At 60.3% G+C, this 112,800-nt stretch carries 114 protein-coding genes, 4 tRNA genes, 1 pseudogene and 1 riboswitch (2 of these 120 running past the window's edge); of the genes and pseudogenes, 31 read left to right on the forward strand and 88 right to left on the reverse strand.

All coding sequences use genetic code 11. From position 1 onward, the window contains the following. A protein-coding gene (locus MHY22_RS03420) for an ABC transporter ATP-binding protein (RefSeq protein ID WP_239278080.1) crosses the window boundary here: on the reverse strand, positions 1-523 show its 5' portion. The gene continues 83 nt to the left of window position 1, outside the view; only the first 523 of its 606 coding nucleotides appear in the window; the start codon lies at positions 521-523; the stop codon falls past the left edge of the window. Positions 524-635: 112 nt separating this feature from the next. Here MHY22_RS03420 and MHY22_RS03425 point away from each other — a divergent pair, with 112 nt between their 5' ends. Next, positions 636-1,778 (forward strand): sensor histidine kinase, encoded by a 1,143-nt coding sequence (locus MHY22_RS03425; protein ID WP_239278081.1) that lies wholly within the window; start codon positions 636-638, stop codon positions 1,776-1,778. Next, entirely contained in the window at positions 1,775-2,410 is a 636-nt protein-coding gene (locus tag MHY22_RS03430; protein ID WP_239278082.1) for a response regulator transcription factor, read from the forward strand. Before MHY22_RS03425 ends, MHY22_RS03430 begins: the two co-directional genes overlap by 4 nt. An 18-nt stretch (positions 2,411-2,428) precedes the next feature. On the opposite strand, the gene MHY22_RS03435 is transcribed toward MHY22_RS03430, so the two are convergent. The 13 genes and pseudogenes from MHY22_RS03435 to MHY22_RS03490 all read right to left on the reverse strand — a co-directional run bounded on the left by MHY22_RS03435 (position 2,429) and on the right by MHY22_RS03490 (position 17,296). Beyond that, complete coding sequence (locus MHY22_RS03435; RefSeq protein WP_239278083.1) at positions 2,429-3,892, reverse strand: metallophosphoesterase family protein; 1,464 nt, start codon at positions 3,890-3,892, stop codon at positions 2,429-2,431. 122 nt (positions 3,893-4,014) lie between these two features. Next, positions 4,015-4,443, reverse strand: a complete 429-nt coding sequence (locus MHY22_RS03440; RefSeq protein WP_005326848.1) for a hypothetical protein — start codon at positions 4,441-4,443, stop codon at positions 4,015-4,017. Between the two features lie 91 nt (positions 4,444-4,534). Beyond that, positions 4,535-5,578, reverse strand: coding sequence for a tRNA (adenosine(37)-N6)-threonylcarbamoyltransferase complex transferase subunit TsaD (gene tsaD, locus MHY22_RS03445; RefSeq protein WP_239278084.1), 1,044 nt, complete (start codon positions 5,576-5,578; stop codon positions 4,535-4,537). 9 nt (positions 5,579-5,587) lie between these two features. Next, positions 5,588-6,076 carry a ribosomal protein S18-alanine N-acetyltransferase gene (gene rimI, locus MHY22_RS03450; protein WP_239235107.1) on the reverse strand — a complete coding sequence of 163 codons (489 nt, stop codon included), beginning with the start codon at positions 6,074-6,076 and terminating at the stop codon, positions 5,588-5,590. Next, on the reverse strand, positions 6,073-6,780 hold the full coding sequence (tsaB, locus tag MHY22_RS03455; protein WP_239278085.1) for a tRNA (adenosine(37)-N6)-threonylcarbamoyltransferase complex dimerization subunit type 1 TsaB: 708 nt from the start codon (positions 6,778-6,780) through the stop codon (positions 6,073-6,075). Before tsaB ends, rimI begins: the two co-directional genes overlap by 4 nt. Next, positions 6,780-7,289 (reverse strand): hypothetical protein, encoded by a 510-nt coding sequence (locus MHY22_RS03460; RefSeq protein WP_239278086.1) that lies wholly within the window; start codon positions 7,287-7,289, stop codon positions 6,780-6,782. Before MHY22_RS03460 ends, tsaB begins: the two co-directional genes overlap by 1 nt. A gap of 163 nt (positions 7,290-7,452) precedes the next feature. After that, a complete protein-coding gene (locus MHY22_RS03465) occupies positions 7,453-9,042 on the reverse strand; it encodes an aspartate:alanine exchanger family transporter (protein WP_239278087.1) in 1,590 nt (529 codons plus the stop codon). 89 nt (positions 9,043-9,131) lie between these two features. Next, a complete protein-coding gene (gene tsaE, locus MHY22_RS03470; RefSeq protein ID WP_239278088.1) occupies positions 9,132-9,632 on the reverse strand; it encodes a tRNA (adenosine(37)-N6)-threonylcarbamoyltransferase complex ATPase subunit type 1 TsaE in 501 nt (166 codons plus the stop codon). Then, on the reverse strand, positions 9,622-10,725 hold the full coding sequence (alr, locus tag MHY22_RS03475) for an alanine racemase (protein WP_239278173.1): 1,104 nt from the start codon (positions 10,723-10,725) through the stop codon (positions 9,622-9,624). The genes tsaE and alr overlap by 11 nt, the downstream gene beginning before the upstream one ends. 82 nt (positions 10,726-10,807) lie before the next feature. Then, positions 10,808-11,794: an ATP-binding cassette domain-containing protein gene (locus MHY22_RS11605; protein WP_370658830.1), complete on the reverse strand. Its 987-nt coding sequence runs from the start codon at positions 11,792-11,794 to the stop codon at positions 10,808-10,810. A 17-nt stretch (positions 11,795-11,811) separates the two neighbouring features. After that, positions 11,812-12,331: pseudogene (locus MHY22_RS11610) on the reverse strand (ATP-binding cassette domain-containing protein); the annotation flags it as partial. 192 nt (positions 12,332-12,523) lie between these two features. Further along, entirely contained in the window at positions 12,524-14,395 is a 1,872-nt protein-coding gene (gene glmS, locus MHY22_RS03485; RefSeq protein ID WP_239278090.1) for a glutamine--fructose-6-phosphate transaminase (isomerizing), read from the reverse strand. Positions 14,396-14,491: 96 nt separating this feature from the next. After that, positions 14,492-17,296: an FAD-binding and (Fe-S)-binding domain-containing protein gene (locus MHY22_RS03490; RefSeq protein WP_239278091.1), complete on the reverse strand. Its 2,805-nt coding sequence runs from the start codon at positions 17,294-17,296 to the stop codon at positions 14,492-14,494. A 206-nt stretch (positions 17,297-17,502) separates the two neighbouring features. Here MHY22_RS03490 and MHY22_RS03495 point away from each other — a divergent pair, with 206 nt between their 5' ends. Further along, the gene (locus MHY22_RS03495; RefSeq protein WP_239278092.1) at positions 17,503-18,336 is read left to right on the forward strand and encodes a dienelactone hydrolase family protein; all 834 of its coding nucleotides are present in this window, start codon (positions 17,503-17,505) and stop codon (positions 18,334-18,336) included. A 264-nt stretch (positions 18,337-18,600) separates the two neighbouring features. Here MHY22_RS03495 and MHY22_RS03500 read toward each other — a convergent pair whose 3' ends face one another. The 9 genes from MHY22_RS03500 to eccCa form a co-directional block, all read right to left on the reverse strand. Beyond that, complete coding sequence (locus tag MHY22_RS03500; RefSeq protein ID WP_239278179.1) at positions 18,601-20,376, reverse strand: hypothetical protein; 1,776 nt, start codon at positions 20,374-20,376, stop codon at positions 18,601-18,603. After that, positions 20,373-20,687: a hypothetical protein gene (locus tag MHY22_RS03505; RefSeq protein WP_225745951.1), complete on the reverse strand. Its 315-nt coding sequence runs from the start codon at positions 20,685-20,687 to the stop codon at positions 20,373-20,375. Before MHY22_RS03505 ends, MHY22_RS03500 begins: the two co-directional genes overlap by 4 nt. A gap of 112 nt (positions 20,688-20,799) precedes the next feature. Then, positions 20,800-22,143, reverse strand: a complete 1,344-nt coding sequence (gene glmM, locus MHY22_RS03510; protein ID WP_225745952.1) for a phosphoglucosamine mutase — start codon at positions 22,141-22,143, stop codon at positions 20,800-20,802. Positions 22,144-22,331: 188 nt separating this feature from the next. Then, complete coding sequence (rpsI, locus tag MHY22_RS03515) at positions 22,332-22,865, reverse strand: 30S ribosomal protein S9 (protein WP_204610198.1); 534 nt, start codon at positions 22,863-22,865, stop codon at positions 22,332-22,334. Further along, on the reverse strand, positions 22,865-23,308 hold the full coding sequence (gene rplM / locus MHY22_RS03520; protein ID WP_049378943.1) for a 50S ribosomal protein L13: 444 nt from the start codon (positions 23,306-23,308) through the stop codon (positions 22,865-22,867). The genes rpsI and rplM overlap by 1 nt, the downstream gene beginning before the upstream one ends. Positions 23,309-23,713: 405 nt before the next feature. Beyond that, entirely contained in the window at positions 23,714-24,001 is a 288-nt protein-coding gene (locus tag MHY22_RS03525; protein ID WP_005322746.1) for a WXG100 family type VII secretion target, read from the reverse strand. A 69-nt stretch (positions 24,002-24,070) separates the two neighbouring features. Next, entirely contained in the window at positions 24,071-24,385 is a 315-nt protein-coding gene (locus MHY22_RS03530; protein WP_225745954.1) for a WXG100 family type VII secretion target, read from the reverse strand. Positions 24,386-24,526: 141 nt separating this feature from the next. After that, positions 24,527-25,651, reverse strand: a complete 1,125-nt coding sequence (locus MHY22_RS03535; RefSeq protein WP_239278093.1) for a type VII secretion-associated protein — start codon at positions 25,649-25,651, stop codon at positions 24,527-24,529. Then, positions 25,652-29,371 carry a type VII secretion protein EccCa gene (gene eccCa, locus MHY22_RS03540; protein WP_239278094.1) on the reverse strand — a complete coding sequence of 1,240 codons (3,720 nt, stop codon included), beginning with the start codon at positions 29,369-29,371 and terminating at the stop codon, positions 25,652-25,654. Positions 29,372-29,525: 154 nt separating this feature from the next. Between eccCa and eccD the strand changes: the two genes are divergently transcribed. Continuing rightward, the gene (gene eccD / locus MHY22_RS03545; protein WP_239278095.1) at positions 29,526-30,953 is read left to right on the forward strand and encodes a type VII secretion integral membrane protein EccD; all 1,428 of its coding nucleotides are present in this window, start codon (positions 29,526-29,528) and stop codon (positions 30,951-30,953) included. Then, positions 30,953-32,101 (forward strand): S8 family serine peptidase, encoded by a 1,149-nt coding sequence (locus MHY22_RS03550; RefSeq protein WP_239278097.1) that lies wholly within the window; start codon positions 30,953-30,955, stop codon positions 32,099-32,101. Before eccD ends, MHY22_RS03550 begins: the two co-directional genes overlap by 1 nt. Here the strand turns inward: MHY22_RS03550 and eccB are convergent. From eccB to secY, 12 genes are all read right to left on the reverse strand, one after another. Next, the gene (gene eccB, locus MHY22_RS03555) at positions 32,091-33,377 is read right to left on the reverse strand and encodes a type VII secretion protein EccB (protein ID WP_239278098.1); all 1,287 of its coding nucleotides are present in this window, start codon (positions 33,375-33,377) and stop codon (positions 32,091-32,093) included. The two genes, MHY22_RS03550 and eccB, sit on opposite strands and share 11 nt — an antisense overlap. A 74-nt stretch (positions 33,378-33,451) precedes the next feature. After that, positions 33,452-34,333, reverse strand: a complete 882-nt coding sequence (gene truA, locus MHY22_RS03560) for a tRNA pseudouridine(38-40) synthase TruA (protein ID WP_239278099.1) — start codon at positions 34,331-34,333, stop codon at positions 33,452-33,454. Positions 34,334-34,486: 153 nt separating this feature from the next. After that, positions 34,487-34,978, reverse strand: a complete 492-nt coding sequence (rplQ, locus tag MHY22_RS03565; RefSeq protein ID WP_239278100.1) for a 50S ribosomal protein L17 — start codon at positions 34,976-34,978, stop codon at positions 34,487-34,489. A 72-nt stretch (positions 34,979-35,050) separates the two neighbouring features. Then, complete coding sequence (locus MHY22_RS03570; protein WP_005322760.1) at positions 35,051-36,061, reverse strand: DNA-directed RNA polymerase subunit alpha; 1,011 nt, start codon at positions 36,059-36,061, stop codon at positions 35,051-35,053. Positions 36,062-36,175: 114 nt separating this feature from the next. Then, a complete protein-coding gene (gene rpsD, locus MHY22_RS03575; RefSeq protein WP_005322762.1) occupies positions 36,176-36,781 on the reverse strand; it encodes a 30S ribosomal protein S4 in 606 nt (201 codons plus the stop codon). Positions 36,782-36,802: 21 nt separating this feature from the next. After that, on the reverse strand, positions 36,803-37,207 hold the full coding sequence (rpsK, locus tag MHY22_RS03580) for a 30S ribosomal protein S11 (RefSeq protein WP_005322764.1): 405 nt from the start codon (positions 37,205-37,207) through the stop codon (positions 36,803-36,805). Positions 37,208-37,210: 3 nt separating this feature from the next. After that, positions 37,211-37,579, reverse strand: coding sequence for a 30S ribosomal protein S13 (rpsM, locus tag MHY22_RS03585; protein ID WP_005322765.1), 369 nt, complete (start codon positions 37,577-37,579; stop codon positions 37,211-37,213). Between the two features lie 183 nt (positions 37,580-37,762). Then, a complete protein-coding gene (gene infA, locus MHY22_RS03590) occupies positions 37,763-37,981 on the reverse strand; it encodes a translation initiation factor IF-1 (RefSeq protein ID WP_004566852.1) in 219 nt (72 codons plus the stop codon). Between the two features lie 266 nt (positions 37,982-38,247). Beyond that, complete coding sequence (locus MHY22_RS03595; RefSeq protein WP_239278102.1) at positions 38,248-39,099, reverse strand: L,D-transpeptidase; 852 nt, start codon at positions 39,097-39,099, stop codon at positions 38,248-38,250. Positions 39,100-39,163: 64 nt separating this feature from the next. Continuing rightward, a complete protein-coding gene (gene map, locus MHY22_RS03600; RefSeq protein WP_239278103.1) occupies positions 39,164-39,958 on the reverse strand; it encodes a type I methionyl aminopeptidase in 795 nt (264 codons plus the stop codon). Between the two features lie 2 nt (positions 39,959-39,960). Then, on the reverse strand, positions 39,961-40,506 hold the full coding sequence (locus tag MHY22_RS03605) for an adenylate kinase (protein ID WP_239278104.1): 546 nt from the start codon (positions 40,504-40,506) through the stop codon (positions 39,961-39,963). Next, entirely contained in the window at positions 40,506-41,831 is a 1,326-nt protein-coding gene (gene secY / locus MHY22_RS03610; RefSeq protein ID WP_239278105.1) for a preprotein translocase subunit SecY, read from the reverse strand. Before secY ends, MHY22_RS03605 begins: the two co-directional genes overlap by 1 nt. A 372-nt stretch (positions 41,832-42,203) precedes the next feature. Between secY and MHY22_RS03615 the strand changes: the two genes are divergently transcribed. Together MHY22_RS03615 and MHY22_RS03620 are read left to right on the forward strand one after the other, a co-directional pair. Next, the gene (locus MHY22_RS03615; RefSeq protein WP_239278107.1) at positions 42,204-43,511 is read left to right on the forward strand and encodes a class I SAM-dependent methyltransferase; all 1,308 of its coding nucleotides are present in this window, start codon (positions 42,204-42,206) and stop codon (positions 43,509-43,511) included. 11 nt (positions 43,512-43,522) lie between these two features. Next, a complete protein-coding gene (locus tag MHY22_RS03620) occupies positions 43,523-45,025 on the forward strand; it encodes an FAD-binding oxidoreductase (protein ID WP_239278108.1) in 1,503 nt (500 codons plus the stop codon). Between the two features lie 109 nt (positions 45,026-45,134). Here the strand turns inward: MHY22_RS03620 and MHY22_RS03625 are convergent, their stop codons facing one another. From MHY22_RS03625 to rpsH, 7 genes are all read right to left on the reverse strand, one after another. After that, positions 45,135-45,623 carry a hypothetical protein gene (locus tag MHY22_RS03625; RefSeq protein WP_239278109.1) on the reverse strand — a complete coding sequence of 163 codons (489 nt, stop codon included), beginning with the start codon at positions 45,621-45,623 and terminating at the stop codon, positions 45,135-45,137. 243 nt (positions 45,624-45,866) lie between these two features. Further along, positions 45,867-46,313 (reverse strand): 50S ribosomal protein L15, encoded by a 447-nt coding sequence (gene rplO, locus MHY22_RS03630; protein WP_005322777.1) that lies wholly within the window; start codon positions 46,311-46,313, stop codon positions 45,867-45,869. Positions 46,314-46,316: 3 nt separating this feature from the next. Continuing rightward, entirely contained in the window at positions 46,317-46,502 is a 186-nt protein-coding gene (gene rpmD / locus MHY22_RS03635; protein WP_239278110.1) for a 50S ribosomal protein L30, read from the reverse strand. Between the two features lie 3 nt (positions 46,503-46,505). Continuing rightward, positions 46,506-47,129, reverse strand: a complete 624-nt coding sequence (gene rpsE, locus MHY22_RS03640) for a 30S ribosomal protein S5 (RefSeq protein WP_005322780.1) — start codon at positions 47,127-47,129, stop codon at positions 46,506-46,508. A 40-nt stretch (positions 47,130-47,169) separates the two neighbouring features. After that, entirely contained in the window at positions 47,170-47,571 is a 402-nt protein-coding gene (gene rplR / locus MHY22_RS03645) for a 50S ribosomal protein L18 (protein ID WP_005322788.1), read from the reverse strand. Positions 47,572-47,574: 3 nt separating this feature from the next. Next, positions 47,575-48,111, reverse strand: coding sequence for a 50S ribosomal protein L6 (gene rplF, locus MHY22_RS03650; protein ID WP_005322792.1), 537 nt, complete (start codon positions 48,109-48,111; stop codon positions 47,575-47,577). A gap of 15 nt (positions 48,112-48,126) precedes the next feature. After that, positions 48,127-48,510 carry a 30S ribosomal protein S8 gene (rpsH, locus tag MHY22_RS03655; protein ID WP_005322799.1) on the reverse strand — a complete coding sequence of 128 codons (384 nt, stop codon included), beginning with the start codon at positions 48,508-48,510 and terminating at the stop codon, positions 48,127-48,129. Positions 48,511-48,865: 355 nt separating this feature from the next. On the opposite strand from rpsH, the gene MHY22_RS03660 reads away from it, so the two are divergent. Together MHY22_RS03660 and fdhD are read left to right on the forward strand one after the other, a co-directional pair. After that, a complete protein-coding gene (locus MHY22_RS03660) occupies positions 48,866-49,114 on the forward strand; it encodes a DUF6457 domain-containing protein (RefSeq protein WP_239278111.1) in 249 nt (82 codons plus the stop codon). Next, positions 49,114-49,932, forward strand: a complete 819-nt coding sequence (gene fdhD / locus MHY22_RS03665) for a formate dehydrogenase accessory sulfurtransferase FdhD (protein WP_239278112.1) — start codon at positions 49,114-49,116, stop codon at positions 49,930-49,932. The genes MHY22_RS03660 and fdhD overlap by 1 nt, the downstream gene beginning before the upstream one ends. Here fdhD and MHY22_RS03670 read toward each other — a convergent pair. Beyond that, positions 49,929-50,714, reverse strand: a complete 786-nt coding sequence (locus tag MHY22_RS03670) for a formate/nitrite transporter family protein (RefSeq protein WP_239278113.1) — start codon at positions 50,712-50,714, stop codon at positions 49,929-49,931. The two genes, fdhD and MHY22_RS03670, sit on opposite strands and share 4 nt — an antisense overlap. Positions 50,715-50,855: 141 nt before the next feature. On the opposite strand from MHY22_RS03670, the gene MHY22_RS03675 reads away from it, so the two are divergent. Beyond that, a complete protein-coding gene (locus tag MHY22_RS03675) occupies positions 50,856-51,737 on the forward strand; it encodes a hypothetical protein (RefSeq protein ID WP_239278114.1) in 882 nt (293 codons plus the stop codon). A 108-nt stretch (positions 51,738-51,845) separates the two neighbouring features. Here MHY22_RS03675 and rplE read toward each other — a convergent pair whose 3' ends face one another. The 3 genes from rplE to rplN are packed head-to-tail and all read right to left on the reverse strand — an operon-like array spanning position 51,846 to position 53,087. Continuing rightward, positions 51,846-52,397, reverse strand: coding sequence for a 50S ribosomal protein L5 (rplE, locus tag MHY22_RS03680; RefSeq protein ID WP_049358620.1), 552 nt, complete (start codon positions 52,395-52,397; stop codon positions 51,846-51,848). 2 nt (positions 52,398-52,399) lie between these two features. Next, positions 52,400-52,714: a 50S ribosomal protein L24 gene (gene rplX, locus MHY22_RS03685; protein ID WP_023027809.1), complete on the reverse strand. Its 315-nt coding sequence runs from the start codon at positions 52,712-52,714 to the stop codon at positions 52,400-52,402. 4 nt (positions 52,715-52,718) lie between these two features. After that, positions 52,719-53,087 carry a 50S ribosomal protein L14 gene (gene rplN / locus MHY22_RS03690; protein WP_049378875.1) on the reverse strand — a complete coding sequence of 123 codons (369 nt, stop codon included), beginning with the start codon at positions 53,085-53,087 and terminating at the stop codon, positions 52,719-52,721. A gap of 556 nt (positions 53,088-53,643) precedes the next feature. Here rplN and MHY22_RS03695 point away from each other — a divergent pair. Continuing rightward, complete coding sequence (locus tag MHY22_RS03695; RefSeq protein WP_239278115.1) at positions 53,644-54,573, forward strand: hypothetical protein; 930 nt, start codon at positions 53,644-53,646, stop codon at positions 54,571-54,573. A 280-nt stretch (positions 54,574-54,853) separates the two neighbouring features. Here the strand turns inward: MHY22_RS03695 and MHY22_RS03700 are convergent, their stop codons facing one another. Both MHY22_RS03700 and MHY22_RS03705 read right to left on the reverse strand, forming a co-directional pair. Further along, positions 54,854-56,875, reverse strand: coding sequence for a sucrose-specific PTS transporter subunit IIBC (locus MHY22_RS03700; protein ID WP_239278116.1), 2,022 nt, complete (start codon positions 56,873-56,875; stop codon positions 54,854-54,856). A 133-nt stretch (positions 56,876-57,008) separates the two neighbouring features. Next, complete coding sequence (locus MHY22_RS03705) at positions 57,009-58,217, reverse strand: glycoside hydrolase family 32 protein (RefSeq protein ID WP_239278117.1); 1,209 nt, start codon at positions 58,215-58,217, stop codon at positions 57,009-57,011. Between the two features lie 20 nt (positions 58,218-58,237). Between MHY22_RS03705 and MHY22_RS03710 the strand changes: the two genes are divergently transcribed. Then, complete coding sequence (locus tag MHY22_RS03710; protein WP_239278118.1) at positions 58,238-59,122, forward strand: carbohydrate kinase; 885 nt, start codon at positions 58,238-58,240, stop codon at positions 59,120-59,122. Further along, positions 59,119-59,511: a multidrug transporter gene (locus tag MHY22_RS03715; protein WP_239278119.1), complete on the forward strand. Its 393-nt coding sequence runs from the start codon at positions 59,119-59,121 to the stop codon at positions 59,509-59,511. Before MHY22_RS03710 ends, MHY22_RS03715 begins: the two co-directional genes overlap by 4 nt. Positions 59,512-59,547: 36 nt before the next feature. Here MHY22_RS03715 and MHY22_RS03720 read toward each other — a convergent pair whose 3' ends face one another. The 4 genes from MHY22_RS03720 to MHY22_RS03735 all read right to left on the reverse strand — a co-directional run bounded on the left by MHY22_RS03720 (position 59,548) and on the right by MHY22_RS03735 (position 63,546). Beyond that, positions 59,548-60,390 carry an ABC transporter ATP-binding protein gene (locus tag MHY22_RS03720; RefSeq protein ID WP_239278174.1) on the reverse strand — a complete coding sequence of 281 codons (843 nt, stop codon included), beginning with the start codon at positions 60,388-60,390 and terminating at the stop codon, positions 59,548-59,550. An 84-nt stretch (positions 60,391-60,474) separates the two neighbouring features. Then, complete coding sequence (locus tag MHY22_RS03725) at positions 60,475-61,509, reverse strand: iron chelate uptake ABC transporter family permease subunit (protein WP_239278120.1); 1,035 nt, start codon at positions 61,507-61,509, stop codon at positions 60,475-60,477. A 3-nt stretch (positions 61,510-61,512) separates the two neighbouring features. Next, entirely contained in the window at positions 61,513-62,598 is a 1,086-nt protein-coding gene (locus MHY22_RS03730) for an iron ABC transporter permease (RefSeq protein ID WP_239278121.1), read from the reverse strand. Next, entirely contained in the window at positions 62,599-63,546 is a 948-nt protein-coding gene (locus tag MHY22_RS03735) for an ABC transporter substrate-binding protein (protein ID WP_239278122.1), read from the reverse strand. A 129-nt stretch (positions 63,547-63,675) separates the two neighbouring features. On the opposite strand from MHY22_RS03735, the gene MHY22_RS03740 reads away from it, so the two are divergent. Continuing rightward, on the forward strand, positions 63,676-64,470 hold the full coding sequence (locus tag MHY22_RS03740) for a siderophore-interacting protein (RefSeq protein ID WP_239278123.1): 795 nt from the start codon (positions 63,676-63,678) through the stop codon (positions 64,468-64,470). A gap of 72 nt (positions 64,471-64,542) precedes the next feature. On the opposite strand, the gene rpsQ is transcribed toward MHY22_RS03740, so the two are convergent. From rpsQ to rpsJ, 11 genes are read right to left on the reverse strand one after another with little or no spacing between them, the layout of a single operon-like run. Then, positions 64,543-64,851 (reverse strand): 30S ribosomal protein S17, encoded by a 309-nt coding sequence (gene rpsQ, locus MHY22_RS03745; RefSeq protein WP_049378865.1) that lies wholly within the window; start codon positions 64,849-64,851, stop codon positions 64,543-64,545. Between the two features lie 2 nt (positions 64,852-64,853). Then, positions 64,854-65,084: a 50S ribosomal protein L29 gene (gene rpmC / locus MHY22_RS03750; RefSeq protein WP_005322842.1), complete on the reverse strand. Its 231-nt coding sequence runs from the start codon at positions 65,082-65,084 to the stop codon at positions 64,854-64,856. Continuing rightward, positions 65,084-65,500 carry a 50S ribosomal protein L16 gene (gene rplP / locus MHY22_RS03755; protein WP_005322843.1) on the reverse strand — a complete coding sequence of 139 codons (417 nt, stop codon included), beginning with the start codon at positions 65,498-65,500 and terminating at the stop codon, positions 65,084-65,086. Before rplP ends, rpmC begins: the two co-directional genes overlap by 1 nt. A 3-nt stretch (positions 65,501-65,503) precedes the next feature. Further along, positions 65,504-66,247: a 30S ribosomal protein S3 gene (gene rpsC / locus MHY22_RS03760; protein ID WP_023027807.1), complete on the reverse strand. Its 744-nt coding sequence runs from the start codon at positions 66,245-66,247 to the stop codon at positions 65,504-65,506. Continuing rightward, positions 66,247-66,609 (reverse strand): 50S ribosomal protein L22, encoded by a 363-nt coding sequence (gene rplV, locus MHY22_RS03765; protein ID WP_005276938.1) that lies wholly within the window; start codon positions 66,607-66,609, stop codon positions 66,247-66,249. The genes rpsC and rplV overlap by 1 nt, the downstream gene beginning before the upstream one ends. 3 nt (positions 66,610-66,612) lie before the next feature. Then, the gene (gene rpsS, locus MHY22_RS03770) at positions 66,613-66,891 is read right to left on the reverse strand and encodes a 30S ribosomal protein S19 (RefSeq protein ID WP_005276936.1); all 279 of its coding nucleotides are present in this window, start codon (positions 66,889-66,891) and stop codon (positions 66,613-66,615) included. 13 nt (positions 66,892-66,904) lie between these two features. Continuing rightward, the gene (rplB, locus tag MHY22_RS03775) at positions 66,905-67,741 is read right to left on the reverse strand and encodes a 50S ribosomal protein L2 (RefSeq protein ID WP_204610252.1); all 837 of its coding nucleotides are present in this window, start codon (positions 67,739-67,741) and stop codon (positions 66,905-66,907) included. 25 nt (positions 67,742-67,766) lie between these two features. Next, on the reverse strand, positions 67,767-68,069 hold the full coding sequence (gene rplW / locus MHY22_RS03780) for a 50S ribosomal protein L23 (RefSeq protein ID WP_239278124.1): 303 nt from the start codon (positions 68,067-68,069) through the stop codon (positions 67,767-67,769). Continuing rightward, entirely contained in the window at positions 68,069-68,722 is a 654-nt protein-coding gene (gene rplD / locus MHY22_RS03785) for a 50S ribosomal protein L4 (RefSeq protein ID WP_239278126.1), read from the reverse strand. Before rplD ends, rplW begins: the two co-directional genes overlap by 1 nt. Then, positions 68,719-69,375, reverse strand: a complete 657-nt coding sequence (rplC, locus tag MHY22_RS03790) for a 50S ribosomal protein L3 (RefSeq protein ID WP_238800390.1) — start codon at positions 69,373-69,375, stop codon at positions 68,719-68,721. Before rplC ends, rplD begins: the two co-directional genes overlap by 4 nt. A 23-nt stretch (positions 69,376-69,398) precedes the next feature. Next, positions 69,399-69,704 carry a 30S ribosomal protein S10 gene (gene rpsJ, locus MHY22_RS03795; RefSeq protein WP_003848085.1) on the reverse strand — a complete coding sequence of 102 codons (306 nt, stop codon included), beginning with the start codon at positions 69,702-69,704 and terminating at the stop codon, positions 69,399-69,401. Positions 69,705-70,423: 719 nt separating this feature from the next. Between rpsJ and MHY22_RS03800 the strand changes: the two genes are divergently transcribed. The 6 genes from MHY22_RS03800 to amaP are packed head-to-tail and all read left to right on the forward strand — an operon-like array spanning position 70,424 to position 73,545. Next, positions 70,424-70,903 (forward strand): Asp23/Gls24 family envelope stress response protein, encoded by a 480-nt coding sequence (locus MHY22_RS03800; RefSeq protein WP_239278128.1) that lies wholly within the window; start codon positions 70,424-70,426, stop codon positions 70,901-70,903. A gap of 5 nt (positions 70,904-70,908) precedes the next feature. Further along, the gene (locus MHY22_RS03805; RefSeq protein ID WP_049378862.1) at positions 70,909-71,256 is read left to right on the forward strand and encodes a hypothetical protein; all 348 of its coding nucleotides are present in this window, start codon (positions 70,909-70,911) and stop codon (positions 71,254-71,256) included. A gap of 2 nt (positions 71,257-71,258) precedes the next feature. Continuing rightward, positions 71,259-71,453: a hypothetical protein gene (locus tag MHY22_RS03810; protein WP_005322852.1), complete on the forward strand. Its 195-nt coding sequence runs from the start codon at positions 71,259-71,261 to the stop codon at positions 71,451-71,453. Next, on the forward strand, positions 71,453-72,418 hold the full coding sequence (locus tag MHY22_RS03815) for a lysophospholipase (protein ID WP_225745981.1): 966 nt from the start codon (positions 71,453-71,455) through the stop codon (positions 72,416-72,418). The genes MHY22_RS03810 and MHY22_RS03815 overlap by 1 nt, the downstream gene beginning before the upstream one ends. Continuing rightward, positions 72,411-72,977 (forward strand): DUF6286 domain-containing protein, encoded by a 567-nt coding sequence (locus tag MHY22_RS03820; RefSeq protein WP_005327992.1) that lies wholly within the window; start codon positions 72,411-72,413, stop codon positions 72,975-72,977. The genes MHY22_RS03815 and MHY22_RS03820 overlap by 8 nt, the downstream gene beginning before the upstream one ends. After that, the gene (amaP, locus tag MHY22_RS03825; RefSeq protein WP_239278129.1) at positions 72,970-73,545 is read left to right on the forward strand and encodes an alkaline shock response membrane anchor protein AmaP; all 576 of its coding nucleotides are present in this window, start codon (positions 72,970-72,972) and stop codon (positions 73,543-73,545) included. Before MHY22_RS03820 ends, amaP begins: the two co-directional genes overlap by 8 nt. Here the strand turns inward: amaP and MHY22_RS03830 are convergent. Then, the gene (locus MHY22_RS03830; protein WP_239278130.1) at positions 73,534-74,232 is read right to left on the reverse strand and encodes a hypothetical protein; all 699 of its coding nucleotides are present in this window, start codon (positions 74,230-74,232) and stop codon (positions 73,534-73,536) included. The genes amaP and MHY22_RS03830 overlap by 12 nt on opposite strands. A 332-nt stretch (positions 74,233-74,564) precedes the next feature. Between MHY22_RS03830 and MHY22_RS03835 the strand changes: the two genes are divergently transcribed. From MHY22_RS03835 to MHY22_RS03850, 4 genes are all read left to right on the forward strand, one after another. Beyond that, complete coding sequence (locus tag MHY22_RS03835) at positions 74,565-75,548, forward strand: ABC transporter permease (protein ID WP_239278131.1); 984 nt, start codon at positions 74,565-74,567, stop codon at positions 75,546-75,548. Continuing rightward, positions 75,549-76,541 (forward strand): ABC transporter permease, encoded by a 993-nt coding sequence (locus MHY22_RS03840; protein ID WP_005322860.1) that lies wholly within the window; start codon positions 75,549-75,551, stop codon positions 76,539-76,541. After that, positions 76,538-78,442, forward strand: coding sequence for an ABC transporter ATP-binding protein (locus tag MHY22_RS03845; RefSeq protein WP_239278132.1), 1,905 nt, complete (start codon positions 76,538-76,540; stop codon positions 78,440-78,442). Before MHY22_RS03840 ends, MHY22_RS03845 begins: the two co-directional genes overlap by 4 nt. Before the next feature lie 111 nt (positions 78,443-78,553). Then, a complete protein-coding gene (locus MHY22_RS03850; protein ID WP_239278133.1) occupies positions 78,554-80,248 on the forward strand; it encodes an ABC transporter family substrate-binding protein in 1,695 nt (564 codons plus the stop codon). A gap of 223 nt (positions 80,249-80,471) precedes the next feature. Here MHY22_RS03850 and tuf read toward each other — a convergent pair whose 3' ends face one another. The 13 genes from tuf to rplJ form a co-directional block, all read right to left on the reverse strand. Next, the gene (gene tuf / locus MHY22_RS03855; RefSeq protein ID WP_239273828.1) at positions 80,472-81,662 is read right to left on the reverse strand and encodes an elongation factor Tu; all 1,191 of its coding nucleotides are present in this window, start codon (positions 81,660-81,662) and stop codon (positions 80,472-80,474) included. A gap of 393 nt (positions 81,663-82,055) precedes the next feature. Further along, the gene (gene fusA, locus MHY22_RS03860) at positions 82,056-84,185 is read right to left on the reverse strand and encodes an elongation factor G (RefSeq protein ID WP_239278134.1); all 2,130 of its coding nucleotides are present in this window, start codon (positions 84,183-84,185) and stop codon (positions 82,056-82,058) included. 323 nt (positions 84,186-84,508) lie between these two features. Further along, on the reverse strand, positions 84,509-84,976 hold the full coding sequence (gene rpsG, locus MHY22_RS03865; RefSeq protein ID WP_005322865.1) for a 30S ribosomal protein S7: 468 nt from the start codon (positions 84,974-84,976) through the stop codon (positions 84,509-84,511). A gap of 6 nt (positions 84,977-84,982) precedes the next feature. After that, entirely contained in the window at positions 84,983-85,354 is a 372-nt protein-coding gene (gene rpsL, locus MHY22_RS03870; protein WP_238800416.1) for a 30S ribosomal protein S12, read from the reverse strand. A 232-nt stretch (positions 85,355-85,586) separates the two neighbouring features. Then, the gene (locus tag MHY22_RS03875; RefSeq protein ID WP_239278135.1) at positions 85,587-86,138 is read right to left on the reverse strand and encodes a hypothetical protein; all 552 of its coding nucleotides are present in this window, start codon (positions 86,136-86,138) and stop codon (positions 85,587-85,589) included. Between the two features lie 26 nt (positions 86,139-86,164). Beyond that, on the reverse strand, positions 86,165-86,935 hold the full coding sequence (locus MHY22_RS03880; RefSeq protein WP_239278136.1) for an energy-coupling factor transporter transmembrane component T: 771 nt from the start codon (positions 86,933-86,935) through the stop codon (positions 86,165-86,167). Continuing rightward, the gene (locus tag MHY22_RS03885; RefSeq protein ID WP_239278175.1) at positions 86,928-88,355 is read right to left on the reverse strand and encodes an ABC transporter ATP-binding protein; all 1,428 of its coding nucleotides are present in this window, start codon (positions 88,353-88,355) and stop codon (positions 86,928-86,930) included. The genes MHY22_RS03880 and MHY22_RS03885 overlap by 8 nt, the downstream gene beginning before the upstream one ends. A 14-nt stretch (positions 88,356-88,369) precedes the next feature. Then, positions 88,370-88,984, reverse strand: a complete 615-nt coding sequence (locus tag MHY22_RS03890) for an ECF transporter S component (RefSeq protein ID WP_239278137.1) — start codon at positions 88,982-88,984, stop codon at positions 88,370-88,372. Next, positions 88,974-89,106: riboswitch (TPP riboswitch) on the reverse strand. (Overlaps the previous gene by 11 nt.) Before the next feature lie 170 nt (positions 89,107-89,276). Next, positions 89,277-93,272: a DNA-directed RNA polymerase subunit beta' gene (locus MHY22_RS03895; protein WP_239278139.1), complete on the reverse strand. Its 3,996-nt coding sequence runs from the start codon at positions 93,270-93,272 to the stop codon at positions 89,277-89,279. Between the two features lie 107 nt (positions 93,273-93,379). Then, a complete protein-coding gene (locus MHY22_RS03900) occupies positions 93,380-96,874 on the reverse strand; it encodes a DNA-directed RNA polymerase subunit beta (protein ID WP_239278141.1) in 3,495 nt (1,164 codons plus the stop codon). Positions 96,875-97,258: 384 nt separating this feature from the next. Next, positions 97,259-98,275: a DUF3068 domain-containing protein gene (locus MHY22_RS03905; RefSeq protein WP_239278142.1), complete on the reverse strand. Its 1,017-nt coding sequence runs from the start codon at positions 98,273-98,275 to the stop codon at positions 97,259-97,261. 289 nt (positions 98,276-98,564) lie between these two features. Next, positions 98,565-98,954 (reverse strand): 50S ribosomal protein L7/L12, encoded by a 390-nt coding sequence (gene rplL, locus MHY22_RS03910; RefSeq protein WP_005322882.1) that lies wholly within the window; start codon positions 98,952-98,954, stop codon positions 98,565-98,567. Positions 98,955-99,042: 88 nt separating this feature from the next. Continuing rightward, the gene (rplJ, locus tag MHY22_RS03915; RefSeq protein ID WP_005322886.1) at positions 99,043-99,564 is read right to left on the reverse strand and encodes a 50S ribosomal protein L10; all 522 of its coding nucleotides are present in this window, start codon (positions 99,562-99,564) and stop codon (positions 99,043-99,045) included. Between the two features lie 185 nt (positions 99,565-99,749). On the opposite strand from rplJ, the gene MHY22_RS03920 reads away from it, so the two are divergent. The 5 genes from MHY22_RS03920 (at position 99,750) to MHY22_RS03940 (ending at position 104,498) form a co-directional block, all read left to right on the forward strand. Continuing rightward, positions 99,750-100,238 carry a deoxyribodipyrimidine photo-lyase gene (locus MHY22_RS03920; protein ID WP_239278143.1) on the forward strand — a complete coding sequence of 163 codons (489 nt, stop codon included), beginning with the start codon at positions 99,750-99,752 and terminating at the stop codon, positions 100,236-100,238. Between the two features lie 201 nt (positions 100,239-100,439). Beyond that, the gene (locus tag MHY22_RS03925) at positions 100,440-100,766 is read left to right on the forward strand and encodes an FAD-binding domain-containing protein (RefSeq protein ID WP_370658828.1); all 327 of its coding nucleotides are present in this window, start codon (positions 100,440-100,442) and stop codon (positions 100,764-100,766) included. 32 nt (positions 100,767-100,798) lie between these two features. Then, positions 100,799-101,815: a pyridoxal-phosphate dependent enzyme gene (locus tag MHY22_RS03930; RefSeq protein ID WP_239278144.1), complete on the forward strand. Its 1,017-nt coding sequence runs from the start codon at positions 100,799-100,801 to the stop codon at positions 101,813-101,815. Beyond that, the gene (locus MHY22_RS03935) at positions 101,812-103,113 is read left to right on the forward strand and encodes an FAD/NAD(P)-binding domain-containing protein (protein ID WP_239278145.1); all 1,302 of its coding nucleotides are present in this window, start codon (positions 101,812-101,814) and stop codon (positions 103,111-103,113) included. The genes MHY22_RS03930 and MHY22_RS03935 overlap by 4 nt, the downstream gene beginning before the upstream one ends. Next, complete coding sequence (locus tag MHY22_RS03940; protein WP_239278146.1) at positions 103,110-104,498, forward strand: Y4yA family PLP-dependent enzyme; 1,389 nt, start codon at positions 103,110-103,112, stop codon at positions 104,496-104,498. The genes MHY22_RS03935 and MHY22_RS03940 overlap by 4 nt, the downstream gene beginning before the upstream one ends. 84 nt (positions 104,499-104,582) lie before the next feature. Here the strand turns inward: MHY22_RS03940 and rplA are convergent, their stop codons facing one another. From rplA to MHY22_RS03975, 7 genes are all read right to left on the reverse strand, one after another. Next, positions 104,583-105,287: a 50S ribosomal protein L1 gene (rplA, locus tag MHY22_RS03945; protein ID WP_049383568.1), complete on the reverse strand. Its 705-nt coding sequence runs from the start codon at positions 105,285-105,287 to the stop codon at positions 104,583-104,585. A 68-nt stretch (positions 105,288-105,355) separates the two neighbouring features. Beyond that, complete coding sequence (rplK, locus tag MHY22_RS03950) at positions 105,356-105,799, reverse strand: 50S ribosomal protein L11 (RefSeq protein ID WP_049358678.1); 444 nt, start codon at positions 105,797-105,799, stop codon at positions 105,356-105,358. A gap of 172 nt (positions 105,800-105,971) precedes the next feature. Next, a complete protein-coding gene (nusG, locus tag MHY22_RS03955) occupies positions 105,972-106,901 on the reverse strand; it encodes a transcription termination/antitermination protein NusG (protein WP_239278147.1) in 930 nt (309 codons plus the stop codon). 125 nt (positions 106,902-107,026) lie between these two features. After that, on the reverse strand, positions 107,027-107,362 hold the full coding sequence (gene secE / locus MHY22_RS03960) for a preprotein translocase subunit SecE (RefSeq protein ID WP_239278148.1): 336 nt from the start codon (positions 107,360-107,362) through the stop codon (positions 107,027-107,029). A 213-nt stretch (positions 107,363-107,575) separates the two neighbouring features. Next, a tRNA-Trp gene (locus tag MHY22_RS03965) sits at positions 107,576-107,648 on the reverse strand. A 156-nt stretch (positions 107,649-107,804) separates the two neighbouring features. Next, positions 107,805-107,876, reverse strand: a tRNA-Met gene (locus tag MHY22_RS03970). Positions 107,877-107,914: 38 nt separating this feature from the next. After that, positions 107,915-107,990, reverse strand: a tRNA-Thr gene (locus MHY22_RS03975). A 156-nt stretch (positions 107,991-108,146) separates the two neighbouring features. Between MHY22_RS03975 and MHY22_RS03980 the strand changes: the two genes are divergently transcribed. Continuing rightward, a complete protein-coding gene (locus MHY22_RS03980) occupies positions 108,147-108,497 on the forward strand; it encodes a hypothetical protein (protein WP_239278149.1) in 351 nt (116 codons plus the stop codon). Positions 108,498-109,059: 562 nt separating this feature from the next. Here the strand turns inward: MHY22_RS03980 and MHY22_RS03985 are convergent. Further along, positions 109,060-109,141, reverse strand: a tRNA-Tyr gene (locus MHY22_RS03985). 111 nt (positions 109,142-109,252) lie between these two features. After that, positions 109,253-110,257, reverse strand: coding sequence for a polyprenyl synthetase family protein (locus MHY22_RS03990; RefSeq protein ID WP_239274472.1), 1,005 nt, complete (start codon positions 110,255-110,257; stop codon positions 109,253-109,255). Between the two features lie 98 nt (positions 110,258-110,355). On the opposite strand from MHY22_RS03990, the gene MHY22_RS03995 reads away from it, so the two are divergent. Then, the gene (locus tag MHY22_RS03995; protein ID WP_239278150.1) at positions 110,356-111,621 is read left to right on the forward strand and encodes a geranylgeranyl reductase family protein; all 1,266 of its coding nucleotides are present in this window, start codon (positions 110,356-110,358) and stop codon (positions 111,619-111,621) included. A gap of 41 nt (positions 111,622-111,662) precedes the next feature. Here the strand turns inward: MHY22_RS03995 and MHY22_RS04000 are convergent, their stop codons facing one another. Continuing rightward, the gene (locus tag MHY22_RS04000) at positions 111,663-112,352 is read right to left on the reverse strand and encodes a demethylmenaquinone methyltransferase (protein WP_239278152.1); all 690 of its coding nucleotides are present in this window, start codon (positions 112,350-112,352) and stop codon (positions 111,663-111,665) included. 11 nt (positions 112,353-112,363) lie between these two features. Continuing rightward, a protein-coding gene (locus MHY22_RS04005) for a glycosyltransferase family 1 protein (RefSeq protein ID WP_239278176.1) crosses the window boundary here: on the reverse strand, positions 112,364-112,800 show its 3' end. It continues 763 nt past the right edge of the window; 437 of the gene's 1,200 nt are visible here — the last part of the coding sequence; its start codon lies off the right edge, out of view; the stop codon is at positions 112,364-112,366.

Here is a 112,800-nt window from a genome sequence, read left to right on the forward strand (position 1 = left end):
TGACCACGCTGGCGCCATCGCGGGCGGCGGCGCGCAGGTGGGAAAGGACGGTGGATGCGGTGGCATCGTCAAGCGCGCCCGTGGGCTCGTCGGCGAAGATATAGGGCGCCTGGGCCAGCAGTGCCCGGGCGACGGCCACGCGTTGCTGCTGTCCGCCGGAAAGCTGCGCGGGCAGGCGGCGCTCCAACCCGCTAAGGCCAAGCGAGTCAAAGACCGCAGCCACCTTGCCGCGTGTAGGGCGCCGGCCGGAAAAGCGCGCGGTCAAGGTAGCATTGCGCTGCGCGTTGAGGGATTCCAGCAGGTTATAGTCCTGGAAAACAAAGGCTCGCTGCTTGCGCCCCGGCGCATTGACTCGGCCGGAAGTGGGCTTATCTAGCCCGGATAACAGGTTCAGCAGCGTGGTTTTGCCGCTTCCTGAAGGTCCCATGATGGCGACGAATTCTCCTGGGGCGATAGACACATTGACGCGATTGAGCACGGTGTGGCGGCCGTAGCGCTTGCTGAGGTTGTCTGCTTTTAACATGCCTTTGATTCCACTCGGCCGCGCAGAAGAAAGACATGGGGCGGGCTACCCGGAAAATGGTAGAGCTAGCTCTACTGCCCCCACCGCGGCAGGGCGGCTAGGCTCATGGGTTATGCGAACCCTCAAAGCCTGCGCGTGGAGCCTCGTCCTCGGCGCGCTATTTATCCCGGCGTTGGTGGTTTCGGTACTGATGCTGCCGTGGATTCCGCTGGTGGGACGCGCCGCGGAATTTGTCGGCCGGTTGGGTGCGCAGTGGATGGGTGTACAGATCCCACCCCGGCGTGCGGGCCGTTGGTTTGATTGGCAGCAGTTTTATCACCTTATTGTGCAGCTATTGATTTCGGCTGCCTGCTTTGCCGCGTGGACTGCCGTGGGTTTTACGGCGGGCGTCCTGGTAATTGCGCCGTTCGTGCCAAAGGCCGAATTCTCCTTTGGCGAGTGGTCCACCACCAACCGGCCGCTCATTTTCTTCACCTGCTGGCTCACCGCGGCGCTGCTGGTGGCTTTATTGGTGGGACTTAACCGCCTCTTGGTCTTGGCATCGACCTCGCTGACTCGGCTGGCATTGAGTCCTTCGGCCGAGGAGTTGGCGGCCTCGCGTGCCACGCTTATCGATGCCTTCTCCGGCGAGCGCCGCCGCATCGAGCGCGAGCTGCACGATGGCCCGCAGCAGTACCTCACTGCGCTCAAGCTCAACTTGGCCGCAGCGAAATTGCAGGCCCCTCCCGAGGCGCAACCGGCCCTGGCCGATGCGGAACATAATGCCTCTTTGGCCTTGGCCTCCCTGCGGGCGACGGTGCGCGGCATCGCCCCGCAGGTGCTTTTCGACGCCGGATTAATCCCCGCCCTCGACGAACTCCTCGCCCACTCCGGGCTGGAGGCAGAGCTACACGTCGAAGGCGCCGAGCGCTCCGTGGATGAAACCACTGCCCTGCTGGCTTACCACGCGGTGGCCGAGGCGCTTACTAATGCGTCCAAGCATGGCGCGGCCACTGAGGCGATGGTAACGGTTGCTTTCGGGCAGACGTTGCGCCTAGACATCGTTGATAATGGCACCGGACCCTGCCCCGGCCCCGGAGCTGACCTCGGCCACACGGCCAAGGAGCCAGCTGAGACGGGCACCGGTCTCGCCGGGCTGCGCGAACGCGCCGCCGCACTGGGCGGCACGGTGAACTTTTCGGCAGCAGATGACACGACTGCGGGTGAACGCGGTGGCCGGCTGCAGGTCGAATTACCGCTAAAGGAGGCGGAATGAAACTACTACTGGCAGAAGACTCCGCGCTATTGCGCGCGGGGCTCGAGCAGCTACTCAGCGCTCTGGGGCATAGCGTTACGGCGGCCACCGATGCCGAAGAACTGCGCGCTATTGCCGGGCAGAAAGATTTCGACCTGATTATCAGCGATGTGCGCATGCCACCGACCATGACCGACGATGGCTTGCGCGCCGTGTATGACCTGCGAGCAGCCAATCCCACCCAGCCGGTGGTGGTGCTGAGCCAATACGTAGCGGCAAGCTACCTCGACCGGCTCTTGGAGCACGGCGGCTTTGGCTACCTGCTCAAGGAGCGTGTTTCTGATGTGGAAGAATTCGTGCGCACGCTAGACGAGGTCGCCCGCGGCGGCACCGTGGTGGACCCAGAGGTCGTAACTGCGCTGCTGTCGGCGCGGCGTACTGGTTTAGCCCAGCTCACCGCCCGCGAGCGGGAGGTACTGGGGCTTATGGCCCAAGGATTGAGCAATAAAGAAATTGAAGACACGCTCGTTCTTACCGCCGGAGCGGTAAGCAAGCATGTCTCCAATGTGTTTATGAAGCTCGGGTTTCGGCCCGAGGATTCCAACCGGCGGGTCAAGGCCGTATTGGCGTGGCTGCGCCATACGGAGCGCTAGCCAATGGGGCGACGCTAGCTACTTCTTCGAGCTGAGCCCGCCGAAAATATCGCTGGAGCTCAGGGAGCTGCCGTCCTTCGGATCCTTAGGCACCGCTGGGGTGTCTGGGTCGGTGGACTCGGCGGAGTCGGCGGGGTTGGTGGCGTCGTCGGCAGGCGCAGCGCCGCGGTCCTTCTTCTTGAGGGAAACCTTGTCCACCAGCGTGTTATCTCCTGCGTTGAAGGTGGTGAAGGTGAGCTTGTCATCGGTGACATCCACTCGCATGTAGTCCTCGGTGTAGTCCTGGCGCCACATAGCGGTGGACTCGTGGGCAAGCTTTGGATCGATGGTCTCCATGCGCGCGCCCTTGTGCTTTTTGTTATTCACGTCGGTGAAGTCGTAGTACTTGCCGCCGCCCGCGGTGGTGGTGGTCAGGTACAGCGCCTCGCCCTCCTTGGGCTCGAGAACGTCGCCGCGCTGCGGCTTCTTTTCAGGCAGGACCGGCTTATTGTTCTTCATCAGGTGGCTGCGGGTGTAGATGTGATCATGGCCGGAGAGCACGGCATCGACGTTGAGCTCAGAGAGTACCGGAGTGAGCTTCTCGCGCAGGTTGGTGACGTCCTTATCAAAATAATGGGTGCCCTGGGAGTATGGGCCGTGGTGCATGCCAACGACGATCCAGTCATTATCCGCGCCGCGGGATTCGATGGCTTCGCGCAGGAACTGCTCGTGGCGGGCGATATCGGCGTCGGAAGAAGCATTGGAGTCCAAGCCGATGAAGAGTACGTTATTGCGCTCGAAGTAGTGGTCGCGGATATCGTCCGCCTGGTGCGGGTTAGAGAAGTGCTCATCATGGTGCTTCATGGTGAGGTTATAGGTCTCATGGTTACCTGGGACCGTGTTGGTGGGGATGTGGCGGATCTCCGGAGCGGAGAAGTACGCATCGTACTGCGGCACATGGGCGCCCCAGCCCTCAACCTGGTCACCCAGAGACCAGATCATGCTGGCATTCGGCACATGGGAGGCCGCGCGGCCGATGGTCTTGCGCCACTGTTCGGCTTGCTCATCCACCTTGAGGTCCACGCCGATCTGCGGGTCCGCGACGGTAAGGAAGGACCAGTCATCGCCATTGGAGCCGGTGTTGAAAGTCTCTGGCTCGGACCAGCCGCCTTCCTCGGAGCCAACGCGGTAGGTGTACTCGGTATCCGGGTGCAGATCGGTGGCGGTGGCGAACTGGGACTTATACAGCAAGGCGCCAAAGTCGCGCTCGTCGGCGTGGAAGGTGGTGGTGCCTTCTGGGCCGGTAACCTCGAGGACCTCGTCTGCCTTGGACTTGGTGCGCCAGGTGACCATGACCTGGGATTCATCCTCGCCCGGCTGCAGAATGGTGCGGTAGATGGGCGAGTCAGCGGCCAGCGCCGGGGTGGCGGGCACGATGGCGGTGGCGCCACCTACTGCGAGGGCGGTGGCGAAGGAGGCGACGAAGCGCGATGAACGGAGCATACAGTTTTCACCTTTGGAGTCTTAGAAGAAGCGGTACGGCTCCCTAGAACACCATAAGAATGTGAACACCGTATTACGAGCGCGCGAAAAGCGTTTGAACCCTACCTGTGAGGGGCTGGGGTTTAGAGGCTCTTATCGGAGTTGATAACGGCCGCGCGCCAGAGGGTGTATTCCTCCGGGTTATCTTCGCGGTAGTTCTTCACTGCGCGAATGCCCTGTTCCACGGATTCGATGACGGTATCGATGGTGGTGTCTTCGCCCTCGGCATCAACGAAAATGACGGGGCCGCAGATGGAGCGGATGGGGTCCTGCAGGAAGGCGGCGTTGCCGGTGGCGGCTGCGTTGCGTGCCAGGGAGGCTACCGGGTTCGGCTCGGCGCCTTCGGCCTTAGCTTCTGGGTTGTAGAGTGCGGCGTAGGTGGTGCCATCTTCTTGGAATACAACGGATACGCGGTCCTCGGTGGTGCCGCCCAGGAACTGGTTGGCGTGCTCCAGCTCAAATTCAAGCTTGCGGCGGGTGAGATCAGGGTTGACAAGGAAACCGACGGTCATGAGAGAAAGCTCCTTCAGAAAGCCAAGAGGGCATGAACGCTCCTTAGCGTACCGGCCCCGCGCCCCGCCTGCAGCGCGAGCGAGAAGAACTTTAGGTTAACTGCGGCTCTTCCACATCCAGCTGGGTATCGGTGCCTACGCCGAGGCCAGAGGGCTGGGCACCTTCATGGATGAGTTGCGCGCCGATGGCCGCGATCATCACGCCGTTATCGGTGCACAGCGAAAAGCGCGGCACACGCAGTTCCACCCCGGCGGCAGCGCAGCGCTCGGCGGCCAGCTCGCGCAGGCGGGAATTAGCGGCCACGCCGCCTCCCAGTAGCAGCACCCGGGCGCCGGTGTCCTCGCAGGCACGCACGGCCTTGGCAGTCAGGACATCTGCCACGGCTTCTTGAAAGCTGGCGCAGACATTTTCAACGCTGATGGTCTCCCCTGCCTTTTCGGCGCGCTCCACATAGCGGGCCACGGAGGTCTTGAGTCCGGAGAAGGAGAAGTCGTGGCGGTGCGGGCCGCGCAGGTCCTCGGCGCGAGACATGCCGCGCGGGAAATCGATGGTGGCTTCGCCGCGGGCAGCGAGCTTATCAATCACCGGGCCGCCCGGGTAACCCAAACCGAGGAGGCGGGAGACTTTGTCGTAAGCTTCACCGGCGGCGTCGTCAAGCGTAGAGCCCAACTCGCGCATGGGCTTGCCGACGGCCTCTACTTCCAACAGCTGCGTATGCCCGCCCGAGACCAGAAGGGCCACCGAGTGCGGCAGCTCTTCGCCTTCCAGGTTGGCCACGGCAACATGGCCGCCCAGGTGGTTAACGCCGTAGAAGGGCACGCCCCAAGCCGCGGCATAGGCCTTGGCGGCCGAGGCTCCCACCAGCAAGGCACCGGCCAGGCCCGGCCCCACGGTAGCGGCGATGGCATCCGGCTTTTCGATGCCCGCCTCATTCAACGCCGCCTGCATGACCTGCGGCATGGCCTCAAGGTGTGCGCGGGAGGCGATTTCCGGGACGACGCCACCGAAACGCGCATGCTGCTCCATGGAGGAAGCAACGGCGTTAGCGATGATGTCCATGCGGCCGTCCTCGCGAAGCTCGACGATACCCACTCCGGTTTCATCGCAGGAGGACTCGATGCCCATGATCTTCATGACTGCTCCTTAATCTTCTGGGCGCTCGGACTGGCGCGGGCGCACCATCACGTGCGCATCCGCCCCGGAAGGTTGGTAATAGTTCTTGCGGATCCCCTGCTTGGCAAAGCCGTAGCGCTCATACAGGCCAATAGCGGGATCATTGCCCACGCGAACTTCGAGGAAGACCGGGGCGTCCTTGAGATCCGCGATATGGCAGATATTGTCCATCATCATCCGCGCGATGCCGCGGCGCTGCGCGGCGGGGTCGACGCCGATGGTGTGGATTTCAAACTCCGGATCCGCGGCTGGGCCCATCATGCCGATGCCCGCATAGCCCAAAAGCTTTACCGGCGCCGGTTCTTCGATCGCGCCTTCCACCCCGAGATAGAAGTTGAAGGGCTGGGCCATTTCTTCCCGGAAAATCCGGCTGGACCACGGGGTTTCTCCGGGAAATAGGACCTCTTCCAGCTCGGCGCACCGGGGTGCATCGGCTGGGGTTAGCTCGCGCAGCTTCACAGCTCGACCTTCGGGATGGCGGCAGAAAGCTGTTGCTGCTTCGGAGGGACCGCATCTGGGCGGCGTAGATACAGCGGCACGACGGGAGCCGGTTCTGCCTCTAGGTCGGCCGCGGCAACGAGGGCTGCCGCGGTTGGCTGGGCCGCGCGGTGCGGCAGGGCGGCGAGCAGCTCGGGGAGTTGCTCAGCAAGGCGGTCGGGGATGATGACCTCGGCGGTGGAGGTAAGTTCCACCTCGAGTTCGGCCGGTTTCGTGACCGCGGGGCCAAAAATGCGCTGCACACCGGAGTCGGTAGCGCGATAAGTGGCCCAGTAGATCTCCTTGCGGCGAGCATCGGTAGCTACCAAGGCGGTGGCTTCGTCGGCCGCGGCGGCAGGATCTACGTGAAGCTCGGCGGCGGCCGCGATGGCATCGTGGGTGCAGATGCCGTGGAGGGGGATCGAGAGGGCGTCGGCAAGCGCGGAGGCCGTCGCCATACCCACGCGCAACCCGGTAAATGGACCCGGGCCCACGCCGGTGACCACCGCATCGAGATCGGAATACTCCATGCCCGCTTCTGCGAGGACCTCGGTGATGGTAGGAATGAGCAGCTCATTATGCGCGCGGGTATCCTCCAACACACGCTCGGTGGTCTGCCCGGTGGCGGTATCCACTACCCCGGTAACCAGGGCGGTGGTGGCCGTATCGATCGCGAGGACGCGCATTAGGCGACCATCTTCCAGGTGCCATCCTCGCGCTGGAAGCCCAGCGGCTGGGTGCCCTGGATCATGGGAACGCCGCCATCAAGGCTCTGGCCCTGCTGCTCCATGGCCTTGACCTGCATGTCAATCATCTCGCACACCTCGACCTTCTCCGGATCCAGCTCTTCGATGAAGGGCTTAGCGCTCTGGGAAATGGCTACCGCGTAGCTCTTGCCTTCCGGCACCGCACCGTCTTCAAAGGTGATGTTCTCGGTATCGATCTGTGCCTCTTTAACCTTGTCTTCACGCATGCCCGGGCAGATGAAACCAATGGCAGGGTATTCCTCGCCATAGACGTCGGTGGGCATGACGGTCATGACCTCCAAGTTATTTGGCGCCTTGGCCAGCGTGGAGGTGAGGTTTCCCTCCAAGTGGTTTTCCTCGCGCAGTGTGGAGGAAGCAAGAAGAACCATCATGACAACGATAAAGATGGCGATGATGGCGGCGGTGAGGTTGCGAGCGAATTTAGTCATGGGATGAGTATGGCTCCTTGAAAAAAGTTTAAGTTTCAGGCGGGCGGCGGTAGTTCTGGCAACCGATGCTACCTGGTTAACCGCAACACAAAACCCACAGGGTAGTGCCTGCCAGTGTAGGCGGGCGACCCTGTGGGTGAGTAATTAACGCGCGATATTGTAGCTATAGCAACAGCAAGAGCAACACCTGCGAGGCAATAATCTTGCCGATAATTGTGGTGGGATAGACCGTGGCCCATCCGCGGCCGGCCAGCTCGGTGCCGGTTTGATCACGAATATAGGCAAAGACTGCGGGGTTGGTGGTCATACCGGCCGCACAGCCCATGGCCTCGTCCCACTTCAGCTTGAGCACCAGCATGCCGATGACGCCGATCAGGATGGCGGAGACCAACGTGATGATAAGGCCCACGCCCATGATGGTCAGGGAGGACGGATCCGTCAGGGCATCGCGGAAGGAGGCGCCGGCCGAAGTGCCCACGCCGGCGAGGAACAAGGTAAGGCCCATATTGGACAAGGTCTCACGGGTGTGGAATGGCATCTGCCAGTTCAACGGGCCGGTACGGTTGAGGTAGCCCAAGAGCAGGCCGACGACCACGGGGCCGCCACCAAAGCCCAGCTGCAGGGTGGAACCGCCCGGCATCGGAATCGGAATGAGGCCAAGCAGCATACCCAAGGTCAGTCCGATGGCCATGGACAGCAGGTCCGCATTACCCAACGCGGCCTCAGAGTCGCCGAGGTATTTGCGCACGTACGGCAGGCGGCTCGGGCTGGTGACCACGCGAACGCGATCCGAGTAGTTGAGCACGGTGTCCGGGTGCGGGACGAGGTCCTTATCGCCCTTACGGATACGAGCGATGATGAAGCCGTGGTCGAGGGCCTTGATCTCGCGGACAGACTTACCGGCAATTTCCGGGTTGGACACGGTAACGCGACTGTACTTGAGACCGGCTTCCTCGGTCAGCTCCACTGGGTGTTCCTCACCCAAGATCTCAATGGCCTTGTCGACGGCCTCTTCGGAGCCATTGAGCAGGTATGCTTCACCCTCGCACAGTGGCATTTCCGGGACGGCGAGGCGATGGCGTTCCTCATCGGAGATGATACGAGTAGCCACCACGGTCTGGCCGGTAACGCGGTAGATATGGCCAGCGGTGTCATTGAAGTTCTTGGTCAGGCGCACGCCTTTGGCTACGAGCTCGGCGGGAATCATGCCCTCTGCGCGGGCATCTTCCTCATGGTTCACCTTGACAACCTTGGCGCCGATGGCGGCGACGAGAATCGCGCCGATTACCGCACCTGGGTAGGCCAAGGAGTAGCCAACGACCGGAGTGGAATCGCCCACCATTTCCACCACAGCGGCCATGCCCGGCGTGGAGGAGAGCGAACCGGCGAACATGCCGACGGCCTCTGGCACGCTCAGGCCAAAGCCACGGATGAGGCCATAGCCAACCGCAACCAAGACAACCAACATGCCCAGCATGAAGACGGTGAGCTTCCAGCCGCGGGTTTTAAACTCGCGAACAAAGGAAGGCCCGAAGCTGAGGCCAATGGCATAAACGAAGATCGCCAAGCCAAATTGATAGACCAGCGGCGGAATTTGGATATCCGGATTGGCAGTAGATAGACCCAGCGCCACAAACATCGCAGCCGCGGCACCGAGAGAGATGCCGAAGATCTTGATCTTGCCAATCGCTAGACCCACCGCCATGATGACGAAGAGAGAAAGCAAAGGACTTGAGGCGAGAAAATTCAACACCTTAATAGAATTACGTAGTGGTTATACCCGGATCAAGTCAGCGGTCTGGGATATTCATCACTTAAATCACTTTTATATACAGAGATGTGCTATGCACCATTTTTCCAAGACCATGTGAAGCGGCGAACATCTTCGTCTGCGCCGGCATACTCTGCCGGCTCGCGGTCAATGCTGATAAATAGGTAGCGCTCCGCAATCTGCTCTACTAGTCCCCCGCCCCATTCGGCAATAACCACGGCGTCCTCTAGCTCCGTGTCCAAGTCCAAGGCGTCCAGTTCCCCTAGCGGGTCCCCGGAATTAGCACCGCCTTCATCGAGCAGGCGGTAGGCATCCACATGCACAAGGTCTGGCCCACCCACCGTGGAGCGATGCACGCGGGCGATAACAAAGGTCGGCGAGGTAACGCGACCTTTAACGTGCATGCCCTTGGCGACGCCCTGCGTCAGCGTCGTCTTTCCAGCCCCCAACGGACCATCCAGAATCACTACATCGCCGGCTTCAAGCACCGCACCTAGCTCTTCACCAAAGGCATAGGTTTCTTCCACCGTGGATAGGTCGCGGCTGCCAGATTCCGGAAAGCTATTGCGCATCTTCTTCTCCTATATATTCGCGTTCGGTGCGGCCATCGGGCAGGCAGACAACCTCGTAGTTAATGGTGCCTGCTGCCGCGGCGAGATCCGTGGCCGATACTCCCCCGTTGCCAAAGATCACGGCTTCTTGGCCTGGCTCTACGCCATGCGGGTTATCACCCAAGTCCACCACGATCTGATCCATACAGATTCTTCCTACCTGTGGGTAGAGGTGCCCACCAATGCCCACGCGCAGGTCGCCCTGATAGCCGCGCGGCAGGCCATCTGCGTAGCCGCAATCCACCGTGGCTAAGAAACCCGGCTTATCCGCTTTCCAGGTCAATCCATAGCAGGTGCCCTCCCCCGGCTGAATGGGCTTTACATTAAAAATCTGCCCGGACCAGGTCATGGCCGGCCGCAGGCCATGCTCGAGCCCTTCAATCGGTTCCAAACCATAGCAGGCGACACCTACGCGCACCTGCTCGAAATAAGAGGAAGGACGCGTCAGTACGGCAGGTGAATTGGCCAGGTGGTTAACCGGGCACTCCAGTCCAATTTCGCGCGCGAGCCGCAGGGCCGTGCGGAACGCCTCTTCCTGGGCGTCATTGTGCGGATTATCCGGCTCACCGGCACACGCAAAGTGGGACATGAGCCCGAGCACCTTGATGTGCGGGGCATCGCGCAACACCTTAAAGGTCTCTGCCCAATCCTCTTCATCCACACCGGAGCGGTGCATGCCGGTTTCCACCTTGACGTATACCTCAGCGGGAAAATCGGCCTTGACTAGCTTATGCGCCTGCTCCAGGGAGTTGACCGCTACCTCGATTCCATTGGCCAAGGCTTCTTCGAGGATTTCATCTGTTTGCCAGATCCAGGCCACGATAGGCGCATCCACGCCTGCGCGGCGCAGGTCCACCGCCTCCCGCAGGGTGGCCACGCCAAAGCAATCCGCACCGGCGCGCGCCATCACGGGCACAACCTTGGCTGCGCCGTGCCCGTAGGCATCGGCCTTGACCACGCACATGAGCTTGACCTCAGGCCCCACCTTTTCCTTGATGAGGCGGACGTTGTGCGCAATGGCGGAGAGATCAATCGTGGTTTTCAGCATGCCCACCATTGTGCCACTGCTCACCCTTGTGCTGAATTCGGGCGGGGTGTGGCGCACTGACTCGCGATACCTCCACCTTGGAGCCGGCTCATCCAATGTCCTCTATCGAAACTTGCCTCGTAAGTTCTATCCGCGAGCAGAAATCTTCATCATGGCTCACCACTAGCAATGCGCCCCGATAGTTTTTCAAGACCGAGACCAACCAATCAACAGTTGAAATATCAATGTTGTTGGTCGGCTCATCGAGCATTAGCAATTGCGGCGCCGGATCCGCTAAGAGCACTCTGGCGAATTCCGCCCTAAATCTTTCGCCTCCCGAGAGAGTCCCTGTCAACGCATGAACCGAGTCAGATTGAAACAACAACTGAGCAAGCTGATCACGGATGAACTGCGGATCCTCTCGTGGATTCGCGTTAGTAACCACGTCCCATACGCTTAGAGAAGGATCTAATCCAATTCGTTGACGCAAATACCCCGAGTTGCCGATCACGTAGCCCGCCTCACCGGAGTTAATTCGGTTTAAGAGCGTGGTCTTGCCACTTCCATTTGGTCCTGACAAGCGCACCCGTTCTGGGCCGACAATCGTCAGCCCAGGAATCGAAATAACCCGCTTTCCTTCCGGCAGCTCAGTTTGTGGCAGCTCGATATAGACCGAATCATCATCTCGTATGTTTCGCTCAGCTCGAGCTAAAGAGCGTTGGGCCTCTTCAACTGCGCCTGAATGGATCTGCGCTCTGCGCGATGCCGTCTTTTCGGATCGCTGCTTATCAAGCTTCATCGTCATGCCTGGTTTGCGCTTCGACTCCGCGAACTTCTTTCCACGGCGCGCATCACGCGCAATCCGTGTTTGCATTGCTTGTCGTTCGCGGAGTTGCTGCTTATAAGTCGCCTTGGCGGTAGATACTGCTTTTTGAGCTACTTCCTGTTCTGCATTAATCGTGGCTAGGTAGTCGGAATAGTTGCCGTGGAAGAAGCGTAGGTTCCCATCCCTTAATTCCGCTACCTCGGAAACTACATCCAACAGGTCTTTGTCATGGCTTACCACTAGCACCGGCGCCGCGGCATTTACCAACATATCTTTCAGATGCTTCTTTGCAGTTCCGTCGAGGTTATTGGTCGGTTCATCGAGGATAATGAAATCTGGCTCGGACAAGAACACCGCCACCAAAGCGACGCGGACCGCTTCGCCTCCAGAGAGGCTTTTGATAGGGCGGTTCAACGGGATATCCAATCCGGCGGCGGAAAGGGCAGCGGCAATGCGCTCACCGACGTCCCATTGCTCCCCGATTAACTCATAAAGTTCTGGTTCATACTCACCGGCTTCGACTGCGGAAATCGCCGCGAGCACTTGGGTGACACCGAAGATGTCTGCTACTACATCATTTTCATTCCAAGCAAGGTCTTGTGGCAGGTACGCTATCGATTCCGGCTTTTCCACCGTTCCAGCAGTAGGCAAGATTTTGCCAAGGATGACGTTTAACAGAGTTGTCTTTCCTGCACCATTATCCCCAATGAGCGCAGTTAAAGGGCTGGAAAAGGCACCGTTTAGGCCACTGAAGCAGGTTGTGCCATCGGGCCATACTAGGGAAAGGTCGTTCAATAAAATAGGCATGCTTAAATCCGTTCTTCCTTTGGTGTTTTACGCAAAAACACGACGGATGAGCACTGCCTACTCCTTTCACCGACAACAATTGCTCCCAATAGCATAACAGTTTCAAGCTTCAATGAAATGCCAAAGCCCCCTTCCCTTCCACGCAAGAAACGCGGCGGGCAAGGAGGCTTTGCTAGTGCCGTTTGGGGTGGATTACTCCACGGTCACGGACTTGGCCAGGTTACGCGGCTGGTCCACATCGTAGCCCTTGGACTTGGCTACATGGGCGGCAAAGATCTGCAGCGGCACGGTGGCCAGCAGCGGCTGCATGAGGGTCGGCGCCTTCGGGATGCGGATAACGTGGTTAGCGTAATCCTCGACGGCGGTATCGCCCTCTTCCGCAATCACGATGGTGATGGCACCGCGGGCGCGGATCTCCTGGATATTGGAAACGACCTTGGAGTGCAGGGAGTCGCGGCCGCGCGGAGACGGCACGATGACGAAGACCGGCTGGCCTTCCTCAATCAGTGCAATCGGGCCGTGCTTGAGCTCGCCGGCGGCAAAGCCCTCGGCGTGCAGGTAGGCGATCTCCTTGAGCTTGAGCGCGCCTTCAAGAGCTACAGGGAAGCCGACGTGGCGGCCCAGGAAGAGCACGGATTCCGCATCCTTCATGGAGTTGGCCAGGTTGGCCACCTGGTCCTCTTCGTCGATGACGTTTTGAACCTTGTCCGGCATGTGGCGCAGCTCAGCAAGAACGCTCTGGATTTCATCGGCGAACATGTTGCCGCGCAGCTGGGCCAGGTAGAGGCCGAGCAGGTAGGTGGCGGTGATCTGCGCCAAGAAGGCCTTGGTGGAGGCCACGGCGATTTCCGGACCGGCGTGGGTGTAGAGCGCGGCATCGGATTCGCGCGGAATGGACGAGCCCTGGGTATTGCAGATGGCGATAACCTTGGCCCCCTGCTGGCGGGCGTGGCGCACGGCCATCAGGGTATCCATGGTCTCGCCGGACTGGGACAGTGCGACGACCAAGGTCTTTTCGTTCACGATTGGATCGCGGTAGCGGAACTCGTGGGCGAGCTCGACCTCGGTAGGAATGCGGCACCAGTGCTCGATGGCATAGCGTGCCACGTGGCCGGCGTAGGCGGCGGTACCGCAAGCGATGACGATGATCTTGTCGATGGACTTCAAAACGGTCTCATCGATGCGCAGATCATCGAGAGTCAGCTGGCCCTGTTCGTCGAAGCGGCCGAGCAGGGTATCGCGCACAGCGGCGGGCTGGTCGTGGATTTCCTTTTCCATGAAGGAATCGAAGCCACCCTTTTCGGCAGCGGCAGCATCCCACTTGATTTCAAAAGGCTTACCCTGTGCGGGGTTGCCCTCATAGTCAGTGATTTCTAACTCATCGGCGGTGATGGTCACGACCTGGTCGTTGTCCATCTCCACGGCGGACTTGGTGTAATCGATGAAGCCGGATACGTCGGAGCCGAGGAAGTTCTCGCCCTCGCCTAGGCCGATAACCAGCGGCGAGTCACGGCGAGCGGCAACGATGCGATCGGCCTGCTCGGCGTGGATGGCCAGCAGGGTGAATGCGCCCTCCAGGCGGGAGCAGGTCAGCTGCATTGCCTTGGTGAGGTCACCAGCGGCCTCGTTGTGGAAGACATCGCCCAGCAACGTAGCGGCAACTTCAGTGTCGGTCTCGGAAACGAAGTTGTAACCCTTGTCCAAAAGCTCGGACTTGAGCTCGGCAAAGTTCTCAATGATGCCGTTGTGCACCACGGCCAGCTTGCCGCCATCGACCACGTGCGGGTGCGCATTCAGGTCGGTGGGGCCACCATGGGTAGCCCAGCGGGTATGGCCAATGCCCAGCACGGAGTCTGGCAACGGGCGGGCCTCAATCTCAGCATCCAGCGCAGCGACCTTACCGGCCTTCTTGCGCCAGCTGATATCCCCATCGGCGTACATTGCTACGCCAGCGGAGTCATAGCCGCGGTATTCCAAACGGCGCAGCCCTTCCAAGACTACGTCGAGGGCGAAGTAATCACGGTCACCACCAGCGTGACCAATATATCCAACAATTCCACACATGGTTGCTGATTTTACAGCACGGGGAAGAAACCTCTAGGCGGGCGGGGCGTCGGCAAGCGGGGGCATAGCGCCCCGCCCGCTAGTGCGCTGGGAAAACTAGCGCGTCGCCTGCTCCAAAAGCTCCAGAATGTGGTGATAATCCTCGCCGGTAGCGCGGGTCAGGCCAAGCTCGCAGGTGCGGTTGGTCGAGGCATGATACTGCGCCCCGATCTCCTTGACTTGCGCTGCTTCGGCGCGGGTTGCGGCGTCGGTTAGCTCCGGATGCAACATGCCGCGGTCGCCGGCATAGCCACAGCAATTCCAGTCAGTAGGAATGTGTACCTCGGCCGCGGCAGCGCGGGCTACCTTCTCCACGTCTTCCATCATGCCCAGCTGGAAGGCAGAGCAGGTGGGGTGCACGGTCACGGAGGCCGCCGGATTGTTGACCGCCAGCTGCGGCAGGAGGGTATCGGCTGTAAAGCTAATGGCGTCGATGACGGTAATGCCCACCGACTCCAGCATGTCCTTAAAACCTGCAGTGCAGCTGCTGGCATCCACGATGACCGGCAGGCGCGCACCATCGGTGGCCTCCATGACGATATCGCGCACGCGCTGTTCCATTGCATCGTGGCCGGCCTGCATGCCCTTAGAAGCCCATGGGGTGCCACAGCAGAGCTTGTCGATGCCCTCCGGAACCTCCATCGCTACCCCGGCGCGCTCCAAGAGAGCCACGAAGGAATCGGTCGTGCCCTTGCCGCCGCCCTGCGGGCCAAACATAGTGTTCACGCAGGCAGGCAGATAAATACCGGTGGTCTGCGCGTAGCGATCACCCACGCGCCCGGCCAAGCGGCCACGGGACTTGCCGCCCTTGCCCAGCTCCGGCTGGTACTGCGGCAGGTTATCGGTGCCAATGAGGCTGCGGCCCACGTCGGTGACCTTCTTGACCAGCTCGGTAGGCAGCAGGTGCGCACCGGTCAGCGCCAGCCCGGCACCTTGGCTAACCACCTGCCAATTCTTGGCGGCAGCGCCCCACAGCTTTTGCTGCGCCGGCTGGGCCTCCTCGCGGCGCAGGCGCTTGATGAACTTGCCGGTATCGATACCTACCGGGCAGGCAGTGCGGCACATGGAATCCACCGCGCAGGTCTCAATGCCCATGTATTCATAGGCCTCATCCAGCTCGGCTACGAGCTGGCTATCGCCGGCTTCTTCCGCGCGCTTGCGGGCGCGGCGCACGACGATGCGCTGGCGCGGGGTAAGCGTGAGATCGCGCGACGGGCAAACCGGCTCGCAGTAGCCGCACTCCACGCAGCGGTCCACTTCCTCTTCCACGGTGGGGTTGAGCTTGATGTTTTTGATGTGCGCGTCTGGGTCATCGTCCAAGATGACGCCTGGATTCATCGTGTTGGTGGGATCGCAGGCCCACTTGAGTTCCTGCATGACCGCGTAGAGCTCGTCGCCGTACTGGCGGCGCACATACGGTGCCATGGCGCGGCCGGTGCCGTGCTCGGCCTTGAGGTTGCCCTCGGCCGAGAGAACCAAGTCCACCATGCCCTCGTTGAAATCGTTATACCGACCAATGGCGTCATCGCCTTCAAAGCGGTCCGTAAGCAGGAAGTGGATATTGCCGTCCTTGGCGTGGCCGAAAATGACGGCATCGTCATAGCCATAACGGGTAAATAGTTCCTGCAGCGAGGAACAGGTATCAGCCAGATCGCCGACGGGTACTACGATGTCTTCCAAAAGGGCCGTCGTACCGGAGGGGCGTGCCTCTGCTACTTGGGCGTAGAGGCCCTTGCGGAAGTTCCACGCGGCATTGCGAGCGGCGGTGTCTGCAGAGAAAGCGGCCGGGGACTGCAATGGCAGCTCGCGCAGAAGCTGCGAGCCTTTGCCTTCCTTCTCCCGCAATTCTTCTTCCGCGTCGGCGTGGTACTCAATGAGCAGTGCGGCCTGCTTGTCCACATCGAAACCGGTGATGGCCTGCGGGACCTTGTCAAAGCCTTGGCCGACACGAATGGAGGCAGAGTCCATCAGCTCCAGGGTGGCCGCCCCGGTATCCAGGAGGGCAGGCAGCGACCTGGTGGCAGCGGTGAGATCATCAAAGACAGCCACCGTGGTGGTGGTCAGCTTGGAAATGGGCACCGTACGGAATACCGCCTCAGCGATGAAGGCCAGGGTTCCCTCCGAGCCGATGAGCAGGTGCTCAAAGAGCTTGACCGGGCTATCAAAATCCAGGAAGGAATTGAGGCCATAGCCCATCGTGTTTTTCAGCTGGAAATGGCGGCGGATAATGTCCACGGACTCCTGGTTATCGCGCACGCGGCGCTGCAGGCGGGTGAGCGTTTCCACCAGCTCCGGTTCCTGCTGTTGGAACTGCCGGTCTGCATCCGCATCGGCGGTATTGATCACCGTGCCGGTAGGCAGCACAAACGTTAGCGATTCCAAAGTGTTATACGTATTGAGCTCGGTACCGCAGGCCATACCGGAAGAGTTATTGGCCACCACGCCACCGATGGTGCAGGCAGATTCACTAGCCGGATCCGGGCCAAGCTTGCGATTGCGCAGGCCCAGGCGGGCGTTGACCTGGCGCACTGTCGCGCCGGGCTGGACGCGCACGCGCTTGCCCTCATCCAGCACCTCGATGCCGCGGAAGTGCTTGCGCACGTCCACCAGGTAGCCATCGCCGGAAGCCTGGCCGGCAAGGGAGGTACCGCCGGAGCGCAGGGTGACCGGAACATTCTGCTGCCGGCCCGCGCGGAAGATGGCGGCCACGTGTTCAGCCGAGCGGGCCTCAATGACTGCCTTGGGGGTGTACAGGTAGTGCGAGGCATCGGAGGCATGTGCCACGCGGTCAATGACCTCGGTCTTTACCTCCATCCCATAACGAGTAGAAAGTTCTTCCACATCAACGACGCCGGTAGTCATGTACCGCAGCCCGCCTTCCCAAAAATAAAAAGAGTATGTAGTTGCCCACACATTGCACTCCCCTACACACAGGCGCGCAAGTTAGGAGGGGCTTAGGAAAGCCTTTCCACCACACCCGTGGCTCGGCGGGATACTGCGCAGACATTTCTCAGATAAACCCACACCCTTTCCCGCCTAGCGGGTGATCTTCCTCTATCCTGGAATGCGTGTCTGCGAATTTGAACAAACATCTAGCAACGTTGTCGAAGCGTGGTCGCAACCGAGTTTTGGTTGGCGACCTTGACTATGCCGGAATCACCGGCAAGGTTTATACCCCCGCGGAGGGCCAAAGCCTGCCCGCCGTGGCCTTTGGCCATGACTGGATGCACAAGATTAAGGATTACCACGCCACCCTTCGCCACCTGGCTAGCTGGGGCATCGTCGTGGTAGCCCCCGATTCCGAGACCGGCCCCTTCCCCAACCACCGCAACCTAGCCGCGGATATGGAATCCGCGCTGCAGATTGCCGCTGGGGTAAAGCTTGGCGCTGGCAACATTACGGTCTCCCCAGGCAAGCTCGGCATGATTGGCCACGGCATGGGCGGTGGCACGGCCGTGCTTGGCGCCTTGGATAACCAGAAGGTCGCCGCCGTCGCCGCCATTTACCCTTCCGTCACCGCGCCGTCTGCGGTGCAGGCGGCCCGCCGCATTACTAGCCCGGGCTTGGTCATTGGCGCCGGCCAGGAAGACATTTTCAATGCCGGCAACCCCGCCAAGCTGGCCCATAACTGGAATGGTCCAGTCTGCTTCCGCGCCATCGACAAGGGCAGCCACGCCGGCTTTACCGAAGACCGCCTGCGCAAGCTGGCCATCGGCACCGCCGCATTCCAATCCGGCCCCACCGAAATCGCCCGCGGCTTGGTCACCGGCTTCCTACTGGCCACCCTAAACGGCGATTCTACCTATGACGCCTTTGCGGATCCAGAGGCAAGCGCCAAGAAGGTCCAAAGCCTCGTAGGCGAAGACTTGGCCGAGCGCGCCGGCGTCACCCGCGACGCCTAAGGTATTAACCCCGCCGCAGCACAGATTGCACCTGCCCCGACGCGTTCCTTGAGCGCGCCGGGGCAGCGCCATATCTGGGCCTTGGCACCGTCGCCGCTTGCCGACGCCCCACCTGCCCCTTCTCCCTTCGCGCCTCCTGCATGGCTTTATCCGCGGACCTTTCTAGCTCGTCTTGCGCTTTCGCTAGCGTTTTTTCAAATTCCAGCAAGCGTTTAGCCGTCCTTTCCCGAAAGCCCTGCGCAAATTCTGCGAAGTCGTTTTTCATTACCACTGACCTGCCTTTCGTGCCTTAATGGTTGGTTCTTCTGGCGCGGGTGCCGCCTCCTGCTGCGGTGCCGGCTGTGGTGCCGGTGCCGGTGCCGGCGCTTCTTCTGGAGCCGGCTGCGGTGCTGGCGCTGGTGCTGGTTCAGGAGCTGAGGCTGGTGGCGATGCTGGCGCCTCCGCTGGACCGGCCGCTTGGAGGTGTGCCACCTTCTCTGGTGGCGGCGTTGGCTCCTCTACCTGAGACAGCTCAGGAGGCGGCGCCATTACACCATCATCGCCTGTTGGCTCCGGTTCGGGCTCGGGCTTAGGTTCCGGGCAGGGATCTGGTTCTGGCTCTGGCTCAGGCTCAGGGCCGGGGTCCGGTTCCGGCTCTTGCACCGGACAATCCGCCTCGGACATGTGCTCCAGACACTGCGCGGCACCTTCCACAATGAGGCCCACGCCTACTAAAGCGATTCCGGCCCCTACCAGGCCGAGGCTGCCGCTGCAGGAGGATTCAATTTCACAGCCTTCTGAGCTGGTTTGGGTCGTTTCCACACATTCTTCGGTACTTTCCGCGGTATTTTCCGGGCAGAGCGTTTCCTCGCCTGCGCCCGAGTCAGCAGCGGGTTCCGTATCCATGTCTGGTTTAGGTTTCGGCTCTGGCTGAGGTTCAGGTTCCGGGCACGGTTCTTCTACTTGCTGTGGCTGTTCTGGCGGCTCCTGCGGCGGAATGATCTCCGCCTGTGCCGGCCTGGTGATCTCTACGTCGCGCTGGGACTGTGATGGACGCTCAGTAAATGGTTGCTCGGTGCACTCTTGGCAGTGGCAGCCCGCACCGTGTTCTGCAGTGGTCTCCGTGTGCACTTCCGTCTTGGATGATTGCTCCGGCTCGGGCTCGGGGCATTCCTTTGGCGGGGCGGATGGTGGCGAAGAAGGCATCGGCTGTGGCGGCGTGGAAGTCGTCTGGCTCGATTCTTGCTTTGAGTCAGGCTCCGGCATGGGTTTGGGCTCCGGTGGACACTCCACCTGGGCCGACTCGGTGGGCTGCGACGGCGGAGGTGGGCATTCTTCCTTCGGCATCGGCTTAGTGGGAGTAGGAGTCTCCGGGCATTGTTCTACCGGTTCGGGGCAGGCATTATCTGTAGGTTTAGCTGGCGTCGGGCATTCTTCTGGCAACGGGCGCTCACAGACGCACTCGCAGCGCGATTCAAACTCGTTATAGCAGGACTCAATCGCATCATCGCGGTCGCGGCAGGTGCTAGCGATATTGTGATTCGTCTCTTCGATAACGCGCCCGCCAATGGTGGAAAGAATCGGGATAATAAACCTAGCCAGCGGGTGCTTGGTGGCCACCATGGACAAGATATTCAGCAGTGGGATGACCGCAGAGATGAGCTCGGTTAGGGCGGTGTCGGAGACATCGACGACGTCGGCAATAGCGCCCGAGCACTGCTCCGCCGAACTGGTGAGATGGGCAGCATCCTGGCGGTCAATGTCGAAGTCTTCCTGCACGCCGCACAGGTGCTCGCGCATGGCGCCCTGAGCAACCTCGGAATCATCTTGCTGCAAATAGCCCGCTAGTCCAGCACCGCCTCCCTTCGGGCGGTTTCCGCCCACGGCCGCAACGGTATTTTTCACCAGGTTTTCGGGCGCAATACCGTCCACCGCACCGACTAGCTCCCCCAGCAGGTTCATGGGCATGCTGGGGCCCGGGTAGTTTCCCAAGCATGCGAATTGGAATTGGGAAATCGCGTTGGAATAGTCCCCCAGCAGGGATTTTGTCAGCGTACTCACTTGCTGTCCGCCTCCCCGCCGCGCGCAAAGGAGCTGCCGAAGGACTCATCAAAATCGGCAAAGGCGCGCACCTGTTCATGGGCGGCATGGGCGGTGGCAGATAAATTATCCAACCTCTGCCCGCCGCGCTCATGGATGCGCGCCAAGACATTGCGAATGCGCTCACCGTGGCCGCCAAAGTTGCGTCCAGCCGCGGCCACCGGAAAATCCGGTACCTCGGCCCGGTGGGCATCGCGTTGTTCGTCATTATCGGCTACGACCTGCCGTAGTGCGGACATCGCCTCCGAGGGGCGAAGAAAAACCTCAGACACTGGTGTATTCCCCCAAATCCATATGCGGTAAAAGTTCTCACCTTCATTGGACTGGGGATTGCACCAAATGGTTCCCTAGGATGCCAAAATTCTTCCGCACCCGGCGGGTGCGCTAGACCGAGGAAACGATGGCGGAAAGCCTGCCGGCAACCTTACGTGCCTGCTCCTTATCGGCGGCCTCCACCATGACGCGGAAGACCTCCTCAGTGCCGGAGGGGCGCAACAGAACACGGCCGGTTTCGCCGAGTTCTTCCTCGGCCTGGGCAATGGCTTCTTGTACTTCGGGGGCGTCCATGATGACACCCTTATCAGAAACCGGCACGTTAATGAGCACCTGCGGCAGCACGGTCATTACCGATGCCAATTCCTTTAGGGACTTTCCGGACTTGGCCATGCGCGCCATGATGGACAGGCCAGTAAGCGTGCCGTCGCCAGTCGTGCAATCATCTGGCAACACCACGTGGCCAGACTGCTCGCCGCCCAAGGAGAAATCGCCGCGGTTGAGCTCTTCCAGCACGTAGCGGTCGCCTACTGCGGTGTGGCGCACCTCGATGCCTTGTTCCTGCATGGCTAGCTTCAGGCCCAGGTTAGACATGACGGTTGCTACCAGAGTGTTATAGCGCAGGTCATTATCCTCCTTCATGCCTACGGCCAGCAGTGCCATAATCTGGTCACCGTCAACAACATTGCCCTCGGCATCCACAGCCAGGCAACGGTCGGCGTCGCCATCATGGGCCAGGCCCAGATCGGCGCCATGCTCGACGACGGCCGCCTGTGCCTTTTCAATGTGCGTCGAACCGCAGTCCTCATTGATATTAAAGGCATTCGGCTTGTTGTGGATAGCAATAACTTCTGCACCAGCCGCCTCATAAGCGATCGGAGCAACCTTGGAAGCCGCACCATTAGCGGTGTCTACGACCACCTTGATGCCGCTGAGGTCGGTGGAGACCACTTCCTTCAAGTGGTTGAGGTAGCGCTCGCGCCCATCCGGGGCCTCCGAGATGATGCGGCCCAGCTTGGTGCCGGTCGGGCCATCCTCGGTGAGGTTTTCCATCGTGGCCTGAATCTGATCTTCTACCTCGTCCGGCAGCTTCTTACCGCCTGCGGAGAAGAACTTGATGCCGTTGTCTGGCATCGGGTTGTGGGAGGCGGAAATCATCACGCCGAGATCCGCACCATAGTCATCCGTCAGGTAGGCAATCGCCGGCGTCGGCAGCACGCCCACGCGCACCACGTCCACGCCGCGGGAAGCCAGACCGGACGCAATCGCCGCATCCAGCATCTCGCCAGATACACGCGGGTCGCGGCCAATAATGGCCAGCGGCTGGCGCTCGTAGGATTCACGCTTGGCGGTAAATACCTCCGCAGCAGCCTGGCCTAGTTGCAAGGCCAGAATTGGGGTCAGCTTCTTGTTCGCGAGGCCGCGAACGCCATCGGTTCCAAAAAGTCGAGTCATGCAGTCAATTATGCACTCCTGTGCCCATCGATTACATGTTGGGGCGGTTTAGGCGGAGGCAAGCTTCTGGTTTATCGACGGAATGAGCGACATTCCCTCCTTCCGCGCTCCATAAAACGACGAAAGCCGCCGCCTCCCAAAGGAAGCAGCGGCTTTGCGTTGCGCTTGCGCGCGCAGTAGAAGCGAGATTAACGCTTGGAGTACTGCGGTGCGCGACGTGCCTTGTGCAGACCAGCCTTCTTACGCTCAACTGCACGAGCATCTCGGGTGAGCAGACCAGCCTTCTTGAGGGCGGTGCGGTCAGCCGGGTTGTAGATGTTCAGTGCACGAGCGATAGCCAGACGCAGGGCGCCAGCCTGACCGGTTGGGCCGCCGCCGTTAACGGTGACCTTGAGGTCGAACTGGTTCTCGCGCTCCAGCAGGGTCAGCGGAGTGAGGATATCCTGCTGGTGCAGCTTGTTCGGGAAGTACTCGCCGAACTCGCGGCCGTTAACCACGATCTGGCCGGAGCCAGCAACGAGGCGAACACGGGCGACGGCGCGCTTACGGCGACCGACGGTCTGGATCGGGCCCTCGTGTACCGGAGCGGCAGCCTCGACCTCTTCGGTCTCGGCCGGCGCGATGGAATCACCAATGGTGTTGGTGAACTCTTCGGTAGCGGCGCTTGCTGCAGCGATGTCAGCAGCGTCGGCTACGTTGTTGTCGATGTTCTGCTCAGACATTACTGTGCCACCTGCTTAAACTCGAAGGTTTCCGGCTTCTGGCCGGCGTACGGGTGCTCTTCGCCTGCGAAGACGTGCAGCTTCTTGATGGAAGCGCGGGAGAGCTTGTTGTGCGGCATCATGCCGGCAACGGATTCTTCGATAACGCGAACCGGGTTGGCGTCCAAAGACTGACCCAGGGTCATGGACTTCAGGCCGCCCGGGTAACCGGAGTGACGGTAGCGCATCTCGCGGCCGCGCTTGTTGGAAGAAACGTGGATCTTGTCAGCGTTGATGATAATGACGTGGTCACCAGCGTCAACGTTCGGTGCGAACTGTGGCTTGTGCTTGCCGCGCAGCAGGTCTGCAACGGTGGAAGCGAGCTTGCCCAGCACCACATCAGTAGCGTCGATGACGTACCACTTGCGGGTGATGTCACCGCTCTTTGGGTGGAAAGTAGACAATTTGACTCCTTGAAAGTCTGTCTCGGAACTGCCGGCCAGCGCTAAGCATCCATTCACTCCCGTACAGCGGCCGGTGGAGACCTGCAGGGAGCGCTTCGCCAGCTGCTTGCCGACGAGCGAACACATAGGTTTCCTACCCTACTTGCTCACCTGCCCAAAGACCAAAACACCGAAGCCGGCACCTTCCGCGGCTCAAACGGGAGGTGCCGGCTCGTAGGTACGGACTAGAAAGGTACGACTTTAAAGAATGGAAGAGATAGCAAGAGAAAAGAACTAGAAAAGGAGTACTCACGCTGGTTTCTTGGCCAGGGCTGCGGCTGCGTCCGCCTCCTGCCACGCGGGTGTGGTCAGTGGCACCGCAGCCCCGACGGGAACAGCGTGGAACCGTGCAAACAGGGTGTGGATTTAACCCCAGCTTGCGGCAGCGCGACGGTTGACGTCGCTCATTGCATCATTGCCCTGCGAGACGGTCTTGGAGATGGTGGCGAGCACGGTGTTGAGTTCCTGGGACGCCTTGTCCCACTTGGCCTGCGCTTGGTTATAAGCCACGGCGGACTCGCCTTCCCAAGTGCTCACCATGGGCTGAAGGCGCGCCTTCAGGTCTGCCAGGGTGCTGTTGATGCGACCAGAGGTGGCGTTGATATCGGCTGCGGCGGAAGAAATGGCACCGAATTCGTACTTGATCTCGGACATGTGGTGATGGATTCCCTTCTGTGAATCTATAGCTTTTGGGCTGCGGAGTAGTGAAGTGTGCGGTGCGGTTTAGAGGGCGAGCCCGCCGCCCACGTTGGAGAAGGCCTGGGTGTTTTCTGCTTCCACGTTGTCGAAATTGTGGGCATTGCTGCGGATATTGTCAGAGATAGAAGCCAAGGCCTCGCGCAGCTGCTGCGCAGAGGTGTTGTAGCGCTGCATCAGGTCATCGAAGGAGACCTGCGCCTGGCCGGCCCAGCTGCCGCGGACGGAGTCGACGACGCCCTGCAGGCGGGTGAGCTCACCCTGGACTTCATCGTTGGTGTTATCGACTTTGCCGGCGGTGGCAATCATGACATCGGCTTGTGTCTTGAAAGTCTGAGACATAAGAGTGCGCCCCTCCTTAGGGCGGATGAGATTGTGTGTATTTCCCCCGAAAAAGCAGCTGTGCTTCGCATCTGTGCTTTCTCACCTTTATTGGACTGAACTTTCCGCCGAACGGTTCCCGGCTAGGCAAAATTTTTAAGACTATTTTTTGACTAGGCTTTCCGTGGCCATACGGCAAGCCGCTTTTTGAACGGCGTTGGAGTTATGCCGGGTATGGCACCCCACGGACATCTGGTGCCCACGGTCTTCCCAGGTAGTCCATTCCACCAAGGAGCCGTCCCCAGGGTCTTCGGTATAGGTCAGTCGCCCGGCCTCATCGGTGGCATCGCGAAGCGCCGGATCTTCGTCAACCTGCGCGTGAATTTCTTTAAACAGGGCATCCGCCGGCACGTTAAACATCTCATCCGCCGCCAGCAGGATGCGTAGGTTTGGGTCTTCCCCGGTGGCGGTGACCAGGCCATCTTCTACCTTGGTGTGGAACCCACTGGGGACGACTACGGACATTCCCTCCACATCTAAGCGCTTTTCGCCTGGGCTCAATTCGTCACTGCCGGAATCTGACGCGCCCGGAATTCCCGGTTGTGGCGAGGCCGGCGCGGACTCCGTTGCGCCCTCGCGGCTTGGCGCGGCAGCGCGGGGTTGCGGGCGCGCGGTATCCGAAGCGGCGTCGCCTTCGCCTGAAGCTTGGGCACCGATAGCCCACCAAGAAGCTCCGGCCACGGCGATGATGACCACGGCAATTGCCACATGAAAGATATCGATAGCTCCGAGCCAACCGCGCAGGCGGTCGGTCCAGCGTGGCGTTACCGGCTCGTCGTAGGCAGGCGCCTCCATCACCGTAGTGGGAGGTGCCGAATCAGTGGCTTCAGTAGCCGAGTGAGGGGGCGGACCGAGTGGGTCCGGGGCCACTAGCGGAGAGATGGTTGGTTCTGGATCGATGAGGCGCACCCCGGTGACTTCCAATTGCCGGCAAATGATGGTGGTAGCTTCCTGCGCAATTCCCGTGCCGGAAGAGTCTGCCACCACGCAGGCTTCCACGTCGGGCCAGGACGGTCCCGCCATCTTGGATATTTGATCCATGACTTGGCCTAAGGCCCAGCCTTCCACAACGCCGGTTCCCGGCAGGTCATAGCGGTAGACCGTTTCGGGGCCTTCAAAGATGGTGGCCGCATCTAGGATGGTGACGGTAATGGGGACGGCGGTGGTCTCCCCACCGGTGGGGATCGGGGTGTCGGTTGGCGTATGCGCGCTGAGATTGGTGGTCATTTACTTCTCTCCTTCTAGGTACACCGCTTGGGCAACGCCGAGGTTTTCACCGCGGATGCTCCACTGACCGCGGCCGGGTGGTTGGTGGCAGGGCTTGAGTCCGAAGATGGTTCCTTCGTCGCGGTCGGCGTCAAAAAGCAGCAGTGCCGGCTGCAGATCGCGAACCGCGGAAAAGAATTGGCCGAATAGGGCGCGGCCGATGCCGCCGGATTTGCGAGCGATAACAAGGTGCAGACCAATGTCGCGGGCATGGGGAAGCAACTCCAATAGCGGCGAGAGGGCAATATCGCTCAGCAGGTCCGCATCATCGATGACTAGGTAAATGTCTGGGCCCTGCCACCAATCTCGTGCGGCGAGCTGCGCTGGGGTAATGTCCGGGCCAGGCAGGCGAGATTCCAGGGTCCGGACTGTATCGACAATGGTCTCTTGCGCACTCGACTGCGTCGCGGCGTAGGCAGCAACCATGTTCTGGTCCAAGGTTCCCAGGTGGGCTCGGCGCTGGTCGATGACGACGAGCCGGGCGTCTTCCCGCGCAAAGGCGCTAATGCCGCGCATGATCTGTGCCAGGAAGGTGGACTTGCCACAGCCCTGCGCTCCGATTGCCACAAGGTGCGGCTCACGAGACGGATTCCAGGTCAGCGTATCGAGGTCGCGCCCGCCGATGCCCCAGGCGATCTCACCGGTGGGCACGCACTCTTGAGCCGCGAGGGCGGACGGAGTAAGCACGGCGGGCAGCATCTTGAGCTGTGGAACTGGGTCAGCCGCAGCATGCACGCGGCAGATGTGGGCTATGTCCTGGTTGGAGGTGCGAGCTAAGAGCATATTCTCACCCGCCAAGGTGAGCCCGCGGCCCGGCGCGCTGGGGAGCTTTTGCTGTAGTTTGCGGTCGATGAGCGAATCCAAAGCCTCACCCAGGCGCAGCTCGAGGCGGTTGGCAATGAGATCGCGGATAGCCGGGCGCATCGTGGTCCACCGCGAAGTGGCAATGATGACATGCACGTGGGCGGAGGCGCCATCGGCGACGATCTCGGTGACCTTCTCCGCTATGTCTTCAAATTCCGCATTCGAGGTACCGATGTGGTGCCAGCCATCAATGACAAGGAAGGTTGCGCACCCTTCTGGGCGGCGGATAAACCCGGCTACTTCGTCGACGATGCGCCGTACCTTTTCGCCCTCCTCACGTCCGGCAACTCCGGCCACGTGGGGCAGGCGCTCTAGGGACGATAGCTGACCGCCGCCAAGATCGATGACGTAGAAGCGTGCCGCCTGCGGGTCATGCCGTAGAGCTAGCGCAGAGACGATCGTGCGCAGCGCACTCGATTTTCCGGACTGCGGGCCACCGCACAGGGCCATGTGTCCGCCGTGCTGGGTGAAATCAATACTCAACTCATCCTGGCGTTGGTAATACGGCCTATCGATAATGCCGATGGGCGCACGCAGCGGCCCTTGGTCCGCTGTGAACGAAACTGCACCCGCGTCATCTGCACCGGAAAGCCCCGGCAACGCGGATAGCTCAATGGCAGGCGGTAGCGGCGGCAGCCAAATGCGGTGCGCCGATTGATCGCGCAGGTGGGCCTCTTCTGCTGCGGCGCGCACGACCTCGGTAAGCACAGTGGTGGAGTCATCAAGAACCACCGCAGCGCTAGTATTGTCCTCTTCCTGGGACCAGCCTTGAAAGAGCTGCACCCGGCCTCGGGTTGGGGCTGGGTGGTCCATGGAGGCGTCGGCAAGCGCCCGGCGCGGCAGGGGCCCTGACACGTAAGAAGCTTGGAAGCGGGTCAAGGCCTCGGCATCGGATTTTAGGTAGCCCGCGCCGGGCTGGCCGGGCAGGTGGTAGGCATCGGTCACGCCCAACACCTGGCGGGATTCCGCTGAGGAGAAGGTTTTCAGGCCGATTCGGTAGGACAAGTGGGAATCTAGCCCCCGCAAGCGGCCTTCTTCGAGCCTTTGGGAGGCCAAAAGCAGGTGTACGTGGAGACTGCGCCCCAAGCGGCCGACGGCGACGAAGAGTTCCGCGAAATCCGGGTGCTGGCCCAAAAGCTCCGAGAACTCATCGACGACGATAACCAAGGCCGGCAGCGGCCCGTGCTCACGCACGGCGGTGGCAGAAGCGTTGTACTCACTGACATTGGCAAAGTTTCCGGCGGTGCGCAGCAGCTCCTGGCGGCGATTCATCTCGCCGGAGATGGCATCATACATGCGCTCTACCAGCGTAGATTCCTCCTCCAGGTTGGTAATCACCGCGGAAGTATGCGGCAGGCGGTCGCAGCCTAAGAATGTCGCGCCGCCTTTGAAATCCACGAGCACGAGGTTAAGCTCGTCCGGACTATGGGTAGCCGCCAGCGCGGTGACAAGGGTGCGCAGCAGCTCGGATTTGCCGCTGCCGGTCGCACCAATGCACAGTCCGTGCGGGCCCATACCGCCGTGGGCCGATTCCTTGAGATCCACCGTGACGGGCTGGCCCACCGTATCGATACCGATGGGCACCATGAGACGCGCCGACCCCTCCCGGCCATGCCACATGCCACTGGCCGCTAACTCTTCCACATCGCGATAGCCCAGAAGGCCCATAAGGTCACTGCCGCGCCGGCCAGAAGTGCTATCGGGGCGGCGGTAGGAGGCCATACTGCGCGCAAGCAATGTCGCGCCGGCCGCACTCATTCCGTCGGGAGAACCAAGGTCTTCCACCCCTGCCGCGGTGACCACCTGCAGCTGCTCCCCTGCCACGAGGCTTAGGCCTTCGTGCTCAGCGCGTACCCCCAGCGCCGAAGACGGCGCCCCACCAACCTCAATGATGGTGGTATAGGAATCATCGTGGAAAAAGTCTTCGGTGCCCGTGGTCAGCACGCCATCGACTATGAGGATACGAAAGCGCGCCTTTTCCGGTGTGCGCGCATGGGGCAGCCACTTCAGCCACTCCCACTGGCCGCCGATGGCCTCGATACCGCAGGTTTCCGGGCCATGCGCCAACGCTATCTGCATCACCATTGCGCGCACCAAATCGCGGGAGGGATCTGCGGGCTCTTCGCCCCGAGTCGACGCCATACCGGACACGGACAAGAAGCGAAAGGCCTGCAGTTGGATAACCACCGGCATATCGGGCACAGTGCCCACCGCCTTAATTGTCTGGCGCATGCTTACCGCACACACCGGGTCCAGGTCTTCAGTGGCGCCGGAATCCGGCACGTTGATGGGGGTGCACAACGTCGTTGGTCCAGTTCCCACGCGTACCTCGAGGGCGTCCGAGTCATCCGGGCCACGCTCCCACATGCGGCGCGAGCCGACTAGAGTGCTAAGTTCCACCGGTGCCGGGTGGCGATAGCTTTCATGTGCACGCTGCGCCGAGGCATTGCGCAGCGCCTTTTCCCGCAAGGCTTTGATGTGGCGCAGGTAGGTGCGCCGGGTTTCATCCGGATCCTGCCCGCTGTTATTGGGCCCGAACATCATGGCCATGCTCGCCAGCATCATCAATGGAAACATCAAGGCCATCGGGCTAATCTGCCGGGATTCCCCAGCGCCTAACACCATGAGGGCGACCATGCCGAGCATCGCCGCAATCATCACCACCGGAAGCAACAGCCGCACCAGCGGCACCGGTTGCGGGCGCACCGCCTCCGGGACTTCCTCCGCCTCGATGCTGCCGGTGGGCAGTGGCGGCGCAGCATCCCGCAATGGCATGGTCAACGGCTCAATGACGCGGGTATCCCCGATCCCAAGCATGCCTAAATAACCTCCCCCGAGCCACGCGCCAAGCGCCCTTGGCCCCCTGCCAAGATTCCCCGCGCTGCGGTGGACACGTCGCCACTAGTAAGCCACAATATGTGGCATTGGGCAAGGGGGACGCCCACAATCCATACATTTTTCGGGGGACATCATGACTACTGCAACGGCGCATCATCTGCGCCTTACCGTTCGCGTTCATGCCGGCGCCTTCCACAAGGAGGCGGACGTGGCGCTACCGCTAAGCTCCAGCGTGGGAGAGCTTTTGGCGGAGATCACTGACTTGGTGGATGCGCCCACCATTTCTGAACCCTGGCGCGCCAGTACAGCCTCCGGCCGCGCCATCGATCTCACCGCCCCGTTGGCTGCCACTGCGCTCACGGAAGGCTCAATTCTTGTTATTAGTCCGCGCGAGCGCCGGCCTGCACCGGTGATTCGGGATGCGGCGGAATCGCTTGCCGTCGCGGCTGAGGAGGATACTACCGCCGCCCTTCCCACCATCTGGGCATGGGCAGGGCTGCTTGCCGCCTTTGCCCTAGTGTGGGTCAGCGCCCTTCCCCTCGCGGCATGGGCGGCGTTGACCGTTGGAGCCTTATTGCTCGCCTTGTGGACACGGGCCCTATCGCTGGTGCACCTAAGCCTGGTAGCCGGCATGGCGTGTGGCTGGGTGGTGATTTCGCCCTCGCTTGGCGAGGCCCCCTTTGCCGCCCTCACCGCCTGTGTCGCCCTCCTCATCGTGCTGCTTGCCTGCCACGTCACCGGGTTGAGCACGGTTCGCACTACCGCCGTGGCACTCACCGTCTCGGTGCTGTTGTTGGTCGCGGCTTTGGGCTACCTGCTGCCCGGACCAGGGACGGGTCTCCAAGGCAGCCACGGTACGGCGGCAGCAGCCTGCGTGGTGATCGCCGGAATTATCCTGTTGGCCGCAGCTCCTGCGCTGACCGTTGCCACCTCTGGGCTCAAAGTCCCGCAGCTGCCCACGGCCGGCCAAGACCTCGCAGTTTCCGATGCCGTCCAGCCGGATGTCGATATCCGTGCCCGGCGCGCCGGCAGGGCCTATGAGGGAATGTGCTGCGGGCTGTCGCTCTGTCTCATTCTGGCCCTTATCGCCCTCTCGCTTACCGGTAGCGGTCCGGCCCTGGCGCCGACAAGCGGCGCGCCTGGTTCTCTCGCCGAGTATGTTGCGGTGCTCTTTGGCGCTGAGCACACCGGCGCGGGATTCGTCCAAGCACTCTGCGTGACCACCGCGGGAGCCGTCGTCATGCATGCTGCCCGGCACGGTCGTGTGCTGGCTAGCTGGGCCCTGATGCTGCTGGCGATGACCGCCTGTCTCGCTACGTGCTTATGCGCTACCCACACGGTAGCGGATTCCGGCCTTGCCGATGCCTGGGCGCCAATCCTTGTTGCCTGCCTGATTCTCCTCGCCATGCTGAGCGCCCCGCTGTGGGCACCCAAGGTGGCTGGGCTCGAGCCCACCACCATCGCGTGGTTTGAGCGCATAGAATCCCTGGCCATTGCCGCTAGTTTGCCGCTGGCCGCCCACCTAGCCGGAATCTTCGTGCTCATTAGGGGGCTGGGATAATGCGCGTGCTACCTACCGCTTTAGTAGTTGCATTCGCTGCAGGACTGACTGCTGCACCCTACGCGGCCGCGCGCGAACCGGATCGCGAATGCGCCGCCGCGCATTCCTCACCGCTTTCGCCCCAACCAAGCGAGGAGCAGCTAGACTACCGGGCCCGTCTACATTCCTTTGCTACCGGGGAAGGCATCAAAGTAGCCGTTATCGATACTGGCGTGGCCCGTCACGATCAACTGCGACATCTCAGCAGTGGCGCGGACCTTGTCGCGCCAGAGGCCCCAGAGCCGCATCGCGATTGCGACCTGCACGGTACCGTCGTGGCCGGTGTCATCGCCGGACACGATATCGGTATCGCCCCGCGAGCAGAGATTTACGCTGTGCGCCAGACCAGCGCGCACTACCGCCAGGAAGCGGAAGACAGTACCACCGGCTCGCTGGACACCTTGGCCAGCGCCATTGATGACGCCGCCGCTGCCGGTGCCCGCGTCATCAACATCTCCGTTGTCTCCTGTGTCCCGCCGGATGTGGCCGCGCAGGTCGATACTTCCCGATTGGACCGTGCTTTGGCACATGCGGAAGACTCCGGCGCTGTGGTGATCGCGGCCTCCGGCAATGCGTCCTCTGGCAGCTGTGAGATGGGTGACCGCGTCTTTCCTGCGGATTCGCCCACGGTGCTCTCAGTAAGCGCCCAAGCGGATTCGCACGAACTCGCTGACTACTCGCTGAATTCGGCCAACGGACCCCAGCTTGCTGCGCAAGGTTTCATTCCGCTTGCGCTCAACCCCGCGGGTGGATGGGCCGATGGTAAGGAAGGCACGGACGGAACGGCGCAGTTCCATGGCACCTCCTTTGCCGCGCCGGTGGTCAGCGGCACCGCTGCCCTCTTGGCGCAGCGCTTTCCCGATGATAACCCGGCCGCCCTCCGCAAACGCTTGGAGGACGCCGCGGAACCAGGCCACGGCTTCATCGACCCGCTCACCGTGCTCACCCACGTGGAAGCGGGCGCGGACGTCGATACCCGAGCTATGACCATCCGCCCCGCTGACGAAGGCGACTCGCGCGCCCCCACACGCAGTGCCTGGGTGCTAGGTGGGTTAACGCTGGCGCTTGCTGCGTGGGCGGCATGGCGCGGGCTGCGTCCTAAGAACTAACCTGCAGCGCCTGCTCCCGGTTGAGCGCGGAGCCTTCCGGCAGCAAGCGCAGGATCTGCCACGGCACCTGCGCGCCCACGCCGGTGCCAAGGGCTTCCAAAGTCTCTTTGTCCTTGACCTCGTGCCGCTGCCCCGTGGGTGAGACCACGTGATAGCCATGGCCGCTGTCTACGCCTACGCCACCGGCGTTGAGCCCACCAAAGCGATGGGCCACCGACTCACCTGCCAAGGCGACGGTGCCTGCTTGGGCAGGTACCACTACCCCGCCGCCCTCGTTAGCAGCGCACATCCAGCCATCGTCCGGGCTTAAGAAGCGGAAGGACATGGAGGGAAGGTTGAGGTTTAAGGGGGCGTCGGCAAGCGCGGCAACCTCCTGCGGCGTGGCTGTCGTCTCCTTGGCACCCACGCCTGTGAGTATCTCCGCCTGGGTGGGGGTGAGCTCCGCTACGCCCTCGGCCGTACGCGCCCACAGGCTCTGCCCAGTATCAACAACCTCGGGCGGATCGGCCGGAAAGTTCAGCGGTGGCAGCTCCGCAAAGGCATTGAGCAGCTCAGGCGGCACGGGCCAAGTGTGGGTACTATCGTCCACGCCCACCGCCCGACGCACGACACGCCCTTCGGTGCTGGAGGGATCTGGCAGCGCCACGCGGCCTTCCTGGGTGACAAGCCACTGCGTGCCCTCGGATTCCACCAGTGCGGCGCGCTCCTCACCGAGGCTTTTCTGCTCGGGCTCGGCAAGGACAATAACCTCCTGCGACGCTACCTGGTGACCGCCAATGCTGGTCGGGTTATCTGTAGACGGCGCCTCATCCTTGCCGGCCAAACACGCTGCCCATCGCTCTTGGGGATTCTCGCCTGCCGCCGCGAGGTACCCAGGAGCATCCGAGATACCCACCGGTGAGCCCAGTAGCGCTTCTTGCAGGTGCTCATCCCCAATGGTCTGCGCCTCGGCCGCCTGCCCGGCGATAATGCGCGCCGACGCCAGGTTGAATACCGGGTGGTAGGTGTCATTGACATCCACAAAGAGCTGGCCCTGCTCCGAGCGCACAATCGGCGCATCACCCGGCTGCGGGCTCGGCTGCAGCCATGCCAACATGCCAGAGCCCACCGCAAGGAAGGCGACGCCGACCCCTCCGAAAAGGAGCGCCTTGCGGCGCCTAGCCAATGGATCGTGAATCATCCGAATATCGCCTAAAACGAGCCCGTGCTCGACGCGGCGGCGCAAGAATTTATGGCCCGATACCTGGGCCTTGGTAGTAGGCAGCGGACGTGCCATGATTTTCCCCCGAAAAGTCTGTGTACACCCAGCACACAGGCTATCCCAGGTAAGCACCCGCTGCCACTTGGGCGCTAGTCGGCGCTGCGCCTTTCGCGGGTGACCTCAGCGCGAGCGGCTAGCTGGTCAGCCGCCGGATAATCAACGGCGACGAGCGAGAGCCCCTTTGCCGGGGCCACGGGGATGCTCGACGAGCGCTTCGTCTCCTGCAGCAGTGCCGCAGCGAAATCGGCATCGCGGCGCCCCTCCCCCACGCGCAGGCAACAGCCCACCAGCGAGCGCACCATCGACCAGCAAAACGCATCGGCACTCACGCGGGCCTCAAAAAGCTCCGGTTCTTCGGGCGTAGAAACATCGCGCCAAGAAAAATCCTGCAATTCACGGATGGTCGTGGCGTTCGGCTTAGCCTTACAAAAAGCCGCAAAATCATGCAGGCCCACCAGGGCGGTGGCGGCGTCCTGCATGGCATCGATATCCACCGGCTTAATCCATTCGGCCGTATCCCGCGCACGCGTCGGCAGCGCGCCGCGCGGATTGGTAGTAATCCGATAGACATAGTGCCGACGCAGTGCCGAAAATCGCGCGTCAAAGCCCGCGGGGGCAAACTCGCACCCGTGTACTCGAACATCTTCTGGCAGAAGCTTTGCTAGCCGACGCACCAGCTTCCCCGGCTCCCCCGCCACCGAGCGCTGCTCCAGCATCTCCGTGGGAACGTCCACGTGCGCCACCTGGCCACGAGCGTGGACGCCGGCATCCGTGCGCCCAGCTACGGTAAGCGGCACCTCCGTGCGCGCAATCATCGCGAGCTTCTCTTCGAGCACGCCTTGCACCGTGCGCAGGCCACCCTTCTGCTTGGCCCAGCCATGAAAGTCCGTGCCGTCATAGGCCAAGTCCAGGCGCAGGCGAACGAACCCGTCCGCCGGCCCTTCGGGGGAGGTCGATGCTGCATCTGTCATAGTGGGCTTTATGCTACCGGAGTGTTGACTGCCCGCCGGCGCTGGGTCTGGGTCGTTCGTGCGCTGAGCCCTGGTTGGGTGCGGACATGAAAAAGCCGCCGCCCTCCCTCAGATGGGGAAAGGCGGCGGCGAGGCGCTAGGGTCGAAGGGAAATTACTTCTCCTCGGACTCCTCAGCTGCGGTCTCCTCGGCAGGTGCCTCGGTCTCAGCAGCCTCGTCTGCCTTAGCTTCCTCAGCCTGCTTGGAAGCAGCAGCACGGGTAGCGCGGTTAGCCTCAGAGGTCACGGTCTCCTCGAGAACGAGGGAGATCTGGGACATCGGGGCGTTGTCACCGGTGCGGTTGTCCAGCTTGATGGTGCGGGTGTAGCCACCCTCACGGTTCTCAAACTTCGGTGCAACCTCGTCGAACAGGTAAGAAACAACATCCTTGCGCGGGATGAGCTTCAGAACTGCGCGGCGGTCAGCAACGGTGCCGGACTTAGCCTTGGTGATGATCTTTTCGATGTACGGGCGAAGAACCTTCGCCTTGGCATCGGTGGTCTTGATAGCGCCGTGCTCGATCAGGCTGGCTGCCAAGTTGCTCAGCATGTGAGCCTGCTGCTTGGCGGAGCCGCCGAGACGGGCACCCTTCTTAGGGGTTGGCATTGTGTACTCCTCGTATGCGGTAAAAGTTGAGCGCGCGGCAATTAGGTCATTGCCGCAAGTCAGCGGGGTTCTTTACTCGGAATCCTCAGCAGCCGGATCCTTGAAGTCACCGGTTTCTGCGTCGTAGCCCTCGAGCTGGGTCGGGTCGAAGTCCTCAGGGGTGTCCTTGAGAGCCAGGCCCAAGTTAGCCAGCTTGATCTTTACCTCATTGATCGACTTCTGGCCGAAGTTGCGGATATCCAGCAGGTCGGACTCGGTGCATTCAGCGAGCTCGCCCACGGTGTGGATCTCCTGACGCTTCAGGCAGTTATAAGAGCGGACGGAGAAGTTCAGGTCCTCGATCGGCATGCCATAAGCAGCGATGTACTCGGTCTCCTGCGGGGAGGGTCCGATCTCGATGCCTTCGGCAGCGTTGTTCAGCTCGCGGGCCAGGCCGAAAAGCTCGACCAGGGTGCCGCCGGCGGAAGCCAGGGCATCGCGTGCAGAAATCGAGTTCTTGGTTTCGACGTCGATGGTCAGCTTGTCAAAGTCGGTGCGCTGCTCAACACGAGTTGCCTCGACCTTGTAGGAGACCTTGAGGACCGGGGAGTAAATCTGGTCGACCGGGATGCGGCCGATCTCACCGGAGGTAGGAGCGGCTGGGACATAGCCACGGCCGCGCTCGACGACGAGCTCAATGTCCAGCTTGGCGGTGTCATTCAGGGAAGCGATGTGCAGATCCGGGTTGTGGATCTCCACGCCAGCCGGCGGCTGAATATCGCCCGCGGTGACATCGCCCGGGCCTTCCTTGCTCAGATACATAACAACCGGCTCATCGGAGTCGGAAGAAAGCACCATGCTCTTGATGTTCAAGATGATCTCGGAAACGTCTTCCTTCACACCGTTGATGGTGGTGAACTCGTGGAGAACACCATCGATCTTGATGGAGGTTACCGCTGCACCCGGAATGGAGGACAGCAGGGTACGACGCAGCGAGTTACCGAGGGTGTAGCCAAAGCCCGGCTCGAGCGGTTCGATGACGAACTTGGAACGAGACGAGTCGATGAATTCCTCGGTGAGCTGAGGACGCTGGGAAATGAGCATTGAAATTCTCCTTTTCGGCGACCGCTATTTGACGCCGGTAGAGGGGTAAAAATCTTCGGGATTGAAGATTCCTGGTTATCCGCCAGGCCATTACAGGCCGTGCGGTATAACAGTTTACTTCGAGTAAAGCTCGACGATGAGCTGCTCCTGCAGCGGAATGTCGATCTGAGCGCGCTCGGGCAGCTGGTGCACGAGGATGCGCAGGGTATCAGGAACAACCTGCAGCCATGCCGGTACGTTGGCATCGATGAGGGCGTCCTGAGCATCTTCGAACCATTCCATCTTCTTGGAGCGGTCACGGACATCAATGATGTCGTACTGGGTGACCTTGTAGGAAGGAACGTTGATGTTCTTGCCGTTCACGGTGAAGTGACCGTGGGAGACAAGCTGGCGAGCCTGGCGGCGGGTGCGTGCCAGACCTGCACGGTAAACTACGTTGTCCAGGCGGGACTCGAGCAGGATAACCAGGTTATCGCCGGTCTTGCCCGGGAGGCGGTTGGCCTCTGCGTAGTAACGACGGAACTGACGCTCCAGCACACCGTAGGTGTACTTTGCCTTCTGCTTCTCCTGGAGCTGCAGCAGGTACTCAGATTCCTTGATGCGGTTGCGGCCAGCCTGTCCCGGTGGGTACGGGCGGCGCTCGAATGCCATATCGCCGCCGACCAAGTCGACGCGAAGACGGCGGGATACGCGGGTAGCGGGGCCAGTGTAACGAGCCATTTTCTTACCTCTTCCTTTCCCTTAAACCTTGCGGCGCTTGGTCGGACGGCAGCCGTTGTGCGGCTGTGGGGTTGCATCCGTGATCGAGGAAACCTCGAGGCCTGCAGCCTGCAGGGAACGGATGGCGGTCTCGCGGCCGGAGCCCGGACCCTTGACGAATACGTCAACCTTCTTCATGCCATGATCCATTGCCTTGCGTGCAGCGTTCTCGGCTGCCATCTGAGCGGCGAACGGAGTGGACTTACGGGAACCCTTGAAGCCAACGTGGCCGGAGGATGCCCAAGAGATAACAGCACCGGTCTGATCGGTGATCGAGACGATGGTGTTATTGAAGGTGGACTTGATGTATGCGTGGCCGAGGGCCACATTCTTCTTTACGACGCGACGGCCGGAACGGCGCGCGCCGGAACGAGTCTTTGGAGGCATGAATTACTTCTTCTTTCCTGCGATCGTCTTCTTCGGACCCTTACGAGTGCGCGCATTGGTCTTGGTGCGCTGGCCACGTACAGGCAGGCCACGACGGTGGCGCAGACCCTTGTAGCTTCCGATTTCAATCTTGCGGCGGATATCAGCCTGAACCTGACGGCGGAGGTCACCCTCAACCTTCCAGGTAGCCTCAATTGCGTCACGGAGCGCCGACAGCTGGTCATCATCCAGGTTGTCAGTGCGCAGGTCAGGAGAAATGCCAGTCTTTTCTAGCAGTTCCTTGGCACGGGTTGGACCGATGCCGTAGATGTAGGTGAGAGCGACCTCCATGCGCTTATTGCGGGGGAGGTCAACACCAGCTAGACGTGCCATATGGCGTGTCCTTTCGGGTTGTTACGGCGGTTTTCTCCCCATCCGTCCCGCTCCATGCAACGCTTCGCCCGGACCGTGCCGGGAATCCTTGGGTTGCTTACCAGTGCGGGCTCAGGCCACCGTAGCCTGAGGTGGACAGAGTGAACCTGTGGGTTCACCCTTGGGTGAGGAGGCTTACTGTCTTTACTTGTAGCGGTAGACGATGCGTCCGCGGGTTAGGTCATAAGGAGACAGCTCTACAACCACACGGTCCTCTGGGAGGATGCGAATGTAGTGCTGACGCATCTTGCCAGAAATGTGTGCAAGAACCTTGTGTCCATTGTCGAGCTCGACACGGAACATTGCGTTGGGCAAAGGCTCGATAATGCGGCCTTCTACCTCGATTGCGCCTTCCTTAGCCATAACCTCTACTTTTCTGGCGACGGCCAAGTGTGCCGTCACCTGCATGTTTGTTGTCTACTGCGGTGGCGTATCCGCGCCAGCCTCGCTGACGCTATACACCGACTTAACAGCATACGCTGCAGCGACACGTTTTCCAAACCGCTGCGCTTTCCGACGCCCCGCTAGCTCTCCCGCCCCCTCCCCCTAAGCCAGCAAAATCCCCCGAACCGATTCTCCTCTTCGGAAGAATAGTTCGGGGGATGAGGTTTTCGCTTAGAGCGCGGGTCTTAGTAGATGAAGACCTTATCGCCAACCTGCACATTATCCCAGTAGCGCTTGGCAGCGTCTGGCGGCAGGTGAACGCAACCATTGGAGTCTACGGCCGGGTCATCCAAGTGGAAGGCGTGACCGTTATTGGTGAAGTAGATGGAGTATGGCATCGGCGCGTTATTGAACTCGCGGGAGATGTCATGCTCTACCTTGCGGCCAACGTAGAACGTGCCGCGCGGGGTTTCCTGTCCACGCATGCCTGCAGACATGGCCGGGGACACGTAGGACACCTTGCCGCCGTCTTGCAACCAGGTGCGGCGACCGTCGAGATCAACGCATACCTTGGCATCGGCCGGGCACGGGCCACGGTCGAACTGGTTGGCGCGGCGCTGTGCTTCCGCCTTGCGTGCGGCAGCCTCAGAACGAGCCTTCTCAGCAGCGACGCGCTCAGCGTTGGCGCGAGCAGCGGCCTCGCGGGCCTTGCGCGCTTCCTCATTCTTCTGTGCAATCAATCCTGGGAAGAGGAATTCTACGGCGCCGTCCACAGCGGTCTGGACGCTAGGAGCCAGTTCCGGGGAGAACTTCTCTGCCTGGTCCAGGATCTGGTTGCGGGTATTCCAGGCCTGCTCGCGGCTCTGGCCATGGAAGTTATCCAGCTGCTTCTTTGCCTCAGCGGTGAGCTGGTCCAGGCCGGACTGGGAAGAGAACTGAGCGAGGTCGGAGTTTGCCTTGGAGCTGAGCTGATCCAGGTTCGGAATCTCCTGGGCGGTAGCGGCAGGAGCCGCAATGGTGGTGCTCAAGGCCATCACGCCAGCGACTGCGGGCGCTGCAACCGTGGCACGGATCTTGCGGAAGCTAAATTTAGACATGGCTGTGAGTATAAACCTTTCAGGGGCATATGCCTAGTGCAACAGGCATATCGGGGAATAAATGTCAGTAGCGGCGGGTAAGAATACGGGGCCCATCGGCGGTCGCGGCCACCGTATGCTCCCAGTGAGCGGCAAAGGAGCCATCGAGGGTTACGACCGTCCAGTCATCCTCTAGCACGGCAGAATCCTCTGTGCCCAAAGTTAGCATGGGTTCAATAGCTAGGACGGAACCTTCTTGGATCAGCGGGCCACGGCCCGGGCGACCCTCATTGGCCAGGTAAGGATCCTCGTGCATGGTGCGCCCGATGCCGTGACCGCCATAGCCATCCACGATGAAAAGATCCACGCCGAACTTCTGCTCGGCCCGGCGGGTGGCTTGCTCTAGGGCATGGGAGACGTCGGTAAGCAGATTGCCCGGAACCATAGCCTGCATGCCCTCCATGAGGACATACTCGGTGGCCCTATTGAGGGCTGCGACGTCTGCATCGAGCTCGCCTACTGCAAAGGACCAAGCGCTATCGCCTACCCAGCCATCGAGCGTGGCACCGCAATCGATGGACACCAAGTCGCCATCTGCGAGGACGGTTTCCTTATCCGGAATGCCGTGCACGATGACGTCATTAACGGAAGCACAGATGGAGCCCGGAAATCCTTCGTACCCCTTGAAGGTGGGATAGGCGCCGGCATCGCGAATGGTCTGCTCAGCCACCGCGTCCAACTCGAGGGTAGATACGCCAGACGCCGCAGCAGCGCGGACTTCCTGCAGTGCCTTGCCAACAATCTCGCCGGCGGCCTGCATGGCGTCTAGCTCGCCCGGGGTGCGGGCGGGGATGCGCTTACTGCGGCGTCGAAAAGCCATGCTTACTTACCCAGTGCTTCCATCGCACGGGCGTTGATTTCCTCCACGGCGCCTTCGGCCTTGATGGAGATGATGGCATCGCCGTAGTGCTCGATAAGCGGGAAGGTTTCCTCGCGGTAGACACCGAGGCGGGTGCGGATAGTCTCCTCATTATCGTCGGCGCGGCCACGGGCCATCATGCGCTCAACAACAACATCCTCAGAGACCTCGAAGTTGAGAACTCCGTCGAGCTTCTCGCCCTTCTTAGCAAGCAGCTCCTCCAGGATATCTGCCTGCTCGGTGGTACGTGGGAAGCCGTCCAGTAGGAAGCCATTCTTGGCGTCATCCTGGTTAAGGCGGTCCTCGACCATACGTGCAGTGACGTCGGTAGGTACCAGCTTGCCTGCATCGATGTAGGACTTTGCCTCTACACCCAGCGGAGTGCCTTCGCCAATGTTGGCGCGGAACAGGTCGCCGGTGGAGATGTGCGGAACGTTCAGCTTCTCGCTGAGGATAGCTGCCTGGGTGCCCTTGCCGGCACCGGGAGGTCCTAGAAGTACAAGACGCATTACTTAAGTAGTCCTTCGTAGTTGGATTGCAGTAGCTGGGACTCGATCTGCTTGACCGTAGTCAAGGCGACGGAGACCATAATCAGGATGGCCGTACCACCAAAGGCGGAGGTGCCGCTGGCGGAGGAGCTGCCTACGCCGAGGTCCAAGAGGATATTCGGCAGGATGGCGATAAGTGCCAGGTACAGGGCACCCACGCACAGCAGACGGTTCATCACATAACCAAGGTACTCCGCGGTCGGACGGCCCGGGCGAATACCCGGGATAAAGCCGCCGTACTTCTTCATATTATCCGCCTGCTCTGCCGGATCGTACTGGACCGAGACATAGAAGTAAGCGAAGAAGATGGTCAGGACGAAGTACAGCACGATGTACTGCCAGGAGGAAGGTGCTTGCAGGTGCGCGATGACATTGCGCTGCCACCAGTTATCCGGGGTGCCGGGGGAGCCAGAGTTCACAATCTGGGTAATGAGGACCGGCATGTAGATCAGGGAGGAAGCGAAGATGACCGGGATAACGCCGGCCTGGTTGACCTTCAGCGGCAGGTAGGTAGAGGAACCACCGTACTGGCGGCGGCCGACCATGCGCTTTGCGTACTGAACCGGAATGCGGCGCTGGCCCTGCTCGATGAAGGTAATGCCAACAACTAGGACGACCAAGCCGGCTACCACCATGGCGAAGACGAGTCCACCATTGTTCTGCAGGATGCTTGCACCATCGGTGGGCAGGCGGGTTGCGATACCAGCGAAGATGAGCAGGGACATGCCGTTACCGATGCCCTTTTCGGTGATGAGCTCACCCATCCACATCACCAGTACAGCGCCGGAAGTCATGGTGATGACCAAGACGATGAGGGTGAAGAAGTTTCGGTCATCTGCCAAGACCGGTACGCCCTGGCCCAGCAGCTGCTCGCGGTCTGCCAGCGCGACGATGCCGGAGGATTGCAGCAACGCCAACGCGAGGGTCAGGTAGCGGGTGTACTGGGTCATCTTGGCCTGACCGGACTGGCCTTCCTTCTTCAATTCCTCAAAGCGAGGAATGACCACGGTCAGCAGCTGCACAATAATGGACGCCGTAATGTACGGCATGATGCCGATAGCGAAGATCGACAGCTGCAGCAGCGCACCACCCGAGAAGAGGTTGATGACGGAGTAAAGGTCTCCGGACTGCTCGGTAAGCTGGCGCAAGCGGCCAGCAATAGACGCATAGTCAACACCCGGAGACGGGATCTGTGCACCGACGCGGTACGCAATGATCATCACGATGGTGAAGACGATCTTCTTACGTAGGTCGGCATCCTTGAAAGCCTGGACAATGGCGGACACTACAAAATCCTCCTGGCCTACCGCTGCCGAACGCAAAATCTAGGGAGGGTTTCGCGTTCACACACGGAGGTGGAAACTCATCTACCCCTAGGAAACCACACCCCCTGAGCCAGAAAGCTTAGGGGAAATTCAGGTTTCCTTCAGGGACGGTTGAACACTTATGACCCCATTACCCTACCAGCCTTACCCCACATAGCCACATTAAGCCCCAATAGTGTGACCATGATTGCTTGATCTTTCGCGCGTTTTGCATCCGGGGTTTACCATGGGGGCATTGCCAGCGCGCAATTCCCTTTTTAGTCTCCGACCTCGCGGGTCCCTGCGCCACGAGGCCGTTATTGGTGTGAACCTAATGTTTCGAAAGAAGTACTTATGAGCAAGAAATTCACGCCGATGACCGTTGCTGAGATCATCGACGTTTTTGTCCCTAGCCCCAACCCTTTCCGCTGGGAGGCCTTCGACGGCTCCGCGACCGGACCGGAAGACTCCCAGTACAAGGTGACTATTAATAGCCTTGAGGGCCTCTCTTTTATTGCTACCCATCCCGGCGATGTGGGTTTTGCGCGTGCATATGTCACGGACGGCATCACGGTGCATGGCGATCACCCGGCCCACCCCTATGGCATTTTTGACGCGCTGCATGCCATGTATGACAAATTCCAAAAGCCGGATGCGAAGACACTGGCACGCGTGGTGCGCTCGCTGGCGTCCATGGGCGCCTTCCAGATCCAGCCGGTCCCCGAGGTGGAGCGCGCTTCATGGCTGCGCCGCAAGCTACACGACGGCCTATCCAAGCACTCGAAACAGCGCGATGCCGATGTCATTTCTGATCACTACGACGTAGGCAATGATTTCTACGAGCTCTTCTTGGGCGATTCAATGACCTATACCTGCGCCTACTACCCCTCCCCAGACGCCACGCTAGAGGAAGCGCAGGAAAATAAGTACCGCCTCATCTTTGACAAACTCCGCCTCAAGGAAGGCGACCGCCACTTGGATGTGGGCTGCGGCTGGGGCGGTATGGTGCGCTACGCGGCGCGCCGCGGCGTGAAGTCCATCGGCGTCACCTTGTCCAAGGAACAGGCCGAGTGGGGCCAGCGCAAGATTGAGGAGGAAGGCCTCCAAGACTTGGCGGAAGTCCGCTTCATGGACTACCGCGATATCACCGAAGAGGGCTTCGATGCTATCTCCGCCATCGGCATTATCGAGCACATTGGTGTGAAGAACTACAACGACTTTTTCAAGTTCCTCCACGGCAAATTGAAGGTCTGCGGCCTGATGCTCAACCACAACATCACCTACCCGGATAACCACAAGACGCCCAAGGGCGGCTTCATTGACCGCTATATCTTCCCCGACGGCGAGCTCACCGGTTCCGGCAACGTCACCAAAGCCATGCAGGATAATGGCTTCGAAGTCATCCACACCGAATCCCTCCGCTTTGACTACATGCGCACACTGCACGATTGGTGCGAGAACCTGAAGGAAAATTGGGATGAGGCCTGCGCCACCGTGGGCCTGCCAACCGCCCGCCTGTACGGCATTTATATGGCCGGATCCGAATGGGGCTTTGAGCGCAATATCATCAACCTGTATCACTTCCTCGGCGTAAAGCTGGGCGAGGCCGGCTCCCGCACCGGTGTGCCTGAGCGCCGCTGGTGGGAAGATAGCCGCTTTTAAGGAGGGGTGCTATGACTCTCATTGATAATCTGCGCCAACGCCTCGCCGCTGCCCAGCCGCGGCCGGTGGATGCCATGCCCATTGAGCCGGTGGGATGGACGGCGCACCAAGAGGGCGTCGACAAGCTGCTGGCGAGCTTCCGTGCTGTCCCGGCCGGAAAGCGCGTGCGCCTGGCCAAGAAGACCTCTAACCTTTTCCGCGGCCGCAGCGAGGAGCAAGCGGGCCTAGATGTTTCGGGCCTCGGCGGCGTCATCGAGGTCGACCCGATAGCCCGCACGGCCGATGTGCAGGGCATGTGCACCTATGAGGACCTCGTGGATGCCACCCTGGCCCATGACCTCATGCCCTTCGTCGTACCGCAGCTTAAGACCATTACGCTCGGCGGTGCGGTCACCGGCATGGGCGTGGAATCCACCAGCTTCCGCAACGGTCTCCCACACGAGTCCGTGCTGGAGATGGATGTCCTTACCGGCACCGGCGAGATTCTCACCTGCTCCCGCGAAGACAACGTCGATCTCTTCCGCCTCTTCCCCAACTCCTATGGCTCGCTGGGCTACGCAGTGCGCCTCAAGATTGAGCTGGAACCCGTGCCCGCCTATGTAGAGCTGCGCGAAGAGCGTTTCCACACCGTGGAGGAAGCGAGCCGCGCGCTTGCCGACGTCACCTCTTCCCACACCCACCGCGGCGAACCCGTCCACGGCCTCGACGGCGTAGTCTTCTCCGAGGACGAGGCGTACCTTGTCTTTGCCCGCTTTACCGATGAGGAGGGCCCAACCTCCGATTACACGCGGGACAAGATTTACTACCGCAGCATTCAGCACGCCTCTGGCATCCGCCGCGATCGCCTCACCATCCGCGATTACATCTGGCGCTGGGATACCGACTGGTTCTGGTGCTCACGCGCTTTCGGCGCCCAGAACCCCAAGGTGCGCAAGGTGTGGCCCCGCGAGTTGCGCCGTAGCTCTTTCTATTGGAAATTGGTCCGCCTCGATCGAAAATACGAGTTGGAATATAACTTCATCAAAAAGCCCCACGGCAAGCCGCGCGCCGAGCGCGTGGTGCAGGATATTGAGGTCACCCCGGAGAACCTGCCAGAATTCCTCCACTGGTTCTTCAACGCCTCCGATATACAACCGGTGTGGCTGTGCCCTATCCGACTGCGCGATGGCGTGGACGAGCTAGTAGGCACCGGCGACATCGCCTCTAACTCGAGCGACCCCTGGCCGCTCTACCCGCTTCGCCCTGGGCAGACCTGGGTCAACGTTGGCTTTTGGTCCGGCGTCGACGGAGACCACGTTGACCCTTCTGCCCCGAATAATGGTGCTTTCAACCGCGTCATTGAATCCAAGGTCAACGAGCTGGGCGGGCACAAGTCCCTCTACTCAGAGGCCTTCTATTCCCGGGAGAAATTCGAAGAGCTCTACGGTGGCAACCTTCCCGACACCATTAAGGCGGTTACCGACCCGGATGACCGCTTCCCTGGCCTGTACGAGAAGACCGTAGACGAGGCCTAGGCCTTCCCTTCCCCGCGCCTACTCTGGCGGGAAAAGCAAAAAGGGTGGAACGCCCTTCCCGAGCGTTCCACCCTCCTTTTTCGTCCCTAAGTCTCGGGACATTCGCGCTTTAATAGGCAGCGGTGATGTTGTCGTAGCCGTTGATCTTCAGGGCGCCCATAACGCGCTGCACAGCTGCCTCATCCTTCTCCGGGTTGTAGGTCTCCGGGAAGGTCAGGTGAGCAGAGTGGTCATCCTTAAACTCGATGTTCATGAACTCGTGGCCGACCTCCTGGGTAGCAAGCGCCAGCTCGCGCTGCACGGCCAGCTTACCGCTCTGCAGGTTGCCACCGTTGAACCCTGGATCGACCTCTTCGGCACCCTCTGCGTCACCGTTGATGACGTCTTCCTTGTCACCGGTGATACGGCCCTTCTCAGCGTGGGCGCCCGGCTGCTGGTCCTGCGCAGGCTGCTCACCAGCCTCGACCGGTGCGGTCTGGGCGTTCTCAGCAGGATCCGGCTGGGAGAGCTGTTCTTGGGCATCGACCGGACCGGTAGAGCCAGCAAATGGCATGATGGCAGCAACTGCGGTTGCGAGCAGGGAAGAAACAGACGACATAAGAGGCTCCTTAACGTTAGATGATTTTCAACTAAGGATGACTGTAACACTCGTGAATATATATCGCTATACCACTAACCTTATTTATTTATAAAGGTTTGCTGTCAACAATGTTCACTGCCGAGTGCTGGCATTCGCCCCGCCCAACTATTCGCGCCAACCCCGGTGCATCCGTCATAATGCACTAAAAAATCCCCCTGCCCCGCGTGTGCGGAGAGGGGGATGAAATCTACCTAGAGGAGATTACTTGGTGTTGGCGGAACCGCCAGCAGCCTCGATCTTCTCTACAGCAGACTTGGAGAACTTGTCAGCGGTGACGTTCAACTTAACGTTGATGTCGCCGTTGCCCAGAACCTTGACCGGCTTGTTAGCGCGGACCAGGCCAGCAGCTGCGATGTCAGCAACGGTGATGTCGCCGCCATCTGCGAACTTCTCAGCCAGGTCAGCAACGTTAACTACCTGGTACTCAACGTGGTTCGGGTTCTTGAAGCCCTTCAACTTAGGCAGACGCATGTGGATCGGCATCTGGCCACCCTCGAAAGCAGCGGAAACCTGCTTACGAGCACCGGTGCCCTTGGTACCGCGACCAGCGGTCTTACCCTTGGATGCCTCACCGCGGCCGACGCGGGTCTTAGGCTTGTTTGCTCCTGCGGTTGGGCGCAGGTCGTGCAGCTTGATGATATCAGCCATGGTTTACTCCCCTGCCACTTCTTCGACGGTGACCAGGTGGCGAACCTTGTGAACCATACCGCGAACGATCGGGGTGTCCTGCTTAACTACGGAGTGACCGATGCGCTTGAGGCCGAGAGCCTCAATGTTCTTGCGGTGGTTCGGCTTGGTGCCCACCAGGCCCTTTACCTGTGTAATCTTCAGAGCCATTGCTTATGCCTCCTGACCTGCGCGCTTGCGCAGCATACGGGCCGGGGTGACCTCTTCGATGGACTTGCCACGACGTGCGGCAACCTCTTCAGGGCGGACCAGCTGCTTGAGGCCGTCCACGGTAGCGCGGACGACGTTGAGTGCATTGTCGGAGCCCAGGGACTTCGACAGGATGTCCTGCACGCCAGCGCATTCGAGCACTGGACGAGCAGCACCACCAGCGATAACACCGGTACCAGGTGCGGCAGGCTTCATCATGACGATGCCAGCTGCGTCGCGACCCTCAACCGGGTGGGTGATGGTGCCGGCAATCATCGGAACGCGGAAGAAGTTCTTGCGAGCCTCTTCAGCGCCCTTCTGGATTGCGGCCGGGACTTCCTTGGCCTTGCCGTAGCCAACGCCAACCTGACCCTGGCCGTCACCAACGACGACGAGGGCGGTGAAGGACATGTTGCGGCCACCCTTAACGGTCTTGGAGACGCGGTTGATGGTCACAACGCGCTCGATGTACTTATCGCGCTCGTTGTCCTGCTGGTTACGACGATCGTTGCGGCGGCCGTTGCCACCGCGGTTGTTCTTGTTGTTCTCGGCGGAGCGTCCGCCGTCACGCTGTTCACGGTCCGACATTAGGCGTTCCTTCCGTTGATGTTTCCGTTGACGATGATCATTAGAACTTCAGACCACCTTCACGTGCGGCGTCAGCCAGCGCAGCGACGCGGCCGTGGTACTTGTAGCCTGCGCGGTCAAATACGACGTGCTCGATGCCAGCGGCCTTAGCGCGCTCGGCAACCAGCTCGCCTACCTTGGCAGCCTTGGCCTTCTTATCGCCCTCGAGTGCACGAACGTCCGCCTCCATGGAGGATGCGGAGACCAGGGTGTGGCCTGCCAGGTCATCGATGACCTGCACGTGCATGTGACGGGAGGAGCGGTGAAGAACCAGACGCGGTGCCTCAGGGGTGCCACGCAGGGTCTTACGGATACGGAAGTGACGGCGTGCGCGTGCTTCGCGACGACGAGAGGAAATGTCCTTGCCGACTGGAGTGCGCTTGGTGTTTTCAGTGTTTGCCATTGCTTACTTACCCGTCTTTCCGACCTTGCGACGGATCTGCTCGCCCTCGTAGCGAATACCCTTGCCCTTGTAAGGATCGTCCTTACGCAGACGACGGATATTTGCGGCGATCTGTCCGACTAGTTGCTTGTCAATACCGGTAATGGACAGCTTGGTTGCGCCGTCCACTGCGAAGGTAATTCCCTCCGGAGCCTCGATGAGGATCGGGTGGGAGTAGCCCAGGCTGAATTCCAGGTCCTTACCCTTCTGCTGGACACGGTAGCCGACACCGAAGATTTCCATCTTGATGGTGTAGCCCTCGGTCACGCCAACAACGGCGTTGTTCAGCAGGGAGCGGGACAGACCGTGCAGAGCACGGTGCTTGCGGTGGTCATCAGGGCGGGAGACGGACAGTACGCCGTCTTCCAGGTTGATGGCGATAGGCTCTGGAACGTTAACGCTCTGGGTGCCCTTAGGGCCCTTCACCTCAACGTCTTGGCCGTTGATCTTGATTTCGACGCCGTTCGGTACGGCGATTGGTGCTAGACCGACTCGAGACATGTGTCAAACCTCCCTTTACCAGACGTAGGCGAGAACTTCTCCGCCTACGCCCTTCTCCTCAGCCTGACGGTCAGTCAGCACGCCGTGGGACGTGGAAATGATAGCCACGCCCAGGCCGCCCAAGACCTGTGGCAGTTCGGTGGACTTTGCGTACACACGCAGACCCGGCTTAGACACGCGACGCAGGCCAGACAGGGAGCGCTCGCGGTTGTTGTACTTCAGCTCGAGGGACAGGGTGTGGCCCTCGACGGTGTAGTCAGCGATGTAGCCTTCCTGCTTCAAGATGTCGGCAATGTTTGCCTTCAGCTTGGAGGTAGGCATCGACACGGTGTCATGGTGCGCATTACTTGCGTTGCGCACGCGCGACAGCATGTCGGCAATAGGATCAGTCATAGTCATATGAGTGACCGTGTACCTTTCTCGTTGCGGTTCCCGTGCTCACCAAAGCGTTCTCCGTGTGATTTCGGGCTACTCACGCTCCCTACGGTCAATACCGTAAGGCGCTCGCCACCCTTTGATTCAGACAACGGTCCGCTATCTACGGCGAGGGGCCTACAACAAAGTTGATGTTCAGTTCTTGCATCGGCTCAGCGCTTTCTGCAGCTCAGCGTGCCAAAATCCACAATGATTGGGGCACGCCAACGCCTCGGCGCAAGCACGAGGTACTATACTACGCCATAACCTGCGGTTTTCCAAATAGTCTTGTGCCTTCATTAGAGTCGAGACCAGCACGAACGTGAATAAGGAGATGGTGATGAGCCAAACACACAAGGACCCCATCCAATCCGCGCACGAGTGGCTCGAAGAAGCCGCCCGTCACCTCGGCCTCGATCCTCAGGAGGCAACCGCACTCACCCGCGAAATCCTAGACCTCACCAAGGACGTCGCGCATAATCGCTCCCGCCCCGCGGCCCCACTCACTGCTTTCCTCGTGGGCCTAGCCTCCAGCGATGTAGAGGAAGCCCGCGCCAATATCACTGCCCTGAAGCAGGTGTTGCAATAATGGCCGGCCGCAAGAACTCCACCTTTGCCGTCACCAAGGTCCACCTGGGAGATGGCCTGCAGGTCGATACCCGCGCCGATACGGTCGCCGGCGAGGAGCCCTTGGAAATCCGCGTAGGCGGTCAGACCATTACCACCACCATGCGCACTCCCGGCCATGACGTGGAGTTGGCGCACGGTTTCTTACATTCGGAGGGCCACATTGCCTCGCTTGGCGACGTCGCCGAGGCCCGCTACTGCGCCGGCGCCACCGTCAACGGCATGAATACCTACAACCTGCTCGACATCGATCTGGCGAAGAAGAATGTGCTGGATCTGAGCGATCTTCGGTTGACCACCACAAATTCTGCCTGCGGCGTATGCGGCACCTCTTCTATCGAGGCTTTGACTAAGCAGACCCGCTACCCGATTCCGCATATACCAGTGGACCCCTATGTCGTCGCCAAGCTGCCAGACAAGCTCCGGGCTGAGCAGAAGCAATTTAAAAAGACCGGCGGCATTCACGCCGCCGGTGCGTTCACCTTAGACGGTGAACCGGTAGTCATCCGCGAGGATATTGGCCGTCACAATGCCGCAGATAAGGTCATCGGCCACTTACTACTAGAGAACCGACTTCCCGCGGATGACCTCATTCTGGTCATGAGTTCGCGCGCCAGCTTTGAGCTCGTCCAAAAGGCGGCGATGGCGGGCTTCGGCATGCTCGTTGCCGTCAGCGCCGCCTCCTCCCTAGCGGTAGAGACGGCCCGCGAAACTGGCATGGCACTCGTGGGCTTCGCCCGCGGCGACCGCTTTAACCTTTATTCCGGGGAGCTCGCTTAGTCGCGGTAGGCCTCAGGGCCGCGATTGAGCCACGCGTAGACGCCGCCAACCAAAAGGCCGCCGCCAATAAAGTTGCCGATCCAGACCAGGATCCAATTGAGCGCTACGTTGCCAACAGTGAGAGTGGCCGGCAACGGGTCGGAAGCGAAGAGCGTGATGCTAAACAGGCAAAAGTTCGCGATGACGTGCTCTAGGCCTAACGCCACGAAAGCACCAATAATCGGGATGATGACAAAGAACTTCGAAGCCGCATCCTTGGCAAAGATGGCACCGACGATGCCCATGTTGACCACGAAGTTCGCGGCGATAGCCTCTACCAGCATGCCCTGCGGGGACTTGATGAGCTTGCCTTCAGAAACCGTCACCAGCAGGTGCGAAGGATCCAAGTCAGCAAATTTGGCGGACATCGCCATAATGGCGGCAAAGATGATCGCCCCCACCAGGTTGAAAATGGTGGTAATAAGCAGCAAGTAAAAGGCCTTGCCCCATGCCACGTGTTTATTGCTGGCGGCATAGACCATGTACATCATGTTGCCGGTAGCCAGATCCGCACCCAAGAGCAAAATGGCGAATAGGCCGACTCCGAAAAACAGGGCAAAAGCCACAGCCCCCAAACCCGGCGCAACGCCATTGACAGCTTGGCCTACCACACCGGCGAAGGCGGTACCGATGCACAGGTACACGCCGGCCAAAGTAGCACGAACTGCAAAGCGAGCGAAGGATTCATCTAATAAGGTGACCTTCTTGACAGCCGCCGCCTTTGCGGAATCATTGAGAGACATCTTCTACCTCATTAATTAGAGCGAATTAAATCCCTCTAATCTTATCGTGGCCACCTGTTTCCGAGCCAATTCCGGGTATGCGCGCCCTTTCGTTGTAAGCTAGAGCTTTCCCATAACCCTTAATTTCTCTTCGGAGGTCGCATGGATTCCCACTACCGGCCGCGGAGGGAACCGAATCGGCTTCCCGCTCATGGGCGCCGGAGCGTTCCATCGCGATCCGACCGCACAGATGCTGATCGCCAATGGCGCCAGACCGAAACGCGCACCCGCCAACAACAGCGCCGCCGCCCACCGCGCCGCGTTGAGGACACCTCACTTCCCCGACACCGCCGCAAACCCACGCTGTGGGAGCGGATCAAAAAGGTATGGAAGTCCTCCGGCATCCTTCGCGTGGTTATCGGCATCGTTGCCACGGTGTTACTCGCCAGCACGATTAACCGGGTGGTCAACCCACCAGAGGGTCTAGAGACCAATGAAGTCACTGCAGAAGAGGCACCTGCCATCGATCCTTCACCTGCAGTCGAGCTCTTCATCCCAGCTATTGAGGTTCATGCCGATTTTCAAGACGGCTCCTGCCGCGTAGTCAACGGTGCCATCAATCCGGACTCCATGAATAAGGCCTGCACCTATACTGCCGAAGACCGCCCTTATTCTCTGCCGGGCACGACGTCCCAGGACATCGTGGTCATTGCCGGCCATACCGGTGCGGGCGTGCCAGGCGTTTTCAATAACCTCTACGATGGTTCCGCGAATGAGCACAAGGTTCATCTGGGGGACAAGCTCTACGTGCGTACACAGAACTCCGGCCAGAACTGGCTCATCTATACGGCTACCGACTTACACGACCCAGATAAACAGGGGCTTTCTGACGACGCCTCTATTTGGGGCGAAGGCCCCATGCCCGGCCGCCTACTCACCATCAGTTGTATCCAACCTGCGAATCCGCTGGAGCCAGCGGTGCGCAACGCGGTCGTCGGCTGGCAATATGAGGGCACCACGCACACAGAGGCCGAAAGAGCTTAAGCCAGGCCCGCACACGCCAGCGCCTGCGCACCTTTGAATTCAAGATGCTCGGTAAAACTAAAAAATCCCAACGCCCCTTCCGGGGAGTTGGGATTTTTAGCGCTCTATTTACTTGAACGGGAAGCCGAGCTCGCGCAGGAGCTTGCGGCCCTCGTCGTCGTTAGTAGCGGTGGTAACGACGGTGATGTCCATACCACGAGGGCGATCGATCTTGTCGATGTCGATCTCGTAGAACATGGACTGCTCGGACAGACCGAAGGTGTAGTTGCCGTGGCCGTCGAACTGCTGATCAGACAGACCGCGGAAGTCACGAATACGTGGCAGCGCGATGGTCAGCAGGCGGTCCAGGAACTCCCACATACGGTCGCCGCGCAGGGTAACGCGTGCACCGATAGGCATGCCCTCACGGAGCTTGAAGTTCGCGATGGACTTCTTAGCGCGACGCAGCTGCGGCTTCTGACCGGTAATAGCGGTCAGATCCTCGAGTGCGCCGTTGATGACCTTGGAGTCACGTGCGGCTTCGCCAACACCCATGTTGACAACAACCTTGGTGACGCCAGGGATCTGCATGACGTTGTCGTAGTTGAACTCGTCATTCAGGGTCTTGCGGATTTCCTCGCGGTAGCGAGTCTTCAGACGCGGGGTGTAGTTCTCGCTCATTTTTAGATGTCCTTCCCGTTGCTACGCGCGATACGGACCTTCTTGCCGTTCTCGTCGAAACGGTAGCCCACGCGGGTCGGGTTGCCTTCGGAGTCAACGATCGCAACGTTGGACACGTGGATCGGAGCTTCCTGGGTAACGATTCCGCCGGACTCGGCGCCACGCTCGGCAGCAGAGTTTGCGACGTGCTTCTTAATGCGGTTAACGCCCTCAACGAGGACCTTGTCACGCTTTGGGTATGCCTCGATGACCTTGCCCTTCGCGCCCTTATCTGGGCCCGAAATGACGATCACCATATCTCCCTTATGGATCTTCATAAGACTAGATCACCTCCGGTGCGAGAGAAACGATCTTCATGAAACGCTTGTCACGAAGTTCGCGAGCAACCGGTCCAAAGATACGGGTACCACGGGGCTCGCTATCGCCCTTGAGAACAACTGCAGCGTTCTCGTCAAAGCGAATGTAGGAGCCGTCCGGACGACGGGTTTCCTTCTTCGCACGGACGATAACTGCCTTTACAATGTCGCCTTCCTTGACGTTGCCACCTGGGACAGCGTCCTTGACAGTCGCGACGATGACGTCGCCGATGCCAGCGGAGCGTCGGACAGAGCCGCCGAGAACGCGGATGCACAGCAGTTCACGTGCACCAGAGTTGTCGGCGACGCGCAGACGCGATTCTTGCTGAATCACTATGGGTCTCCTGACCTGGATTGATGTGCGGTAAGATTTCCGTCCTTGCCACACGCGGTCTACAAACTTACGATGCTCAAGCCTTTACAACGGACTGTGCCGAAGGGTCTCGGACCGGCGGTTCGGAAACGCACCGCTACGGGCCGACCAGCTTTTGCAACCTATACATTCAACCACACGTCAGCGCCCATACCAAAACACCGCTTGGCGCTTGCCGACACCCCTCTCTTCCCAATTTATTTTCGCGAACACCCCCACTTACCCCTTGGCCCCTAATTTCGAATGCAGCGACACGCATACATGACAAAGTTGACCGTACTATCTGCACTTACATACAACATCACACCGACCCTTAGTGCAATTTTAGCCACACAGCTGTTCTATTTTTCTAGGTTTTCCACAGTCGTAACGCATGAAAATTACAGTTAACTGCCGTTTTTCGCGTGACAACTGTGAACCTTGTGACTATTGTGATTGGCGTCGAGAACGACTCATATCTTTTGGCGCGTACCTCCACCGGATGCGCGTGACAACACATTCCCTTAAGGAGAACCACATGAAGCGTTTGCCACAGACTCTGACCGCTGCAGCACTGACCGGCGCTCTCGCCTTCGGCGGCGCAGCTGTTGCCCAGGCTCAGGAAGACAAGATTGAAGATAAGCCAGTTGCTGAAATGCCAAACGGTGACAGCAATGCTGAAGGCATCCCGGATCCAGAGTCCGTGACTCTGGACGGCGTTGAATACTTCAAGGACGGTGACACCTACAAGTCCCGTCCGGAGTTCGGCGCTCCGGTTGAGCTGTCCAAGGAACAGGCATTGGCCGCCCGCGACAAGCAGGCCGAGGAACTTACCGCGGACCAGCCCGAAGAAGCTCCCGCAGGTGAGCAGGTTACCGACGCCGAAGGTGACGAAGGCAACGAAGGTGTCCCGGCTCCGGCCACCAAGAAGGACGCTGAGGGCAACGAGTGGTACCAGAGCCTGAAGGATCCGGCCGTCTACGTAAACGACCCGGCTAAGGTGAACGAAGAGATCACCGACGAGATGCGCGAAGCTTATGCAAAGGCATTCCCGTCTGAGGCTCCGGAGAAGCCAGAGTTCGACAAGAAGAAGCTGGCTTGGTTGGCACTTCCGGCAGCGCTGGTTATCGGTGGCATCACTTGGTACCTGTCCCAGGACGGCAAGACCTACGTCAAGGACGAGGCACGCAAGGGCCAGGAGCCAACCGCTGAGGAGAAGGCTGCTTCCGAGCAGATGCTGAACGCCAACAAGGATGAGGTTCTTGCTCAGGGCGGCAAGCTGGCCGAGGGCGACGCTGCTCAGGCTGGCGCACCGGCTGCACCGGCTGCTGGCGAGGGCACCGCTTCCGTTCGCGGCATGGCCGCTGAGACCGGCTCCAACTCCGTTGCACAGGCTCTGGCTGCTCTGGCCGTAGCTGCAATGGTTGCTGCTGGCGCCTTCGCTGCACGCCGCAAGTTCTTCGCTTAAGAAAGAACTCCCCTACTGAGTAGGGGCTGAAACTGAGACTGGCTGTGCCGGTCGGACTTCGGTCCGGCCGGCACAGCTTTTTGTATGCCTGACTAAAACTTCGGTCACGCAGAATCAAGGGCCCATCCGAGTAAAGGCCGATCTGATCAGGCTGAATTGAGGCGGGAAAGGCCGATCCGAGGAGTGGTTTTCCTCAGATCGGCCTGATCACTATGGACCTAATGGGATGGCCCTAAGATGATGGGCTCGAGAGCCCACCGTTTGCTTTCAGAGATGCATACTAGGACGCGGCTTCGGAAGCCGGCGAGGCTGTCTGTGCAGGTACTGCGGCGGGCTTGGGGTCCACGGTAAAGATATCGGTGCCGGAGCCAATGAGCTCGCCGGGGCGGAAGGCCTCGGTAGGAATAACGGGGCCGGTCTTCTTCGAGTTGGAGACCACCACTGGGGTGGTTACCGGAAGGCCGGCGGCCTTGATGGCGTCGATATCGAATTCGGCAAGGACATCGCCTCGCTTGACTTCATCACCCTTGGTGACGTGGGAGGTGAAGTGTTCGCCCTTAAGGTTTACCGTATCGAAACCAATGTGCATGAGGATATCGATATTTCCCACCGCTGGATCCTTGGTACGGATGGCGTAGGCGTGGTGGGAGAGGAAGGTGACGGTGATTTTGCCGTCGGCAGGCGCAACGAGCTTGCCCACGGTCGGCTCGATTGCCACACCCTGGCCCAGCTTGCCGCCAGCAAACATGGGGTCACTGACCTGAGACAGTGGTACGGCGGTGCCCTCCAGCGGGGAGAAGATGGTGCACGCATCGTCGGCAGCTACCGCAGCCGGGGTGCCTGCGGCGGCCTGCGCCTCGGCTGCGGGAGGGTTGACCTCATCCGGGTCGATGGAGCCATTCTTGCGAATGAGCACCCGTCCGTAGAGGTAAGCGCCCACAAAGGCAACTACGAAGGAGATAACGCCGCACAACAGGAAAGTCGGGACGAAGCGGGGGACGGAGACGAAGCCGATGAAGCCGGCGGCACCGAGGGCGTCGGCAAGCACGCCAAAGATGGCGATGAAGGCAGAAGAAATAGCAGATGCTGCCATACCGATATAGAACGGCCAGCGCAGGCGGAGGTTCACGCCGAAGATGGCGGGCTCGGTAATACCGAAGAGGGCAGAAATACCCGAAGCGCCGGCCAGGCCCTTGAGCTTTTCGGAGCGGGCCAGGAAGTACACGGCGAGTGCGACGCCGCCCTGGGCGATATTGGCCATGGAGGCAATCGGGAAGACGAAGGAGCCGCCCTCGTTCCACAGCATCGTCTCAATCGGCGGGAAGGATTGGTGCAGGCCGGTAATCACAATCGGCGAGTAGACGAGGCCGAAGAGGAAGCCGGCGACGGGACCGGCAAAGTCATAGAGATTGGCCAGGCCCATGCCCAGCCACTCGCCGGCCGTGCGCAGGATGGGTCCCAAACCCATGAAGGTCAGGAAGCCAGTAATCAGCAAGGTGAGCAGTGGGGTGAGCATGAAGTCCACCGTGCCCTTGAGGTGCTTGTGCAGGAATTTCTCTAAGGTGGCGAGAATCCACGAAATCACCAGGATGGGCAGGATGGAGCCCTGGTAGCCGGCCTGAGCGACGTCGAAGCCGAAGATGTTCCAGTAGGACATCTCACCGTTTTCGATCGCCTCGGCCACGCTGTAGCCGCTGACCAAATCGGGCATGACCATGGCCATGGCCATACCGGCGCCGAGGAACTCGTTGCCGCCGAAGCGCTTCGTCGCGGTAAAGCCCACGAGGATGGGCAGGAAGGCAAACGGTGCAGAGGCAAGCAGGTTCACCAAGCCGGCAAAACCTTCCCAGGCGGGGAACATCTGGATGACGGATTGGTCACCGAAGAGCCCCTCAGCTGTCAAGACGTTGTTGAGCGCCATGAGCAGACCGCCGCCAAGCAGAATTGGAATGAGCGGAACGAAGATATCCGCAAGCACCTTGACCGCACGGCTGAACCAATTGCCGGACTCAGCGGCGATGTCTTTCAGGCGGTCGGTGGATACGGCCACGTCCTTAGAAATGAGGTTGGTCATTTCTCGGAAAACGATATTGACGTCGCCGGGGCCGACGATGACCTGGAACATGCCGCCGGCCTCAAAGGTGCCCTTGAGGTCGGGGTCATTATCCAGCGCTGCGGTGTCTACCTTGTCAGAATCTTGCAGCACCATGCGCAAGCGCGTGGCGCAGTGCGCGAGTGCAATGATGTTGTCTTCGCCGCCCAGCGCCTTAAGCGTACGGGCGGCTACTTCCTTGTGGTCCATAGAAGAGCCCTTCAGTGTAATGGATCACATCCGAATGCCGGACGTGACTACTTATTTCCATTACAGCCGGGATTCGGGCCTAAGTCCACACATTCGGGCGGAGTGTTGGCAACTTCACCGGTTCCGGGTACACCTACCCGCGCGGTTCCCACCCCTGCCAGGGGGACTCGCCAAACACAGCGAAAGACGCGGCGATGCGACCGCCACCGGCATAGACCTCAACGGCGCAGCCATCAGCAATCAAGCGCATCTCTCCATCCGGGCAGTCGATGGGATCGCCGCCGTTAAAGGCGATGGTGCCGTCGTGTTGGGTGACGCGGAAGGCTTCGTCCCCGGCGGCGTCGATAAGAGCAAAGGAGCCTTCGCCCTTGATGTCGATGGTGGAGCCAAAGCCTTCGCGCCCGTGGGTCTCCGGCAAGGCGGACCACAGCGGCTCCTGGTGCAGGTAGTTATCCTCCAGCCAGATGCGGCGCGGCAGCGTCAAGGTATGGACCCAGCCTTCCGTTGGGGTGTCATCCTGGGCGGGCATACCCATCCATCCCAATAGAATGCCGTCCTCGGTGGCTTGGGGCGCATAGAACTGGGTGCCATGATCCAGGAGAGTAAAGCCACGCTCGATATGGAAATTCAGGCCGTCGAGCGTGCCCACAATATAACCGCACCGGTCCGTTTCGGCTTGGGGACAGAAGATGAGGACCTGCTTATCACCCAAGGTAAGCAGGTTGGGGCACTCCCACATGTAGCCGCTGGGCAGCTGCGAAGGATCGTCGAAAGAAATCTCGCCCTGGAGATCCCATTGGGCCAGGTCCGGCGAGCGGTACAGCACAATGGTGCCGCGCTCGTCTTCGGTCTGGGCGCCGATGACCATCCGCCAGCCGTCGCCATCGCGGGTGATCTGTGGATCCCGGAAGTGCCCCGTATAGCCCTCCGGGGAATCTGGAATTAGGGGATTATTCTCGTCGCGGAGATAGATGCCGCCCTCTGGACCCGAAGGGTCTATAGCGCGCACGCGGTTCTGCGAGGGAATGCGACGGCCGTCCTCTTTCAGATTGCCCGTATAAAACAGCCAGACGTCGGTTCCATCCACCACCGCGCCGCCCGAGTAGCAGCCGTCCTTGTCATAAGGCAGATCTGGATACAAAGCATCCGGGTGATGCTGCCACGGCGTGGGAGCCGATACGCTCGCCGTCGCATGCCCCCAGCCCGTGCGCTTGGGCTTGCGGGGAAAGGCCGGGTCGTGCTGGTAGTACACGTGGAGGGTATCGCCATCCACAAAGACGCCATTGGGATCATTGAGGCGGCCTTGCGGCGGGGCCAGGTGAAAATTGGGACGGTAGTTCATATCACCGATACTATGAAAATATGACTATTCATGTGTGCGGCGAAGGCCTGGTGGACCTAGTCCCCGTGGCCCCTGGCAGCTTGAACGACCACACCCCGGCGCTGGGCGGCGGACCATTTAACGTGGCCATCGCGGCGGCACGACTGGGCGCCGATGTGGAATTCCAGTCCCGTATCTCCACCGATGGTTTTGGACAAGAACTTGTCGGCCGCCTCGAGGCCGAGGGTGTCACCACCACGCACCTGCAGCGCGGCGATGAACCCACCACGCTTGCCGTGACGACCATCCACGAGGATGGCTCGGCCTCCTATAACTTCTATATCGAGGGCACGGCCGACCGCCTGGTCGAGCCACAGCTGGTCCCGGCCGATATCGCCTGCTTCGGCACGGTCTCCCTCGCCCTTGAGCCGGGGGCCTCCCGCTATGCGCAACTTCTGAAGGACTTTGCCGCGCAGGGAACCCTGGTCGCCCTCGACCCGAATATCCGACCCTTCTATGCCACTGCGGAGCACCGCGAGTTCTTAACGGAGCTTCTCCCCTACGTGACTTTGTTGAAGCTTTCTGATGAAGAGGTCGAGTTCCTGGGCGACGACCTCATCTCCCAGGTACCCGTTGTAATAGTTACCCGCGGCGGGGAGGGGCTTAGCGTGCGCGCGGGCGATACCACCCTTTCGGTGCCGGCCGCGCAAGTAACCGTCTCCGATACCATCGGTGCCGGCGACACCATCATGGCCGCCCTGCTGACCCAGATTGATGAACGCGGGCTCGACGCCGCCGCCCTTGTTGCCCTGGATCCGGCGCAGTGGAAAGACATCTTGTCCTTCGCCGTGGCTGCCGCCGGCATCACCGTCTCCCGCAAGGGCGCCAATCCCCCGCGCCGCGAGGAAGTAGAGGCTTCGCTATGACCTACACCAAGCGCACTCTGTGGCTGCACGCCGCGCTCTTTGTCCTGGCGTTTCTCGCGTTCATTTTGCCGGTGGTCTTTGGCACCTCCGCTCTGCTGCCGGTCTGGCTCACTGGCGGCTTGAGCTTGGGCATTGCTGCCTGCGCGCTTGTCGACGCCGCCTATAAATTCTTCGCCCCTACCTCCCCTCGTAGCCTCCGCCTGCTCTCTGGTCTTGCCGGCCTCGTTCTGCTCATCGGCTGGGGCATCTGGGTCTATATCTACGGCAATATGGCCGCCGTAGGCACAGGCTCCTATCGAATCGGCACCTTTTTGCTCGGCGCGGGAAGCGTGCTCAATCTTTTTGTAGTGGCAATTTCCTTTCTAGATGTACAACGAAAGGTCAAGTAAAGCCTCTGGCACACAGCCACCATTGTCAGGTCTTCACTAATGCGCCGCTACGACGCGGCGGGGAACGATAATGGGGGCATCGCCAAGCGGATCCTCCCAGGCCTCAGCCTCGATGCCATAGGCCTGCGCCAATACCTTCGGCGACAGCGCTTGTTTCGGTGCCCCACGAGCGATGATATCGCCGGATTTCATCACCACCATGGAATCAGAATAGTGGCCCGCCAGCATGAGGTCGTGCAGGACTACAACCACTGTTTTTCCCGCCTGCGCCTGTGCGCGTGTCAACTCCAACATGCGCATGGCATGGGCGGGGTCGAGAAAGGTCGTGGGTTCGTCGAGAAGCAGCACAGGCGTATCTTGTGCCAGTGCCAACGCCAGCCAGACGCGTTGGCGCTGCCCACCCGATAGCGAAGCGATATCACGATCGAGGAAGTCCACAATGTCGGTAGCCTCGCAGGCCTGCGCAATGATCTCCCGGTCCGTCGCGGAAAGGCCGCGCATCCTCCCCTGATAGGGATGACGCCCGCGCGCGACCAACTCACCCACCCGCAGCTCATCGGGGGCCACGGGGTGCTGTGGCAGCAGCGCCACCTGCTGCGCGGCATCCTTCGCGGACATGGCGTGTAGGTCAACTTCCCCGACCATGACGCTGCCCTGCCGCGGGGCCAGGATTTTCGAGAGAGTTTTCAGCAGCGTGGACTTGCCGCAGCCATTCGGCCCAATGAGCGTGGTAACTTCGCCGGCGCGGGCGTGCAGATCAACGCCGGCAAGGATATCCTCGCCATCCTTATATCCCGCATGAATGCCGGTGGCGTGGAGGCTGCACCGAGGCTTCGGGCTCGTGGTCTGTTTAGGCTGATTAGGCCGATTATCCTTCATTTCTTTTCCTTCATCCACGTCTGACTGTCTAGCACCATCTGGCACCGTGCTTATCCGTTCCCCTGCTGTGCCGCGGCACAACGTTTAGCTGCGCCCGGCCGCATTCCACACCAATATCACCAAGGCGCAGCCACCAATGACCGAGGAAACCGCACCCACCGGTGCATTTACCGGGATAGCGCCAGCGATCACAGCACACACGGTCAGTAATGCGGCACCCGCGGCTGCCGATGCCAGCGGCGATGGCGTGGGGGTGCGCGCCACCATCCGCGCCAGGTGCGGCGCCAACAGCGCGATAAACCCAATGGGCCCCACCACCGAGACCACCACGGCGCTGATACCGGTTGCCGCAATAAGCAGGAGGGCGCGCTGGCGGGCGATGTTCACGCCCAGGGTGGTTGCGGAGGAATCATCATGGGCAAGCAGCGGCAGCTCCCGCGCGCACCAGATGCCGATGGCGAGAAACGGCGCTAATGCCACCAGGAGGGGGAGGATGACCTCCATGTGCACAAATCCAGTCGATCCTGCGAGCCAAGTCTGCGCCTCCGCAGCGCGCAGGATCTGGGCGCTGCGCATTAAATACGCGACGAGGGCGTTAAACATCAGCGATAACGCAATACCGATGATGACGATGCGGTTGCTCGTACCGATGCCACCCAGAACAGCGAGGAGGATGACAACGAGGAGGGCGCCGATCATCGCCAAGCATGCCCGCCACCAAAACTCCGGGATACCCTCGGCGAAACTGGGGCGCGAATGCACGGTGCCCAAGACCACCAGCACCGACGCCCCGCCGGTAACGCCTAAAATATCCGGGGAGGCCAGCGGGTTACGAGCCATGGTTTGCGTCCAAGAACCGGCCAAGCCGAGGGCGGCACCCACGATAACGGTGGCGATGGCAACCGGCAGGCGCAAGTCCCACACCACCCTGATGTGGTTCTTGCTGCCGCCTCCGGTGAGGACATCGATAACCTGCCGCGGACTCAATGCCATGGGACCTTGCCCCAGTAACACTAGGTACGCGCCAAGAGCGATGAGGATGAATGCCAGCGTGGAAGCGAGCACGCGCACGTGCCGGCGGCGTTGTTGAGCTTTTAAAATAGTGCTGATTGCGGTCATGCTTTACTGCCCCCATGCTCTGCCCACGCCGCGGTGAGCACCCCAAATGAGGAAAGGTGCGCCCACTATCGCGAGGACGATCGACATCTCCAGCTCCGAGTTACCCGCAATGAGGCGGCCGGTGATATCGGCGCCAAGTACGGCACAACCGCCCAAGAGCGCAGAGGGCAAAAGCAAGGTGGCAACGCTAGGGCCCACCACCCTCCGCACGATGTGGGGAATGGCAAAACCGACGAAGGCAATGGGACCCGTTGCTGCCGTTGCGCTGCCAGCCAACACCACGACGCTGAGCGCCGCGCCTACCCGCGCGGTAGTGGGGGACCCACCTAAGGCGAGGGAGGACTCCTCCCCCATTGCCAGAAGGTCGAGGGGTCTAGCCACCATCGCCGCACACGCTACGCCAATAACTAGCCCTATGCCCGCGATCGCGACATCTTCTGGGCCGCGGCCGAAGGTCGAGCCGATAGTCCACCGCCGCATGCTATCGAGGACGTCCGTGGAATATAGACCGATGATCATCGCGCCCGATCCCAAAGCTGCGGAGACGCCGGCGCCCACCAGAATGAGCGTCAGGGGATCCTCAAACCGCCGCGATACGGCTAAGACCAGCAGCGTAGTAATACCCGCGCCAGCGAGCGCGAGGGCGGTCCGCATACTGGTGGAGGTAGCAATGCCAATGGCCGTGCCTAAGGCAACGAAGAAGGACGCGCCCGCGGTAACACCAATAAATCCTGGATCCGCTAGCGGGTTTCTGGTCCACGATTGCGCCAGCACACCTGCCACAGCAAGGGCCGCGCCGGCGAAATAAGCCAAGAAGGTGCGCGGCATGCGCAGGTTCCACACGATATCGCGGATATTCTGCTCCCCTGCCCCGTGCAGGGCAGCGATAACCTCCTCGGGCAGAATCGAGCGGGAGCCCACCGCCAAAGACACCACCGCCAACACCAGGCTGGCGAGGATGAAGGCGACAAGGAGCATCTTATGACTCTGTGCCTGCGCCACTACCGTTGCGGGGGTGCCGGTGGTCGTAGGACTATCTGCTGCGGAATCCGACTGGATTTGTTGGCCGTCCATCGTGGTTGCTGACAATTACAGTTTCTCTTCAAATTTATCTACTGCCCAGGGGATGGTCACCGGGTTGGGCATACTCATGGCATTGCCGGTATCGGTATCCAAGTAGCGCACGCGACCATCCTTGACAATGTCGAGGCCTTGGAAGGTCTTATCCTTCTTCAAGACATCGGAGGAGCCGTTGTAGTCCAGGACAAAGAGGTAATCAACCTGGTTAAGCTTCGCGTAGTTTTCTGGGGCAATGTCGACGAAGAAGCTGCCTCCATCGCCCTGCAATGCATCGGGGATCTCCATGCCAAGGTTCTCGATAAATTGTCCACGCCCATCCTCCTCGGTGTATAGGCCAATTTTGCCGTCATAAGGCATGACGATGGCCGCAGACTTATCCTGCAATTCCGCGTGCTCGTGGCGGAATTCCTCGAAGGCCTTTTCGGTGTCATCGATAAGCTTATCGCCTTCGTCTTTTTTACCCACCGCATCCGCGATGGTTTCTACCTGCTTTTCCCAGGGCACCTGCCAGTCTTCATAGCCGTTCGGCTTAACGGTGGTAGGCGCGATTTCTTCCAGGGCTCCCTTCGTTCGTGCATCCACCGCCTGGTTCACCGCAATGATCTGGGTGGGGTCAGCCGCGGTGACCTGCTCAAAGGTATCGGCGGTAAATCCGGTTGCGGTATTATAAATCACCTCAGGCTTTGCCTCGCCCAAAAGTTCCTCTGCCCAGGGGCCGACGCCAGAAGGGTCGCCATCGCCCTCAGCCCCCCACGGCGCCACCGTTACGGGAGTGATCCCCAAGGCAAGCAGCGTGTCGGCATCACCTAGACCCAGGCTAGCCACGCGCTGCTCGCTGGCAGCGTCGGTCGCCTGAGCTGTTTCATCGCCCTCACCACGCGAGCAACCGCCTAAAGCTAAGGCTCCGGCGGAAAACATTGCTACTGCGCCCATGGTGCGACGGCCGAAAATCTTCATGAGGTTAAGCCTTTCAATAAAGGAGGAAAATAGCCTTGCTTACCTTATAACGCATAGGCACGATTAGGCAAGGCTAAACTAAAATAGTAATTTTTTAGACACATGAACCCTTCTCTACAATCGGCCCCAATGTCTGCGCACGAACTCATCCCCGTTACTTTGACCGCCAATAAACGCATCAGTCCGCGCTTGCACCGGCTCACGTTCTACGCCGAGGCTTTCCGGACATACACTCTCTCCGGTCCCGATGAATTCTTTGGACTCGTCATGCCCCGAGATGAACAGGAATTTACACCCTTCCCCGTCGACGGCATAAACCTCCGCTCGGCTGTGAGCGCGATCGATGAGGAGAGGCGGCCGGACCTGCGCTGGTACACCATCCGCGCGCTCCACTCGGAGGAGGCCACAGTCGATGTCGACGTGGTGACACACGGTGATTCAGGACCTGGCTCGCGGTGGATTCGCCGCGCACAAGCCGGGGATACAGCGGGATTCTTCACCTGCAACGACCTGTGGCGGCCAACCGAGAAGCCACAACTTCTAGTCGCCGACGCATCCGCCCTGCCCGCGCTGCGGCACATTTTGGACTACCAAGAAGACCATAACCCGGAAATGCTTCGGGCCACCGACGTTATGGCCGTGGTTACCAGCAACGACGAGGTAGAACCAGGCCTCGCAGCTAGATGGGAGGCGAGCGTACGCAGCCTGCGGATTATTCATACCCAACCGCACGAGGAGGCGGAGGCTGTCGTTGCCGCCCTGAGAGCGGACTATGCTGGTGCGCCGAGGCCAGGGTACGTATGGGCTTCCGGCGAGGGGAAGCTAGCAAAAAGCGTGCGAGGCCTCGCGGTGAATGAATGGGGCCTAGATACCAACGACGTCACATGGGTTCCCTACTGGTTTTATGGCAGGGCCCGGCCGTAAAGAAGTCCTAAAACGGCGAAGGCCCCCGCCCCGAACCCTAAGATTCGGAGCAGGGGCTGCGCTGGCTAGTTTTTACTTAGCCTTCTCGATGATCTCAACGAGACGGAAGTGCTTGTCCTTGGACAGCGGGCGGGTCTCAGCGATGCGTACGAGATCGCCAATGCCTGCGGTTTCTTCCTCATCATGCACCTTAACCTTCTTGTTAGAGCGCATGATCTTGCCGTACAGGGCGTGCTGCTTGCGGTCTTCCAGCTCGACAACGATGGTCTTGGTCATCTTGTCGGATACTACGTAGCCGGTGCGAACCTTAGGAGCGCCCTTGACCTTCTCCTTCTTCGGAGTAGGTGCCTTCTTGGAATCAGTCACGTTAGCCTCACTCATGATTAAGCCTCAGCTCCCGGAGCAACGGACAGGCCCAGCTCGCGCTCGCGCAGAACGGTGTAGATGCGGGCAATGTCGCGCTTAACCGTGCCGATGCGGCGGTTGTTGGTCAGCTGGCCAGTGGCCTTCTGGAAGCGGAGGTTGAACAGCTCTTCCTTCGCATCCTTCAGGCGGGACTGCAGCTCAGCGTTGTCGAGCTCACGGAACTCGTGGGCGGGGGTACCGGTTGCCATTAGAACTGGTCCTCCTTCTTGATGATGCGGACCTTGCAAGGAAGCTTCTGGCCTGCACGGCGCAGAGCCTCAATAGCAACGGCCTCGGTTGGGTAGCTCATCTCGAAAAGTACGCGGCCTGGCTTAACGTTAGCCACCCACTTCTCAACCGGGCCCTTACCGGAACCCATACGAACGCCGAGCGGCTTCTGGGTCAACGGACGGTCCGGGAAGATGTTGATCCACACCTTGCCACCACGCTTGACGTGGCGGTTGATGGCAATACGTGCGGCCTCAATCTGACGGTTGGTGATGTACGCCGGCTCGAGAGCCTGGATAGCGTAATCGCCGAAGTTGATGCGGTTACCGCCCTTGGACACGCCGCGACGGTTCGGGCGGTGCTGACGGCGGTACTTAACACGCTTAGGAATCAGCATGGATTAGCCCTCCTGCTTCTGCTGTGCACGCTGGCGGCGCTGGCCACCGCGGCGGGAGCGACCATTGCGGTCACGACCACGGCCCTGTGCCGGAGCGTTCAGTTCGGACTCGCGTACGCCACCGACGACGTCACCCTTGTAGATCCACACCTTGATGCCGATGCGGCCGAAGGTGGTGTGGGCCTCTGCGGTGCCGTAGTCGATTTCGGCGCGAAGAGTGTGCAGCGGAACGCGACCCTCGTGGTAGCGCTCAACGCGGGACATTTCTGCACCGCCCAGGCGGCCGGACAGCAGGATCTTGATGCCCTTAACCTGTGGCTGGCGCATAGCGGACTGGATAGCCTTGCGCATTGCACGACGGAATGCGACACGGTTAACCAGCTGCTCCGCGATGGAGTGAGCAACCAGGGTTGCGTTTGCGTCTACCTGCTTGACCTCGAGGATGTTGAGAGCAACCATCTTGCCGGTGAGCTTTTCCAGCTCGCGGCGGATGCGGTCAGCCTCAGCACCGCGGCGGCCAATCACGATGCCCGGACGAGCGGTGTGAATGTCCACGCGGACGCGGTCGCGGGTGCGCTCGATGACGACGTCGGCAATGCCGGCGCGCTCGAGGCCCTTGTTGAGGTAGTTACGAATCTTGATGTCTTCGGCTACGTAGTTCGCGTAGTCCTTATCGGCGAACCAGTGGGTCTTCCAGTCGGAAGTGATGCCCAAACGTAGGCCGTGAGGATGGATCTTCTGGCCCATTACTTGGCCCCTTCCTGCTGGCTTTCGACCACCACGGTGATGTGGCTGGTGCGCTTACGAATCATGAATGCACGACCCTGTGCACGCGGCTGGAAACGACGCATGGTCGGACCCTCGTTGGCATAAGCCTCGGAGATGACCAGGGTGCGTGGGTCGAGGCCGAAGTTGTTCTCAGCGTTAGCGGCTGCAGAAGCAACGACCTTGGCAACTGGCTTGGAAGCACCCTGCGGTGCGTACTTCAGGATAGCCAGGGCTTCGCTTACGGACTTGCCGCGGACCAGATCGAGCACGCGACGTGCCTTCATCGGGGTGACGCGGACGTAGCGGGCCGTGGCGGATGCGGAGGTGATGGTCTCACTCATCGCTTATCGACGTCCCTTCTTGTCATCCTTGACGTGACCCTTAAAGGTCTTGGTTGGTGCAAACTCGCCCAGCTTGTGGCCGACCATGGAATCCTCGATGAAAACCGGCACGTGCTTGCGGCCGTCATGGACGGCGAAGGTGTGACCGATGAAATCGGGGAGAATGGTCGAGCGGCGAGACCAGGTCTTGATGACCTGCTTGGTGCCTGCATCGTTCTGAGCATCCACCTTGTTGAGGAGGTGCTCATCGACGAACGGGCCCTTCTTAAGGCTGCGTGGCATTGTTTACCTCCTCTTAGCGCTTCTTGTTCGGGCGACGACGGCGCACGATCATGTTGTTGGAGTAACGGTTCGGGTTGCGGGTGCGACCCTCCTTGTGACCCCATGGGGACACAGGGTGGCGACCACCCGAGGTCTTACCCTCACCACCACCGTGTGGGTGGTCAACCGGGTTCATAACGACACCGCGGACGGTCGGGCGTACGCCCTTCCAGCGCATACGGCCGGCCTTGCCCCAGCGGATGTTCATCTGCTCGGCGTTGCCAACCTCACCAACGGTGGCGCGGCAGCGGATGTCCACACGGCGGATTTCGGAAGACGGCATACGCAGAACTGCGTACTTGCCTTCCTTACCCAGCAGCTGGATGGAAGCACCAGCGGAGCGAGCCAGCTTAGCGCCGGCGCCCGGCTTGAGCTCAACAGCGTGGATGATGGAACCGGTCGGGATGTTACGCAGCGGCAGGTTGTTGCCAACCTTGATATCTGCGTTCGGGCCGGACTCGACGATGGTGCCCTGCTTCAGGCCCTTCGGGGCGATGATGTAGCGCTTCTCGCCATCAACGTAGTGAAGCAGTGCAATGTTTGCGGTGCGGTTCGGGTCGTACTCGATGTGAGCGACCTTTGCCGGGATGCCGTCCTTGTCGTTACGACGGAAGTCGATGAGACGGTAACGGCGCTTGTGGCCACCGCCGATGTGGCGGGTGGTGATGCGGCCGTAGTTGTTACGGCCACCAGTCTTGCTCAGGGGGCGCAGCAGGGACTTCTCCGGAGTAGAACGAGTGATCTCGTCAAACTCAGAAACGGAGGATGCGCGGCGACCCGGAGTTGTCGGCTTGTACTTACGAATAGCCATAATTCTTCCTTACTTCGTCTCCGTCTTAGGCCTGTGCGCCAAAGACGTCGATGGAGTCGCTGCCTTCACGGAGCGTCACGTATGCACGCTTGGTGGACTTACGCTGGCCGTAACCGGAGCGGGTGCGCTTACGCTTACCTGCACGGTTCACGGTGTTCACGGAGTCGACCTTTACGCCAAAGATCTGCTCTACGGCATCTTTAATCTGGGACTTATTGGAGTCCGTGGAGACGTAGAACGTGTAGACGTTCTGCTCCATCAGACCATAGGACTTCTCGGATACAACCGGGGCGATGATGATATCGCGTGGGTTAGAAATCTTAGCCATTAGTTCTCCTCCTTATCCGCGCCGGTTGCGCGGTTGATGAAGGTGTGTAGCGCCTCAACGGAGAACACAACGTCATCGGAGTAGAGAACGTCGTAGGTGTTGAGCTGGCCAGCGTCCAGGATCTGAACGTTAGGCAGGTTATTAGCGCTACGACGAGCATTGATGTCCTCGCGGCCGATGACCAGGAGCACGTTCTTGCGCTCGGTCAGGGACTCGAGGAAGTCCTTGGCCGATTTGGTGGACGGCTTCTGGCCCGGTACGAGCTCTTCGATGACGTGGATGCGCTCGTTGCGAGCACGGTCAGACAGTGCACCGAAGAGAGCAGCCTTGATCATCTTCTTAGGGGTGCGCTGTGCGTAGTCGCGTGGCTGTGGGCCATGGACGGTGCCGCCACCGGTGTAGTGCGGTGCGCGGATGGAGCCCTGGCGTGCACGGCCGGTGCCCTTCTGACGGAAAGGCTTGCGACCACCACCGCGGACGTCGCCGCGGGTCTTGGTTGCGTGGGTGCCCTGGCGTGCAGCAGCAAGCTGAGCGTTAACAACCTGGTGCATCAAAGCAATGGATGCCTCGGTGTCAAAGATTTCAGCTGGCAGGTCTACAGAGCCGTTGGTCTTACCCTCGGAAGTGTGGACGTCTAGCTTGAGGTTGCTCATGCGTGTGCACCGCCCTTCACTGCGGTCTTAACGGTGACGAGGCCGCCGCGCGCACCAGGGATAGCACCCTTGATGAGCAGCAGGTTGGACTCGGCATCGATTTTCTGAATCTTCAGGTTCTGGGTGGTCACGCGGTCGTGGCCCATACGGCCAGCCATGCGCTTGCCCTTGAAGACGCGGCCCGGGGTAGCAGCGCCGCCGATGCCGCCAACGCGGCGGTGAGCGGCCTGGTTACCGTGAGCTGCGCCCTGGCCTGCGAAGCCGTGGCGCTTCATGGCGCCGGCGTAGCCGTGGCCCTTGGTCTTGCCGGTGACGTCAACGAAGGAGATACCTTCGAAGATGTCAACCTTGACCTCTTGGCCAACCTCGTATGCAGAGGTGTCGTCCATGCGGATTTCCGCAACGTGACGGCGCGGGGTTACGCCAGCCTTCTTGAAGTGTCCACCAACCGGCTTGTTTGCCTTGCGTGGGTCAATTTCGCCAAAGGCGATCTGGATGGCGCTGTAGCCATCGGTTTCGGGGGTGCGAATCTGGGTGACAACGCATGGCCCTGCCTCGACGACGGTAACCGGCACAACGCGGTTGTCCTCATCGAAGACCTGGGTCATGCCGAGCTTCTTGCCCAGAATGCCCTTGATCTCGTTTTCACTCATTATTTGTTCTCCACCAAAGTCGCTTACTGGATGTTCACGTCGACGCTTGCCGGAAGATCGATGCGCATAAGAGCGTCAACGGTCTTCGGAGTTGGGTCGAGAATGTCGATCAGGCGCTTGTGAGTGCGCATCTCGAAGTGCTCGCGAGAGTCCTTGTACTTGTGCGGAGAACGAATAACTGCGTATACGTTCTTCTCGGTTGGGAGCGGCACTGGGCCAACTACACGAGCACCGGTACGGGTAACGGTCTCGACGATCTTCTTTGCAGAAGCGTCGATAGCCTCGTGGTCATAGGCCTTCAGCCGAATGCGGATTTTTTGTCCCGCCACGCTTATCCTCTTCCTCGCTTCCCCACTTTCACATTCCCGGCGTTTCCGGGGCGTGAAGCGGTGGGAAATTGCTTCTCGATTTCTCTATAACGTTGTCCGGGCTTGGGGCCTGACACAACGCCAGTGGTCTGACTGCCATGACGACCAAGAGTTGCGGTACATGGCAAGTGCCAGAACGCAGTGCTCTCGACGGGGTACAAGACCCGTAGTCAAAGTATTGTGAAGAGGACGGTTTTCACGCATTACACGTGGTGAGTGTCCAATTCGTCTACTGCCGCTGTTTATTTGCCATGCCCCTTCTCCGGTCCATCTTCTCGGGGTGTCACTGCTCTAACGCGGACCTAGCCCGATTGGATGACCTTCCAGTCAATGCTTCAGGTTTTCCTGAAGCATGGCGACAACGAAGGTGTCATGTTCGCTTTACCAGCTCAGCGTCTCCCCGAGACTCATGCTTGGCGACGTCCGCCGCCATCACCGAACCTCGGTTCTCGCTGCCCTGTTAAAGCAACCTTTGTATTTAAGCATGTTGGGCTGCGGTTTTTCAAGCCGCGTATTAAACCGTGCCAAAAATCACGTTTTGGAAAATTTTGTTGCCTCGCACCCCACACTCGGCTGAGAAGTATCTAAGCTCGGAGGTAATGGCTGTGGACTCTTTGTCCTGCCTAGATAGTTGAATATCGCGTTCATGCATCACCCAATAGAGAAAGGCTCACTCGCCCATGTCTGAAAACAAGACCCCTGCACAAAACTCTGACAACCAGGTTCCTGCTTCCGAGGAGCGCGAGGTCAATAACAACCTGGAAACCCAGTACGGCACCACCACCATCGATGATGTCGTGGTGTCCAAGATTGCCGGTATCGCTGCCCGCGAGGTTTCCGGCGTGGATTCCCTGGGTGGCGGCGGCGCTCGCATGATCGGCAATATCCGCGAGTCCTTCGGTGCTTCTGAAGACGTCCGCCAGGGCGTGGACGTAGAGGTAGCAGACGGGAGCGCTCGCATCGAGGTTGCCATCACCGCTGAGTACGGCGTGGCCATCCACGAGCTCGCCGAGGCCATCCGCCGCAACATCATGAATGCCGTTGAGCGCATGACCGGCCTGAGCGTCGAGCGCGTCAACGTTGTTGTTCACGACGTTAAGCTGCCGAAGGATGAGTCCGAGGCTGAGGACCAGGCTGCTTTGAACCAGGGTCAGGCTTAAGCCCAATGCCTGAGCCCCGAGCACGTTTCGAGCTCGAGGTAAGCCACGCCCGCGCTATTGCGGAGGCAGTCCAGAAGGTGCGCGGCGTCGCCGCGCTCGACGGCGGTTCGTTCGGTTCGGTCAGTTTGTACCTACCGGGCGAGCGCATCGTCGGCATGCGCCGGCCCGACCCACGCGATGATCGCCACCTGCAGATCAATATTCGCGTTGATATCAGCGCCGCGCCGGACCTTTATGCCTTGGCAGAAGATATTCGGTCCGCCGCCCGTGGGGCTTGTCCCGAACTGCAGCGCATTGACGTTGAGTTTTCTGACGCCGTAGATGGCTTATCCGCTGCTCCATCGAAGGAATAGATATGAAGAATTACACCACTTTGGGCATCATTTCCGGCCTTATTCTTGCCTTCTTTTTGTACCTAGGCTGGGGTCCTACTTTGCTCGCGGTACTTCTTGCCGCAATCGGCGGCATTGTGGGTGCACACTTTGATGGCCGTATTGATCTCACTTCTGTGTGGAATGGCCTCATTGGTAAGGAGAAAGGCCAAGGTTAATGACAGATAGTTCCACTCAGGGCCACACGCGTATCTCGCTGCGGACCATGGAACACATCGTTACCGCCGCGATTGCTAGCGTGCCCGGCACCAAGGCTATAGAGGCCAAGCTAGCGGGCATCGGCGGCCGCGGTTTTCCACGGGTCTCGGTCCAAATGGACCCAGAGCGCGAGGTAGCAGCCGTCAACGCCACCATTGGCGTGGTGTGGCCTTCGCCGGTCACCACGGTGGCGGAACATACTCGTGCCGCCATCTCGGAAGCCATCGCGGCGCACACCGGTTATTCCACCACGCGCGTCAACGTCACCGTCGGCGGTTCCGTTCCGGGCAATCGAGTAACTGCCGCAGAGGTGGAACAGCGCCAAGTCGCTGCTGCCGTCGCGCCCCACATCACGCCCTCGCCGGTATGGCAGCCGGTCACTGCGGAGTCGGTGAATGTACGCAGCATTGCCACACCGCAGGAGGCACCGGTGCGCACCATCGCTGCGCCGGCCGCCGGCGTCGCAGTGCAGTCCGTGAACACCCCGCGCGAGGCCGAGGTACGCAACATTTCTGCTGACCTCCCAGACCACGAGCTGCGTGAGATTTCGTCCCCAAGCGACCACTCGATGCGGCCGATTAGGGAACCCAAGCCGGTTCGCGTGCGCAGCGTGACTGCACCTCGCCCAGCCAGGTTGCTCCCTAGTGGGCAGGTTCGTCCGCTGGCACGGAAGGTTCAGGTAGCAGCCCCTCGGCCGCAGCCGCTGCGCGAGATCGAGATTCGCCACGAATGGACTCCGCACCGCGTCGAGGCCCCCAAGTCTGCCCCTGCGCGCACGGTAAAGGCCCCGCGGCCACAACCGCTCAAACGCATTGAGGTCACGCCGGCAAATCCTCGGCCGGTGCACGTCGATGCGCCGCGACCCGAGCCGTTGCGCGCCATTTCCATTAACCCGTACCGCCCACAAGGAGGCAATAATGGCTGATCAGCACATGCCTGAACACTTTGGGCAGCAGCCGAAGGCGTCTCCGGCGGCGCGTACTTGGGCCGTGATCCTTGGGCTCCTGCTGCTCGCCGCGGGCGTCGTCGGTGTGCGCGAGACGTGGCTGGTGGGGTCCGGTTCTGACGCGCAGTCCTGGGTACAGCCGGTGCTTAATCTCATTGCTACTGAAGAGCTGCAGACCTGGATGATCTGGGCCGGCGTCGCCTCCATCGTCGTAGGCCTAATTTTCCTCTTCGCGGCAGTGAAGACGCGCCGCACCACGCACATGCAACTTGCCTCCGATACCGCCTCCATGTGGATGCGGCCGGTGGATATCGCCCGCCTCTCTTCGGCCACTGCTCGCCGTGTTCCGGGAGTGGCCTCGGCGCAGACCTCCGCGGATAGCAAGACGGCCAAGGTCACCGTCAATGGCGATACGGACGATGCGGAGCTGCAGGGCCGGGTGGAGACGGCAGTAACGCGCTGCCTGGCCCACCTCAAGAATCCACCGCAGGTCACCGTGGCTGTAGAGAAGATTCCGGAGTTGGATAACAATGTCTAGAAAACTTGCTACCTTTGACCGCATCCTGCTGGGCCTGCTGGGAATCATCCTCATTGCTTTGGGCGTGTGGCCCATCTTGATCCACTTCAACGTGGAGTTTGCCAAGTACTTAGCCCTGTGGGTGGACCACGATACGTGGAAGAGCTTGGCGGACAATGACTGGTGGGTGTGGGCGCTGGCCGGTGGCTCCGCACTGCTACTTATTCTGGGACTGTGGATTGTGGTGGCTAACCTGCGCCACCGCCGTTTCAACAATGTGGAGTCCGCTTCTTCCAATGACAAGGGCTCTATCACGACCTCGATGAACGCTATCGCCGGCGCCGTGGCCCAGGATTTGGATGGAGTCAAGGGCGTAGACCACGTAGAGCGCCTTGTGGCTTATGATCGCGCGCGGCCCACGCTGCAGTACACAGTGACGGCAAATCCAGACACTCCGGTGGAGCGCCTTACTGGCGCCGTTGAAACCAATGAGCGCGATTTTCGGGCAGCGTTTCCCGACGCCGATTTGGACACCATTTACAAGCTGCAGTTCACCAAGGTAGGTCCGATGAAGGACCTATCCGAATAACGGGTTAGGAGTCTCCGCCACCAAGATTTCCTGAACGGTCCCAAGGCGGGCCGACTCGCCGCCCCCGAGGATCATTTCCAGTTCCTCACCGGGGCGGCATTTTTCTATGCGCTGCCACGAGTAGTCCTGGCGAGTTACGCGGCGGTTTTCCTTAGCAAATAGGTGCAGCCCATGATCAAGCACACCGATGGCCGCTGCGAAGCGAAGAATGAACACGAAATCACCCAAATCCTGCCGCTTGAGGCCATTAAGGTCTGGACACTCAGCACTCAACCGCATGAGACTTGAGACCACGCCAAAGCGGTGCTCAAAGCCCTCGGTATCCCGGATGGTAAATGGGCGGCCAGGGCCCGTGGGGCGAATGGACTCATAGGCCCACACCACAGGCTGGGTATCGGGGCGGCGCACGATGATGTGGGTGGGGGTGGCGGTGATGCGGTAGGTGGGGACGTCGGCAAGCACGAGCCATTCCCCTTCCACAATGCGGCCGCCCTCCAAGGGAAGCAAGGGCGGGTGCACGCCCGCCTGGCGCTCCAATTCCGCAACGAGTTCGGCGTCGGTGGTGCCCCATCCAATGCCTTGATTAGCCAGCATGGCAAAGAAAGTGGGAAGGCTGAGGTCGGGCTGACCCTCCCAGGCGCGGCGGAGGGACTCAAGCGTGGGATCGATGCGGGTGGGGTCATCCATATCCGCCAAGATTACCCAGCACCGGCGCCGGTCCGGCAGCCGGGGCCGAGAGGAGAATTTTCACCCCCGAGGTAATTTCATTCAATTAAATAAATACTATAAGTGTTCAACAATCTCGAGCCGCGTATTTCCTGCTCAAGGTGTATTTATTGAAGGTTTTCCCACCTTAGCCGCGTTCAGTAATACCTGTCATTTTATTGGGGATTTATGTCACGGGGCTAATGTGATTGTGCTCCGCGTAACAGGTTATTAGATTAGTCACATACAACGTTTTGCTCGTTGGATACACCTTTGCACCCCGTTTCCTGCTTAACCGCGCACGGAGAATCTCTATGACTAAATATCTGATCAAAAAGACCTTGGGCTGGTTACTCATGATCTTTTTGGCTACCAACCTCGCCTATCTCTTGGCGGCCAGCTTCCTGGACCCACGGTCCAACTACACCGGCCGCCGACCACCGCTTTCACCGGAGGAAATCAATAGCCTCCTCGAGCCCTATAACCTCAGCCCCGATACCCCACTTGTGCAACGCTGGTGGACCTGGCTGACCAATATCCTCACCTCTTGGGACTGGGGCCAATCCCCGGTGGGCGAGGTGGTGAATTCAGAAATTAGCTACCGCATCTGGGTTTCCGCGCAGCTGCTCTTACTCTCCACCATTTTGTCCATTCTCATCGGCGTGGCCGTGGGCGTTTACACCGCTTCGCGCCAGTACAAGACCGGCGACCGCATCTGGCAGGGCATTTCCATCATCGCGATGAATACCCACGTGGTCGTGGCGTCCATCGCCGTGGTGTGGGGCGCGCTGAAGATTAACGAGCTCAGCGGCAAGAAGATTTTCTATGTCGTCGGCTCTCATTCGCTAGACGTGGAAGGCTTCTTTCCCAAGCTGGTGGACTCCGCACAGCACTTGATTCTTCCCACCATTTCACTGGTCTTCATTAGCTACGCCAGCTATCACATGACCCAGCGCACCTTGCTGCTGGATAACTTGGATGCGGACTATGTGCGCACCGCCCGCGCTAAGGGCTTGACCCGCCAACAGGCGATTCGCAAGCACGCACTGCGCACCTCCATCATCCCCGTGGCAACCTCGGTGGCCTTTTCCATCCCCGGCATCTTCACCGGTGCGGTGATGACCGAGCGCATCTTTGGCTGGAACGGCATGGGCCAGTACTTCATCGAGACCATTAGCAAGAACGACGTCAACGGTGCAGCCGCTGTCGCTGCCTTTGGCGCTGCCATGACGGCCATCTCCGCGGTATTGGCGGACCTGGTTGTCGTCGCGCTTGATCCACGAGTGAGGGTGAGTTAAATGACCCCATCTAAAGACCGCAACTATTTCAAGCAGGAACCGCGCGGGGAAATCACCGCACACAGCGAGGTCACTTCGGGAGACCCCTTCTCCCCCGCCGAGGCCGAGCAGGTAGCCACCCTGGAGCAGATGCCCCGTGGCACCTCGCGCTACAAGCTGTACCTGCGCCGCTTCTTCCGCAATAAGCTGGCCACCTTGGGTCTTATCATCTTGGCTTTCTTGGTCCTTGCGGCGCTTTTTGGCGGCTTCTTTGCCAAGTGGGACTACACCGAGCCGGACTTCCTTGCACTGTCGGAGCCGCCGAGCCCCGAGCACTGGTTTGGCACGAATGACACCGGCAATGACCTCTATGCCCAGACCATTCACGGCTTGGGGAGGTCACTGACCATCGCCATCGTGGTATCACTGGCCACCTTGGTCATCTCCGCGTTCATCGGATCCGCTGCAGCCTTGTGGGGAGGCATCGCCGAAAAGGCGGTGCTGGCGGTCATTCACTTCCTGCTGTCCATCCCTACCTTCCTGCTCATCGCACTGGTGGTGGCGGATTCCGGCGGCGACTGGAAGCTGCTCATCGTCGTACTCATCCTCTTTGGCTGGATGTACCAGGCCCGCGTGATTTGGTCGCTAGCGCTTACGGTGCGCGAGCAAGACTACGTCCGCGCGGCGAGCTACATGGGCGTGTCCAAGCTGCGCACCATCGTGCGCCACGTCATTCCCAATATTGGTTCGCTACTCATCATCCAGTTTGTCTTCGGCGTGGTGGGCACCGTGGGCTCAGAGACGGCCCTGTCCTTCCTGGGGTTGGGCGTCAAGCTTCCCGACGTCTCCCTCGGCACCCTCCTGCAGGGCGGCACCGCCGCCGTGCAATCCTCCCCATGGCTGTTCTACTTCCCTGCCGCAACCCTGACCTTGCTCACCGTGTCCATGGCTTTCATTGGCGATGGCCTGCGCGATGCACTCGACCCCAACTCGAATTCCGGAGGTAAAGCATGACCTCGCCCGTCTTATCCGTCAAAGACCTGCGCGTTAACTTCCCGTCCGAAGCCGGATCCGTCTCCGCGGTCCGTGGCGTGGATTTTGATCTCTACCCTGGCCGCACGCTCGGTATCGTGGGTGAATCCGGTTCCGGCAAATCCGTGACTTCCATGTCCATCATGGGGCTCCTGCCGGACTACGCGAAGATCACCGGGTCCGTAAAGTTCGACGGCCGCGAGCTACTCGGCCTCAGCGATAAGCAAATGTCCGAGATCCGTGGCAACGGCATTGGCATGATCTTCCAAGATCCGCTCTCCGCCCTCACCCCGGTCTTCGATATTGGATCGCAGTTGGTGGAGGCAATCCAGGCCCATAGGGACGTCGGCAAGAAGCAGGCCCTCAAAGAGGCCACGGAGTTGCTCGACCTCGTGGGCATCCCCGATCCGCACCTGCGCCTGAAGTCCTTCCCGCACGAGTTCTCGGGCGGCATGCGCCAGCGCGTGGTCATTGCCATCGCAATTGCCAATAATCCGCGCGTGCTCATCGCCGATGAGCCCACGACCGCACTGGATGTAACCATTCAGGCGCAGATTCTGGACGTCATTAAACTCGCTCAGCGCGAAACCGGCGCCGCCACCATCATGATTACCCACGACATGGGTGTGGTGGCAGAAACGGCCGATGATGTCATGGTCATGTACGCCGGCCGCCCCGTGGAGCGCGGCGATGTGGATACCATCTTCTCCCAGCCCCGCATGCCCTATACCGTAGGCCTGCTCGGCTCTACGCCGCGCCCAGATGTATCGGCCGAAGAACCGCTCACACCTATCGTGGGCAGCCCGCCGGTGCTGGTGGACCTCAAGCAGCGCTGCCAGTTTGCCCCGCGCTGCCCTGTGGCGCAGCCCGCCTGCTCCGACGGCGAGCCGCCGCTTATCGCGCTTGACGACGCCCCCTCGCACCAGAGTGCCTGCCTGCGCGCGCCCGACATCCACGACCGCAAAATCGGCGGCGAGCTCATGTTCACACCACCGCAGCTCGCGGAGGATGTCATGGCCGGCATCCCCCGCGACGAGCGTCCCACTACCTTGGAGGTCACGGACCTGCGCAAGGAATTCCCACTTACCAAGGGCGCGCTGGTCAAGCGCCGCGTGGGCACGGTCAAGGCAGTGGACGGCCTCACCTTTGATATTCGCAAGGGCGAATGCATGGCCATCGTAGGCGAGTCTGGCTGCGGTAAGACCACCACCCTGCTAGAAATCATGGATTTAAAGCCCGAGAACGGCGCAGTCGTGCTCAACGGGAAGGACGCGGCCGGGATGAGCAACTCCGAGCGCCGCGAGGCCCGCAAGGACATCCAAATTGTCTTCCAAGACCCGATGAGCTCCCTCAACCCGCGCCTGACCGTGCGCGAGGTCATCGCCGAACCGCTCAACTCCCTAGGCTACGACGGCGACGTGGACGCCCGCGTGAACGAGCTCATGGGACTTGTCGGCTTGGACTCCTCCCAGCTGGATCGCTTCCCCAGCCACTTTTCCGGCGGGCAACGCCAGCGCATCGGCCTCGCCCGCGCGCTGGCCACGAACCCTTCGGTTTTGGTCTTGGATGAGCCCGTCTCTGCACTCGACGTCTCCATCCAGGCCGGCGTCATCAACCTGCTCGAGGATCTCAAACGAAAGCTGGGACTGTCCTACCTTTTCGTCGCCCATGACCTGTCCGTGGTGCGCCACCTTTCAGACCGGGTGGCCGTCATGTACAAGGGTCAGTTTGTGGAGTCCGGGCCGACCGATGACATCTTCGAAAACCCCCAAGCGGACTACACCAAGAAGCTCCTGGATGCCATTCCGATTCCGGATCCGGCAGCTGCCCGCAGGCGACGCAACCCCAGTCCAGCGCAAGCCTCACCAATTTCGCAAAAGTGACCTTACGCACACCCCGTCTTATATATAGTTATTCTCACAACTGAAGTGCTGCGGCGGCTTCCTCTGCTACCGCAACCTTCACTTTCCTCTCACTCAAGGAGAAACCCCACCATGAAAAAGTTCACCCGCTTCCGGATTGCTACCGTAGCTACCCTCTCCGCCGCGGCACTCGCCCTCACCGGCTGCGCCGCCAACTCGGACGGCGACTCCTCCAAGGCAGTCGGCGGCCTCGACATCGAGGTTAATCCGGCTGGCGACTACAACGAAAAGTCCCGCGAGGAGCTCAAGGACGACGGCGAGCTCACCCTCGCTCTCGATGAACTCACCGAGCAACAAAACATGTTCCACGCCAACATGACCGCCGATACCCGCAAGGTCTGGGGCTGGTACAACCCACAGCTGGCGCTATACGACGGCGAGGGAAACTACACCCCAAACCCCGACTACATCGACGAGGCCAAGGAAGACAAAAAGGGCAAGAACACCGTCGTCACCTTCAAGGTCAACAAGGATGCCACCTTCAACGATGGCACGCCTATTGACTGGAAGGCCTTTGACAATACCTGGCGCTTCAACAACGGCAAGGATGAAGACGTCCAGGTAAACGCCACCGATGGCTTCGAGCGCATTACCTCCGTAGAAAAGGGCGATACCGACAAGGACGTCGTTGTCACTTTCGACGGCCCCTACCCGTGGTGGCAGGGCCTCTTCAACGAGCTTCTCCACCCCGCCATCGACAGCCCAGAAAAATTCGACAAGGCATATCTGGGCAAGCTGAACCCGCAGTACGGCGCCGGCCCATTCAAGGTAGAAAACGTAGACTTCAAGGGCGGCACCCTCACCCTCGTGCCGAACGAGAAGTGGTGGGGCGATAAGCCGAAGCTGAAGAAGGTAAGCTTCCGCGTCATGGAATCCCAGGCCACCATCAACGCCTTCCAAGCCGGCGAAATCGACGCCGCCGGTGTGGCCGATAAGAACAGTCTCACCATTGCCGGCGAGATGGGCGATGCCATCGACATCCGTGCCGCACTGCGCCCCGCCAACGTTATCTTCACCCTCAATTCCAAGGCACCACAGCTCAAGGACGAGGACGTACGACACGCTGTCTTCTCCGCCATCGACCGCGATCAACTGGCCGAAATCCGCTATAACGGCCTGGGCTACGAAGAGGAGATGCCGGGCTCCCTTACCCTCTACTCCACCCAGGAGGGCTATAAGGACAACATCAAGGACGTCATCGAGTTCGATCCTGAGCAGTCCAAGAAACTGCTAGAGGGCGCCGGCTACCAGCAAGGCGATGATGGTATCTATGCTAAGGACGGCGAGAAGCTATCCCTGCGCTACATCCTCATCGGCGACGATGAAGTGTCGAAATCCCTCGCCGCAGCGGTGCAAAAGATGCTCAAGGACGTCGGCGTTGACCTCAAGATTGAAGAGCGACCTTCGTCCGAGTTCTCCAAGGTAACGTCGGAGCGAGATTTCGACCTCTTCCTCTCCGCGTTTGCCTCCTCTGACCCGTTTGGCGTCGCCTACTTTGGCCAGACCTACGCCAGCGATTCCACTCTGAACATGTCGAGCACCGGCACCAAGGAATTCGATAAGAAGATTGAGGAGCTGCAGAACCTGCCAACCAAGGACGAGCAGATTGAGCGGGTCAATGAACTCGAGTCGGAGGCCTTTGGTCACTACGGAATCCTCCCCTTTGCCAACGGGCCACAGATGGTCGGCGTGAAGAAGGGCTTGGCCAACTATGGCGCCAACGGCTTCGCCATCCTCCCCAAGGAAGATATCGGCTGGGAGAAGTAAAAGCACTAAAAGCCTCTAGCGCAATACGCTCAAGCCTCCCGCGGCATCCCCACCAGGGCGATTCCGCGGGAGGCTTCATTCTGCTCATAAAGTCCACGCATGCGGCATCAACTACAAGCGGTTGCTTCGCGCGCAATTTCGGTGGGCAGAGATCAAAAAATCCGCCCCACCCGAAGGTGGAGCGGACTCTTTAAAGCTCTACTGAGCGGTTACGGGGTATCGATTACTCGATAACCTTGGTAACGCGGCCAGCGCCGACGGTGCGGGAGCCCTCGCGGATAGCGAAGCGCAGGCCCTCGTCCATAGCGACCGGCTGGATGAGCTCAACGGACATCTCAACATTGTCGCCAGGCATAACCATCTCGGTGCCCTCTGGCAGGTTAACAACACCGGTAACGTCCGTGGTACGGAAGTAGAACTGCGGACGGTAGTTGTTCATGAACGGGGTGTGGCGGCCGCCCTCTTCCTTCTTCAGGACGTAGACGGAACCCTCGAACTTGGTGTGCGGGGTGTAAGCGCCCGGCTTGATAACGACCTGGCCACGCTCAACGTCCTCACGCTTGGTACCACGCAGAAGCAGACCACAGTTGTCGCCAGCCTCGGTGTAGTCCATCATCTTGCGGAACATCTCGATACCGGTAACGGTGGTGGTCTGGGACTTCTCCTGGATACCGATGATCTCAACGTCCTCGTTGACTTCCAGACGGCCACGCTCAACACGGCCGGTAACAACGGTACCGCGGCCGGTAATGGTGAAGATGTCCTCGATAGGCATCAGGAACGGCTGGTCGGTAGCGCGCTGCGGATCCGGGATGGAGTTGTCGCAAGCTTCCATCAGGTCAACAACGGACTGTACCCACTTGTCCTCGCCCTCGAGAGCCTTCAGAGCGGAGATGTGAACGATAGGAGCTTCCTCATCGTAGTCCTGCTCTGCGAGCAGCTCACGGATCTCCATCTCAACGAGCTCGATGATTTCCTCATCATCAACCATGTCGCACTTGTTCAGTGCAACGAGGATGTAAGGAACGCCAACCTGGCGAGCAAGCAGAACGTGCTCACGGGTCTGCGGCATCGGGCCATCGGTTGCAGCAACAACCAGGATAGCGCCGTCCATCTGAGCAGCGCCGGTAATCATGTTCTTGATGTAGTCGGCGTGGCCCGGAGCGTCAACGTGTGCGTAGTGGCGCTTCGGGGTGGAGTACTCAACGTGGGAGATGTTGATGGTAATACCGCGCTCCTTCTCCTCAGGAGCCTTGTCGATCATGTCGAACGCGAATGCCTCGTTCTCCTCAGGGTACTGGTCAGCCAGAACCTTGGTGATCGCTGCGGTGGTGGTGGTCTTGCCGTGGTCGACGTGTCCGATGGTGCCGATGTTCACATGCGGCTTCGTACGCTCGAACTTCTCCTTTGCCACTGTATGTCCTCCTGGACTATATGGTGGCTACGACCTTCGCAGCCACGTGGTTGACAGTTGTCATTGGCACCCGACCCACAGTATGTGGGGCAAAGCGCTAATGACGCTTTCTTTACGTGCCAGTTACACGATCCTAGATTTATGTCGCGGTTTTTTCAAACCGCCGTTATAGGAGGTAACCCCGCGAAAAATCGCGGCCATTTCCCTCGACAAGAATCTTTTTAAAAGGATCCTGGGAGGGTAACGGCCGGCTCAATACACAACTTAGAGTCCTAAGCTGCAAACTCAGCCCGCCGCTACCCTGGCCCAGTTGTCCCGCCCCGCGGCGGGTCTGGCATCTACTGGCGAAGAGTACCAGCCCGACTAAACCGCGGAGGAGACTGGGGCTAGCGCTTAGTTGGCGCCGCCGGTGCGCTCCTCGATGATCTCCTGTGCCACGGAGGAAGGAACCTCTGCGTAGGAATCGAAGACCATGGTGAAGTTTGCGCGGCCTGCGGTGGAGGAACGCAGGTCACCGATGTAACCGAACATCTCGGACAGCGGCACCTTAGCCTTAACGACCTTCGCACCGGAGCGGTCTTCCATTGCGAAGACCTGGCCACGGCGGGAGGAGATGTCACCGTTAACGGTACCCATGTACTCCTCAGGGGTAACAACCTCAACGGCCATCATCGGCTCGAGTAGAACCGGCTTAGCCTTGGCCATTGCTTCCTTGAAGACCTGGGAGCCGGCCAGCTTGAAGGCCATCTCGGAGGAGTCGACGTCGTGATAAGCGCCGTCTTCCAGGGTGGCCTTGATGTTGACCATCGGGAAGCCTGCCAGGTAGCCGTACTGCATAGCGTCCTGGATACCAGCGTCGACAGAAGGAATGTATTCCTTCGGAACGCGGCCACCGGTAACGGCATTCTCGAATGCGTAGGTTGCGGACTCGCCCTCTTCCAGGGTCTCTGGGTCCGGGTTGTATGGCTCGATGGTGCAGATTACCTTTGCGAACTGGCCGGAACCACCGGTCTGCTTCTTGTGGGTGTACTCCATGGACTCAACCTTCTTGCGGATGGTCTCACGGTATGCAACCTGCGGGTTACCGATGTTTGCCTCGACCTTGAACTCGCGCTTCATGCGGTCAACCAGAACGTCGAGGTGGAGCTCGCCCATGCCGCCGATAACGGTCTGGCCGGTCTCTTCATCCAGTTCAACGGTGAAGGTTGGGTCCTCAGCAGCAAGCTTCTGAATGGCGTTACCCAGCTTCTCCTGGTCAGCCTTGGTCTTCGGCTCGATGGACACCTTGATAACCGGATCCGGGAAGTCCATGGACTCGAGGATGATCTGGTCATCCTTGTCACACAGGGTGTCACCGGTGGTGGTCTCCTTCAGGCCAACAACTGCGTAGATATTGCCGGCGTCTGCCTGCTCAACAGGGTTCTCCTTGTTGGCGTGCATCTGGAAGAGCTTACCGATGCGCTCCTTCTTGCCCTTGGTGGAGTTCATAACCTCGGTACCCGGGGTGACCTGGCCGGAGTACACGCGGATGAAGTTCAACTGGCCGAAGAACGGGTGAGCTGCAATCTTGAAGGACAGCGCGGAGAAGGAAGACTCCACGGAAGGCTTACGGGTGAGCTGGTTGTCCTCGTTGCCGACCTCGTGGCCGATAACCTCGCCAACGTCCAGCGGGTTAGGCAGGAAGTCAACAACAGCGTCCAGCAGCGGCTGCACGCCCTTGTTGCGGTAAGCGGTACCGCAGTAAACCGGGTAAATCTCGGAGTTGATGGTCAGCTTACGGATACCGGCCTTGAGCTCGTCAATGGTCAGCTCCTCGCCGCCGAAGTACTTCTCCATGAGCTCTTCGTCGGACTCAGCAACGGTCTCGACCAACTTCTCGCGGTACTCTGCAGCCTTGTCCTTGAGGTCCTCTGGGATATCTTCTACAACAGGCTCTGCACCGGTCTCGACCTTGCCGCGCCAGGTCAGTGCCTGCATGTTCAGCAGATCAACGATGCCGTCGAAGTCATCTTCAGCACCAATAGGCAGCTGCATTACCAGCGGCTTAGCGCCCAGGCGGTCCTCAATGGTGGAGACGGTGTAGTAGAAGTCTGCGCCCAGCTTGTCCATCTTGTTGACGAAGCAGATACGCGGAACGTCGTACTTAGCAGCCTGACGCCACACCTGCTCGGACTGCGGCTCAACGCCTTCCTTACCGTCGAAAACGGCGACGGCGCCATCAAGGACACGCAGGGAACGCTCAACCTCAACGGTGAAGTCAACGTGACCCGGGGTGTCGATGATGTTGATCTGGTTGTTGTTCCAGAAGCAGGTCACGGCAGCGGAGGTAATGGTGATGCCGCGTTCCTTCTCCTGTGCCATCCAGTCAGTGGTGGAAGCACCGTCGTGGGTCTCGCCCACCTTACGGTTGATACCGGTGTAGAAGAGAATACGCTCGGTGGTCGTCGTCTTACCAGCATCGATGTGGGCCATGATGCCGATGTTGCGGACCTTGTTCAGGTCCTTAAGCACTTCTTGTGCCACGTTTATACCCCAACTTAATAGTCGTCGACGCCGTGACCAGGTTTCTGGCTATGACGCCTGCATGGATAAGGTCATGTATATTTTTGCCACTATTTGGCCGTCCTCGGAGCAGCCTGCCCCTAGACTTCCATCGCTTCAGTGTACTGGACACTCCACGATGCCGCTGGACTGGGCAGGGATACCGCCCAGAGATCACACCCATTAGGGCAAAAAATGGCCCAAGCAAGAGATATGGAGTTTTGTGTTGCCGCGGCAGGAAAACTGCCGGCAGCCAGCGCGAAACTTGTTTCTCGTTGCTTGGGCCATTGATGTGGGTGCTGAAATTACCAGCGGTAGTGGGCGAAGGCGCGGTTGGCCTCTGCCATCTTGTGAGTATCCTCACGACGCTTAACGGAAGCGCCGAGGCCGTTGGAGGCATCCAGGATCTCGTTCGCGAGACGCTCGATCATGGAGTTCTCGCGACGCTGGCGGGTGAAGGTCACCATCCAGCGCAGTGCCAGGGTGTTAGCGCGGTCAGGGCGAACCTCAACCGGCACCTGGTAGGTAGCGCCACCGACACGGCGGGAGCGAACCTCGAGGTCTGGGCGGATATTGCCCAGTGCCTTCTCCAGGGTGCCAACCGGATCGGTACCGGTCTTCTCACGGCAAGCCTCGAGAGCGCCGTAGACGATGCGCTCTGCGGTGGACTTCTTGCCGTCCTGGAGGATCTTGTTGACGAGCATGGTGACCTGCTCGGAGTTGTATACCGGGTCCTTGACTACAGGACGCTTCGGAGCAGCATTCTTACGCATTGTTTATTACTGTCCCTTCTTTGCGCCGTAACGGGAACGTGCCTGCTTACGGTCCTTGACACCCTGGGTATCCAGAGCGCCGCGGATGATCTTGTAACGAACACCAGGAAGGTCCTTCACACGGCCGCCGCGAACGAGGACCATGGAGTGCTCCTGCAGGTTGTGGCCCTCGCCCGGAATGTAGGCGGAAACCTCAATACCGGTGGTCAGGCGAACACGAGCAACCTTACGCAGTGCGGAGTTCGGCTTCTTAGGAGTGGTGGTGTACACGCGGGTGCACACACCGCGACGCTGCGGGGAACCCTTCAGCGCAGCGGTAGACACCTCAGAACGCTTGCTGTGGCGGCCCTTGCGGACCAGCTGCTGAATAGTTGGCATTTAACAGTCTTTCTGTCGAATCGCACCGAAGCCAAAAGAAAGGAACCAAACATGCAAAAATGGGCGCTCTTTCCCGGGGCGCTGCCGCATGTCCAGAACTCTTTCCAAGGCCAGTGCCTTGTTAAGGATCAGACTCTTCACCGCGCGCCATCATGGCACGCATAGTGAACTGAGGTTTAGAGTAGCAAACCGACCGCGCTCTATACAAAACGCGATCGGCGCCTTCCTCCTGCTAGGACCATTCCCAGACCAGGTCCGCCTGGGCGGCCTTGGTGGCAAAGTAGTCCTTTTCCTGCTCCTCCCACGTTTCAAACCACGGCTCGTAGCCAGGCTCGCGGGCGATGGCGCGTTCGCGGCGTTGGTCCCGGGGGCCGTCGATAAGCACGCTTACTACCGCTCCCCTCTCCTTGGCCGCGGCAATATTGGCGGCAGTTACCGAGCCCACGCCCTCCACGATGAGGTCATCGCGCACATCCAAGCTGGCCCAGTCCCCTGGGGCGCCTGCTTCCCAATCCCAGCGCCAGTAGCCGGGGTTCATGGTGCGCAATACTTGCTCAGCCACCATATCCGAGCCCTTATCCAGGCCATGCCAGCCGGGGTAAAATTCATCGAGGTGCACTACCCGCCAGTTGGTGCGCTCGGCCAATGCGGCGGAGGTCCAGGTTTTTCCGGCGCCCGAGGGGCCGTCAATAAGCACGGTTACCGGCTTGAAGGCACGCTTTCTAGCTGCCGCCAGCGTGACGATGTCCTCTAAAAGGCGCTCTTGTTGGCTATCAAAGTCCATGGTCGCTCAATCACTGCTTTCGCGGTTTATAGGCCGAAGAATCTCCAGGCCCCAGTGAGTACCGAAACTACCACCGGTACGAAAGCGAAGACAGTACCTAGGGCCATAATCCACCCATCACGGGCATGCAGACGCGACTCACGTGCCCATGTGCGCTTCCCGCCGCTCGGCGGGGTACGGCCGAAACCGCGCGCCTCCATTGCCGTGGCCAACTTGCCACCGCGGCGCAACGCGATGACCAATAGACCAAAAGACATGGTAAGCAGATGCTGCAGCTTGCCGACGTCCGTCAGTCCCCTCGCCCTGCGCGCCATCCCCAGCGACTGCCAGTCAGATTGAAAGAGTGTCATCATGCGCACACCGGCGACCGCACCAATAACAAAGCGCGAGGGTAGCTTCAGGATCTGCGAGAGCGCATCGCCCAACTCCGTCGGATCAATATCGCGAGCCAGGACCACCATAGGGAGGGCCACGGCAAACACACGCAGCGTAATAGCAATCGCGAGGGTCAGCGAGTTCTGTGTGACCGTAACGAGCCACCAGCTGAAGTACTGCGTGCCACCAGGCTCGCCATATAGCAGCATCGAGATGCCAGAAATCGGTGCAATAAGAAAGAGGAACCAGCCGGCCTTAAAAAGCCGCACCCATGACACCCCGCACAGCGGCGCGAGGATCAGGGTAAGCGCCAACGATACCGCGGCCGAGACCCAGTCAATAGATCCCAATAGAGGGGTAACCCAGATAAACATCAAAAAGATGCGGCTAAGCGGGTTAGCCCTGCGCAAAAGATTAGGCACCGCGCACCTCCACTCGGTGATCCCCCAAGGCCTGGATAAATAGCGGGTCATGGGTAATAGAGGCGATGGTGGTGCCATCATCTGCCAGTTGCCGCAGCAAGTGCACCAGCTCCACGAAGGTCTGGGGGTCTTGCCCAAAGGTGGGCTCATCCAACAGCAACACCGACGGCGCGGTCACTAAGGCAGTGGCCACCGACAGGCGTCGTTTCTCGCCGCCCGAGAGCGTAAACGGGTTGGCCTCCAAGAGATGCTCCAGCCGCAGTGATTCCACCAGCTGCGCGATCCTCTCCTCCGGCGGGTCGACGCGCATCACCTTGGGCGCAACCCGCAGCTCCTCGGCCACCGTGCGGGCGACGAATTGGTGCTCCGGGTTCTGGAAGACAAAGCCAATGCGGTCCGCCAGCTCGCGCGATTTCCAGCGCAGCGGCGACCCCTTGACCCCGCGACGCACGAAATCGGCGACCCCAATCTCACCTGATTCAGCCGGCAACAACCCAGCCATGGTCATCAACCAGGTGGACTTACCCGCGCCATTCGGCCCGGTAATGACCGTGGAGGCTCCCGCCGGCAGCGCAATCGTGCGGGGCGGACCATAGCGCGTGACGAGGTCGGTGCTCCACAGCGCGGCTTCGCGCTGCGCAAGCTCGGCCTCGCCAAGGCGGCGCGCCTGCGGCAGGCCAGAGACCTGGCGGCGCTGAGCCACCTCCGTGAAGGAAGTATCGGCCACGATGCGCCCGCGGTCCAGCTCCACTGCGCGGTCGAGTACGCCGTCCCACGCCGCGTGCTGGTGCTCTACCACCACGAGCGTCGCGCTGGTTTCTTCCACCAGCCTAGCCACGGCGCACACCACATCGCGTGCGCCGGCGGGGTCAAGGTTGGCCGTGGGTTCATCGAGAAGCACCACGCCCGCCCCCATAGCGATGACGCCGGCGAGCGCCAAGCGCTGCTTCTGCCCACCGGAGAGCCGCTCGGTGGGAAAATCCAGATCCACGAATGGACCCACCAGTTCCTTGGCTGCGGCCACACGGCGCCAGATTTCCTCGCGCGGATACGCCAGGTTCTCGCAGCCGAAAGCAATGTCATCGCCAACGCGCGCGGAGATCACCTGCGAATCCGGATCCTGAAGCACCAGCCCCACTGGGATGGTACGTCCGGGCTCCTCCACCATGCCGGTGGAATCTTCTAAGAGAATTTCACCAGTGCGGGTTCCTTCCTCATCGGAACCCAGCACTCCGGCCATCGCCGCAAGGAAGGTAGACTTTCCCGATCCAGAGTCGCCGCATAAAAGCACGCGTTCTCCCGGCTCGATGATCAGGTCAATATCGGATAGCGCCGGTTCGCTGCGTCCGGCATGAGTCCAGCCGAATCCTCGGGCTGTTATCTTGGTGGCGTTTCCCGCCAATGATGCACAATCAGACACGGACACAACACGCCCTAAGCGCGCTGTTCACGGCCTGCGGCAAAGCGATCCAGGGCACCGGTTTTAGCCAGGGCTTTCACCACGAAGAAACCCAGCGCACCGGCCAAGATAGCGCCGGAGATGTTCAGAGTCACAAAGTAGATGAGCTTGAACTCGAAGGAACGAGCCAGGTTGCCGGAGGTAAACAGCTCCAGGATGAAGGCACCCCAGCCAGCTGCCATGCCGGCCAGAATGGATACTCCCAGGCCAAACTTGCGGTACAGGAAGATGGCCAGGATGATTTCCACGCCAATGCCCTGTGCCAAGCCCGAGTACAGGGTGCTAGGGCCCCACTGGGAGCCCAGCATTGCAGAAACGGTTGCGGCAAGAACCTCCACATAGACAGCCGCACCTGGCTTGCGAATAATCAGACCACCAAGCACACCGCCAATAAGCCAGATACCCGTAGCGATACCGCCGAGGCCTGGAGTCACAGCGTCCATGGCCTCAAACCAGGCATAGCCCACTGCATTCCACCCCAAGAACACAAAGCCACAAGCCACGCCTAGAACGGACGCCACCACAATATCGACCACGCGCCAGTTCAGGCTGCGCTTCGGGGCAGCAGACGCACGTGTATTAGTAGTCAAAATTTCCTCCCTCTCGCCGGCATTATCCGGATCAGGTTCAACGGTTCACCGCGCATCTGGCGGCATCTCAGCCCGACACAGCTGCAAAACAGAGCAGCGCGCAAGCACCCGTGAAGTGTGCAATTTTCAATAACTTAGGCCGCACTCCTTTAAAGGTGTCTGGCCAAAAGCTGCATTCATACTAGCAAAGCAGTCTAGCGGTGCTCCCTAGACATCGAAACAGCCCCGCCTTCCTATCGTTCAGGAAGGCGGGGCCATTTATTTCCCGCGTTAACGCAAATTGAACTGCACGTTAGAAGGTGAAGTCCTCATCCAGCGGGACGGAAGCGCCGGTGAATTCACCGAAGCCGTCATCGCCGTAGATGGAATCGCCGTAAGTCGGAATCGAGTATGCGGCGTTGCGCGCAGCCTCGGTCGGCTTGACGGAGATATTGCGGTAGCGGGAGATACCCGTACCGGCCGGGATGAGTTTACCGATGATGACGTTCTCCTTGAGGCCAATGAGCTTATCGGAGCGCTTGTTAATAGCGGCGTCGGTAAGCACGCGAGTGGTCTCCTGGAACGATGCAGCGGACAGCCAAGACTCGGTAGCCAAGGAAGCCTTGGTGATACCCATAATCTCCGAACGCAGCTGAGCCGGCTCGCCGCCTTCTGCCACCTGGGCAGCGTTGAGCTGCTTAGCCTCAGAGAGGTCGATGAGGTTACCCGGCAGCAAGTCCGTGGTACCCGCATCGATGACGGTACCGCGGCGCAGCATCTGGCGGATGATGATCTCGATGTGCTTATCGTGGATAGCCACACCCTGGGTACGGTACACAGCCTGCACCTCGTTGATGAGGTGCTGCTCCACGCCACGACGGCCGAGAACCTCGAGAACGTCGTGCGGGTCAGCCGCACCACGCATCAGACGGTCACCGGTCTCAACGTGGTCGCCGTCTTTGAGGGAACGCTCGATCATGGCATCCGGGTTGGACTCCATTGGACGACGGACCTGAGCCAGGCCCTGACGCTTGGAGAGCTTTTCGTAAACCACGTCATCAGAGCCGTCATCCGGGGTGATGGTCAGGGTCCAGAAGTTGCCCTCATCGGACAGGGACACGGTGCCGTCAACGGAGGCGATAGGAGCGCGGTTCTTCGGGTTACGGGCCTCGAAGAGCTCCTGGACACGCGGCAGGCCGCCGGTAATATCGCCACCGACACCACCCTGGTGGAACGTACGCATGGTCAGCTGGGTACCCGGCTCACCAATGGACTGTGCAGCCACAATGCCGACAGCCTCGCCGATATCGACGAGCTGGCCGGAAGCCATGGACTTGCCGTAGCACTTGGCACATACGCCAGCCGGGGTCTGGCAGGTCAGCACGGAGCGAACCTTGACCTCGGTGACCTTAGCGTCAAGCAGCTTCTGGGTGAGCTCCTCAGTGAGGTCGGAGCCAGCCTCGGCCACAACCTCGCCGTCTTCGCCCTTGACATCGGTAGCCAGCACGCGGCCGGATGCAGAAGTCTCCCACAGCTCGGAGAGAACAACCTTGTCGCCAGACTCCTCGCCGATTGGGACGCGCACGCCCTGGCGGGTGCCACAGTCCTCTTCGCGGACGATGACGTCCTGGGCCACGTCCACCAGACGGCGGGTGAGGTAGCCGGAGTCAGCGGTACGCAGCGCGGTATCGGCCAGGCCCTTACGGGAGCCGTGGGAGTTATTGAAGTACTCCAGCACGGACAGGCCTTCGCGGAAGGAGGTCTTAATCGGACGGGTGATGTAATCACCGTGCGAGTTCACAACCATGCCCTTCATACCGGCCAGCGTCCAGATCTGACGCATGTTACCGGCCGCACCAGACTTCACAATCATCGGAATTGGGTTGTGGTCCGGGTACATGTTCTCGACGGCCTCACCGACGGTGTCGGTAGCGTCCTTCCACAGCTCAACCAGGCGGTCGTAGCGCTCGCGCTCGGTCAGGGCGCCCTGCTCCCAGTACTTGCGCTCGATGCGCTCTGCTTCCTTCTCATAAGACTCGAGGATCTCGGTCTTATTCGGCAGAACCAGAACGTCAGACATGGTGATGGTCACGCCGGAACGGGTTGCCCAGTAGAAGCCGGCATCCTTCATGTTGTCCAGCACCTGAGCAACGGTGATCATCGGGTACTTATTGGCCAAGTCATTGACCACGTCACCGATGAGAACCTTGTTGCCGGAGCCGCCGCCCTTACGGACCATGATGCCCTCGAGGTACGGGTAGTTCCATGGCAGCAGCTCGTTGAACATGACGCGGCCGATGGTGGTGTAGCCCATCCATGCCTGGCCCTTGGACCAGCCATCTGGGAACTGCTCTTCCTCGATCTCCTTCGGCGGGCGAAGGTGGTCGATGCGGACCTTGATCGGAGCCTGCAGGCCAACGGTGCCGCGGTCATAGGCCATGAGGGCCTCGGCGTAGGAGGAGAAGACACCGGTTGCTGGCTTGTCCTCCTCTGCTTCGCGGTAGCGGCCGTTGCCACCGATCTCATCCTCGGACTTGTCCATGGTCAGGTAGTACAGGCCGGTAACCATGTCCAGACGTGGCATGGCCAGCGGCTTACCCGATGCCGGGGACAGAATGTTGTTGGACGCCAGCATCAAGACGCGGGCCTCTGCCTGTGCCTCAGCGGACAGCGGCAGGTGGACTGCCATCTGGTCGCCGTCGAAGTCGGCGTTGAAAGCCTCACAAGCCAGCGGGTGCAGCTGAATAGCCTTACCCTCAACCAGCTTCGGCTCGAAGGCCTGAATACCCAGGCGGTGCAGCGTAGGAGCACGGTTGAGCATCACTGGGTGCTCGGAAATGGCCTGTTCCAGAACGTCCCACACCTCTGGGCGCTGGCGCTCAACCATGCGCTTGGCGGACTTGATGTTCTGGGCGTAGTCATTTTCTACCAGGCGCTTCATGACGAACGGCTTGAACAGCTCGAGCGCCATGAGCTTCGGCAGACCGCACTCGTGCAGCTTCAGCTGCGGACCAACGATAATAACGGAACGGCCGGAGTAGTCCACACGCTTACCCAGCAGGTTCTGGCGGAAGCGGCCCTGCTTGCCCTTGAGCAGGTCAGACAGGGACTTCAGCGGACGGTTGCCCGGGCCGGTAACCGGACGGCCGCGGCGGCCGTTATCGAAGAGCGCGTCTACAGACTCTTGCAGCATGCGCTTCTCGTTGTTCACGATGATCTCTGGAGCGCCCAGGTCGATCATGCGCTTCAAACGGTTATTGCGGTTGATAACGCGGCGGTAGAGGTCGTTCAGGTCGGAGGTAGCAAAGCGGCCACCGTCCAGCTGCACCATCGGGCGCAGCTCTGGCGGGATAACCGGGATGGCGTCCAGCACCATGCCGGCCGGATCGTTGCCGGAGCGCAGGAAGGCAGCAACGACCTTCAGGCGCTTCAGGGCACGCATCTTCTTCTGGCCCTTGCCGTTGTTGATGATCTCGCGCAGTTCCTCGGCCTCAGCCTCAAGGTCGAAGTTGCGAACCAAGGTCTGGATGGCTTCTGCACCCATGCCGCCGGTGAAGTAATCCTCGTAGCGGTCAACCAGCTCTTCGTAGATGGTCTCATCAATGATCATCTGCTTCGGAGCCAGCTTGATGAAGGTGTTCCAGATTTCATCCAGGCGGGCGATTTCGCGCTCGCCGCGCTCGCGGATGTGCTGCATCTCCTTATCGGCAGCGTTTTGTACCTTCTTGCGGGCATCGGCCTTGGCACCGGCTGCTTCCAGCTCAGCCAGGTCAGACTCCAGCTTGGAGGCGCGCTCGGCGATCTCGGACTCGGTATCGTCCTCAACGTCCTTCTTCTCCAGAAGCATCTCTGCTTCCAGGGTGGACTGGTCATTGTGGCGGGCCTCTTCATCCACGGAGGTAATGATATTGGCTGCAAAGTAGATGATGCGCTCGAGATCCTTCGGAGCCAGGTCCAGCAGGTAGCCCAGGCGGGAAGGAACGCCCTTGAAGTACCAGATGTGGGTTACCGGAGCGGCCAGCTCAATGTGACCCATGCGCTCACGGCGAACCTTGGACTTGGTCACCTCAACGCCACAGCGCTCACAGATGATGCCCTTGTAGCGGACGCGCTTGTACTTGCCACAAGCGCACTCCCAGTCACGGGTAGGGCCGAAGATGCGCTCGCAGAAGAGGCCGTCCTTCTCCGGCTTCAGGGTGCGGTAGTTAATGGTCTCGGGCTTTTTGACCTCGCCCTTGGACCAGCGACGAATATCGTCTGCGGTGGCCAGACCGATGCGGAGCTCGTCGAAGAGATTTACGTCAAACACGTAATGTCTCCCTTTCATCCTCGTTGTCGAGGAATTGATGGCTTTGTATGAATGGAACGTTTATGCCCTACCGCGGGGACTCACCCCGCGGTGGACCAAGAAACTAATTAGGCGATGTCAGCGGAGGAACCCTCATCGCGGGACAGGTTAATGCCAAGCGATGGGCTATCCATGTCATCATCATCAGAGCCAGACAGCTCCATCGGCGTGCCGTCGGTGGAGAGAACTTCCACGTTCAGGCACAGGGACTGCAGCTCCTTGAGCAACACCTTGAAGGACTCAGGGATGCCCGGATCTGGAATATTGTCGCCCTTAACAATGGCTTCGTAGACCTTCACGCGGCCGACGACGTCATCGGACTTGATGGTCAGCAGCTCCTGCAGGGTGTAGGCAGCGCCGTATGCCTGCATTGCCCACACCTCCATCTCGCCGAAGCGCTGGCCACCGAACTGGGCCTTACCACCCAGCGGCTGCTGGGTAATCATGGAGTAAGGACCAGTGGAGCGGGCGTGAATCTTCTCATCGACCAAGTGGTGCAGCTTGAGCATGTACATGTAGCCGACAGAGATCGGGTACTTGTACGGTTCGCCCGAGCGGCCGTCGAAAAGCGTGGCCTTGCCATGCTCATCCACCAGCACATCGCCGTCGCGGTTCGGACGGGAGGAAGCCAGCAGGCGCTCGATCTCGTGGTTGGTAGCACCATCGAAGACTGGGGTGGCGGTCAAGGAATTCGCAGGAACGTCATAGAGCTCTTCCGGCAGGGTCTTGAGCAGCTCGGCGTTCTTCGGATCCTCGGTATCAACCTTCCAGCCGGCATGTGCCAACCAGCCCAGGTGAACTTCCAGAACCTGGCCGATGTTCATACGACGTGGCACACCGTGGGTGTTCAGGAGGATGTCGACCGGGGTGCCGTCCTCCATGAACGGCATATCCTCTGGCGGCAGAATCTTGCCCACAACGCCCTTGTTGCCGTGGCGGCCGGCCATCTTATCGCCGTCCTGGATCTTGCGCTTCTGGGCCACGTAGACGCGAATCATCTCGTTGACGCCAGGGGCCAGATCGTCATCATCCTCGCGGGAGAAGCGAGCAACGCCAATGACCTTGCCCACCTCACCGTGCGGCACCTTCATGGAGGTATCGCGAACCTCGCGGGCCTTCTCACCGAAGATGGCGCGCAGCAGGCGCTCCTCCGGGGTCAGCTCGGTCTCACCCTTCGGGGTGACCTTACCCACCAGGATGTCGCCGGCGCGGACGTCGGCACCGATGCGGATGATGCCGCGCTCGTCCAGGTCGCTCAGGACGTCTTCGGAGACGTTCGGGATCTCGCGGGTGATTTCCTCGGCGCCCAGCTTGGTATCGCGGGCATCGATCTCGTGCTCCTCGATGTGGACGGAGGTCAGGATGTCCTCTTCCACGATGCGCTGGTTGAGGATGATGGCGTCCTCGTAGTTGTGGCCTTCCCACGGCATGAAGGCAACCAGCAGGTTGCGGCCGAGGGACATCTCACCATTGTGGGTACCCGGGCCATCGGCCAGAACCTGGCCGGCCTCTACGCGCTCGCCCATGGAAACCAGCGGGGTCTGGTTGTAGTTGGTGCCCTGGTTGGTGCGCTCGAACTTACGCAGGATGTAGGTATCGCGCTGGCCTTCATCATCCATGATGGTGATGACATCAGCGGTGACGTTTTCGACCACACCGGCCTTCGGGGTGATGACAACATCGCCAGCGTCGTAAGCAGCGCGCTGCTCCATACCAGTACCCACCAGTGGGGCCTCGGAGCGAACCAGCGGCACGGCCTGCTTCTGCATGTTCGCACCCATCAGAGCACGGTTAGCATCGTCGTGCTCCAAGAACGGAATCATGGCGGTACCCACGGAAACCATCTGGCGCGGGGAGACGTCAACGTAGTCCACACCGGAGGCATCGGTAAGTCCGATATCGCCGTCCTTCAGGCGAACCTCAATACGCTCGCCGGTGAGGTTGCCCTCTGCGTCCTGCTCGACCTCGGCCTGAGCAATAGCGAAGCGGTCCTCTTCATCGGCGGTGAGGTACTCCACCTGATCGGTGATCTTGCCGTCCACAACCTTGCGGTACGGGGTCTCAATGAAGCCGAAAGCATTCACGCGGGCGTAGGACGCCAGCGCACCAATCAGGCCAATGTTCGGGCCCTCAGGGGTCTCAATCGGGCACATACGGCCGTAGTGAGAAGCGTGAACGTCTCGCACCTCAATGCCGGCGCGCTCACGAGACAGGCCGCCCGGGCCCAGCGCGGACAGGCGGCGCTTGTGGGTCAGGCCGGACAGCGAGTTGTTGTGGTCCATGAACTGAGACAGCTGCGAGGTACCGAAGAACTCGCGGATAGCAGCAGAGACCGGGCGCACGTTAATCAGGGAGGTCGGAGTGATGGACTCCGCATCCTGGGTGGTCATGCGCTCGCGCACAACGCGCTCCATGCGGGACAGGCCGACGCGGACCTGGTTCTGGATGAGCTCACCCACGGTGCGCAGACGGCGGTTACCAAAGTGGTCGATGTCATCCGTGTGCAGGGAGATCATCTCACCGTTCGGTGCCTTCATCTCGCGCTCGCCTACGTGCAGGCGGACCAGGTACTCGAGGGTGACGGCAATGTCTTCCTCGGTCAGGGTCATCAGACCATCGTGGTCGCCGCCGAGCCCCAGCTTGCGGTTGACCTTGTAGCGGCCGACCTTAGCCAGGTCGTAACGCTTTGCACGGAAGAAGGAGTTATCCAGCAAGGACTGAGCCAGCTCACGGGTGGGCTGCTCGCCCGGGCGCTGCTTGCGGTAAATCTCCAGCAGTGCCTCATCGGTGTTCGCTACACCGTCAGACTCCAGGGTGGACATCATGAGCTCGGAGAAGCCGAAGCGATCCCTGATCTGCTCCTCGCTCCAGCCCAGTGCCTTAAGCAGCACGGTTACCGGCTGGCGGCGCTTGCGGTCAATGCGCACGCCAACGGTGTCGCGCTTGTCGACGTCGAATTCCAACCATGCACCGCGGGAAGGAATAACCTTCACGGAGTGCAGCGGGCGCTCGGTGGACTTATCGATCGAGCGATCGAAATAGACGCCCGGGGAGCGCACTAGCTGAGACACGACGACGCGCTCGGTACCGTTCACGATGAACGTGCCCATATCCGTCATGATCGGGAAATCGCCGATGAAGACGGTCTGCGACTTAATCTCTTGGGTGTCGTTATTAATAAACTCTGCGGTCACGTACAGCGGCGCGGAGTAGTTGATGTCCTTTTCCTTGCACTCATCCACAGTGTTCTTCACCGGTTCAAAGCGCGGCTCCGACAAGGACAAGGACATATTGCCCGAGTAGTCCTCAATCGGCGAGAGCTCTTCGAGGATGTCCTCGAGGCCGCTCGTCACGCGGGCGTCATCGCCGCGCTCAGCCTGCTCGCGCTCGCGCCATTCTGGCGAGCCGACGAGCCAAGCAAAGGAATCAAGTTGTACGTCAAGGAGACCCGGCAGGGCGATAGGCTCGCTGATTTTTGCAAACGAGTATCGCTTCGGGGCTCCGGGGATATTGGCCACTGACTTGGTCTGGCGGGAGACTGCCAAGATGGGTCCTTCCAGCACCTCACGCGGATTGCCTGCTCGCCCTGGCCGACGAGCCGCAAAACCGCTGGTAATTCTAGCATTCGGTCTGCTGTGGAGTGTCTGGGTTCAGAATGCACAAAATCACCTTGTCAAGTCGGTTTTGCCATCACCGGCCTGAAAGGCTAAATGTGCACCGAAGATCCAGATTCCAGCGCAACGAAACAGCTTATAGGAAAAGACCTGCCATGTAAAGACACACCACTCTTGGGGCGTGTCGCTACCGCGCTAGGGGGCAAGCTCGTGCTCGCCGCGGCGCTAACGCGTCCATGCCGCGCCACTGTGCGCGACAACCACCGAGCACCCTACCACTAAATTCTCGCCACACCGCAAACCTGGTGGCGAATTAGTCTATTAACTGGGCTTTTAGCGGCTGGCTGGAACCGCATTGCCGCCGACGCGTCCGCGGTTATGGCGCGAGCGGGCGTGTTTGTTCTTGCCGCCAAATAGGCCGAGTGCACCAATAATTCCGAGCAGGGTCAACAGTGCGCCGAGGCCGATGGCGGCCCACCGCACGATCTCCGCTACGCGGTCGCGCGGGAAATCTGCCGCCTGTTTGAGCAGCGCCTGCCGGTCCTCCTCGGAGGTAGAGCCATTAAAGACGAAGGCGCGCTCACGGCCCACGCCCTCGCGGTCCGCGTAGTAATCATCGATATCCATATCCATGCCCACCACCAGGCCAGTCTCCTGATCCACGTAGAAGTCGCGGCTGCCGGAGTGGGTCAGGTAGCCCTGCTCCTCGCCGCCGCCTTCCTTGGGCAGGCTGGTGGTATTGCCATCGGCCGCAAATAGCTGCGCGACGTTGGTCGGCTCAATTTCTTGGTGGTAGCGGTAGACCGTGCGGCCGTCCATCGTGGCTTCCTCTTCAAAGACTGCATCGACGGCCTTGCGCAGGGTCGGGTCAAAGACCGGGTAGTTGGTCTTTTCCGCATCAGCCGGGAACTTAAGCCAGTAGCCATCCACCGTTACTTTGTCCGAAGGCGTAGCAAGCGTATGGCTAAGCGATGCCTCCCCCAGAGCCTCACCACTCAGGCGGTCCACCGGGTAGCTCCACACCTGGGCCTGGCTCAGCTCATTGAGGCCCTCCCCCTCGCCACGCATGCGGGTCTCACCGATGCGCACGGTGGCCTTCTCCTCGTCCGAGGGTTCTTGGATATCCATGTTGATTTGGTAGGTCATGGGGCCCGAATACGGCTGTGTGCCGTCCTTGGACAGCTGCTGCGAATCCGCAGAATCATCGTGCAGTGTCCACGTACTGTTTTTCAGGTTCAACGGCAGCCGCGGGGAGTAATCCAAAAACGCCGGCGCCACAATACCGGCGGCGATGAGCGCAACGCCGAGGCCTAGGAGCAGGACGGAAAAAATGCGGGACTTGGGCAGCATGGGGGCTAATTCTACAGCCCGTAGCGGCGATTCCTTGTTTCTACAGGCCCACGATGCTCACGGCACCGTCGTTCCGGTACAAAGAAACCCATATTGCGGCCACGATCCTCCGGAAGTCGTGCCCCCTACGGCGCACAACGCGGCCGCTTTATAGGGCGCGACCGCCCCTCCACAGTACAAGCACTGTGACAGGAACAATCCGCCCCAAGACACAAAACGAGGAAACCCCCCATCCTCCACCGCGTAAAGCGATAGAAGTGGGGGTTTGAAAGCGTAAAGCTCAGTGAAATTACTTGAGCTCGACGGAAGCGCCAGCCTCTTCCAGCTTGGTCTTAGCAGCCTCAGCGTCGTCCTTGGAAGCGCCCTCGAGGATAGCCTTAGGAGCACCCTCGACCATTTCCTTAGCTTCCTTCAGGCCCAGGCCGGAGACGATCTCGCGGACAGCCTTAATAACGCCAATCTTCTTAGCGCCAGCGTCGGTCAGAACGACGTCGAACTCGGTCTTCTCCTCAGCGGCACCAGCGCCGCCCTCAGCCGGAGCGCCAGCTGCAACAGCAGCAACCGGAGCAGCAGCCTCAACGTCGAATACCTCTTCAAATTCCTTAACGAACTCGGACAGTTCGATGAGGGTCATTTCCTTGAAAGCTTCAATGAGCTCGTCCTTGGTGAGCTTAGCCATGATGGCAAGTCCTTTCTGTGTTGTGTGTGCGCTGCGCGTGATTTATGCGGCGCACACGGTGTTGTAATTGTGCGTCTTTTGTGACGACTTAAGCTTCTGCTTCCTTCTTGTCCTGCAGGGCTGCGACGGTGCGTACAGCCTTGGTTGCAGGAGCGTTGAAGAGAGCGGCAGCCTTCGCCATAGAACCCTTCATAGCGCCAGCCAGCTTTGCGAGGGTGGTCTCGCGGTTATCCAGCTTGGCGATGGCCTCAACCTGGTCGGCAGACAGTGCGTTGCCGTCCATGTAGCCACCCTTGATGATGAGTGCCTTGTTGTCATCAGCGAACTTGGTGATGACCTTCGCAGCATCCACTGCCTCGCCCTTGATGAACGCAATTGCGGTCGGGCCAGTCAGCAAATCATCAAGACCTTCGATGCCAGCTTCCTTGGCAGCGATCTTGAAAAGGGTGTTCTTGGCGACGGAGTATTCAACGTCAAAGCCCAGATCGTTACGCAGCTCTTGCAGCTGGGATACGGTCAGGCCGCGGTACTCGGTCAATACAACAGAGTTAGCGCCAGCCAGCTTCTCCTTCAGCTCTGCCAGGTCTGCAGTGTTCTTTGGGTTTGCCATTGTCTCTCGCCTCCTTCCAAAACATCTCTTTTATTATTCCGCCGGGGCCTTCCTCGCTTCGCTTGCCCGAAACAACAAAAGCCCCGTGCAAGAGCACAGGGCGCGCGACATAAGAGAATGCCGCGAATAATCGCAAAGTGTCTCCTGCGTGGGCCGCCTCCTAGGATGGAGAACCTTCGATCCAAATGGATGACCAACGGTCTTCGGTGAACTTTGACTCGACCGTGATGTGGCCGTTCAAACTTCGAGGAAAACACTACCTCCCCACCCGCGGTTTCTCCAAATCGCCGTTTTCGCCGCGTAGGATAGCCGCGATGACCTGCGCCTGCACGATAACCAGGCCCTTTCCCGCGCGTCCGAGGCCACTGCGCGAGGTCGATGCCACCGTCAAGGACACCCTGGCCTCCCAGGGCATCACCGCGACTTCCTCGCCCGACTTCACCTTGGTGGAACCCTGGGAGGCCACCAATGGCCAAGGCCAGCCCTATAAGGTCTTTACTCCCTTCTCCAAGGCCGCCGCCTCCCAGGTGGCGGCAGATGAACCGGAGGGGGTGCCGGAGTTGGGGCGTCGGCAAGCAGTGCATCTGGCTGGCCCAAAACCACCGAGCCGGCATGGTCGGCATCCATGGCCGAACACTGGACGCCCGGCGAGGCTGGGGCGCGCGAGCGACTAGCCCAGCTGGATCTGGCCAACTACGCCGAGGAGCGCGATATTCCCGCGCTCAATGCCACCTCCCTACTCTCGCCCCACCTGCGCTTTGGCGAGGTCTCCCCGCGTGAGGTGTGGTTCGCCGCGGATCAAGGACTGGCAGGCCGGCACTACGTGCATTCCGCTTATCGACGCCGGAATGCGCGAGCTATAGGCCACCGGGTATATGCACAATCGCGTGCGCATGGTGGTGGGCTCCTTCCTCACCAAGAACCTGGGCATCCACTGGCGCCTGGGCGAGGAATGGTTCTGGGACACCTTGGTAGACGCCGATGCCGTCTCCAATCCTTTTAATTGGCAGTGGGTGGCCGGTTGCGGCGATGATGCCGCGCCTTTCTTTCGCATCTTCAACCCCGAAACGCAGGCCCAGCGCTTCGACCCTAAGGGCAGGTACGTGCGCCGCTGGGCACCCACGCTGTCCGCCCCGCCCATCGTGGACCTAAAGGAATCACGCCAAGCCGCGCTCGATGCCTATGCGGAGATCAAAGACTAGGCCGGCGGAAAAGGTGGACGTAAAGGTCTACCATGGGGCCAATGATGAGCCCCAGGATTCATTCTCAAGCGCACCCGCCGATTGGCAATACCCCTCTCATGCGAGTGGAGGCGATTAGCCCCCGGCCGGATGTCCACCTCTATCTCAAACTCGAACAATTCAACCTCGGCGGTTCTGCAAAAGACCGGACCGCCCGAGCCCTAATCCAGGCAGCCCTCGAAGCCGGCGATATCCGCCCGGGTTCGACGCTGGTGGAATCTTCCTCCGGCAACCTGGGCATGGCTCTTGCTCGCCAAGCCCCGCTCCAGGGGATGAAGTTCCACTGCGTGGTGGATCCGCGGGTCAACGCCTCCACGGTAGCTACCATGCGGGCCTACGGTGCACACGTGGAATTGCTCGACCACCCCGATCCAGAAACCGGCGATTGGCTCACCGCCCGCCGCACCCGCGTGGCCGAGCTTTTGGAAGAGATCCCAGAGTCCTTCAACCTCAACCAGTATTCCAATGAAGCCGCCTTCCACGCCCACGCGGAAGGCACCATGACTGAGATTCTGGACCAGCTCGGTCAGGCGCCCAGTCATCTGCTCGTGGCTATGAGCACCACCGGAACCCTTGGCGGCTGCGTACGCAAGCTCTCTGAGCTGGGCGCAGACACCCACACAATCGGCGTTGATGCGGAAGGCTCCGTGCTTTTTGGTGGTGAGCGTGGCACCCGCATGCTGCCTGGCTATGGCGCTGGAATCGTAACCGAACTATCCACCAAGTTTTCGCCTTCTTCCGTGGAGAGGGTTCCGGACCTCGATGCCATCGTTGCTGCCCGGCAGCTCGCTCAAGCAGAGGGCCTACTGCCTGGCGCTTCCGGCGGTGCCGTCATCGCCGCCTTCCAGCGCCTCGCGCCCTCCCTACCGGCAGGGGCTGAAGTGGTTGCCGTGCTGCACGACGTCGGCCAGCCTTACCTCGACACCATTTATAACGACTCCTGGGTGTGCGAAAACTTCGATATTTCGCCCTCTGAACTCGCGGCGCGCATCGAAGGGTCGGCGCAGTGACCGCTTCTCGTTCTGTCCGCCGCATTGCCATCATTGGAGCTGGCCCACGTGGCCTGTGGGCCGTCGAGGAACTCCTCGAGCGCGCCCGCGTTCCACTCGATGTCACTGTCTTTGACCCCTACCCCGCCGGTGCGGGCGCCGTCTACCGTCCGCAGCAGCCGCCGCAGTGGCGCCTCAACGTCAACTGCGCCATCGTCGCCACTGCCCACGATAGTTTCAACGCTTGGCGCACCCGCCGCGGTGAAGACACCACCGATGCCTTCCCGCCGCGGGCCCAGGTGGGCCAATTCCTCGCCGATACCTGGTCCGCAGCAGTGCGCCGCGCGCCAGCCCACGTTCGCATTCGGCACCTGCCGCACCGCGTGACCGCGGTAAGCGCCGAAAGAGAAGGGTTCATGGTCGATGGCTCCCCCTTCGACGAAGTCCTGGTCTGCACCGGCCACGACCATCTCCACGCTGGGTCTTTGGCCTATGAGGCCTCTTGCGTACCGGTCACCGGTCTTTACTTCGGTGCCGATCTTCCGAGCTCCGCACGGCAAATCGGCGTACGCGGTGCCGCCTTGAGCTTCATCGATGTGTGCCTGCTGTATGGCGATACCGCCGAAACCATCTACCCGGTTAGCCGCAGCGGGCGCTTCATGGAGGTAAAGCCCTCCCCGCAGACACCGCTGCCGGAGGTGTCACCGCGCTGGCGGCAGGCCTGCGCGCATATCGACAACGCTTCGGAGCTGCGTGAGATCCTCATCGGGGCTGCAGGCGAATTCGGTGACTTCTCAACTGCAGACCTCGCCGCCGTTATCGACGGTCAGGATTTCACTGGCGATGCTGTCGCTGAGCTCGAGGCTTCCCTACGTGCGGCCGAAGGTACCGGTCCACTCACCCCGGCCGCAGCCGTAGGCGCGGCGTTTCGTGGGGTATTTCAAGAATGCGTCGATTGGCACAAGGCACATGGACCCATGCCCGGCTTCCGCGAGCTTTCACGCACCCTTGAGCGCGTGGCTTTTGGTCCGCCACCGGTCACAGCCAAGCGCCTGCTCGAGCTGATCCACTCCGGTGTGGTGAATACCCACTACCTAGGCACGCCTGAGCAGATAGATTCCTGGCGGGAGCAGGGCGGCGTGGACCTGCTTATTGACGCCACCGTTGCTCCGCAAGCCACCCCCTCCCCCTTCCACGACGTTCCTGGCGTAGTGGAAATTGGCCGGATGAATGAGATCTCCCTGCCCGGCCATGACTCCCTTAACCGTTCCGTGCACGATGACATCCCCCGCTGGGCGGAGAAAGTAGGAAACCCATGACCACCACTCCCGTAGACCCACTACCCGTCCACGGCACCGTCCCCTTGCGCGCCCGGTGGGAACGGTGGATGCGTGAGCTCGTCGAAAACCCGCAGCACGTCAGCACATTAACCTCGCGCTACGGTTCTCCGGTGAACGTGTTGAATCCCGCTCCGCTACGCCACAATGCCCAAGAGCTGCTCGACGCGGGCGCTTCCCACGGCGTGGAGACTCAGGTGTTTTTCGCACGCAAGGCCAATAAGGCTCTGTGTTTTGTCGATGCTGCACGCAATGCCGGGCTCGGGGTGGATGTAGCCAGCGAGAACGAGCTCCGCCAAGTGCTCGACCGCGGTGTCGCCCCAGAGCGCATCATCCTCAGCGCCGCTATCAAAACAGATGGCTTGCTCCGCCTCGCGGTTTCGCGAGGCGTCACTATCTCTTGCGATTCTCGCGCCGAATCCCGCCGCATCGCCGCCATTGCGAGGGATTTAGACACCACCGCCCGCGTGGCACCACGCCTCGCTCCAGATCCTAACTCCCTACCTCCCACCCGCTTCGGGGAGAGGCTGCCGACATGGCGGCAAGCCGAGTGGCCTAAGGAACTTCGTGCTGTAGGCGTCCACGTGCACCTGCACGGCTATAGCGAAGCCGACCGTCGGACCGCCCTGGCAGAGGCAATTTCCTTGGTCGAGCACCTCCGCACATTGGGCCAGCCCGCTAGTTTCATCGATATCGGCGGCGGAGTGCCCATGAGCTACCTAGAATCCCGCGAGCAGTGGGAGAATTACCTCGAGCGCATCGCCTCCCAACGCGCTGGTACCGGGGAACCCTTTACGTGGAAAGCGGATCCGCTGTCCAATACTTACCCCTTCTGGCAGGAGCCGACGCGCGGTCAGTGGCTAAACCAGCTCCTCTCCGGTGAGGTCCCCGGCTACGGCACCGCTGGCAAGGAGCTGCGCGAACGGAACATCGCCCTACATCTTGAGCCCGGCCGCAGCTTGCTCGACGGCTGTGGAGTCATCCTCACCGAGGTGAGCTTTCTCAAAGAACGCTCTGATGGCCTGCCCCTCATCGGCGTGGCGATGAATCGCACGCAGTGCCGGACCGCCGCAGATGACATCTTGCTCGACCCTCTCTTGGTACCTACGGCTGGGCCGGTAAAGGAAATCTCCCGTGAGCCACGCACCGGCTTTGTGGTGGGTGCCTACTGCATTGAAGACGAGGTTATCCTGCGCCGCGAACTGGACTTCCCGGATGGCATTGCCGTGGGAGATACCCTCGCCATTCCGAATACAGCCGGATATTTTATGCACATCCTCGAGTCTGCTTCGCACCAAATTCCCTTGGCACGCAACGTCTACTCCGAAGGCGGCGAATGGGTGCCAGACGATATTGACGCCACTTAACTGCCTGCGGTTCACAACATAGAAAAAGGGCTTCGAGGAATTCCTCGAAGCCCTTTAGCTTTAAGCGCAGTGCGCTAAACCGACTTACTCGGTGTAGCCCTTAACCACGGAACCGTCAACCGGGATGCCCGGGCCGGAGGTGGTGGAGATGGTAGCACGCTTGATGTAGATACCCTTAGCGGAAGAAGGCTTCAGGCGCTGGATCTCGTCCATGAGGGCGCCGTAGTTCTCAGCCAGCTTCTCAGCGTCGAAGGATGCCTTGCCGATGATGGCGTGCAGGTTAGCAGCCTTATCAACGCGGAAGGAGATCTTGCCGCCCTTAACCTCAGAGATTGCCTTAGCAACGTCTGCGGTAACGGTGCCGGTCTTCGGGTTCGGCATCAGACCACGCGGGCCCAGGACGCGGGCAACGCGGCCGACCTTGGCCATCTGATCCGGGGTAGCGATAGCAACGTCGAAGTCGATGTTGCCCTCGTTGATCTGCTCGATCAGTTCAGCGGTGCCAACAATGTCAGCGCCAGCTTCCTGAGCGGCGGTAGCCTTCTCGCCCTCAGCGAAGACAGCAACGCGAACGTCCTTACCGGTGCCGTTAGGCAGGGAAACGGTGCCGCGAACCAGCTGGTCAGCCTTGCGCGGGTCAACGCCCAGACGGAAGACGACGTCAACGGTGGCGTCGAAGTTCTTGGAGGAGGTCTCCTTAGCCAGCTTGGTGGCCTCGATCGGACGGTACAGGCGGGACTTATCTACCAGTTCCGCAGCGGCCTTATAAGCCTTAGACTTGGTGCTCATTTAACAATTCCTTTTCTGGATTGGTGTGGTGTTTGGCGGGCCGTAGCTGGCCCTACCACATAAAGTTTTTACTTCTCCGGTGCGCCATCAACGGTGATGCCCATGGAGCGGGCGGTACCGGCGATGATGCGAGCGCCGTTCTCGATGTCACGTGCGTTCAGGTCCGCAAACTTGGTCTCTGCGATTTCCTTGCACTGATCCCAAGACACAGAACCGACCTTGTCGGTGTGTGGGACGCCGGAGCCCTTCTGGATGCCAGCGGCCTTCAGCAGCAGCTTAGCTGCCGGCGGGGTCTTCAGCTTGAAGTCGAAGGAACGGTCCTCGTAGACGGTGATCTCAACCGGAACCACGTTGCCACGCTGATTCTCGGTAGCGGCGTTATAAGCCTTGCAGAACTCCATGATGTTGACGCCGTGGGCACCCAGTGCCGGGCCAACTGGCGGTGCCGGGTTAGCGGCGCCTGCCTCGATCTGCAGCTTGATGAAGCCGGATACCTTCTTCTTAGGAGCCATCGAATTACCTCTTTCCTGTGTTACCGGGATATCCGCCACGATGAATAACGGGATCCCGTCCGGATGCTCACCTTCAGTGGGCCACCGGAGGATGAAACGTTTTCTTATACGCACGCCAAAGGCGCACGGCGTTCCAGTTTAGAACACCGTGCGCCCTGCACAAAATCACTTTTTAGGAGATGCGCTCGATCTCAGTCGGCGACAGCTCCACCGGGGTCTCGCGGCCGAAGATGGACACCAAGCCCTGCATCTTGCCGGTCTCCGGGTCGATCTCGGAAATGGTCGCGGATACGGCAGCCAGCGGTCCGGACAGGATGGTCACTGCCTCGCCCACCTCGAAGTCGTGCGCGTACTTCTTGGCCACTTCCTTCTCCGGCATATCCACAACCTGCTCGCCCTCTGCCTCGTTCGGGGCAGCATCGCCCTTGGTGGACGGCGCCTCGTTGGGCATGAGGAACTTAGCTACGTCGCGGGTCTTAACCGGGGTGGCGTTGCCTTCGTTGCCCACGAAGGAGGTCACGCCCGGGGTTTCGCGGATGACGGACCATGCGGCGTCGTTAAGCTCAGCGCGAACCAGGACGTAGCCCGGCAGCAGCTTGCGCTTCACAATCTTCTTCTTGCCGTCCTTGGTCTCCAGGACCTGCTCAATAGGAACAACGACCTCGAAGATGGAATCTTCTACCTCGAGGGTCTGGGCGCGCATGTCCAGGTTGGTCTTTACCTTGTTTTCGTAGCCGGAGTAGCACTGAATGATGTACCACTGGCCCGGCTGCTTCTTCAGCTCGCGGGTAAAGGCGCGCAGGCGCTTGCGGTAGGCGGCATCCTCGGACTCGTCTTCGCTGGCCTCAGGGGCTGCACCCTCGGCTTCAGCTTCGGCCGCTGCCGGTTCTGCTGCGTCGGTGGACTCGGCGGACTCGCCTGCAGTGTCGGTGGACTCAGCCGTTCCTTCAGTTTCTTCCGCTGCCGGAGCGGCTGGGGTAGCATCTTCCTGCTGCGCTTCTTCTACGGAGCTAGCGTGCTCTGCCGCCTGCTCCTGCACGTTGGACTGCATTGCCTCTTCCAGCGAGGTGCCTACGGTTTCGACGTTATTCTCGTCGCTCATAATTCTTACTCCAAAAAATTCCTCGGCGCGTTGCGTAGGACCAGCCTACCCGCCCGCGTATGGGCAAAAAGTATCCCGCCGTTCCTTGAAGCGGAAACAGCGGGATAAAAGGTTATGCAGCTATCTTACTTATCAGAGAGAACCTGCTCAACTCCGAGACCAGCCAGGGTGTCAACGCCCCAGACCAAAGCGGTCATCACGATAAGGAACGCAAAGGTAATGAGGGTGTACTGCAGCATCTCCTTAGCGGTAGGCCACACCACCTTCTTCATCTCGGATGCAACCTCGCCAGGGAAAGCGGCTACGCCACCACCTGGGGTGTCATCGTGGTTCTTATCCTCTACGCGGACGACGTGCTTATCGGCGTAGTCCGCGGAGGACGTGGTAGCCGCACCAGAGAGCTGACGCTTACCGGTCGGGCGCGATGCACCCGAATTCTTCGGCTGCTGCTCATCGCTCACAGCTAACCCTCCTTGGGAACTAAATCTAATAGGGCGCTTAACGCGCACCTCCATAACTTTGTCAACCCTAGCAAAGCTCGCCCAGCATGAAAAGCTGACCACGGCATTTGCAAGGCGTGGCCTTGACAACATGTGCGTGGGCCAAGCGCCACGAAGAAATTAGGGCATGAAGAAACCCCGCCACCTGATGCCAGATGACGGGGGTTTACTGTGCAGGGGCGACAGGACTCGAACCTGCAACCTACGGTTTTGGAGACCGTTGCGCTACCAATTGCGCCACGCCCCTATTCTTTTATTCCTCAATGCCTAAGCATCAAGCGTTGAAGACCTTACCAGAGCCATAGTTCCAATCCGAAACTAGGCAACTAGGCAACTAGGCACAGCCTGGATTGTCTTCAGCGCGGTAATAAAAAAGCGCCCTGCGGGCGCCTTTCTTTCCCGGTAGCGATGGCGAGAATTGAACTCGCGACACAGCGATTATGAGTCGCTTGCTCTACCACTGAGCTACACCGCCATATTCACCTCGGAGGAGTTCCTTCCTCCAAACATGAATGGAGCCCCCTGACAGAATCGAACTGTCGACCTTTTCCTTACCATGGAAACGCTCTGCCGACTGAGCTAAGGGGGCACATCCTAGCGTTGAACACATCGCTATTTCGTTGTGCTCTCCGTTGCGGACTCCAATAATCTAACCTGCTTTCAACGTTTTACACAAATCGCCACGTCAGAGCCCATAAATATACAGTTCAAGTGGCTTCTTTTTACGCGATGTAAACGTGCTTGAATGAAGGGCGTGTTGGATGACGAGGATCGCCAATCCAGCGATGCTACAAAGCTGTATTACAACTCCGGCTTCGCCAGCATCAGCATTACTGATCCGCGTAAGCAGTCCGATAAAGGGATAAGTCAGCTGTCTAAGCGCTTTGCGCTTGCCGACGCTCGCGAGACCGCCACCCCGCCTCTAGGTTCCACCCTGGCGGATCTTGGCAGCGCCGGCTCCTCCCACCTGCGGCGGCGGCCCCCAAAGGCGCAGAGATCGTGCAGGACAAAGGGCGGCCACTCGCATACAGAGCGTTCCACCAAAGACCTCTACTCCGCGTCCATTTCCCAGCCCACGCGATGCTACCCCCGGTAAGGTGTCAAGATCATCATCGAGCCCGCCGCTCTTTCCGTCGCCCCATTGTCCTCGCCTGGCAAGCCGCCGCAGCCGCCCAGGCGGACTTTGTGAAGACCTCTGATGGCAGCCCGTGAGGGATGATAAGACAGGCGAGCAAACCTGTTAGTACCAAGCGCCTTAGAAAGGTGTACTTTGCTGGTCCTTTAGGCCGCGATGAGAGGAGTTAGATGAGAACAATGTCCCGCCATTCATCCTTAGCAGTTTTGGTAATGATTACGGCCGTTATTTCATTATTGCTCTGCCTCGGCTACTTCATCGGCGGTTTGAATGCGATGTACGTTGCCAAGGCCCTAGCTGAATCGGATTCCACCTCATTGCCAGATATTTCTCGCAGGCTAGGAAATGGCTTTTCTACTTCAAGATCGCTGGGGTTTTCTTAGTTGTTTTCCTCGCCAGTGCTTATGCGGTGTGGCACAAGGCTAAAAGCTCCCGCACCCAGGAGCCCAGCCAGTAGATCCCGCCTCACAGCTGCAGGTACGCTTGAACCCCCGCAAGCTTTTGCTTGCGGGGGTTCATTCTGTGCCAGGTAGAAGATTCGAACTTCTGAAGGCAATGCCGGCGGATTTACAGTCCGCTCCCTTTGGCCGCTCGGGCAACCTGGCATGCACTGTGTGGTGCGAATAAGTACTTTACTACGAACCACCCTCCCACCTACAAATCGCCAGCGTAGTAGGGGCGAAAGGGGCGGGAAAGAGGGGGGCTTCGCCAAGCAGCTAGCCCACGCGGCGCACCGTGTAATCCGCCAATTGACGCAAGGCCTGGCTCGCGGAGTTCTCCGGTAGCACGGCGAGTTGCTCCTCCACCGTGCGCAGGTAGGCATTGATGTCCTCCAGCGCCTTCTGACGGCCGCCAGACTGGTGCAGGAGCTCGATGGCGCGCTCCACCTCGGCGTCGGAATGCAGCGGACCAGTAAGCAGCTCACGCAGCTTGTCGCCCACTTCGCCCTCTTCTTCCAAGGCGTAGAGAACCGGCAGGGTAAATACGCCCTCGCGCAGGTCCGTGCCCGGGGTCTTGCCGGACTCCTTTGGGTCAGAGAAGATGTCGATGACATCATCCACAATCTGAAAGATCATGCCAATGGCACCACCAATGCGGTGCAAGGCTGCGGCATGCTCGGCCGAGGCGCCGGAGTGGTAGGCACCCAGGTAGCCAGCAGAGGCGATGAGCACCGCGGTCTTTTCACGGATAACGGCCGTGTAGTGCTCCACGGCATTGGCCTCACCTGCGCCGATGGTTTCGCGCATCTGGCCGGTCACCAGCTCCTCAAAGGTATCGGCAAAGTGGGCCACGGTGTGGGTATCCAGCTCACTCATCAGGCGGGAGGCATGCGCCAGGAGCGCATCGCCGGCGAGGATGGCCACAGAGTTATTCCACCGCGAATTGGCAGATTCCACGCCGCGGCGGCGGTCCGCCTCATCCATGACATCGTCATGATAAAGGGTGGCTACGTGCACCATCTCCACGACGGTGGCGGCCTTAACAACCTCTTCGCAGCCCGGACGCGGACCATACTCGGAGGCCAGCAGCGCCATCATGGGGCGAAAGCGCTTGCCACCGGCCTTAGACAGGTGGCTGACCTTGTCCTTTAAGAAGTCCTGGCCGCGGTCGATTTCACTGCGCAGCTTGTCTTCTACTGCTTCCATGCCCGCACCAATGCGCTCGTTGAGCTGCGGATCACCAAGATCCACGTGCGTGGCATGCGATTGACCGTGAGTCATTAAATAGTGTTCCTTGCAACTAAAAGCCAGAGATAATCGATTACCTACCGTAGTCCAAACTGCGCCCCTAAACACACTCGAGGGGTCGAACTCATGCAATGATAGTCCTCATGTCGGAGCAGATCGATTCCCAAACCTATGTCGAGGTCGCCATCATTGGCGCTGGGCCTGCCGGAGCCGCCGCCGCGATTCATGCCGCACGCGCCGGTTATGACACCCTCCTTATTGATTCCGCGACGTTTCCCCGCGATAAAACCTGCGGCGACGGGCTCACCCCGCGCGCGATGCACCAGCTTGCTGAGCTCGGCATTGTGGTCAACGCCTCCTACCGCAATCGCGGCCTGAAACTGCACGGCTACGGCGGCGATATTACCGCGCCTTGGCCGGAGACCTACCCCTCCCAGGTGGGCACGGCCCTGCCGCGCTACCGCTTTGATGCCCTGCTTGCCGACGCCGCCCGGAAAGCCGGCGCCACCCTCCTCACCGGCACCCCTGCCACCAACCCGGTGCTCGAGGGCAACCGCGTGACCTCCTTCCGCGTGGGAGAGGCCACAGTGCATGCCAAGTGGATCATCGTGGCCGATGGCGTGCGCTCTACTTTTGGCAAGAAGCTCGGCCGCACCTGGCACCGCGAGGAGGTCTATGGCATTGCCGCGCGTTCCTATGCTTCCTCTACGCATGCCACTGAGCCCTGGATGCACTCCCACGTTGAGCTCAAGGACGAAGAAGGCGAGGTGCAGCCCGGCTACGGTTGGATCTTCCCGCTCGGCCCCGAGCTAGGCCAGGTCAATATCGGCCTCGGCGCGCTGTCGACCGCGCAGCGCCCCGCCAAGATCAACACCAAGAAGCTGCTCGAGTTCTACGCCACCCAACAGCGCACCGAGTGGGGACTCGGGGAAATTGAGCACGTTACCTCTGCCTTACTGCCCATGGGCGGCGCGGCATCTAACGTGGCCGGCGCCAATTGGATGCTCATTGGTGATGCCGCGGCCTGCATCAACCCCCTCAACGGCGAGGGCATCGATTATGGCTTGGAGACCGCCGCGCTGGCCGTAGCCCTGCTCGGCCCGAAGGATTTCACCCTGGCCTGGCCGGCCGTCTTGCGCGAGCACTACGGCGAGTCCTTCCTCTTGGCCCGCACGGCCGCGCGCTTGCTTACTTATCCGCAGTTCCTACCGCTGGCCGGTCCACTGGCCCTGCGCGGGCCCATCGGCCGCATACTCATGCCGGCCGCCGCGCGCCTGATGGGCAACCTCATTACTGACGATGACCGCGACCTCATCGCACGCACCTGGCGCGCCGCCGGCCGTACGGTCTCGTCCCTTCGCCGCGATACGCCCCTCTGGGATTCGACCGCGGCATAGTCCCCCGCCGCAGTCCTCTAGGCGCGGGCTCCGGCCCGCGCCTAGGCTGGCTTTACCGCCGAGTGCAGCGCCACGATGCCGAAGGTAAGGTTCTGCCAGCCGGCCTCGGCCCAGCCATTGCGATTGATAACCGCGGCAAGCTCCTCCTGCCCGGGCCACGCGCGAATGGATTCCGCGAGGTAGATATATGCCTCCGGGTTAGAAGAGACCAGGCGCGCTACCGGCGGGAGCAGACGCATCAAGTATTCCTTGTACACGGTGCCAAAAATCGGTACCACTGGGGTGGAAAACTCCGCCACCGCAAGACGCCCGCCCGGCTTGGTCACGCGCGCCATCTCGCGCAGGCCGAGCTCAAAGTCGTGAATATTGCGCAGGCCATAAGAGATGGTCACGGCGTCAAAGGTGTTATCCGCAAACGGCAGCTGCATGCCATCGCCAGCCACCTTGGGCACGTCACGCTCACGGCCGGCGGCCAGCATGCCACGGGAGAAATCACACGCCACACACCACGCACCGGACTTGGAAAGTTCCACGGTGGACACGGCGGTACCCGCTGCAAGGTCTAGGACCTTCTCGCCCGGCTTAAGGTTCAAACGCTCGCGGGTGCGCTTGCGCCAGTGCGCGTCCTGCCCAAAGGACAGCACGGTATTGGTGAGGTCGTATTTCTCGCCCACGGCGTCAAACATGCGCGCCACATCGAAGGGCTTTTTATCCAGATCTGCCTTAGACACAAATGATCAGTCTAGGCTACACGGGCGCCAAGGGCACGAGCCGCCCATCGCGGCAGCTCGGGACGCTGGCCCAAAATGGTCAGCGGCACCCGGCGAGTATCCTCCAGTACCTCTTCGTAATAGCCCACGAGCTGCTCGCACAGCGCCTTCCACGTCTTGGAGGAAATGGACTCGCGGGCATTGTCCCGCATCTCTTGGTGGATCTCCGGATTGAGCAGAGCGTCCACCGCATTGGGGAGGTCTTCCACAAAGGTCTTTACCTCCAGCAGCAGGCCGTTATAGCCCTCGTTGATGAGGTCTACCGGGCCACCGGCCCGCGGCCCGATGGTCGGCACGCCGGAGGCCTGTGCCTCCTGGATGGACTGGCAGAAGGTCTCGAACTCGCCGGCGTGGACAAAGACGTCCAAGGAGGCATAGGCGGCGGCGAGGTCTTCGCCGGACAGCGCAC

The organism is Corynebacterium sp. ACRPO (assembly GCF_022347205.1).
Lineage (GTDB): Bacteria > Actinomycetota > Actinomycetes > Mycobacteriales > Mycobacteriaceae > Corynebacterium.

What these genes read in the sequence shown, in the direction of transcription:
- MHY22_RS03425 (WP_239278081.1), top strand. Translation starts at nt 636, where the DNA reads ATGCGAACCCTCAAAGCCTGCGCGTGGAGCCTCGTCCTCGGCGCGCTA.
- MHY22_RS03430 (WP_239278082.1), top strand. Translation starts at nt 1,775, where the DNA reads ATGAAACTACTACTGGCAGAAGACTCCGCGCTATTGCGCGCGGGGCTC.
- MHY22_RS03435 (WP_239278083.1), bottom strand. Translation starts at nt 3,892, where the DNA reads ATGCTCCGTTCATCGCGCTTCGTCGCCTCCTTCGCCACCGCCCTCGCA.
- MHY22_RS03440 (WP_005326848.1), bottom strand. Translation starts at nt 4,443, where the DNA reads ATGACCGTCGGTTTCCTTGTCAACCCTGATCTCACCCGCCGCAAGCTT.
- tsaD (WP_239278084.1), bottom strand. Translation starts at nt 5,578, where the DNA reads ATGAAGATCATGGGCATCGAGTCCTCCTGCGATGAAACCGGAGTGGGT.
- tsaB (WP_239278085.1), bottom strand. Translation starts at nt 6,780, where the DNA reads ATGCGCGTCCTCGCGATCGATACGGCCACCACCGCCCTGGTTACCGGG.
- MHY22_RS03460 (WP_239278086.1), bottom strand. Translation starts at nt 7,289, where the DNA reads ATGACTAAATTCGCTCGCAACCTCACCGCCGCCATCATCGCCATCTTT.
- tsaE (WP_239278088.1), bottom strand. Translation starts at nt 9,632, where the DNA reads ATGCGCAATAGCTTTCCGGAATCTGGCAGCCGCGACCTATCCACGGTG.
- MHY22_RS11605 (WP_370658830.1), bottom strand. Translation starts at nt 11,794, where the DNA reads ATGTTGGTAAATGCCGCGGCGCCGGTGCTAGTGGTAAGCCATGACAAA.
- glmS (WP_239278090.1), bottom strand. Translation starts at nt 14,395, where the DNA reads ATGTGTGGAATTGTTGGATATATTGGTCACGCTGGTGGTGACCGTGAT.
- MHY22_RS03490 (WP_239278091.1), bottom strand. Translation starts at nt 17,296, where the DNA reads ATGACTACCGGCGTCGTTGATGTGGAAGAACTTTCTACTCGTTATGGG.
- glmM (WP_225745952.1), bottom strand. Translation starts at nt 22,143, where the DNA reads ATGACTCGACTTTTTGGAACCGATGGCGTTCGCGGCCTCGCGAACAAG.
- rpsI (WP_204610198.1), bottom strand. Translation starts at nt 22,865, where the DNA reads ATGTCTGAGCAGAACATCGACAACAACGTAGCCGACGCTGCTGACATC.
- MHY22_RS03525 (WP_005322746.1), bottom strand. Translation starts at nt 24,001, where the DNA reads ATGTCCGAGATCAAGTACGAATTCGGTGCCATTTCTTCCGCCGCAGCC.
- MHY22_RS03530 (WP_225745954.1), bottom strand. Translation starts at nt 24,385, where the DNA reads ATGTCTCAGACTTTCAAGACACAAGCCGATGTCATGATTGCCACCGCC.
- MHY22_RS03535 (WP_239278093.1), bottom strand. Translation starts at nt 25,651, where the DNA reads ATGACCACCAATCTCAGCGCGCATACGCCAACCGACACCCCGATCCCC.
- eccCa (WP_239278094.1), bottom strand. Translation starts at nt 29,371, where the DNA reads ATGCTTGGGATCGGGGATACCCGCGTCATTGAGCCGTTGACCATGCCA.
- eccD (WP_239278095.1), top strand. Translation starts at nt 29,526, where the DNA reads ATGACTACTGCAACGGCGCATCATCTGCGCCTTACCGTTCGCGTTCAT.
- MHY22_RS03550 (WP_239278097.1), top strand. Translation starts at nt 30,953, where the DNA reads ATGCGCGTGCTACCTACCGCTTTAGTAGTTGCATTCGCTGCAGGACTG.
- eccB (WP_239278098.1), bottom strand. Translation starts at nt 33,377, where the DNA reads ATGGCACGTCCGCTGCCTACTACCAAGGCCCAGGTATCGGGCCATAAA.
- truA (WP_239278099.1), bottom strand. Translation starts at nt 34,333, where the DNA reads ATGACAGATGCAGCATCGACCTCCCCCGAAGGGCCGGCGGACGGGTTC.
- rplQ (WP_239278100.1), bottom strand. Translation starts at nt 34,978, where the DNA reads ATGCCAACCCCTAAGAAGGGTGCCCGTCTCGGCGGCTCCGCCAAGCAG.
- MHY22_RS03570 (WP_005322760.1), bottom strand. Translation starts at nt 36,061, where the DNA reads ATGCTCATTTCCCAGCGTCCTCAGCTCACCGAGGAATTCATCGACTCG.
- rpsD (WP_005322762.1), bottom strand. Translation starts at nt 36,781, where the DNA reads ATGGCTCGTTACACTGGCCCCGCTACCCGCGTATCCCGCCGTCTTCGC.
- rpsK (WP_005322764.1), bottom strand. Translation starts at nt 37,207, where the DNA reads ATGCCTCCAAAGACTCGTTCCGGCGCGCGCCGTTCCGGCCGTCGCGTC.
- rpsM (WP_005322765.1), bottom strand. Translation starts at nt 37,579, where the DNA reads ATGGCACGTCTAGCTGGTGTTGACCTCCCCCGCAATAAGCGCATGGAG.
- infA (WP_004566852.1), bottom strand. Translation starts at nt 37,981, where the DNA reads ATGGCTAAGGAAGGCGCAATCGAGGTAGAAGGCCGCATTATCGAGCCT.
- MHY22_RS03595 (WP_239278102.1), bottom strand. Translation starts at nt 39,099, where the DNA reads ATGTCTAAATTTAGCTTCCGCAAGATCCGTGCCACGGTTGCAGCGCCC.
- map (WP_239278103.1), bottom strand. Translation starts at nt 39,958, where the DNA reads ATGGCTTTTCGACGCCGCAGTAAGCGCATCCCCGCCCGCACCCCGGGC.
- MHY22_RS03605 (WP_239278104.1), bottom strand. Translation starts at nt 40,506, where the DNA reads ATGCGTCTTGTACTTCTAGGACCTCCCGGTGCCGGCAAGGGCACCCAG.
- MHY22_RS03615 (WP_239278107.1), top strand. Translation starts at nt 42,204, where the DNA reads ATGAGCAAGAAATTCACGCCGATGACCGTTGCTGAGATCATCGACGTT.
- MHY22_RS03620 (WP_239278108.1), top strand. Translation starts at nt 43,523, where the DNA reads ATGACTCTCATTGATAATCTGCGCCAACGCCTCGCCGCTGCCCAGCCG.
- MHY22_RS03625 (WP_239278109.1), bottom strand. Translation starts at nt 45,623, where the DNA reads ATGTCGTCTGTTTCTTCCCTGCTCGCAACCGCAGTTGCTGCCATCATG.
- rplO (WP_005322777.1), bottom strand. Translation starts at nt 46,313, where the DNA reads ATGGCTGATATCATCAAGCTGCACGACCTGCGCCCAACCGCAGGAGCA.
- rpmD (WP_239278110.1), bottom strand. Translation starts at nt 46,502, where the DNA reads ATGGCTCTGAAGATTACACAGGTAAAGGGCCTGGTGGGCACCAAGCCG.
- rpsE (WP_005322780.1), bottom strand. Translation starts at nt 47,129, where the DNA reads ATGTCGGACCGTGAACAGCGTGACGGCGGACGCTCCGCCGAGAACAAC.
- rplR (WP_005322788.1), bottom strand. Translation starts at nt 47,571, where the DNA reads ATGGCAAACACTGAAAACACCAAGCGCACTCCAGTCGGCAAGGACATT.
- rplF (WP_005322792.1), bottom strand. Translation starts at nt 48,111, where the DNA reads ATGTCTCGAGTCGGTCTAGCACCAATCGCCGTACCGAACGGCGTCGAA.
- rpsH (WP_005322799.1), bottom strand. Translation starts at nt 48,510, where the DNA reads ATGACTATGACTGATCCTATTGCCGACATGCTGTCGCGCGTGCGCAAC.
- MHY22_RS03660 (WP_239278111.1), top strand. Translation starts at nt 48,866, where the DNA reads ATGAGCCAAACACACAAGGACCCCATCCAATCCGCGCACGAGTGGCTC.
- fdhD (WP_239278112.1), top strand. Translation starts at nt 49,114, where the DNA reads ATGGCCGGCCGCAAGAACTCCACCTTTGCCGTCACCAAGGTCCACCTG.
- MHY22_RS03670 (WP_239278113.1), bottom strand. Translation starts at nt 50,714, where the DNA reads ATGTCTCTCAATGATTCCGCAAAGGCGGCGGCTGTCAAGAAGGTCACC.
- MHY22_RS03675 (WP_239278114.1), top strand. Translation starts at nt 50,856, where the DNA reads ATGGATTCCCACTACCGGCCGCGGAGGGAACCGAATCGGCTTCCCGCT.
- rplE (WP_049358620.1), bottom strand. Translation starts at nt 52,397, where the DNA reads ATGAGCGAGAACTACACCCCGCGTCTGAAGACTCGCTACCGCGAGGAA.
- rplX (WP_023027809.1), bottom strand. Translation starts at nt 52,714, where the DNA reads ATGAAGATCCATAAGGGAGATATGGTGATCGTCATTTCGGGCCCAGAT.
- MHY22_RS03695 (WP_239278115.1), top strand. Translation starts at nt 53,644, where the DNA reads ATGAAGCGTTTGCCACAGACTCTGACCGCTGCAGCACTGACCGGCGCT.
- MHY22_RS03700 (WP_239278116.1), bottom strand. Translation starts at nt 56,875, where the DNA reads ATGGACCACAAGGAAGTAGCCGCCCGTACGCTTAAGGCGCTGGGCGGC.
- MHY22_RS03705 (WP_239278117.1), bottom strand. Translation starts at nt 58,217, where the DNA reads ATGAACTACCGTCCCAATTTTCACCTGGCCCCGCCGCAAGGCCGCCTC.
- MHY22_RS03710 (WP_239278118.1), top strand. Translation starts at nt 58,238, where the DNA reads ATGACTATTCATGTGTGCGGCGAAGGCCTGGTGGACCTAGTCCCCGTG.
- MHY22_RS03715 (WP_239278119.1), top strand. Translation starts at nt 59,119, where the DNA reads ATGACCTACACCAAGCGCACTCTGTGGCTGCACGCCGCGCTCTTTGTC.
- MHY22_RS03720 (WP_239278174.1), bottom strand. Translation starts at nt 60,390, where the DNA reads ATGAAGGATAATCGGCCTAATCAGCCTAAACAGACCACGAGCCCGAAG.
- MHY22_RS03725 (WP_239278120.1), bottom strand. Translation starts at nt 61,509, where the DNA reads ATGACCGCAATCAGCACTATTTTAAAAGCTCAACAACGCCGCCGGCAC.
- MHY22_RS03735 (WP_239278122.1), bottom strand. Translation starts at nt 63,546, where the DNA reads ATGAAGATTTTCGGCCGTCGCACCATGGGCGCAGTAGCAATGTTTTCC.
- MHY22_RS03740 (WP_239278123.1), top strand. Translation starts at nt 63,676, where the DNA reads ATGTCTGCGCACGAACTCATCCCCGTTACTTTGACCGCCAATAAACGC.
- rpsQ (WP_049378865.1), bottom strand. Translation starts at nt 64,851, where the DNA reads ATGAGTGAGGCTAACGTGACTGATTCCAAGAAGGCACCTACTCCGAAG.
- rpmC (WP_005322842.1), bottom strand. Translation starts at nt 65,084, where the DNA reads ATGGCAACCGGTACCCCCGCCCACGAGTTCCGTGAGCTCGACAACGCT.
- rplP (WP_005322843.1), bottom strand. Translation starts at nt 65,500, where the DNA reads ATGCTGATTCCTAAGCGTGTTAAGTACCGCCGTCAGCACCGCCCGAAC.
- rpsC (WP_023027807.1), bottom strand. Translation starts at nt 66,247, where the DNA reads ATGGGCCAGAAGATCCATCCTCACGGCCTACGTTTGGGCATCACTTCC.
- rplV (WP_005276938.1), bottom strand. Translation starts at nt 66,609, where the DNA reads ATGAGTGAGACCATCACCTCCGCATCCGCCACGGCCCGCTACGTCCGC.
- rpsS (WP_005276936.1), bottom strand. Translation starts at nt 66,891, where the DNA reads ATGCCACGCAGCCTTAAGAAGGGCCCGTTCGTCGATGAGCACCTCCTC.
- rplB (WP_204610252.1), bottom strand. Translation starts at nt 67,741, where the DNA reads ATGGCTATTCGTAAGTACAAGCCGACAACTCCGGGTCGCCGCGCATCC.
- rplW (WP_239278124.1), bottom strand. Translation starts at nt 68,069, where the DNA reads ATGGCTAAGATTTCTAACCCACGCGATATCATCATCGCCCCGGTTGTA.
- rplD (WP_239278126.1), bottom strand. Translation starts at nt 68,722, where the DNA reads ATGAGCAACCTCAAGCTAGACGTCCACACTTCCGAGGGTAAGACCAAC.
- rplC (WP_238800390.1), bottom strand. Translation starts at nt 69,375, where the DNA reads ATGAGTGAAAACGAGATCAAGGGCATTCTGGGCAAGAAGCTCGGCATG.
- MHY22_RS03800 (WP_239278128.1), top strand. Translation starts at nt 70,424, where the DNA reads ATGTCTGAAAACAAGACCCCTGCACAAAACTCTGACAACCAGGTTCCT.
- MHY22_RS03805 (WP_049378862.1), top strand. Translation starts at nt 70,909, where the DNA reads ATGCCTGAGCCCCGAGCACGTTTCGAGCTCGAGGTAAGCCACGCCCGC.
- MHY22_RS03810 (WP_005322852.1), top strand. Translation starts at nt 71,259, where the DNA reads ATGAAGAATTACACCACTTTGGGCATCATTTCCGGCCTTATTCTTGCC.
- MHY22_RS03815 (WP_225745981.1), top strand. Translation starts at nt 71,453, where the DNA reads ATGACAGATAGTTCCACTCAGGGCCACACGCGTATCTCGCTGCGGACC.
- MHY22_RS03820 (WP_005327992.1), top strand. Translation starts at nt 72,411, where the DNA reads ATGGCTGATCAGCACATGCCTGAACACTTTGGGCAGCAGCCGAAGGCG.
- amaP (WP_239278129.1), top strand. Translation starts at nt 72,970, where the DNA reads ATGTCTAGAAAACTTGCTACCTTTGACCGCATCCTGCTGGGCCTGCTG.
- MHY22_RS03830 (WP_239278130.1), bottom strand. Translation starts at nt 74,232, where the DNA reads ATGGATGACCCCACCCGCATCGATCCCACGCTTGAGTCCCTCCGCCGC.
- MHY22_RS03835 (WP_239278131.1), top strand. Translation starts at nt 74,565, where the DNA reads ATGACTAAATATCTGATCAAAAAGACCTTGGGCTGGTTACTCATGATC.
- MHY22_RS03840 (WP_005322860.1), top strand. Translation starts at nt 75,549, where the DNA reads ATGACCCCATCTAAAGACCGCAACTATTTCAAGCAGGAACCGCGCGGG.
- MHY22_RS03845 (WP_239278132.1), top strand. Translation starts at nt 76,538, where the DNA reads ATGACCTCGCCCGTCTTATCCGTCAAAGACCTGCGCGTTAACTTCCCG.
- MHY22_RS03850 (WP_239278133.1), top strand. Translation starts at nt 78,554, where the DNA reads ATGAAAAAGTTCACCCGCTTCCGGATTGCTACCGTAGCTACCCTCTCC.
- rpsG (WP_005322865.1), bottom strand. Translation starts at nt 84,976, where the DNA reads ATGCGTAAGAATGCTGCTCCGAAGCGTCCTGTAGTCAAGGACCCGGTA.
- rpsL (WP_238800416.1), bottom strand. Translation starts at nt 85,354, where the DNA reads ATGCCAACTATTCAGCAGCTGGTCCGCAAGGGCCGCCACAGCAAGCGT.
- MHY22_RS03875 (WP_239278135.1), bottom strand. Translation starts at nt 86,138, where the DNA reads ATGGACTTTGATAGCCAACAAGAGCGCCTTTTAGAGGACATCGTCACG.
- MHY22_RS03905 (WP_239278142.1), bottom strand. Translation starts at nt 98,275, where the DNA reads ATGCTGCCCAAGTCCCGCATTTTTTCCGTCCTGCTCCTAGGCCTCGGC.
- rplL (WP_005322882.1), bottom strand. Translation starts at nt 98,954, where the DNA reads ATGGCTAAGCTCACCAAGGACGAGCTCATTGAAGCTTTCAAGGAAATG.
- rplJ (WP_005322886.1), bottom strand. Translation starts at nt 99,564, where the DNA reads ATGGCAAACCCAAAGAACACTGCAGACCTGGCAGAGCTGAAGGAGAAG.
- MHY22_RS03920 (WP_239278143.1), top strand. Translation starts at nt 99,750, where the DNA reads ATGGATGACCAACGGTCTTCGGTGAACTTTGACTCGACCGTGATGTGG.
- MHY22_RS03925 (WP_370658828.1), top strand. Translation starts at nt 100,440, where the DNA reads ATGCACAATCGCGTGCGCATGGTGGTGGGCTCCTTCCTCACCAAGAAC.
- MHY22_RS03930 (WP_239278144.1), top strand. Translation starts at nt 100,799, where the DNA reads ATGGGGCCAATGATGAGCCCCAGGATTCATTCTCAAGCGCACCCGCCG.
- MHY22_RS03940 (WP_239278146.1), top strand. Translation starts at nt 103,110, where the DNA reads ATGACCACCACTCCCGTAGACCCACTACCCGTCCACGGCACCGTCCCC.
- rplA (WP_049383568.1), bottom strand. Translation starts at nt 105,287, where the DNA reads ATGAGCACCAAGTCTAAGGCTTATAAGGCCGCTGCGGAACTGGTAGAT.
- rplK (WP_049358678.1), bottom strand. Translation starts at nt 105,799, where the DNA reads ATGGCTCCTAAGAAGAAGGTATCCGGCTTCATCAAGCTGCAGATCGAG.
- nusG (WP_239278147.1), bottom strand. Translation starts at nt 106,901, where the DNA reads ATGAGCGACGAGAATAACGTCGAAACCGTAGGCACCTCGCTGGAAGAG.
- MHY22_RS03980 (WP_239278149.1), top strand. Translation starts at nt 108,147, where the DNA reads ATGAAGGGCGTGTTGGATGACGAGGATCGCCAATCCAGCGATGCTACA.
- MHY22_RS03990 (WP_239274472.1), bottom strand. Translation starts at nt 110,257, where the DNA reads ATGACTCACGGTCAATCGCATGCCACGCACGTGGATCTTGGTGATCCG.
- MHY22_RS03995 (WP_239278150.1), top strand. Translation starts at nt 110,356, where the DNA reads ATGATAGTCCTCATGTCGGAGCAGATCGATTCCCAAACCTATGTCGAG.